Origin of the sequence: Oribacterium sinus (assembly GCF_014202695.1) — a bacterium.
GTDB lineage: Bacteria > Bacillota > Clostridia > Lachnospirales > Lachnospiraceae > Oribacterium > Oribacterium sinus.
In genome coordinates, this window is sequence record NZ_JACHHH010000002.1 from 172,586 (window position 1) to 287,928 (window position 115,343).

Sequence of the window (115,343 nt, forward strand, 5' to 3'; positions counted from 1 at the left end):
GGCTATTAAACTTGGTAAGCTTGCAATAAATAAAGAATTAAGTTTGCAATAATCCGCTTGTCCTGTTCGCATCCTGCTTGTAGCAAGTTTTGTGTTCATCTTGAATTCCTCCCTGAGATAGTGTGCAAAGTGGAAAAAGTTTGTAAAGTGGAAAAAGTGCGTTCAACTTTTCACACTTTTCACGATTGTCTCCAATTTTGTGGAGAGAAAAAAGATGACAGGATATATACCATTTACATCGGTTTCCTATTCAGGACAGGCAGTTTCCACTTTTCCGAAATAGCGATTTCTCCGCATCAAAATATGTAAGTCGGCAAAAAATACAAAATTTGCCGACTTACAGTTGACTTATATAACTATCATTATATACTATAACTATAAAACGGCAAAAAATATAAAATTTGCCGACTTGAAGAACATAGAGATGGGACAAAGAATAATATGGTACATAATCTTTCGCATCAAAAAAACTTTTCCAGAGAAGACTTTATTACTGCCTTTCAGAAAGAAAATAAAAATAAAAGGAAAGACTCAGGAAGATATAATTTTCAGAAGTTATTGGAGAATGGGGATATTTATCGCGTAGGTAGAAATAGCTATCACATAGCAGAGGATTCGAAGAGAAATTACTCTTATCAGTATTCGGAGTTATCGTTAGAACTTGCAAAAAAGATTGAGGAACAATATCCGGAACTTGATTTTCGCGTTTTTGAACTGGTCCAATTAAATGAATTCGTAAATCATCAGATTGCCCATAATGTGATATTTGTTTCAGTGGAATCAGGACTGGGAACTTATGTTTTTGATTCCTTGAAAGAACGATATACCGGTAAGATTCTCTTGAATCCTTCCGTGGAAACATTTCATCAGTATTGGTCAGATGATATGATTATTATAAAAAAATTGGTGTCTGAATCCCCGAAGGGTGCAAGAGCTGTCTGGGAAACAAAGCTTGAAAAGATGCTGGTAGATCTTGTGGTAGATAAGCTTCTCTTATCCTGTGTCAGTAGGGGGGAGTATGATGATATTTTTCATCAGGCGTTTCGGGATTTTTATATTGATGAGAGTAAGTTGTTTCGATATGCAAGCAGGAGGAATGCAAAGAGCAAGGTGTTGCTACATATAGATAAAACGGATTTAAGAATGGGATTGTGATATGCTGACAAAAAATAATTTTACAGAAGAACATATCAGAAACTTGCAGACAGAGAGTAGACGAGATCCACTTCTGTTAGAACGCTGCGTGTATGCATTTGGTCTCCTTGAAGCAATTACAACCGTTGGAATGCCATTTGTATTTAAGGGTGGAACCAGCCTCATGCTGTTATTAGAGCATCCATTAAGACTGTCAACAGACATTGATATTATTGTAAAGCCGGGGACTAATGTAGATGAATACATCGAGAAGGCATCTAAGATTTTCCCCTTTGTTTCCGTTGAAGAACAAAGGAGAGTAGGAAAAAATAGTATTGAAAAAAGACATTTTAAGTTTATCTATGAATCACCCATTAATCACAGGAATATTTATATTTTGCTAGATATTTTATTCGAAGAACCTGGGTATACAGAGATTATTAAGAGACCAATAAAGAGTGACTTGATTAAAGTAGAAGAGCCGCAATTACAGGTTATGATTCCAAGCGTTGAGTGCATACTGGGAGATAAGTTGACTGCTTTTGCACCCCATACGATAGGTATTCCTCTTCATGAAAATAAGGAGATGGAAATCATCAAGCAGTTTTACGACGTATTGACATTAATTGATGTCGCAAAAGATTATTCACTGGTCAGAGACACCTACTACCGGTTGGCGCCGAATGAGATTGCATACCGGGGAATTGATATTACTCCGGAAGATGCACTAATGGACACTTTTATGACTGCGGCAAGTATTTCGTCCAGAGGAAAAATAGAAAAGGAAGATTATACTTTTTATCTACAGGGAATCCGGGATATTCGAAACCATATTTATTATGACGATTTTTCTGCAGAGACTGCTTCTCAAAAGGCTCCTATTGTGATGTATTTGGCAGCATGTTTGTTGAAAAATCAGCCGTTTGTAAAGGAAATAGACTCGTCTGAATATAAAACAATGACTTTCTTGAATGAAAATCTCAAGGCATTGAAAGAGCAGAAGAAAATCAATCCAATCGGTTACGCATATGCGATTAAGGCAGATAGGATTTTGTTTACAGATGAGATGGAATTTCTCCCCTGACTTTTCCTCAGTTTCGAATAGGCATAGTGTAGCTGTCAATGCTGCTTTTTTAGTGTTTAGCAGTGTTTGACTTCGTGACGATTACTATGAATAAATAATTAAATGGATTTCCTTTTGTGAAAACTGTTTATTATTTTTGCAATTTTGCCGAAACTGTATGTAGTATAGTATATCTTCAATCTTCTGTACTATGTACGATTTTTATTTTGCATTTTTGCAAAATTAGTTTAAGCGATGCCCATTCCTAAGAAATATGATTGGAAGAAGATTGTTAGTTTCTATCCTAGGAAAATGGGCTCGCTTTTAGAAGGAGAAGCATTATGGGATGGGATCAGGATAGTCAAGTCATGGACGGCTTGACAGAACATAGAGCTTATAATACAGCTGAAAGGCATTCACAGAAGCTTGTGCGGAAACATATACAAAAGTATAGTGATAAAACTATAGGAGCAAGAAAGAACGGAGGCCATCCCTTATCTGTTTTTTCTCGCTCCTTTATGCTGTCAATTCCTTTGGCTCTGACCCTTCCGTTCTTTTCCCTAACGGCCCAAGCAGAGGGAAAATGGGTGCAGGCAGAGGGACAGTGGCAGTATCAGGTGGAAGGGCAGAATCAGAAGGGCTGGAAGGAGATTTCCGGAAGCTGGTATTATTTTGATCCTCTTACCGGGAAGATGCAGGATGGCTGGATTCTGGCAGACGGAAAATGGTATTTTTTGAAGACGGATACCGCGAACTGGGGAAAGATGGCTCAGGGCTGGACCTGGGTGGACGGCTATTGTTATTTTCTAAAGGACAATGGAACAATGGCTACAGAGGAGAAGACTCCGGACGGATACAGCATTTCCGCAAATGGACAGTGGGTTCAGGATGGCAAGCCGGTACATGAAGAAGGGAAAGGCGTTTCTTCCCGGCGTTCTGCACAGGTAGAAAAGGAAGCTAAGGCGGGAACTGCGGATGGCCAGCAGATAAATGCAAATGGAGAAGTACAAAATACCGTGATTAAGGGGATTGCCGGCTCCGGTGGAAGCAGTGGATCCGGTGGCGGAGGCGGCTTTAGCGGCGGTTCAGGTTCCGGCGGTGGAGGCGGTTTTAGTGGCGGCTCCGGTTCCGGCGGTGGCTCAAGTTCCGGTGGTAGTTCAAGCTCTGGAGACTTCGGTTCCGGTAGCGGTTCGAGTTTCGCCAGTGCTTCCGATTCTGCTTCAAGTTCTGTTGGCGGAGGCTTCCATTCAGGCGCCGATAACAGCTCCGCTACGGTTGAGACCGACTCAAATCAAAGCAAGCTTTTTGGTGATGGCCAATCCGGTTCTGTAAGCAATACCGAAGAAAATACAGGATTTTCCTCTGAAGTAAAGGATGAAGAAAATACATTTTCCGAAGATGAGTTGGCAAGAAGGGCAGAAAAGCAAAGAAAGCAGGCGGAAAAAGAGCTTGCCAAGCGAAAGAAGCTTTTAGAAAAAATTGAAAATGGACAAAACAACAATATAGTAGAATATGAAACAGAGGAGGGAGAAAAGCGGACTGTCCTTTTTGTAAAAGGGGTTAAGGCTCCAAAATTGGGAGAAAATGGTGATTTTCGTAAGACGGAGGATCATGGCTACATTGATTACAAAGCTCCCTTTGAGGAGAGACAGGGCTATTTTGATGTGAACAAAGCCCCCTTTGGAACGAATAAAGAGATTGATCGAAATCTTTGCTTTGCGGCAGCAGCCAGCAACACCCTGCATTGGTATTTGCAGCAGAATAAAAAAGAAATCAAGGACTATATCGAAGATAACGGGGATGTTATTAGAACGGTAGGCGCCAATACATATAGCTTAAAGGACATGCTGAATCAGGATGTGGAGCAACAGGGAAGCCTGATTTATCAGTATTTTAAGGAAATGTATGGCAATAATGAGACGGGCTATTATACGGTTCCGCTTATGGATCTTTTCCTAAATGGCTATACTCCTAAGGAAGACCGAAAAACCAATATAGAGGATAAGAATTTGCAGCCGGATGCAAGAGGCGGATTTTTATATGGAATTATAGGAACTAAACCGCAAACCGGTATGCAGTTTGTAAATAGCTTGAGTGATTTGGGGAATAGTTTGCAGCATTACCTATCCAATAACTTCGTTGTTTGCCTGTCTTATACGACTTTCAGTTATAATCATGTGGTTACCCTCTGGGGAGCGGAATATGATGAGAGCGGTCTTCTCCGTGCCGTGTATGTGACGGACTCAGACGACCAGGATGAAACCGGCGTGGAAACGGATGTGGCCATGAAGCGCTATGTCGTAAAGGGCAATGGAAACCTCAGCTATCTCAGTAATGCCATCAGTGAAGAGGTGAAAGGTGCGAGAATAAATAGTTTGCAGTATCTGCGTTTCGGTGGTGAGGAAGACTTGGAAGATTAAGAAGGAATATAAGGAGCAATCTCCTGCAGGCTTTGCGAGGATTATTGCTTTGAACAGGAAGAGGAGGGAGATTAGCCCTCCTCTTTTCCGTAAAAATCTTGATCCGATAATTCACGCCATGTTAAATACATTTCTTTGTAATTCTTTTTTATGAAATTTTGAATAAGGCGGATGTCTCTTTGGGAGAGGATACCGCTATGTGCTACTAGAGTGCCTCCACTTTCTTTTTATCCTGTAGCTTCACGGATTTTCACCTCCTTAATATGAGATAGAAAGGAATCGACATCATAAGAAAGATCTTCCAGAATAGGAACTAAATCAATATATTCTTCCATTTCTGCTAAGTCCTTATATTTCGCAATTACAACCAAATAGCCTGCATCCCATTCTAGAACTTTCTGATATTTTTCTAATCGAGGAGAGGTCATAAAGCGTATAACATCGTCCTGAAATTGGAAAATGCTATAGCTACCGGAATTGCTTAGAAATGCCATATCTTTTCTTTCTTCCATTCTTTTCTCCTTGTGCTTTCTACAGTTTACATATTTTATCACAAAAAATTATAGAGAGTAATAGCCTGATAGAAAAGATGCTATGGCAAAGTTAAATGAAAAGAGAATAATTGTTTTGTGATTGCTTTATTCCTATATTTTCTGAAAAGATAAGATTTCTTCAGAGGAAATACCTTGCAAAGGAAAGGATTCTCCTTTACTCTTAACGATAGCTTTCTTGCGATGGTTTTACTGCTGTTTACGGTACTTCCAACAGCAAAAGCTAATAAAACGTATAGTATCATCAGAAAAGTTTGAGTTTAAACCAAGAAATAAAGGAGACTAACTATAAATGAAGAATTGGAAAAATGAAGCGGAGGCCAGGGAAGAGATTAAGGCATTGGTGGCGGAGTATTACCATAGCTTTAAGGAGCAGAAGAAGCCCTTTGAGCCGGGGGACAGAGTGAGCTATGCATCCCGTGTGTTTGATGAGAAGGAAATGCTGTCCTTAACGGATGCCACTTTGGACTTTTGGCTAACCACCGGACGCTTTGCGGATGAGTTTGAGAAGAAGTTTGCGGAGTGGATCGGGGTGAAGCATGCCTATTTGGTAAATTCCGGATCTTCTGCCAATTTACTGGCTTTTATGATCTTGACCGCACCGGAGCTTGGAGAGCGGCAGATTAAGCGGGGAGATGAAATCATTACCGTAGCCTGCGGCTTCCCCACCACGGTAACGCCTGCTTTGCAGTATGGGGCTGTGCCTGTTTTTGTAGATGTGACCGTGCCCCAGTACAACATTGATGTTCGCCATTTGGAGGAGGCTTTGTCCGAGAAAACCAAGGCGGTGATGATTGCCCATACCTTGGGAAATCCCTTTGATTTATCGGCGGTAAAGGCATTTTGCGACAAGCATTCTCTTTGGCTTGTGGAGGACAACTGCGATGCTTTAGGCAGTCGTTACACCATTAACGGAGAAACAAAGTTTACAGGGACCTGGGGAGATATCGGAACCAGCTCCTTCTATCCCCCTCATCACATGACCATGGGAGAGGGTGGAGCAGTATATACCAACAATGCTCAGCTGTCCAAGTTGATTTTGTCCTTTAGAGATTGGGGAAGGGACTGCATTTGCCCCTCCGGACAGGATAATTTCTGTAAGCACCGCTTCCTGGGGCAGTACGGGGAGCTTCCCAAGGGCTATGACCACAAATACACCTACAGCCACTTCGGTTATAATCTGAAGGTTACGGATATGCAGGCGGCGGTTGGTGTAGAGCAGCTGAAGAAATTCCCAAGTTTTATTGAAAGGCGTAAGGAAAATTGGACTTTCTTACGGGAACAGTTAAGCTCTCTTTCCGAGGACTTGATTCTTCCGGAGTCTGCGGAAAATGCGGATCCTTCCTGGTTTGGCTTCTTGATTTCCGTGAAGAAGGATTCTCCGGTAAAGAGAAATGCTTTGACCGCCTATTTGGAGGAAAGAAATATCCAGACTCGATTGCTGTTCTCCGGCAACCTGATTAAGCACCCCTGCTTTAACCAGATTCGAAACACCGATGCGTATCGGGTGGTGGGCGATTTAACGGAAACCGACTATATTATGGAGCATACCTTCTGGATTGGCGTTTACCCCGGAATGACCAAGGAAATGCTAAGCTATATGGCAGAGCAGATTTCCGCAGGGGTAAAAGCGCTAAAGGAGCAGTAAAACAAGGTTTAAATAGAACAATGCAGTATAGGTCTAAAACAGGGGTAGTCTGAGCCCACGGGTTCTTGGCTTTTGTCTTGTAAAAGCTTAGAACCCTTGTAGGGCGAGGCTAGCGGGAGCGTGCCCCGTTTTAGACCTATACTGTATAATGTTCTTCTCTGGTTTTACTGCTCCTTTATTCTTTTCCCAATTCCGACCGATAATCTATAGGAATAATGATTCAGTAGAAGCAATGATTCCATAGGAACATTAATCCATCAGAAACAATAATCTAATGGAAATAATGCTCTAATAGAAATAATGTTTGAATAAAAAAATAATCCAAGGAATAGGGGAAAGAATATATCATGAAGAGGAATCCATATCAAAGAAGAGAAGAATATAGAATCTTAACAGAGAAAATGCAGCAGGCTCATAAGCCCTATGCCATTAGCAAGGCGCGCGTTATTTTTGATGAGAAAAATTCGGAATTTTATGGAAAAGGCGAAGAGTTGAAAAGTGGAGACAATCTCCTCCCTATTCCTGCTTTACGTGGCTTGGCCTGCCTGTTTCTTTTGTTTTTATGTCTGTTTTGCAGTATTTTGGTTCATGCGGAGGAAAGAGAGCAGGGCGTTTGGGTTTATGAAAACAAAGAGTGGGGCTATCACACCAAAGCCGGAACGCCTTTAACCGGCTGGATTTCGGATAAGGAGGACTGGTACTACATCAGTCCCCAAAGAGAAAAGCTGCTGATCGGTTGGTTAAAGGATGGGGAGCGGTGGTATTTTCTCAATAACAGAGAGAAGAATCTTGGGAAAATGATGAAGGGCTGGGCTGTGATTGACGGCTACGCCTATTATTTTTCGGAAAACGGCAGTATGGCGGTAAATACCAAGGTGGATGGCCAATATCCTGTCAATGCTCAGGGGCAGTTCCTTGGATCAAATGGTCAGCCTACGTATTTTTCCAAAAGCACCTATAGAACAAAGCCCAGTATTGTGCTGGATGAGCTTTTGGCTAAGGCGGAGGCAGAACTGAAAGAAAATTCCGTTCCCAGAATCACCGCTCTTCCCAACGGAACCTTTCAGGCTCACTATGGCAATACTATGATGGGAATTTATGTCCCTGGCCCGGTAAACCCTTGGCAGGAAAAGGTGGAAGTGGACATGGAACAGTACGATTTAAAAGAAGAAGACCCCATTGAAGTCCCGGATGAAGAACAGCCGGAGGACGAAGGCGAAAATGACAACGAAGAAGAGGAAGTAGACGAAGACGCGGATGTAGCGAAATAAGGATGCTGTTTAACTGTTTTTTGGGTGGCTAAGCAAAGGGATTTTTTGAATGGTTACTTGGAGAAATTTTGAGTAGCTAATTGGAGGAATTCTATTGTAAAATGGCTTTGGTGGGAGTACACTGAATAGACAAACCATGAGAGAGGAGGAGATTATATGGCTCAGTTATTAGCAGTTGCGAAATACTTGAATAAACTATATGAGGAAAAGCATCATTGTGGCATGGACCAGATGAGAATGCACAAGATGATGTACTTTTCGCAGAGGGAGTCTCTTATGATTTCCGGAAAACCTCTTTTTAATGGGGATTTTGAAGCGTGGAAATATGGACCGGTACTTAAAGCGGTTAGAACCGAGTATTCTAGAGGAGACATGTTTTCCGGAGAATATGGAGAACTGAGCGAAGAAGATGCTAAATTGCTTCGTGAAGTTTTTGAACGTTATGATGAGTATGATTCATGGAAATTGAGTACTTTGTCCCATGCAGAAAGCTCTTGGGTAAAAGCACGTGAAGGATTAGAGCCGGATGCGCCGGGAAATAAGAAGATGAGCTTAAGTGCAATCACTGTTGATGCGACAAAAGAGAAGTTACGGAGAAAGGGCGTTGTATTTGCATAGTGAATAGACCTACAGGTATTGCCTGTGGGTCTATTTTGTATGGTTAGGAGGACTACTTTGACTATTGATGAACAGAAAAGATACCTCTTTAATAGACTGGAATTAGAAAGTCTACGTTTTTCGGAACACAACAAGGAAGAAATATTAGCCTTTGAACAGGCAACAAGTGGTAGCAATATTTCGAATTACTTAAAGAATGAGGCATGGCGGGATGACGAAGCGGGAGACACTAAAGTCTATCTGGTTAGAGATAAAGTGGAAAATGTGATTGTAAGCTTTTTTGCTCTAAATTGTGGGATTCTTTATAGTGATCTTGAAGGTGTTTCTCTTAACGAAGAAGAAAAAGAGCCCTTTGAAAGACTTGTCAAGGCCTATCAAATGAACTATAGAAGGAATCTTTCTGATATTCAGCAAGAGCAAGCGGACAAAGAGTACGTCGATGCCTTGAATGCATTATATACGGTAATAGAATCACCTGATCGGGTATCTTACTTAATCAATCAAGCAGAAATCAAAGCAGCAAGTAAGGAAACGGAAAGAGATCTGTTTCTTGATACGGAGGAGAAGGAGCATACGACGAATGTGCATCAAACCTTTCCGGCTATTGATATAAAGTTCTTGTGTAAAAATAAGCGCTATATCCCGAAAATCAGTCTTGATTTTAGATTGGGCGTATATATTTTCTGGGAGCTGATTGTGCCTCATTTATTAAAGACAGCTGAATTGGTGGGCTGTAAATATATATATTTATTCGCTGCTGATAATACGGATAGAACTGTGATTAAAACCAAGAAACCAATTATGATTACTCCTGACTATGATCCATATGAGGATGAAAAGGAAGAAGAGCCAACAGTAGTATTAAAATTGGTGGAATATTATAAGAATGAACTAAAGTTCAACTACGTTACAAAATATAAAGTCTTAAAACCACGTTTTGAAAGGACGTGTTTTACTTTAGTTCAGGAAGTTAATAAGCTGGAAGAAAACCGAAGGAATATTTGGATATCTCATAGTTCGGAAGATGTTGAAGAGAAAAGTAAGGTGGACTGATAGTTCGCATTTTTACAGGCCTCTATTTCCAAGATAGTTCCAGTTTACGATTATTTTTCACACAATCCTTTAGATATAGGTTAATTAAAGTCTGATACGGAATCCCTGTGTTTTCTGCTTTGTTCTTAAAAAAGAGAATTACTTCTTCGTCAAGGTTAATGGTTATCTGCTTTTTCGGAGCCTTAGTATACGGATTTTTTATAGCCTTGCTAAAATCAAATTCGTTTTCTAAAAATTCATCTCTATCTTTCATCACCTTACACTCCTTTCATAGCTTGCTTTTTCACTTTCAGTGCCTTCCTTGATGAGATAATACGGATTGCTTGAATTACAGATGAAATACGACTCTATAAAAAGTAGAATAATTATGAAATAATTATATTGCAAGCGAAATATAGCTTTTTATACGGTGCTCTAGAAAGGCAATGCGGTGATTAGTTGTTAGCGTCTTTTTTATGGAGTTGAGGTAAAATGGTCTGATTATAGCCGAATTTTCAGCCTTGAAATTCTTTGCCAGGCAAACGGAGGATGTAAAAAACCAAGCGAATGGAATAGATTTTCGACAATATAGGTCTGAAAGAAGGGGTAGTCTGAGCCCGCGGGTTCTTAGCTTTTGTTTTGTAAAAGCTTAGAACCCCTGCAGGGCGAGGCTAGCGGGAGCGTGCCCCTGATTTCAGGCCTATATTGCGTAGAAAACGATTTTTCTTTTCCTTTTTTCTGTTTTTATGGTAAAATTTCCAAAAGATTGTTGTTATTTATGGGAGGTCTTCATGGAAGAACAAAGAGCATATAGAGTGGAAGAACAGGATCAGGATAGTTTTGGAGAGGTAATCATTGCGGATGAGGTCATTTCCATCATTGCCGGCATTGCGGCCACAGAGGTAGATGGTGTGGACTCCATGGATGGAGGCTGGTCCGGTGCGCTGGTTTCCCGTATGGGAATCAAGGATCTGGCTCGCGGTGTCAAGGTGGAGATTTCCGGTGAGGAAGTGGCTGTGGATTTGCGTTTAAACATTTGCTATGGCTATGCGATTCCCGAGGTTTCCAAGGCTGTACAGGAGAGAGTAGTTTCCAGCATTAACAGTATGACCGGTTTAACGGTTAGAGAGGTCAATGTTAAGATTTCCGGAGTGGTGAATAAAGAGAATGAATAAGAGAGAAGAAAGAGACCATAAATTCAAACTCTTGTTTTCCACCTTATTTTACCCGGAGGAGGGAAAGCGGGAGCAGCTGAGCCATTATTCCTATAGCAAGGAAGAGGATGAGGATTTTTTACTTCCGGAGAAGGAAGAAGCGCATCTTTCTGAAGAGGAAGAAGCATTTTTGTCTCAGGAAGTTATGAAGATTCTGGACTTGCTTCCTCATTTGGATGAGCGAATCAACGCGGTAACAGAGGGCTGGACCACCAGCCGTATGTCAAAAACAGACTTAACCGTTCTTCGTTTGGCCTTGTACGAGCTGGAGTATCAGGAAGAAACCCCGGATAAGGTGGTTTTTAACGAGGCGGTGGAGATTGCGAAGAAGTACGGGGGAGCGGATTCCGGCTCCTTTGTCAATGGTGTCCTGGCTCGTATCACCGGAAAGCAGGGTGAGGGAGAAGAGAAGGGCAAGTCTTCTAAGAGCAAATCCGGAAAGGCGGAGAAAAAGTCTTTCCATATCGTAAAATCAAAAGCTAAAGAGGAAAAAGCGCCAAAGAGAGGATAGTGGGATATCAACAGTAGCCTATGGCAAATAAAGAATATACGGTTAGTCAGGTAAATCGCTATCTGGCACGATTGATGCAGGAAGACTTCTTCCTTTCCCACATTACCGTCAGTGGGGAAATTTCCAACTTGAAAATGCATCCTTCTGGACATATTTACTTCACCTTAAAGGACCAGGCTTCGCAGCTTTCCGGCATTATGTTTGCGGGAAAGAGGGCGGGGCTTGCTTTTCCGTTGGAAAATGGAATGAAGGTACTGTGTTCCGGCCGTATCGGTGTTTATGAGGCAGGAGGCAGCTATCAGATTTATGCGGATTCCTTCCAAAGAGCCGGACAGGGAGACCTCTATCTTCGCTTTGAGGCCCTGAAGAAGGAATTACAGGAAATGGGGCTTTTTGACGCTATGTATAAAAAGCCGATTCCCAAATATGCCAGAAAAATCGGTATTGTTACCGCAAGCTCCGGAGCGGCGGTAAGAGACATTATCCAAATCGCAAAGCGGAGAAATCCTTTTGTGGAGCTTTTCCTCTATCCGGCTTTGGTACAGGGTGAGGGGGCTGTGGCTTCCATTTGCAAGGGGATTGCCCGTCTGGACCAGATGGGCTTGGATGTGCTGATAGTAGGGCGTGGCGGCGGTTCTATAGAGGATCTTTGGGCCTTTAACGAAGAGGCGGTGGCTAAGGCTATTTTCAATGCGGACACCCCCATCATTTCCGCTGTGGGACATGAAACGGATACCACCATTGCGGACTTTGTATCGGATTTGCGAGCACCCACCCCCTCTGCGGCAGCGGAGCTTGCGGTTTTCGACTATATGCAGTTTGTGGATGATTTGGCAAGCTATACCTATAGCTTCCATCAAAGGATGGAGCGGATTATTCAGAAAATGCGTCAAAGGGTTAAGGAGGAGGAGCTACGTTTTTCCGTCCTTCACCCAAGGAACATTTTACAGGGAAAACAGCATAGAATTTTGGATTTGGAAAGTCGTTTTCAAAGGCAGATGGAACTATGTATTCAGGAAAATAAATCGGCGCTTCTTCCTTACCGGGTATTCCCTCAGTGGATGGAAAGAAAGCTTACAAATGCCAAGGACAGGATGGGAGAGTATCAGGTCTTTCCCCACAAGATGAAGGAAAAAATTCTTCTTGCGAAAAACAAAGAGGAGCGGTATCGACATTTTCCAAGGCTCATGGAAGGGAAGCTGGAAAAGAAGAAGCATCAGTTAGCTATCCTTTCCGATCAATTCGATGCCCTTTCCCCCCTGCGCCTGCTGTCCAAGGGATTTTCCTATGTGCAAAGGGAAGACGGTAAGCGGATGAGTAGTGTGGAGCAGGTGAAAATGGGAGAGATTTTACAGATTCATTTCACGGACGGCACTGCCAAGGCCAAGGTTTTGGAAAAGCAAAAGGAAGAGCGGCTTGGGCCGGAGAAGTCGAAGAAATAGAGGCTTGGATTGGAAAAGCCGAAGGAATAGAGGTTTGGGCCGGAAAAGTCGAAGCAATAGCGGATATGCATGGAAAAAGCTCGCGAAATAGAGCTTAAGTATAAAAGCCGGAGCAATAGCAGTTTGGTATAGAATAGGAGAAACGCCTAGAGAAAGGAGCCTGTATGGGAACAGAGGAAAAGAAAGTCGAAGAGCAGAAGCTGAAGAAGGCGGAGAAAGAGCAGAAGGAAAAGAAGGATTTAAACGAGATTTTTGAAAATTTAGACGGCCTGCTGGAGAAGATGGAGGGCGAGGATAGCTTGGAAAAAAGCTTTGCCATTTACCAGAAGGCGGTTTCTTTGCTGAAGGAAGCTAATGAAAGCATTGACCAGATTGAAAAGCAGGTGAAGCTTTTAGACAGCGAGCAAAAGGGTGGCTTGGATGCTTAAGGAGAATCAGGTGTTCGAAAATGCAGAGAGGAACTCTTCAAGAGATGGCATAGAATCTGAAAAGGTCGGCTTATGGGGAATGAAATCCATTGAGAATGGTGCTAATGCTGCTCTAAATCCGTATTCCGTGGAAGAGGGATTTCAAAAGAGAAGGCAGGAAGTGGAAGCCATTCTGACCGCATTTTTGCCGGAGGAAAAGGGGCCTGCGAAGACCGGAATAGAAGCCATGAACTACAGCCTTATGGTAGGAGGAAAACGGATTCGGCCCATCCTGCTTCGAGAGGCCTTTTTGCTTTTCGCCGGGGAGAAGAGACAGAAGCTTTTCCTACCCTTGGCTGAAGCTTTTATGGTGGCCATGGAGATGATTCATAGCTTTTCCCTTTGTCATGATGACCTGCCTGCCATGGATAATGACAAGTATCGTAGAGGAAAGGAAGCTACCTGGTACCGTTTTACGGAGGCCCAGGGGATACTGGCAGGAGATTCTTTGAGCCTTTACGCCTTTCAGTGGGTACTGGAAGTTTTGGAAAGGGAAGGGAAAAAGGGCGACAGTGTAGAGCTTCTTTCCCCTACCATGCAAGGCCTTAAGATTTTGGCCAAGTCTGCCGGGATAGAGGGCATGATTGGGGGACAGGTGCTGGATATTGAAAAAACAGGACAGCCCTTAACGGAGGAAGAGCTTTTCTTTATTTACCGAAAGAAAACCGCAGCTCTCCTTTCCGCCTCTTTAGAAATTGGGGCTTTACTGGGAGGGGCCAATTTGGAAGAGCAGGAGAAGCTGGCTTCCTTTGGAGAGAAAATCGGCCTGGCCTTCCAGATTCGGGATGATATTTTGGATGAGATTTCCAGCTTTTCCGAGCTGGGAAAGCCTATCCACTCTGATGCGGAGCAGGAGAAAACCACGGCTCTCAGCCTTTATGGCATGGAGAAGGCGGAGGCCATGGTGGAGCAGTATACGGAAGAGGGCAGAAGCCTCTTACAAAGCTTGGATCGAAATGTAGTAGATGGGGAAGCATTGGATTTTCTTCTTTCCTTTAGTCAGTATCTTTGTTCCAGAAGGAGCTAGAAGGAAGGCAGTTTTGCTTTACTAGGAGCTTTCGAAAAGGAAATCTGTTTTCTTAATAAGGAGCGATGGAGAAAGTCTGTTGGAAGAAGCGATAGTTTCTCTTTGTTGAAAGAATTAGGAGATTTTTCATGATATTAGAGTCAATTCATGGGGCGGAGGATGTAAAGAGGCTGTCCCTTTCCGAACAAAAGGCCTTGGCCAAGGAGCTGAGACGCTTTATTTTGGAAAAAACCTCCATGCATGGGGGGCATTTGGCCTCCAATCTGGGGGTGGTGGAGCTTACCATCGCTCTTTTTCATAGCCTGAATCTGCCCCAGGATAAGCTGGTGTGGGACGTGGGACACCAGTGCTATACCCATAAGATTCTCTCCGGAAGAATGGACGACTTCGACGGGCTTCGACAGCTGGGGGGAATCAGCGGTTTTCCCAAGCGGGAGGAAAGTCCCTATGACTGCTTTAATACCGGCCACAGCTCCACCTCCATTTCCGCAGCTTTGGGAATAGCCCAGGCCAGGGATATTTTGGGAGGGAAGGAAACGGTGGTAGCGGTCATTGGAGATGGAGCCCTTACCGGAGGCATGGCCTATGAGGCTTTAAACAATGCTTCGAAAATGAAGAAGAACTTCATTATCATTTTAAATGATAACGAAATGTCCATTGCCAAGAATGTGGGGGGGATTTCCACCTACCTAAACGGTATTCGCTCTCATGAGAATTACACCCATTTCAAAGAGAATTTTGCGGCAGGACTTTCCAGGGTGCCTATCCTTGGGCCAAGTCTTGTGGATCGTTTGAAAAATACCAAAAACTCCATTAAACAGCTTTTTGTTCGAGGCATGTTTTTTGAAAACATGGGCATTACCTATCTGGGGCCTGTGGATGGACATGATCTTAAGGCTTTGGAGACGGTGTTACAGGAAGCGAAGAGGGTGGATCATGCGGTTTTAATCCATGTGGTCACCAAAAAGGGAAAGGGCTATGTGCCGGCGGAGAAGTCTCCAAGCCATTACCATGGGGTGAGTCCCTTCCATTTGTCCACCGGAAAGGACAAGGCGGAAAGTACCGACATCAGCTATACCAAGGTCTTTTCCCAGACCATGGTGGAAGAGGGCCGGAAGAATCGGAATATTGTAGCCATTACCGCGGCGATGCCGGACGGTACCGGATTGGATGCCTTTGAAAAGGCCTTCCCCAGACGCTTCTTTGATGTGGGGATTGCGGAGGCCCACGGGGTAACCTCTGCGGCGGGCATGGCCAGCATGGGCTTAAAGCCGGTGATGGCGGTGTATTCCAGCTTTCTGCAAAGAGGCTTTGACCAGTTGGTGCATGATGTATGCCTACAGAAGCTGCCGGTGGTCTTTGCCGTTGACCGGGCAGGACTGGTTGGGGCGGATGGAGAAACCCACCAGGGGATTTTTGACCTGTCCTACCTTCGCCTGATGCCAAACATGACGGTGATGGCACCGAAAAATGCTCGGGAGCTGCAGGAAATGCTTCGTTTTGCCCTAGCCTTTTCCGCTCCGATCTGCCTTCGCTATCCAAGAGGTGTAGCTTATCAGGGATTTTCAGAGCAGCAGGAGGAAATCCTTCTGGGAAAGGCGGAGCTTCTGAAAAAGGGAGAGGGAATTGCCCTTTTGGCTCTTGGTTCCATGGTGTCCACCGGAGCCCATATTGCGGAAAAGATGGAGAAGAAGGGCTATCACTTAACTCTTGTGAATGCCCGTTTTGCCAAGCCCATTGATACGGAAATTTTGGACAGGCTGGTGGAAGAGGGACATCACACTATCATTAGCTTAGAGGAAAATGTGCGAAATGGCGGCTTCGGTGAAGCTGTCCTGGAATATATGAATGCCCGTCACCCGGAGATAAGGGTGGAAATTGTGGCTCTTCCGGATGCCTATGTGGAGCACGGAAGCGTTTCCGCCCTTCGGGAAATCTTAGGCATTGACTCTGACAGCATTATCAGGAGCATGCAGGAGAAGGGGATATTTAAGGAATAAAGGGAAATGTATGGGCGCAGTAAAAATTAACTTGGAATCTAAGAAAGGATAAAGCATGGCTGGAAAGAAGGAACGGCTGGATGTTCTTTTGGTGGAAAGAGGGCTTATGGAAAGCCGGGAAAAGGCTAAGCGGGCCATTATGGCAGGGCTGGTCTTTGTAAATGGAGAAAAGGAAGATAAGGCCGGCAGCAGCTTTCCGGAGGATGCGGAGATTCTTGTGAAGGGAAAGGCTCTTCCCTATGTGTCCAGAGGGGGCTTAAAATTAGAGAAGGCTCTAAAATCTTTCCCGATTTCTTTGGAAAACAGAGTTTGTATGGATATCGGTGCTTCCACCGGGGGCTTTACGGATTGTATGCTGCAAAACGGAGCGGTGGAGGTTTATGCTGTAGATGTAGGCCACGGACAGCTGGATTGGAAGTTGCGAAATGATGAAAGAGTGCACTCCCTGGAGAAGTGCAATATTCGTTATGTGGAGGAAGAGGACATTTTAGCGCTGGGAGAAAAGCCCTCCTTCTTTTCCATTGATGTTTCCTTTATCAGCTTGACCTTAGTGCTTCCTGTGGTGAAGAAGCTGGGAAAGCTTCCTTCTCAGGTGGTTTGCCTGATTAAGCCTCAGTTTGAGGCGGGAAGAGAGCAGGTAGGAAAGAAAGGCGTGGTACGGGACATTTCCGTGCATCAGGAAGTGATTCGAAAGGTACTGTCCTTTGCTTCTTCCATCGGATTCTTAGTACAGGGACTGGATTTTTCTCCTATTAAGGGGCCGGAAGGAAATATTGAGTACCTCTGCTTTTTGGAGGATAGGGGAAATGCCGAGGAGGCATTATCGGAGGCTTGGGAAGCCGAGCTTATGCGTATTACGGAAGATTCCCACAGGGACTTATAGATAAGTAAGTTGACAGCAAGAATTAAAGCTAAAATAAAATTCATTGCAGGAATTAAAGTTAAAATAAAATTCATCGCAAGACTCAGAGTTAAAATAAAATTCATCACAAGACTTATAGTTTAAGCAAGCTAACGGAAGATATGCTATACTAGAGAGGAAAGAAATTCATGAATTTGGCACTCATTGTGAATCAAACAAAGCCAGAGGCAGAGAGCTTCCAGAAAATCATAGAAGAAGAATTAGCGAAGAAAGGCATTCGTCCCAAGATTTTTTTGAATAAGGATTTTTCCAGAGAGGATTTTGTGGGGATGGATTGCCTGATTACCTTGGGAGGAGACGGCACGATTCTCCATACCACCGGAGTTTTACAGGGAATGCCGGTTCCGATTTTAGGAATCAATGCGGGACATCTTGGTTACCTTACGGAAATTCGCCAGAGAAGAAGAATTGCGGAAGCTATAGAACGGCTTGTGGCCGGGGATTATGTGGAGGATCGAAGAGCTATGCTTTCCGGCAGCATTTTCCGACAGGGAAAGGAGATATTTTCAAGGTCTGCCTTGAATGAGCTTTTACTCTCCAGAGTGCGAGGGGTGTCCATACATCATTTTCAGGTCTTTTGCGACGGGATGGAAATGGTTCACTATTCCGCAGACGGAATCATCATTTCCACGCCTACAGGTTCCACCGCCTATAATCTTTCTGCGGGAGGCCCCATCATTTCCCCGGAAGCGCCGGTATATATCATGAATCCTATCTGCGCCCATTCCTTAAATGCCAGAGCAGTGGTTTTGGATAATCGGAGAACCCTGGAGATTGTGATGGAGGGGGGAGATCAGGTGCTGTCCTTTGACGGAGAGGCTCCTATCGAACTTTTGGCCGGAGATGTGGTACGAATCAGGAAGGCCAAGGAAGAAACGGTTTTGATTAAATTTTCCAAGGAAAGTTTTCTTCATACTTTGCGAGAGAAGATGGCAAACTTATAAGAGAGGTTTTTGATGAAAAAGACAAGACAGGATAGAATTCTTTCTTTAATCGAAGAACAGGATATTGAAACCCAGGAGGAGCTGGCTAAGCAGTTACAGTTGGAGGGATACTCTGTAACCCAAGCTACCGTTTCTCGGGACATTAAGTCTTTGCAGCTTACGAAAATGCAAAAACACGGCAAGATGGTTTACCAGAGCCTTTTAAAGGAGTCTCCAGAGAGAGATTTGGAGAAATTTGTCCGGGTTATGCGGGACGGCACGGTATCCATGGCGGTGGCAGGTAATATTTTGGTCATCAAAACCCTTTCCGGTATGGCAAATGGAGTGGCTATGGCCATTGACCAGCATCATTTTTCGGAGATCGTGGGAAGTCTTGCAGGAGATGATACCATCTTCTGTGTAACTTCCGGTGAGAAGGATAGTCAGGCTTTAAAGGATAGCATTGAAAGCCTGATGAGAGGCTAGCACATAAGGAGGAAGGCATGCTGGATCGACTGCTGGTAAAAGATTTGGCCTTGATAGAGAAATCCGTTGTAGAGTTTTCCGGCGGCTTAAATGTCTTAACCGGAGAAACCGGAGCGGGAAAGTCTATTTTGCTTGGCTCCATTCAGCTGGCTCTGGGGCAAAAGGCCAATAAAGACCTGATTCGTCATGGAAAGGAACAGGCCATTGTGGAGCTGGACTTTTCTCTGACAGAGGAGGAAGTGCGCCGGATTCAAGCCTTGGAAGAGGATTTAGAGCTGGAAGAGGAAAGACTCTTGATTCGCAGGAAGATTTCTGAAAAGAAGTCCGATATTCGGGTCAATGATTTAGGGCTTACCCTGGCTAAGCTTCGGGAAATTACCGGCGGTCTTTTAGATTTGCATGGACAGCATGAGCATCAAAGCCTGCTTCGGGAAGGCTCCCATTTGGAGATTATCGACGGCTTTCGGAAAAAGCAGGGGGGAAAGCTTTTAGAGGAAGTGGCGGATGCTTACCATTTGCTACAGGAAAAAAAGAGAGCCTTGCAGAAATTTTCCCTAAAGGAAGAGGAAAGAACAAGGGAGCTGGATTTTCTGGATTTTGAGATTCAGGAGCTTGCGGATGCCCATCTTTCCGCGGGGGAAGAGGCGGAACTTACTAAGGAATACAGCCTTTATGAAAATATGGACAGGCTGAAGAGCCTGCTTCTTTCCGCAAAGGAAAGTCTGGAGGAAATGGATTTTCACCGTCCCATTCAGGCGGTGGAAGAGGCCAAGGATTTTGATGAAAGCTTAAAGGGGCTTTCCGACAGCCTTTATGACTTGGAGGCGGTGGGAGAGGATTGTCTCCGCTCTTTAGACCATTATCTGGACCATGCGGAGGTGGATGAGGAAAAGCTCTTTACCTTGGGAGAACGGCTGGAACAGATTCGCAGAGTCATGATGAAGCATGGAGGCACGGAAGCTAAGGCTCTGGCTGCATTGGCCAAGAAAGAGGAAAGAAGAACTTTTCTTTTAGACTATGAGAAGGACGAAGAGAAGGCAAAGAAGGCCATAGTGGAACAGGAAAAGCTCCTACGAGAGAAGGCAGTGCTGCTTTCCAAGGAACGGCAGGAGGATGCCAAGGTCTTAGCCAAGCAAATCCAAGGGGAAATGCAGGAAATGGGATTCCTGGACACCAAATTCGAATTCCATTTTCAGGAGAAGAAGGAGCCGACGGAAAAGGGCTTGGACGAGGTGGAAGCCTATGTGAGCCTAAACCCGGGAGAGCCTCTTCGCCCTCTTCGGGAGGTAGGCTCAGGAGGAGAGATTTCTCGAATTATGCTGTCTATTAAGACGGTGTTGGCAGATACAGAGGGTGTTTCTACATTAATCTTTGATGAGATTGACAGCGGAATTTCCGGAAGAACCGCGGAGAAGGTGGGAGAAAAGCTTCAGAAGATTGCGAAGAATCACCAAGTGATTTTGATAACCCACCTGCCCCAGATTGCGGCAAAGGCAGACCATCATTTTCTCATTGAAAAGACGGTGGAGAATGGAGTCACCCACACAGGGATTCATCCCTTAACGGAGAAGGAATCCATAGAAGAGCTGGCAAGGCTTCTTGGGGGAGATGAGCTTTCGGAGGCTTCCTTGGAAAATGCAAGAGAGCTGAAGACAAAGTCCAAGGCAAAGAAGGCTAAGGCTTCCAATGCATAGAATATGGAAGAAGTGTCTAAGCTTTCGCATCAAAAGCTTCATAGAGATCTACTTTGTTTCGAAATGACAGAAAAAGCAAATATAAGCAGCTTCTACGGAAGGATAAGCAGTTTAGGATTTACGGAAAACAGGCGATATTTTGGAAGGAGGATAGGATGAAAAACATTTTATTTCTTGCATCAGAGGCAGTTCCCTTTATCAAAACAGGAGGTTTGGCGGATGTGTGCGGTTCTTTACCCAAAGCTCTGGATTCCAATTACTTTGATTGTAGGGTGATGATTCCCAAATACATGTGTATTCCTGAAGAGAAAAGGAATGAACTAAAATACAAGACGCACTTCTATATGGACTATTTAGGACAGTCCCGCTACGTAGGAGTCTTAGAACAGGAAGTAGACGGGATTCTCTACTACTTTATTGACAATGAATATTATTTTTCCGGAAACAAACCCTATGGAAACTGGTACTGGGACTTGGAGAAATTCTGTTTCTTCTGTTATGCGGCTTTATCAGCCCTTCCTCTTTTGGATTTTCATCCGGATGTGCTGCATTGTCATGACTGGCAGACCGGATTGGCACCGGTTTTATTAAAGGATCGTTTTGCGGGAAGTGAATTTTTCCGTTCCATTCGTTCCGTATTTACCATTCATAATCTTCGCTTCCAAGGGGTGTGGGATATTAAGACCATTAAGCGTTTTACCGAGCTGTCGGATTATTATTTCACACCGGATAAGCTGGAATGCGATAAAAACGGTAATCTTTTAAAGGGCGGTTTGGTTTATGCGGATGCCATTACCACCGTCAGTAAAACCTATGCCAGAGAGATTCAGTATCCCTTCTTCGGGGAGGGCTTGGAAGGCCTTTTACAGGCCAGAGACCATGACCTTCGGGGAATTGTAAACGGGATTGACTATGAGGAATGGAATCCGAAGCGAGATCCTTTCTTGCCTGCCCACTACGACTCTGCTTCCTTCAGAATGGGAAAGCCGGAGGTGAAGAAAGCCTTACAGGAGGAGCTGGGCTTGGAGCCTGATCCGAATTGTATGCTGATCGGAATGGTTAGCCGACTAACGGACCAAAAGGGTCTGGATCTTTTAGTAAGAGTTTTTGATGAAATCTGCCAAGATAAGATTCAGTTTGTGGTTTTGGGTACAGGCGAGGACGGATATGAGAATTTCTTCCGTCATTACGCATGGAAGTATCCTAAGAAAGTTTCTGCCCAGATTTACTATTCCGAAGAGAAGAGTCATAAAATCTATGCAGGCTGTGATGCCTTGCTGATGCCCTCTCTGTTTGAGCCCTGCGGTCTTTCCCAGTTGATTGCCCTGCGCTACGGTACGGTTCCCATTGTCCGGGAAACCGGAGGCTTGAAGGATACGGTAGAGCCCTACAATGAATATGAAGGAAGGGGAACAGGCTTTTCCTTTGCCAATTACAATGCCCATGAAATGATGGCAAGCATCCGTTATGCGGAGCAGGTGTATTATGACCATCGGGAGGCTTGGGAAGAAATGATTGCCAGGGGCATGGAACAGGATTATTCTTGGAAGAGTTCCGCTCTTCAGTATCAGGAGCTTTATGACTGGCTGGTAGAAAGATAAATACTTTCAGCGAAAGGTAAAGTGCTAAAAATAAAGCTGAAACTGCTATATCCAAAGTGTAGAGAAGGTATTAAAACGTAGTAGGCTTATTGATAAATGAAAAGCCGAAGAAAGGAAACAAAGAAAAGGCATGACGTTTCAAGAGCAACTTTTAGACAATTATTTATTGATCTCAGCTCTGCTCTCCTGGTTTGTTGCCCAGGTTTGTAAGACAGCGATTGATGCTTATTTTAATAAGGGAATAAATTGGGAGAGAATGACCGGTTCGGGAGGAATGCCCTCCAGCCATTCCTCTACGGTGGTGGCTTTAGCCACGGCGGCCGGGATTTCATACGGAGTGGATAGCGCTATTTTTGCGGTGGCTCTGGTTTTTGCTGTTGTGGTAATGTATGATGCCACCGGAGTCAGAAGAGAAACCGGAAAGCAGGCAGTGATTTTGAATCGTCTCTTACTGGATAATCCCTTTGCCTGGACCGGTAAGGAATTTGAAAAAAAGCTAAAGGAATATGTGGGGCATAGTCCCCTGCAGGTTTTAATGGGAGCCATTTTGGGTCTTGCCATTGCAGTAGGAATGGGGTATGTCTATGGCTATTTTGGATAAGAAGAAAAGGATAAGGCGGTTTTTCTGCCTTATCCTTTCCCTGCTTTTTCTTCTAAGCTCCTGTAAAGGAATTGCCATCAGCGGAAAAACGGAGAATATCCCCGGTTATACTGAGGCACAGGCTATGATTGTGGTGGGATCTGAGCGAAATCGGATTCAAAATGTGATGGGGAAGGAAGTTTGGGATCTCCCTGTAGCCGGACAGGTGGAAAAAACTTACGGAGAATATTTCCTGGCAAAAACCAAGGAATTTCTGCAGGATATCCGTACTTTGAATCTAATGGCGGAGGAAAAGGGAATTATCGCCAATGGAACGGAGATGGAAAGTATTCGAGCTGCGGCCAATGCCTTTTATCAAAGTCTCAGCGAAGAGGACAAGGCCTTCTTTGGAAACTGCAGTCTGAAGGACGTGGTGGATATGTATGTGGCCTACTTTGTGGCGGAAAAGACGGCAAAGTCCCTTTTGGCCAACGTGGATACGGAATTAAGTGCGGCGGAAGCCAAGGTGATTTCTGTGGAACAGATTGTGGTACAGGATGAAGCCCTAGCGAAGGAGCTGGAAGAAAAGGTAAAGCTTGCCGGAGCCAATTTCTCCTATTATGCCAGACAGTATTCCGAGGATCCGGAATTGCAGAAGAACTTGGCCTATGGAGAAAGGGAGGATGAATACGCGAAGGTGGCCTTTTCCTTAGAGGACAATGAAATCTCCTCCGTGTTTTCTCAGGATGGAAAGTACTACATTTTAAAATGTCTAAGCTCCTATGATGAGGAAGCTACCAAGGAACGAAAGGAGAGGTTGGAAACCGCTATTCGGTCCCTACATTTTCAGGAAAGCTACGAGGCTTATCAAAAAGAGCATATTGTCCGCTTCCGGGAACCCTTCTGGAAGGAAATCGACCTTCATAGTCATGAGGGAAGCACTGCGGATTACTTCTTTTCCTATTATCAGGAGAAGGTGGCGGAGGCGAAATAATGGATGGGTTACTTACTCAAATAAAAATATTTGAGACTTATAGTATGAAAATATATTTTTGCGACTTTTCAAGGGATAAGAATAGTGATAGCCTTAAGGAGACGAAAAATAATTAAGTATAGCTAGAGGAGAAAAATATGATTATCACAAGTGAGAAAAAATTCAAAAATAATTTCGATGACTATATTAAGTCCTTAGATACAAATCGTGAGATAGCAGTAACAAGAGATGAGGGAGAGAATTTCTTTGTGGTTTCGGAGAGTTACCTGAATAGCTTAAAGGAATCTCTTTATATCGAGAGCATTCCCAATTTAAAAGAAAAAATATTGGAAGGAATCAATGAGCCAATCGACGAATGTTTGTCCCGTGAGGAGCTTAGAAAACAATGTATGAGCTAAAGTTTACTAAACAAGCATCAAAGGACTATAAAAAAGCACTCCAGTCAAATGTAAAGGATATTTTTGAAAAAATTTTAGACGAGTTGGAGCAAAATCCTTATCAGCCACCTACTGAAAAATTACTGGGATATCCAATTCCTACATTTTCAAAGAGAGTAAATATAAAACATAGAATTGTCTATAATGTTGATAATGAAAACAACGTGGTTAAAATACTATCGATGTGGTCTCATTATGAAACAATATAAAAGGAAAATAGTTCTCATGGAGCGATTTAATCATACTCCATGAGAACTATTTTGCTTGTACCTATACTATGAATGTTAAATAATCGTTGTGTTTTCCAAAGCTTTTACTTAAAGTGCAGCAACAATTCCCTGATCGTTGGCGTAAATGGTGGCTACACCGGCGGCATTGGTCACCACAATTTCTTTATAGCTTCCTTCCTTCAGGAAGTCTTCTTTTACCTGTTCTGCCCGCTCAGGAGCATTGACATGGGTGATTACCAGTCGTTTGTCTTTTACCGCTTCCGCACCCCCGGCACGCTCAACAGCTAACTGCACCATTCTCTTTAAGGCCTTCTGCATACCTCTTTGCTGGTCCAACTTTACAATGGTACCGTTTACCGCACCCATAACGGGCTTAATGTTTAAGGCGGAAGCCAAGAAGGATTTTACGGCGGAAAGCCTACCGTTCTTCCGTAAGGTTTCCAGGGACTCCAGTACGAAAACCGTTACGATGTCGTTACATTTTTTCTCGATAATATCTACTACTTCTACAAAACCGAGACCGGCTTCCTTACATTCTCGAATATCCAGGCAAAGCTTACACTCACCGGCGGAAGCGGACTTGGAGTTAAACAAATGAATCTTCTTGGGAGAATCTTCATGGGACTCCGTATAGAGATCAATGCCGATTTTGGCTGCCTGATAGGTTCCGGAAAGCTGGTCGGAAAGGGTTACAATATATACCTCATCCGCATCGGATTCCTCAATGGCCTTCTGAAAGGCCTCCGGAGAAGGACAGGCGGTCTTCGCTCCGATGGAAGATGCAGCCATTCTTTTGATAAAATCTGCCTGATCAAAAGTTTCATCATCCATGATTCTATATTCCCCGATTTCCAAGCTTAGGGGAACCATACGAAAATGAGGATCTGCCTTCATTTCCGGTGTAAAATCTCCACAGCTGTCACAAATAATCTGATATTTCATAGGGTTTTCCCTTTCTAAGTAGTTTTCAATACTACATCCATTATAGGGCAATGCGGAGTACTGTCAAGGTATAGCCGGATTCCGGCCTTTGATTACTCTCGTTTTGTTTTTTATCTACTGACAAAATCTTTACTTTTATCCACTGGCAAAATCTTTACTTTATTTACATTCTTTGAATTTCCGCCTGAATCATTTTTCCCATTAGCTCGGAAAAATGCTCTAAAGACTGGACCTTCACAAAATTTCTGCCGAAAATCTTCTGGGCATTGGGAACATCCTTGTCCTTTCCGGTGTAGGCCAGTAGTACATAGATGTTTTCCATGTGGGCTTTATGCACCATTTCCTGAATGTCGGAAATGGCCAGATCTCCGGAATAGTTTCTGGCTTTGTTCCTTACCTCCAAAAGATCGTTGGGAGTTAAATCCGTAAGCCAGATTAGCAGGCGATGGGAGGCAGTATTTTCCTTTAACTGCTCCAAAACAGCGGAAAGTGCCAGTCCGTCCCGGTTCGCACCGGTGGTGAAGTAACGGAAAATTTCCTTGTTCTTATTCCGTTCCGTATAATCCCGATAACGATTCAAAATCGTATAGCCGCTCATGGAGGAGTAGCCGAAAACCCGAACCGGAATTCGGCAGTTGTCCAAAGCCTTTGCCAGAATATAGCCCTGTTGGGACACGGTTTCCATCCGATGAATCTGGGAGGAAGAGGCATCCAGCAGTAAATCCACCGTGAGAGAGCCTTGACTGTCTGCAATTTCCTTTTGGAAAATTTTATTGTGGCCCTTTAGATATAGGGGTTTCCACAAAAGAGAAGGAATCAATTTGCCCTGATTGGAAAGGACAGGACTTGGCTCCAAGCTGCTAAGAAGCGCATTTTTCAACATCTGACTTAGTCTGAAAATCTGCGTCTGGTTATAGCTTTCTTCTTTTTCATAGGCCTGTTCATTTTTCTTTCGCTGGGCTTCCATTTCCTTTCGCATCTTCGCCGCGAAGCCCTTCAGATTTTCTTCCTCCTTGCCGTTGGTAAAATACAGCCTTGCCCCCTGATGGTTTCCAATGCAGCAGGCTTTTTCCATGGCTTCGGATTTTTTCTTATCGAAGAGAGGCTGTCCGAAATAGCTTTGAATGTATTTTCGAAGACCCTCCTCGGTGATTTTTTGGTATTTTTCGGAGGCGGTTTCCACTTCCCTGCTATCCGCCCCTCCCTTGCTTCGTTCTAAAAGCCCTAAAACCAGCTTTTTTGGTGCTCCGGAAGAAGTACCGTTCTCGTCCTTTAGCCAAAAGAAAAGGTGGGGAATCTTGAATTCCCGCTTTTTCTTCTGCATGGCAGCCGGAAGACCGGGGAGATAGGTAAAATATTTTTGTAAGGTCTTGGAAAGACTTTGAATCCATTCTTCGGTATTCAGCTCCCCGGAAATTTCCACTTCTTTTAGAAGCTTTCGATCCACCAGATTCGGCAGACCGCAGTCCTCTCCCAAGGCTGTCTTATAATGTCCTTCTAAGATCCAGCCTTCTCGGCTTTCCGCAATACTGGGAATAAATTCCTGAAGCTTCCGTTTGCAATATTCTCTACGAAGGAGAGCCAGACTTTCTCTTAGAGGACTTTCCTTTTCGAAGGTGGCATTTTCCAAAGCCAGCCAAAAGAGCGTTTCGTAGGTTTCCTGCCCCAGAGTTTCGTGAAAGGTGCTGTAGAATGCCGTTAATTTCTTCCAGTCAAAATGCGTATAGCTGGCACCAATGATGGTATTCCAATACAGGTCTGCCTTGCCTTCGTAGTCATACATACGGTAGCCGGGAGAGACCTTATAGTTATGGGCACCGTTCCAAATCATATTGGCAGCCCGTTTTTTTTCAAATTCTGTCAGCATCATAGGAAAATACGCTCTCCGGAAAGCTCTTTAGGAATTCTGGCATCCAGTAAATCCTGTACCAACTGTCTTTCGTAAAGGTCAAAGGACTTATTTACCAGTCCCATTTCCAAAGCCTTGGATACGGATAAGCCCTTCTGCATTGCTTTAATAGAAGAAATTAAACCTCTAAGGTCTAAGCTCCTGCTGGAAATTTCACCCCCAGAAACCTTTTCCTGAATTTCAGAAAAGAGGAGGGCAAACTGCTTTCTGTATTCCTCCGATAAGTTCGGAAATTGGTGCATTAAAAGCTTATCCAGATTCTCCGCGCTGATCACCGGCATGTGGAGAACCAGAAAACGGGAAGCTAAGGCCTCATTTACCTCTCTGGTTCCTGCATAACCGTAATTCATGGTGCCGATAAAGCGGGTAGCTTCATGCAGGGGGAACTGGCCGTAGCCCGGCAGGTCGATGCTGTGACGGAAGTCCAGGGTAGCGTGCAGTACCGCCAAGGATTCATTTTTCGCCATATTGATTTCGTCTAAGATGCCGAAGCCCCCACGAAGGGCACACTCCAGAATCGGTCCCTTACGAAGCTTCACTTCTCCTTGGGAAAAGGTATCGCTACCCACCAGGGAGGAGGCGTCTGAATTGACATAAAGGGAAATATCCCATTCCGGACGGGAAAATGCCAGAGCCAGTCCCTGGGCTAAAACGTTTTTGCCCGTGGCCTTAGGACCGTCCAAAAGCAGGTTTGCTCCGGAAAGCAGGGCGGCAATGGCGGCTTCCCAGATTTCCTTTCCGTAGTACAAATACTCCATTTTCGGCAAACGCTTCTCGTCCTCTTCTTCCAGCTTGTAAAAGGAACGGAAGGAGCGCAGCTCCTCTAAAAGCTTCTCCGAAATACCTTCTTCTTCTAAAAATGTCAAAATATCCTTCATTTTCTATCCCCTATCTACTTTTATTATTCTTTCTGACGGCTATTTTACCGCAGTTTAGTACAGAAATCTAAAAATTCCTAATCTTTTATGTGAATAGCACAAAAAAATGAAAAAACTATCCTTTGATTTTAGAGGATAATATATGTGTACAAAATACAAAATTGCTATTTATTTAACAGATTATCGCCAATAGAAAGGAAATTTAGGCAAATAAACTATAATAAAGTACTTATTGATTTTGAAATAAATAGATAAAATATTGAAATTTCTGTGAACAAGGTGTATTTTTAGTTTTGCTAAAGATTGAGAAAAGAAGGGGAGGATTACTTATGGTTACCTTTATGATCGGCCTTGTGATTCTCATCGTCGGCGGAATGGCTATGGGTCGCCTTTGCGATCATGTATTCCAGCCGGACGACAGAGAGACACCGGCTTACGCCAAGCAGGATGGTGTGGATTATGTTCCGATGCCTACTTGGAAAAATGCTTTAATTAACTTACTGAACATTGCCGGAACAGGACCTATTCTTGGACCGATTCAGGGTATTTTGTTCGGACCGATTGCACTGCTTACCATTCCTATCGGAAATGTTATTGGCGGAGCGGTACATGACTACTTTGCAGGAATGATTTGTACCCGTGACGGCGGAGCCCAGATGCCGGAGATGGTAAGACGTTATACCAACAAGGCAGTGTTCTGGATTTATGATGTGTTTGTATGTGTGCTTTTACTCTTGGTAGGAACCGTTTTCATTTACACACCCGGAGACATTACCGCAACCCAGGTATTCGGCTTCAGCGGTGCGCCTACAGAGGCTTCCACCTGGATTATCTACGGTATTATTTTCGCATACTACTTAATTGCTACTGTATTCCCCATCGATAAGATTATCGGAAGAATCTATCCTATCTTCGGTGCAATCCTGGTATTCTCCGCAGTAGGTGTATTTGCTGTAATGGTAATTTTCCATTACCCGTTAGTAGAGATTTTCGGAAACTGGAATACTCCTTCCTTTAACTATGGAGATTATTTCTGGACACAGAACTTTTTCCCGATTTTCTTCGTAACCGTAGCCTGCGGAATTCTTTCCGGATTCCACTCTTCCCAGACTGCTCTTGTAGCAAGAACCATTAAGAGTGAGAAGGACGGAAGAATGACTTTCTATAACATGATGGCTGTAGAAGGCTTCATCGCCATGGTATGGGCGGCAGGAACAATGGCATTGATTCAGTTCACTGCAGACCAGGGCGGAATCAGCATGGTATTTAACGAGAAGGCAGGAACCTTCCAGTACATGATTCAGAAGGCGGGAGAGTTGGTTGCTATTTCTCCAACCTCTGTAGTCGGTGTAGTTTGTAGAAGAGCTTTAGGACCTGTTGGCGGAGCAATAGCACTTATCGGTATTATCATTCTTCCCATTACGTCCGGAGATACTGCACTTCGTGCATTACGTCTTACCATTGCAGATACCTTCCACATTAAGCAGGACAACAATTTCAGAAGATTAAGCCTTGCCATTCCAATCTTTATCCTGGTAGCAGGAATCCTGGTTTGGGCAAAGTTTGATCCTAAGGGATTCTTGGTTCTTTGGAGATACTTCGCATGGTCCAACCAGACTATGGCATTATTTCCCTTGGCTGCGGCAGGTGTTTATCTCATGATTAACGGAAAAGCAAAATGGGCATGGATGCCACTGCTTCCCGGTACCTTCTACACCTTCGTCTGCGCAAGCTATATCTTAAATGCAAAGCTGGGCTTTGGTTTAGGCTGGCCAATCGCCTATGTGGGCGGTGTAGTTGTGGCTGCAATTTACCTTGTTCTTACTATCATTAGAGGTAAGAAGGGCGGCACCACTCCTGAGCCTACCGTAAAATAATGGCTGAAAGTGTTCCATATTTGGAACAGGCAAGTCCTTTTTGATAAGGGATAGTCGTTTAGATGAACCGTGTCTGAAAATGATTATATAAGGATGAATTGAAAGATTGATTGCTTCGGAAGAGGCAGTCAATCTTTTTTTATACATTTTTTATAAATTAAAAATTAAGTATTTATTGATTTTCTCTTAGGATATGGAGTATATTTACTTTGGATTTTAATAATCATCTGTAGGCAGGATGGGAATCGGAGGGAGAAGACGATTCCCTGTATTTAGTCCGGTCTAGTCGTACCATAGCAGAAATCAGGGAAGAGAGTTGTAGCTACTATGGGACAAAAAAATTACCTAGTAAGGGAGAATGAAAAATGAAGAAAAAGAAACTGAAAGTACAAGTAGCTGCACTCGCCATGACAGGAGCCATTGCAGCTGCACCATTGACCGTAAGAGCGGAAGAAGCAAGCACGACAGCACCGGCGACTGCGAGCACAAGCAGTACAGAAGCATCTGCCACTGCCGCAGCTCCTGCAACAAGTACAGCGACAACGCCTGCGGTAAGCGGGACAACTGGCGGAGCAAGTACAGCAACAGCAAGTACTCCTGCAACAGGCACAGCGGCGACCGCCGGTACAAGCACAGCAACAGCTACTACGGAAGCGTCAGCCCCGGCAGCCGTAGCAGCCCCGGTTACCGTAGCAGAGGCACCGGCAGACCCTGCCACCACTGTTCCCAACAATGTGGATACCGTAGTACCGGACGATAATAAGCAGGGAACGGATATTAGTCTTCAAGTAGGAAGTCGCAAAAAGGAAGTTACAATTTCTGCTGAGGATGCAAAAAAAGAAGGAACTCTTGTAGAGAAAAGTCCTTCTTTACAGGCAATACCATCTATTGGCAAGCTACAGAATAAAGATGTTGTATTGCAGGGAGATCTTTCTATTGCAAAGGATGATAGTACAGCTTTTGACAGTACCAGTGATGCGGCACATGAGGTGAATAAAGAGGATAGCTATACCTTAAAGGCCGACTTAGATGTTAATGCTGTTAATAATGCAATCAATGCATCAGCGAAATTCAATTCACTAATGAGCGAAGTTGATGTTGATAGAATGGAAACAGGTCTTCGTTCCACATTTATGATGGGAAATGACTTAGATGGTAGTTTTCATCTCCCTACTGACTTGGAAGATGCTAAGAAGCACTATGAGCTAAGCTCTGCTGATGGAAGTCCCATGATGTATCGTATTAATTATGGTAATTCTTCCTTCGCCAAGGATAAAGTAAGTATTGCTATGGACTTGGATTTAAGTAAGTATGATAAGCCAAAGGAAGAGATTAGTACCTTTGGCGCCTTAAATAATTTGATTAACAAGTCTGCAAAGAAGATACAGTTAATCATGAAGGGTATTAAGTTTAATGCGACACACGGCAATGTGGAAGAAAAAGAAACTGCTACAGAGAAAAGCACAACTGCGGAGGGAACTATTCGGGGAACCTTAGTAGGTTATATGAAGGCAGATGTAAGTTTCTTATTTGTGAAAGGAAATACATCCTATGTTTGGGGCGCTATTCAGAATGAGGAAGGCCGTGACTTTGTAGCAGGCCGTGACAGAGTAGCCGGAAATGATAACGGCAATAATAAGGTGGATCTTACCGTAAAAATGACTACTACTGAAAGCAAGGTAAAGCCCGTTGAGCCTGTACAGCCTGAGGAACTGGTAAAGCCGGAAACTCCTGAAGTACCTGTTCAGCCCGCACAGCCTGTGACCCCAGTAGCGCCAAGTAACGGCGGCGGAAGAACCGGAGTTACACCTGCTACACCGAGTAGAACGACTATCCCCGGAACCGTTTTGGGAGAGAACCGTCCTACCGCTTCTACTCCTACAGCTCCTGTTGGAGAAGTTTTAGGAGAGAATCGTGTGGCTCCTGTAGCAGAAGCTGCTGAGGAAAAGAAGGGTGTGGTTCTCGGAGAATCCCGTCCAAGTGTTAAGGGTGTATCTGACCGTGCATCTGTTGCAACCGGAGACTACAATTTCACAGGACTTTGGGCTTCCCTTTTCGGAATTTCCTTAGCTTCTTTGGCAGGATTTGTGGTACTGAGCAAGAAGGAACAGCAGTAATTATTAAGCCGGAGTAACAGTAAATACCAAGCCGAATAATTTATAAAACAGTAACAGTTTTATACCGTTGTAGAGCAGATAGAATATCGCTTCTACAACGGTTTTTTTATAAAATATGATTTGACATATTCTTATTAATTTCTTATTATAATTCTCATTGTTATATAGATTTTTTGAAGTAAATACGGAGAGAAGCAGGAGTATATTGTAGAAAATTTTGCCTATGATATGTACGGTTTTTATGTAAAAGCGTTGAGAAAGCAGAGTATTCTTATAAAAAATATCTAAAATAAAGGAGAATTGTAATGAAGAAGAAAAACTTAAAAGTACAAGTAGCGGCATTGGCTATGACGGGAGCAATTGCAGCAATTCCAATGACTGCCATGGCGGAGGAAACAAACACTACTGTTGCTCCAACGGAAGTGGCTGTGACGAATACCGGAGGCAATGAGGCAGCAGCTCTAACTAGTGGCGAAGCTCCTGTAGTAGCTGTCGCGGAGGCAGTAATTCCTGCTGCTGCGGAAGCGGAAACAGTTACAGTAGAGGAAGCGGCAGTGGATCCCGGTACCACTGCACCGAACAATGTGAATACCGTGCTGTCGGAGAATCAAAAGCAGGGAACAGACATTTCCACACATGCAGATATTACCCGTGGAGGGCAAGCTAGACCTGTGATTCACTTGGATACCACTGTGACAGCAGAAGATGCCAAGGGAGAGAAGACCATTGCGGAAAGCCATCCCGGAGTCGAAGATAATGTAATTACCAGGCTTAAAAACAAAGATGTAGTTCTCCAAGGGGATCTTTCCATCAAAAAGGATGAGAGTACAGAAGCTTATGACAGTACCAATACTGCAGCACATCCGGTGAATAAGGAAGATAGCTATTCTCTGAAGGCGGATTTGGATGTGTCTCCAGTGACTAACGCCATTAATGCATCTGCCGGAATTATACCGGGGTCAAATGATATTTTTGTAAACAATTTAGAGACAGGGCTTCGTTCCACATTTACTTTGGGAGATGACCTGGAGGGAAGCTTCCATCTCCCAACGGACTTAGAGGATGCCAAGAAGCACTATGAGCTAAGTTCTGCGGATGGAAATCCCATGATTTATCGCATTAATTATGGAAAATCTTCTTTTTCCAAGAAGAAAGTAAGCCTTGTTATGGATTTAGATTTAACCCAGATGAAACCGTTGGCGAAGCAAGGCTCTGATGAAAATGCGGCTAACGAAAGAATCTACGGCAAAGATCCTGTTACCAGTAAAGCATACCCTATTGAAAACTTTAATCCCTCTCCTGCTACAGGAAGACATGCAACTACAAGTGTTTTTGGAAATTTGCAGGAGCTTATTAACAATTCTGCCCAAAAGATTCAGCTGGTAATGAAAGGATTAAAAATCAATGCCACCTCTTCCAATAGAGTAGAAACGGAAACGGAGACAGAAAAGAACATTAGCACAGAAGGAAGTATTGCCGGAACTTTAGTAGGATATATGAAGTCTGATTTATGGTATGTTTATTCTTCCGGTAATACCTCTTATGTTTGGGGGGCAGTGCAAAATGATGCCGGTAGAGACAAGGTATCCGGTCAAGGAAATGACAAGGTTCTTCTTACCGTAAAAATGAACACAGTAGAGCCGAAGAGCAATCCGGTGCAGCCTGTAAACCCTGCACAACCGGTAAATCCCGTTAACCCGGAGCAGCCAGCACAGCCGGTAATTCCCGTAACTCCTGAAACTCCTGCTGTACCAGCTCCTCCTACGAATCCTAGTATTGGCGGAACAAGCAATGGCGGCGGTGGAAGAAGCAGTTCAAGAGTGACTGTAAGCACTGTCAGCAATGCACCTTCCAATCCCGGAATCGTTTTGGGAGAAAGCCGTCCAACAGCTTCTACACCAGGCGGTGAAGTTTTAGGAGAAAATCGTGAAACACCTGTAGCGGAAACCGTTGAGAAAAAGCAGGGAACTGTATTGGGAGAATCCCGTCCAAGCGTAAAGGGCGTATCCGACCGAGCATCCGTAGCAACCGGAGATTATAACTTTACAGGCCTTTGGGCTTCCCTTTTTGGAATTTCCTTAGCATCCTTGGCAGGCTTTGTGGTTTTGAGCAAGAAGGAGCAGCAGTAAATAACAAGCCGAAAAATATATAAAACAGCAATAAATGATTACCGTAGTAGAGCAGGTAAAGTGCCGGTTCTACTACGGTTTTCTGAATTCAGCTGTGCTTTCTTTATATTTTTCCTTAGCGAAGAGAAGGACTGTGAAAACAATAAGTGGAAGCGATATGCAATATAGGCATGAAAGAGGATAATCTGAGATTGCAAGAACTAGCGAGCTCGGAGAAGCGAAGGACTGTAAAAGCCAATAAGCTGAAGCGACAGATGCAGTATAGGCATGAAAGAGGATAATCTGAGATTGCAAGAACTAGCGAGCTCAGCGAAGCGAAGGACTGTGAAAACAATAAGTGGAAGCGACAGATGCAGTATAGGTATGAAAGAGAGCAATCTGAGCCCGCCGGTACTTACCGAAATCCGGCGAAGTGAAGGACTGTAAAAACCAATAAGTTGAAGCGACAGATGCAGTATAGCATGAAAGAGGGGCAATCTGAGCCCGTCAGTACTTACTGAAAGCAAGCAAAGCGAAGCTTGAAGTTAGTACTGCTACGAAGGCGAGGTTAGCGGGAGCGTGCCCCGATTTCATGCTGTACTGCATCGGAGCGTCTCTCATCAATGAATACAGTCCTTCACTTCTACAAAGGCGAAGTTAGCGGGAACGTGCTCCGATTACATGCCTATACTGCATGGTCGCGCATCCTTATCATTTTCTCAGACCTTCACCTCATCCCCCTTCTTGACAGCGCCTGCCTATTGCACTAAGATTTTCCTATGTTGTTAGAAGAAAGAGGAAAGCAAATGGCAGAGAAAAAATCAAAGATTCCACACAATACAGAAAGGCCGGTTCTGATTACAGGCCACAAGAATCCGGATACGGATTCCATTTGTGCGGCGATTTCTTATTCCCGTTTGAAGAATAAGATTAACAATACAGACCGGTATATCCCTTGTAGAGCCGGAAATCCCAATGCGGAAACCAGCTTTGTTTTAGAGCATTTTAAGGTGGACGCTCCTCTTTTATTGGACAATGTAAAAACTCAGGTTTCCGATATTGCCTATCGGAAGACTCCGGGAGTTTCTAAAAATATGTCCTTAAAGCAGGCCTATCAGATGATGAGAGACGGTCATGTGGTTACCCTTCCGGCGGTAAACCAAAACGGCATTTTGGAAGGTCTCATTACCATGTCCGATATTGCCAAGTCCTATATGAATGTATATGATTCTGCCATCATTTCCACGGCAGAGACTCCTTTTAAAAATATCCTGGAAACCTTGGAAGCAACTCTGATTACCGGAGATGCCAACCGAAATTGTCAGGACGGAAAGGTGTTGATTGCGGCAGCCAATCCGGAAATGATGAACTACTATATTGAACCCCATGACATTGTCATCCTGGGAAATAGAGCAGAGAGCCAGCTTTCCGCCTTGGACAATGGTGCGGATTGTATCATCATTTGCGAAGGCGCCAATGCCTCCCCCACGATTAAAGCCCTGGCGGAGCAAAACGGCATGATTATCATGGTAACCTCCTATGATGCTTATACGGCGGCAAGACTGATTAACCAGTCCATCCCCATCAGCTTCTTTATGACGAAGGAAGGCATTTTAAGCTTCGAAGAAGAGGATACGGTAGATGAAATTAAGGATGTGATGGCGAAGAAGCGGCACAGAGATTTCCCGGTTATCAGTAAGGACGGTCGATATCTGGGTATGCTTTCCCGTAGAAATCTTTTAGGTGCCAGTGGAAAACAGGTCATTATGGTGGATCATAATGAGCTGGGACAGGCATTGGACGGTATGGAAAATGCGGAGATTCTGGAAATCATCGATCATCACAGACTGGGAACCATTCAGACCTTGGGACCGGTGTATTTTAGAAATCAACCTCTGGGTTGTACCAGCACAATTGTGTACCTGATGTATCAGGAAAATAAAGTGGAAATCGATCCACAAACCGCAGGCTTGATGATGTCCGCCATCATTTCCGATACCCTCCTTTTCCGTTCTCCTACCTGCACCAAGACCGATGAGATGGCAGGAAGAGCGTTGGCGGAGATTGCCGGAGTGGATATTGAAAAGTATGCCATGGAAATGTTTTCCGCCGCCTCCGATTTAAAGCAGAAGACGGATCGGGAGATTTTCTATCAGGACTTTAAGACCTTTACTGCAGGGGATATTCATTTTGGCGTCAGTCAGGTAAGCTCCTTAAATGAAGAAGAGCTTCTTTCCTTAAAGCCCAGACTCTTCCATTTTGCGAAGGAGGCTTTAGGAGAAGAAAATCTGGACATGGCCTTTGTGATGCTCACCAACATTTTAAAACAGGATACTCTGCTTCTGGCTGTTGGTCATAGAGCGGATACCCTGATTCAAAATGCCTTTTTGCTGGAGCCCAAGAAGGAAAGTTTTGAATTTTCCGGAGAAGAGATAGAGGGCTTTACCGCTGTGCTGGAAAATGTGGTTTCCAGAAAGAAACAGCTTATTCCGCCCCTTAGCCTTTATGGGGAGCAGATGTAAGAGAAAAGCCGGACTTTCAGAACGGAAAGTGGACGAGAGAAAAGCCGGACTTGCAGAACGGAAAATGGACGAGAGAAAAGCCGGACTTGCAGAATGGAAAGTAGGCGAGAGAAAAGCCGGACTTTATGGAAGAAGACCGGAGTAGAAAAAGTGGACTTAAAGTAGGAACATCAAAAAGCGGAAAGGATAGTCTTATGAATATTTGTTTAATCGGAATGCCCTCCAGCGGGAAAAGCGTCTTAGGGGTATTGCTGGCGAAAAAATTAGGCATGTCCTTTCTGGATATGGATTTGGTGATTCAGGAAAAGACCGGACAGTTGCTTCGGGAAATCATTGCGGAGCGGGGAAGGGAGGGCTTTCTCCTTTTGGAAGAGGAAGTGGGAGCAGCGCTCTCCATGAACAATACGGTTCTTGCTCCGGGCGGCTCTATTTGCTACGGAAAGAGAGCTATGGAGCATTTACGGGAGACTTCTTTGGTGATTTTCTTGGATGTGCCTTTTTCCGAGGTGGAAAAAAGAATCGGTGACCCGGTGAAAAGAGGGGTGGCGATTCCCGATGGCTTTACCCTGAAAGACCTATATAACGAAAGAAAGGCCCTCTACCTTCAATGTGCCCATGAAATTCTGAATGAAGAGGGCTTAAATCCGGAGGAATGTGTAGAAGCTTTGGTTCGTATTGCCAAGAAACACAAACAGTAGATTCCTCATAAAACAGGTTTTTGGGAGAAGCTCAGAAAGCTTCTTTGACAAAAGGTTCAGAAAGCTTCTTTGACCAAAAGCCTAAGAATATAAAAGAATTGGCGGAAACAGAGGTTCGTATGGAAAATATCGTACTTGCTTTGCTGGCCCATGTGGACAGAGGAAAGACCAGTCTTTCGGAGGCTCTTCTCTATGAAAGCGGGAGAATTTCGGAAAAGGGCAGGGTAGACCATGGAGATAGTGTTTTAGACAAGGACAGTCTGGAACGAAAAAAAGGAATTACGATTTATGCGAAAAGCGTTTATTTTACCAAGGAAAATAAGCGTTTTTTTCTTTTGGATACTCCCGGACATCAGGAGTTTTCCTCGGAGATGGAGCGTTGTCTTGCGGTTATGGACTACGGTATCCTGCTGATTGACGGAAATGACGGTATTCAAAAGCGAGAGTTGCAACTCTTTGAAAGAGCGCGAGAGAAGGGAATTCCTCTTTTTTTGGTGGTAAATAAAATGGACCTTTTCCAAGGGGATAGAGAAGCTTTGTTAAGAGAAATCCAAGAGGCCTTTTCCTGTGAGGGGATTATCAACTTTTCTCCCTATACTTTTTCCGACTTGGCAAGATTTTTACAGGAAGAGGATTTTGCCCGGATAGTAGCTTCCAAGGAGAATGCAGCTTTAGAACAAAAGGAAGCTCCGGAGAAGAAGGAGGCTATAGGACAGAAGGCAGTTCCTTCAGAGGATTGTCAGGTTTTTCTGGAAAATCTTGCCGTATTATCCGAAGAGGGAACCGCGAAGTATCTGGAAAATGGACGGCTTCCCCTTAGCTTTTTGCAGGAAAATATACAGGAGAGAAAGCTTTTTCCTCTTTTCTTCACCTCTGCATTAAAGCAGGAGGGAATCACCGAACTTTTTTCCTGGATTTTTGCTCTTTGTCAAATGCCGGCCTATAGCGAGGAATTGCGGGGAATTTTATATAAGATTAGCAAAAGTCCGGAAGGAAGAAGAATCGGAAGAGCGAAGCTTTTGGGGGGAAGCCTTTCCTTACGGCAGGAATGGCGTCCTTCCGAAAAGGCTTTGGAGTTACATTTGGAAGGGGTAGAAGAGGAGGCTGTAGAGAGCGTAGAGCCGGGAATGCTTTTTACCATGCCGATTTCGGAAAATGCGGGTCTTGGCTATTTCCCGGTGGATGAGCATAGTGAGAAAGAGAAGGAAGGTTATTTTCCTACCCTTTTATCTCTTGAAGGAGAGGAGATTCTTTTCTATCGAAAGGATTTGGAGGAGCTGCAAAAGGAATTTCCGGAGTGGGGGATTACCATTTCTTTGGCAGAAAAGCAGGTCACTGCCCAGCTGTCCGGAAATCTGCAAAAAGAACTTCTGACGGATTTGTTTGCCAAGAGGCTGGGGAAGAAACTGCATTTTTCCAAACCGAAGCTTCGTTATGGGGAAAGTCCCCGTAGAGAAGCCTATGGAAGGGGAGCTGTGCTGGAACCCGGTCACAGGATTTCTCTGCTTCTTCGCTTAATTCCCAAGGAAGTAGAATTCTTTGGGGAGCAGCAGGAGGCGGGAAAGGGCGAAAAGGATTGTGAGAATAGCAGAAATCCGGAAAAGAAAAGCATTTTTTCCATAGAGAAAAGAGGAGAGCTACCGGAGGAATGGGTTTCCCGCTTGGAAACTGAGTGGGCAGAGGAGCATTTTCCGGGACCGCTCCTTTCCGGCCCCTATGAGAACTATGCTTTGGAAATTTCCAACTTAAGCTTTTCTCGAGGCTCCGCTTATTATGTGGACTTTCAGGAGGCGGTGTATCAGGCCTTTCGCATGGCTCAAGCTACAGCAGGGGTTCGGCTGTTAATGCCGTATTTTTCCTATGAAATCTCAGCTTCTCAGGAGAAGCTTGGAAAGATTTTGCAGGAGATTGAAAGACAAAAGGGAAAGCAGGAGGAGCTGCTTTCCGAGGGAGAAAACTATCAGCTACTGGGAAAGATTCCCGGGATAAGCCTTTCGGAGCTGCAAAGTTTTGTGCAGGGAGAGGGAGAAAGTTTTTCTTTCTCATTTTCCTCTTATCGGGAAATGGAAGAGGAACAAGCCTTAGCAGTATTGGAGGAACGTTTCGGGATTCCGTCGGAGGAGCTTCCCCTCACTACTGCAGGAAAACTTTACTATGGGGAAGAGCTTGTTTCCGAGGCGACTTTAGGGCAGGATGGATGGGAGGAAAATACTTCCGGCGGAAAATCGGGAGATTCCTCTTCGAAGCTTAACGGTTCCGCTTCTTTACAGCTTAAGAACATAGGGGAGCACTCGGAGAAAAAGAAAAAGGGCGAAGAAGGTATTTCCTTAGAGGAGGAGCTGAATGCGATTTTTGAAAGAACCTTCGGCCCCTTAAAAAATCGGGGACAGGAAGCTATTCGTACCGAGCAAAAATTGTTTTTATCCAAGGAGAAGGAAGCTCGCTTGGAGGAAGCCAGAGCCCAGTATGCCAAGAAGGGTAAGAAAAATAAGCGGAAAAAATTTTTGGTGGACGGCTACAACTTTCTTTTTGCCAAGGAAGAATGGAAGGCACTGGCCCAAATGGATTTGATGGCGGGAAGAGAGCAGATTCTTCCCCTGCTTTCCGAATATGCGGCATACCATGACGTGGATTTATATTTGATTTTTGATGCCTATCGGGTGAAGAGCAATCCGGGAAAAACTTTGCAGCTGGATTCCCGAATGCAGGTAATCTTTACGAAGGAAGGAGAATCGGCAGACTTTGCCCTAAGTAGAATGGCCAATGATTTTTCTCAATCTGGCTACCCGGTAGTGGTAGTCAGCTCTGACCAGGCCGTGCAGATTCAAGGCTTTTCCGGAAAAGGCGCCATTGTGTATTCTTCCAAAGAATTTGCTTTCCAAGTAGAGGAGATGAAGAAGCGTATTTCCGACTCTCTATAATGGAGAAGCCTATTTCTGATTCTATGTAAATTAATAAGTAGATGGGGGAGATAGAATTTGATTTTGTGAGATAAATTTATGCAGTATAGGTCTGAAATAAGGGGCAGTCTGAGCCCACGGGTTCTTAGCTTTTGTCTTGTAAAAGCTTAGAACCCTTGTAGGGCGAGGCTAGCGGGAGCGTGCCCCAATTTCAGACCTATACTGCATAAATAGTTTTAAGTAACTCGATTCTATCTCCCTCATCTACTTATTTTTTATACACTCATTGACGAAATACTATTCAGATTTAAGAATTTGAATAGTATAGAGAAATGAGGGTAAAGGATGAAATGGGATAGGAACTGTTCTTTTCAGAAGGATAGGACAGAAATAGAAAAAATAGAAAAGAGCAGCTTGGAAAGAGAGGATTGGGGATCCTGCAGCGATTCAGCCCCCTTTTTTCGCCGAGCGTTTTGGGCCTTGCTCCTGATTTTTTCCTTTTTCTTTTTGACGGCATGTTCCGGTACAGGACATCCCGCCATTATGAAAAGCAAGAGTAATAAGATTGTATTAACTTACGGCTTATTGGCGAACAATGATGATTACACTTTGCAGATGACCAAGCGTTTTGCCAAAGAAGTGAAGGAAAAAAGCCGTGGGAGGATAGAGATTAAGATTCTTAGCCCCAAGGACAAGGATAACGACCTGGCTTTGTTGGAACGGTTTCGTTCCGGTAATCTGGACATGGTAAGACTGCCCCTACCTTCCGCAAAGAAGCTTTCTGCAAAGCTCTCTCTCATGGAGCTTCCCTATCTTTTTGACAGCGAAGAGGAAATGTGGAATGTTTTAGATGGAGACAAGGGTGCTATTTTTCAAGAGGATTTTCAAAGCAAGGGAATGGAGCTTTTGGTGTGGCATTGTCTTGGCTTTCGGGATTTTTATACCGTGGAAAAGCCACTGACCTCTGTAGCGGATTTTGACGGATTGATTTTAGGAGTGGAGGAGGAGTCTCGCATGGGAAGAGCTTTGCAGCTTCTTTTCGGAAAAACCAGAGAGCTTCCGCAAGATAAAATCTATAAGGCGTTGCAAAGCGGAATTGTGGAGGGCAGTGAAAATACCATAGAGGAATTTGCCCGGCAGGAACACAATCTTTCCGCCAAGTATTTTTTAGAGGATGATCACAGCCCCGTTTTAGATTTACAAATTCTTTCTTCCAGAGCAAGAGAGAATCTGTCGGAAGAAGATCTGGCTTTGCTTAGGGATGTGTCTTTTTCCATGGCTTTACAGGAAAGAGCTTACGTGAAAAAAATGCGGGTGGAGCTAAGAAATAAATTAAGTAAAAGAGGAGTACTCTTCTCTCATTTTTCCAAAGAAGAGAAAGCCAAGATTGAAGAGCTTTTAGCACCCCTTTATCAGGAATCCACAGAATCGGATTTTTTGCGAAAGCTGGGAAAAATAGATTAAATAAAGAATGATAAGTGTTTAATATAAGAGGATTGACAAGTTTCCTCTCCTCTGTCATAATACTGCCTTGAAAGATAGATGCAACTAACTAAAAGCTTTTTATTATCTATCTAAAGGGCTGCGATGTTAGCGTGAGCATCAGCCTATTCTCGATAGGAGGGTGCTTTTTGCGTGTTAAACAACTCTCCCTTGGATAAGGGCTAAGATACCTTACGGTACTGTTGTTCTCCTGTGAGGAATACTACAAAGCGAAGCAGTAATGCGTAGAAGAAAGGGGTATTATGAGAAAACATTGGATTCTTGGCGCTTCCGCCATCATTTTAGCATCCTCCGTAATGGCTTGCGGAAAGAAGCAGGATACTGCCACCACAGCTGCAGGATCGGAGAAGGCTGCGGAAAGCACTGCAGCTCAGGCAGAGAAGTCTGATTATGTCTTTGTAAAGATGACCGTTCCCTATGCGGACTTTTATTACGGAGAATTAAAGGATATTGCTCCTGAAGAGGGGAAGGATTTGAAGGCACAGCTGGATGTGGAGGATAAGGTAACAAAGGACGGTTTCCGGGAGACAGGAATGTATGACAGTGCCAGCTCTCCTACTAAGGAAAAGGTGGAGAAGTTCGTGATGGCGGACGGTGCCGTAGAGGGAGAGGGCTCTGTCTATAAGGGAATTAAGCACGTGAACGTTGCGATTCCGAAGTCCCTCTATGAGGATGCCAAGAAGGCATTGGAGGAGAAGAAGGAAAGCAAGAATGCTCTTCTTACTTTGATGGGGGCTATTGAAAGTGAAGTCAGCACTGAGCCTAAGGAGTATAAGGTATTAAACTCCGACGGAACTCTTTCCAAGACGCAGGGAACTACAAATGAAGCGAAGGACACCGAAGCGGATATTACCACCACTTCCTCCTACGGAAATTATGAAATCGAAGTCAGCGGTTTGGATATTGACTCTGAAATCGTACAGGCTGCGATTCTGGAAACCAAAGACGGCGCAAAGTACGGCTTAAAGCATGAGGACAATATCTGGGTAAAGCCGGAGGAGCTGGCATTTTCCGCTGTGGCTTTCGAGGACACCAACCATAAGGCTCAGAAAGAGTTTAAGCGTTTTGAAGATATTCAGGACAAGGACATTGTAAAGATTACCTACTTCTTAATGGACGAGGATGATGTGGAGGTTCCCGTAAACCTTCATGTGAAGAAGATTGCTCCTGCTGAGTACAAGGTTAGCGGAGATGAGAAGGTAAGCTACAGTCCGGAAGGCACCAAAGTGAATTATCAGCTTTCCACCGGAGAAGACAGCTACGCTCTTGGCAAGGTTATCAGTAGGAAGAGTGAGGTAAAGGGAGAGGTTAATACAGACACCGCCGGTGTTTTGGTACTGCCTAAGGAAATGACTCCCGGAAAGTACCAGCTGGTATTCTCTAACGACAAGCTTACCGATGTATCCTTTAAGGTACTGGTAGAATCCGGCTTAAAGGCAGAGGACTTCCATTTTGAAAATAACAAGTTAAGCCTTGCGGAAAACGCAGATCAGCTGACTATCGCAAACTACATTGCTTCTACGAGCTCCGCAACCATCGGAGAGCAGGAGTTTAAGGGCGGTTCCGGAAGAAGATTCGGAAAGAACATTTTCAATGAAGACGGTAGCGTAAATACTGAGGCGAGCTACAAGAAGGACGGTCAGGAAGTAAAGTACTTTGACGGCCCCGGAACCTATCCTGTAACCATCAAGGCTGACGGATATCCTGAAGTGAAATTCGAGGTAGTCGTACAATGATTGTGATTCTTGCTTTAATATGCAGTTTAGCATTTTTCCATTTCTTTGGAAAAGCATTAAAGAAGAAGCCGGCAGTATTGTATGGGATTTGTATCCTCCTTTCCTTGGTAAGTATTTTTTATCCAAGGGAGGGAGGACTTCCCTTTTTGGACTTCTTTTTTAAGAAAATCATGCAAAGGGGTGTACTGGCAGGCTCTCTCTTTATCTGGGTGATGCTGGCACCGGTGCTTCCCAAGAGCTTTTCCGGAAGAAAGACCATCTATCTTCTTCGAGGGGAAATGGCTATTTGCGCCTCTTTGATTACTTTGGCCCATAATCTGGCCTTTGGCGGAAAATACTTTGGTGCCTTATTCCTTGGACAGGGGCATATCAGCCTGATGGAACTTCATGCAGCCATTGTGTCCTGTCTGATGATTCTCTTATTAATTCCCCTGACCGTCACTTCCTTTCAGGCTGTTCGGCGGAAAATGCAGGGAAAGACCTGGAAAAAATTACAAAACTGGTCCTATCTTTTTTACCTGCTTTTGTATTTACACATTTTCTTTATTTATCAAGGGGCGCTGATTCGGGGAAAGGGAGACTATTTCTTTACCCTGATGATTTACAGCTTCATTTTTGGATTCTACGGATTCTTACGGATTAGGCAGTATAGAATACAAAAGGAAGGCAAGGAGAAAAAGACATTTCCTTTGCTTCGTATTGGGGGGATTTTGCCCATTGTTTGTATTTTTCTAAGCGGCTTTTACAGTGCCGGGAAATATCGCGCCGCACTGGAGGCAAATGTAGATAAAATCAGAGCACAGGAAAGCGTAGCGGAAAGTAAGGAAAGTGCGGACAATGCAGCGGAAAATAAAGGAAGTGTGGAAAGCATCGGAAACGGGGAGGAGAAAAGTGATTCTTCTGAAAAGGCATTAGAAGCTAGCGGAGATAAAGCCTCTACGAATTCTTCGGATGCTTCCTCCGATTCCCAAGCTGCTGATGAGGATAGCATATCCGGAGCTTATAAAGACGGAGAATGCTTTGGAAAGGCTTCCGCCTACAATGGCAATGTGGAAGTGAAGGTCACCATTTCCGGGGGAAAGATTACTGCCATCGACATTGTGAAAACCAAGGACGATGAAGAATATTTCTTTGACGCACAGAAGAAGGTGATTCCGGAAATTCTGGAAAAGCAGAGTACTGACGTGGATGCGGTGGCAGGAGCCACCACCAGTAGCGAGGGCATTTGCCATGCGGTGGAGAAGGCCTTGGAGGAAGCAAAGAAGTAGTCAAAAAGTCTTCTTGTAAATCTTGTAAAAACAGCATTTTCTTATATAATGAGTTCTGTATTCATTCTTAAAAATAGAAGAATACAGAACTTTTTTATTCTTAACAAGTGGCGCAGGCGAAGCCTGAGACGTCTTGTTCATAACGAGATATCCCTCGCAGAGCGTGCGATATCTCGTTGAATGTCTTTTGCGGAGCATGTGTTTTCTAATATTTTCCAAAGGGAAGCTTAGGAGAGTGCTACGCCGCTGTAGAGGATGCCTTTTTGGGGGAACATATATGAAAAAAGCTATGCTTTGTATCAGTATCTTGACTATAATTTTCAGTCTTTCTGCCTGCGATGATATTAAGATGGTACAAAATTCTTTTCAGAAAGAGAAGACAAGAAACACAGAGCAGTTGGGAGACCAACCTATGGATGTATTTAAAAAGGGAGATCTTAAAATGGAATATGGAGAGTACAATACCTATATGTACTTCAGTAATTTTCTGGCTGCTCGTTATCACTACATTTCAGTATTTTATTTTCAGGGAGTTCGTAATGAACCGGAGTTTCATTTGGTGGAGGGGGAGGAGTATCTTAAGGAAGGCTTTACCCCGGAAGAGTTTGACTTTATCCGACATGTTATGAAAATAGCGAATGGAGGGACGCATTTCCCTGAGGTGGATAAGCCGGTGAAAACCCTGGCTCCTTTAATCTTAAAGACTATGGAAATTTATAACGAGGCAGCAGCTTATGGACAGGCGGAGACCTATAAAAAGGATCACTATGAAGGGGCAAAGGAAATTCACAGCCGTCTTTTCCCTTTGATAGAGAGTTCTAAAGCTCCATTGTCGGAATATAAGCGGGCTATTGATGAGCTTTCTTCAAAAAAAATGGAAGAGGAAATCCAGACAATGAAAGAACGGGGCTACATTATCCGTTATAACATGTTAAAGCTATTCTCTCTACGAGATCAAATTATGCATGAAATAAAAAATCAGAATCTTGTCCAGGAAGAGATGATGAAGCTGGATTTATCTAAAATTCGTCCTGCCTATGAGGAATTTCTGGCTACCCTATCGGATTTCGAAAAAATGATAGGAAACCGGAAAGCAATTGATGCGGAATTGTTTACTGACCCCAGCATTTTTGAAGATTTGTCGGAATTTGTCAATGATTCCAAAGAGTTTGCAAAACAGATTCAGGAAATGATTCGTAGGATAGATGAAAATGAGCCATTTACAGAGAAGGAATATGGGCAGACAAATGTAGATGGCAGCTTTTTAAAGATAGATTTGGCATATATAAAAATGGTTCAAAGCTACAGCAAAATCATAAGCTAAATAAAGCTTTTGTTTTTTGTGAAATCTTTTCTATTTCTTGTAAAAAATTTAAATTTTTGTATAATTAGTTCTGTATCTTCTCTTAAAATAAAGGAAGATACAGAACTTTTTTTGATGAGGAGAAAATGTATGAAAAAAATCGTTTTAGGACTTGGCGCAATTGCCTTAGCCCTCAGTCTTTCCGCCTGTGAAGACTTAAAGATGGCGCAGAACGCTATTAAGCAGGAAAAAAGCGGAGAGAGCGGCGGGGACAGCAGTGAATCCGGGGATAACCCCTTGGATGCTTTGAAAAAGAACCTTTCCGCGGATTCCGGGGAAAGCGACGATGAGCTGACACAATACAACAATTACGTGGATTTCAGCAATTTCCTAACCGGTAATTTTGAAGATAATATCGGCAGATATTTTGAGGGAGTAGAGCCGGAGACAGAGTTCAAGGTAATAGAAGGCGGACATTATACTACGGTCAGCTTTAGCGATTATGACATGGAGCAAGTACAGAGCTATCTGGATCAGGCCAATGCCGGAACCAATTTCCCCGACTTGGATGAGCAGGTAAAAACTTTGGCTCCTATTGTCTTGGAAACCATGAAGGTTTATAACGAGGCGGCCAGCTATGGAGATTTGCAGGCCTATAAGGATGATCAGTATGCCAAGGCCCAGGAAATTCATAGCAGACTTTTCCCCTTGGTACAAAGCTATATCGATCCGGCAGATACTTATACTGCAGCCATTCACAGCCTTTCTGTGGAAAGACAGCAAGAAGAAATGCAGAGAATGAAGGACAACGGCTTAACGATTCGCTATGATATGCTGAGAATCATGGATCTGAAAAATCAAATTATTGATGCCTTTTCTGAGCAGCCCAATGTAGCGGAAGCCAATATTGCCGACCTTGATTTGACAAAGATACGTCCTGCGTATGACGAGCTGGCTACCCTGCTTTTGGAATTTGTGCCTCTTTCCAAGGATAAAGATGCTGCGGAGAAGGAAGGCTTTGATAACAACTATTATGTTACTACCTTTGCAGATGCTGCCGGAGATTTTAAGAAGCAGCTTCAGGAGATGATTGACCGGAAAGAAAGCGGAAAAGGATTTTCCGAGAATGAATTGCAAATTTTATGGGCTACCGATGGAAGCTTCCAGAAAATCAGTGAGGCCGCTTCCCAGATGACGGAAACCTATAACAGAGCAGTCGGTTAAAGATTCCTAAAGATATCAGTTCAATAAATTTATAAAAACGTCGCTTAAATAAATTTATAAAAAGACCTTGACGAGAAAAGTCAAGTTGTGTTAAATATTAGAACTATAAAACCGTTGAGGTGGAGATAACGTTAAGTATGAGCTCACAGAGAGTCCGGGAAGGTGAGAGCCGGGCAGAACACAGCTTAGCAAATGGACCACTGAGGGCATGGTCAAAGGAGCAATCCGAGTATTCCATGACGCGTAGGAATGCGTTAGTTTCCGGAGGTATGTTAGTACCTTGCTAAGAGCACGAGTGAATCGTGAACTAGGGTGGCACCGCGAACTTTAATTTTCGTCCCTAGCAGAATTTTTATTCTGCTGGGGTTTTTTTATTTTCAAAAATGGATTTTGGAAATGCTAAAGACAGAGTTTAAGTGAAAGCCAAAAGTATGTCAAAGCGTTTATTTCTAAAATGAAGAAGCCAATCCCATGCAGAGCGTAGAGAAAGGAAGAAAATGATGATTAGACCAAGTCTTGTGGAAATGGAAGCCTACCGGAAGGATGAAAGCCTTCGCCTGCTTCCCGTCATGAAGGAGATTTTTTCAGATTTCATTACTCCCATTACCGCATTGTCCATTTTGAAAAATATTTCGCAAAATGTCTTTTTACTGGAGTCCATGGAGGATAGAGAAAAATGGGGGAGATATACCTTTCTGGGCTATGATCCGAAGCAAAGCATTTCCTGTAAAAACGGAATCGTAGAAAGCTCCGGCTTAAAGCTTCCCACCAAGGATCCCAAGGCTCTAATCCGGCAAATCCTTCAAGAGCACAAGGCTCCCAAGGTACCCGGGGCTCCTTCCTTTACCGGAGGACTGGTTGGATACTTCGCTTATGACTTTATCCAGTATGAGGAGAACAGCCTTCATTTTTCCGGAAAGGATGAGGAGGACTTCCAGGATTTGGACCTGATGCTCTTTGACAAGATAATCTGTTTTGACCACTTCCTGCAAAAGATTTTCCTGATTGTGAATATGTCCCTTTCCGAGGGCGAGGCGGGCTATAAGAGAGCGGTTTTGGAATTGGAAAATATGCACAGACTCTTAAAAAGCGGGGAGCAGAAGAAGGAAGAGCCCGGCAGATGCCTAAGCGACTTCCGCCTCCTCCACAGCAAGGAAGAATATATGCAAATGGTGAAGAAGGCAAAGAGACATTTGAAGGATGGAGACATTTTCCAAATCGTCCTCTCCAACAGGCTGGAAGCGGACTATGAGGGAAGTCTTTTGGAAAGCTATAGGCACCTTCGTTGCTTAAATCCCTCCCCCTACCTTTTCTACTTTTCCAGTAAGGACTTGGAGCTGGCAGGAGCAAGCCCGGAAACTCTGGTGAAGCTTGAGGAGGGCGTTTTACAGACCTTCCCTCTGGCAGGAACCAGAAAGAGGGGAGTAACAGAGGAAGAGGATAAGCGAATCGCCATGGAGCTTTTGCAGGATGAAAAGGAAGTTTCCGAGCACGATATGCTGGTAGATTTAGGCAGAAACGATATCGGGAAAATCGCCAAGGTAGGCACCGTGAAGGTGGAAAAGTACCACGAGATTCAGCGCTATTCCCATGTGATGCATATCGGCTCCACGGTAATGGGAGAGCTTAAGGAAGGTTATGACGCGCTGGACTGCGTTTCCGCTGTGCTTCCTGCCGGAACCCTAAGCGGAGCACCGAAGATTCGGGCCATGCAGCTGATTGACGATATAGAGCAAAACCGCCGGGGTATTTATGGTGGGGGAATCGGATACATTGATTTCAACGGAAATCTGGACCTCTGTATTGCGATCCGCTTTGCCTATAAGAAAAACGGAAAGGTGGGGATTCGCTCCGGAGCCGGCATCGTGGTGGACTCCTCCGAGGAAAAGGAATTTGAGGAGTGTAAGAATAAGGCCCAGGCCATGGTGGAAGCCATTCGAAGAGGGGAGGAGGCAGAATGATTCTTTTAATTGATAACTATGACAGCTTTACCTTTAACCTGTATCAGATGCTGTCCCAATACGAGAGGGTGGAAGTGATTCGAAACGACGGGAAAACGGTGGAAGAAATCGAGGCCATGAAGCCGGCAGGAATCGTTCTTTCTCCCGGACCGGGCAGACCGGAAAATTCCGGCATTTGCCCCCAAGTCATTCGTTCTCTTCGAGGAAAAATCCCTATTCTTGGGGTTTGTCTTGGAGAACAGGCCATCTGTCAGGTCTATGGAGGCACAGTAAGCCACGCCATAAAACCCATGCACGGCAGACAGTCCGAGGTGGACATTGTGGAAGACTCGGAGCTTTTTAAAGGTCTTGGCCGGAAAATGAAGGTGGCTCGCTACCATAGCCTGATTGCCGAGGAGGAAAGTCTGGAGGGCACAGAGCTTCGGATTACCGGAAAAACCAAGCAAGAGGAAGTGATGGCGGTGGAAGACAGGGAGCGGAAGGTTTACGGCGTACAGTTCCATCCGGAAAGTATCATGACTAAGGACGGAGCGAAGATTTTGGAAAACTTTGCAAGGATTTGTAAGGGAGCATAAGGGTAGAAGCAAATGAGCATTTTAGAAGAAATTGCAAGGGAAAGAAGAAAGGCTGTGGAAGAAGAGAAAAAGCTGCTTTCTCTTTTGGAACTGGAAAGGCTTTTGGAGGAGCGGGAGAGCAAAGGCAAAAGCTTTTACCAGGCCTTAGCCAAGGAGGGCTTATCCATTATCGGAGAGGTGAAGAAGGCTTCTCCCTCCAAGGGCATTATCGCAGAAAACTTTCCCTATTTGCAGATTGCAAAGGACTATGAAGCTGCCGGCATAGACGCCATTTCCTGCTTGACGGAGCCTAAGTATTTTCTGGGGAAGGATCAATATTTACAAGAAATCGCACAAGCTGTTTCGGTACCGGTGCTTCGGAAGGATTTTCTGATTGACCCCTACCAAATCTATCAGGCCAAGCTTTTAGGAGCGAAAGCGATTCTCCTGATTGTTTCTCTTCTCGGAGAAAGGGAACTGAAGGAATTTCTAAGCATAGCCGGAAAGCTGGGACTGGATACCTTGGTGGAATGCCATGATGAGGAAGAAATCCGCTGTGCCCTCTCTGTGGGAGCGGAGATTATCGGAGTCAACAACAGAAACCTGAAGACCTTTTCCGTAAACATGGAAAACAGCCTATCTTTAAGAAATTTGGTGCCAAAGGGACAGCTTTTCGTGGCGGAAAGCGGAATGTCCAAGCCGGAAGAACTAAGGCTTTTAGAGGAAGCCGGGGTAGATGGGGTTCTGATTGGAGAAAGCCTGATGCGGGCAGAGAGCAAGAAGGAAAAACTTCAGGAATTACGGAGCCTATTGAAATAAGAAATAATCTACAAAAAAGGAATTATGCGTAAAAAAGTAGAAAAGCCGGATTTGTTTAAAAGATAGTTTTTGCCAAAAAGAGGATTTAAAAGGAACAGAAGTAAGGGAAAGAAAGGAGCGGGTATGCTGCAAGAATGTATCAAAAAACTGGTGTTGGGAGAGGATTTAAGCTTTCAGGAAAGCTACGAAAGCATGAATGAAATTCTGGACGGGAAAAGCTCTCCGGTGCAAAATACCGCCTTTCTTACGGCTCTGGCCTGCAGAAAGCAAGAGGAAGAAAATATCACGGAAATTACCGCATTTGCCAAGGCGATGCGGGAGCATGCCACAGAGGTAAAGCATGAGGGCATGGAGGTTTTGGAAATCGTAGGAACCGGTGGAGACCACAGCAACAGCTACAACATTTCCACCACCTCCGCCTTGGTAGTAGCTTCTTTAGGGGTAAAGGTGGCAAAGCATGGAAACCGGGCAGCCTCCTCCAAGTCCGGCACCGCGGATTGTCAGGAAGCCTTAGGCATTAACATTGTGCAGGACAAGGAAAAGGCGGAGGAAATGCTGAGAAATACCGGCCTTTGCTTCCTCTTTGCCCAGCACTACCATACCGCCATGAAGTATGTGGGAGCCATTCGAAAGGAACTGGGCTTTCGGACCATTTTCAATATCCTTGGGCCGCTAACCAATCCTGCAAGGCCGGATGCCATGCTTCTTGGGGTATATCAGGAAAGACTTTTAGAGCCTATGGCGGCGGTGCTGCATCACTTAGGACTTAAGCGGGCTTTGGTGGTATACGGAGAGGACGGTATGGATGAGATTTCCGTTTCCGACAAGACTTTAGTTTGCGAATTAAGGGATGGACAAAGCCGAATCTTTGAGATTGCTCCGGAGGACTTCCATTTGGAAAGAGGGAAAAAAGAGGAGCTTGTGGGGGGAGATGCGGCGGAAAATGCGGCAATTACCAAGGGACTTTTGGCCAATGAGATTCAGGGCAGCAAGAAAACGGCTCTTTTGTTAAATGCGGGAGCAGCCCTCTTTATCGCCGGAAAGGCGGAAAGCATTGAGGAAGGTATTCGCCTGGCAGAGGAAGCCATCAGCAGCGGAAAGGCATTGGCCTTCTTGGAAGAGTACAGAAAAGCTTCCCAAAATTAAGCCGGGACAAGTGCTATAGCCTGTGAGGTGCATCATAAAGCATCGAGGGCTGAAAGGAGTTGGCGTGAAGGTCAAGTACTGAAAGGAGTTGGCATGGTCGTCAAGTACTGCGGTATCACAAAGGAAGAGGAAATCCAGTATTTGCAAAAGCTTCCCATAGATTATGTGGGCTTTGTCTTCTATAAGAAAAGCAAACGCTTTGTGGACAAGGAGCAGGCAAGGCGTCTTAGGGAAAAGTTGAATCCTTCCATTCCCGCGGTGGGAGTCTTTGTAGAGGAAGAGATTCCGAAGATTCTGGAGCTTTTGCAGGAGGGAATTATCCAAGGGGTTCAGCTCCATGGAGAAGAAGAGGAGTCCTATGTTCTTACGCTTAAGGAGAAAATGAAGCAACTTAGGGGGGATTCCTTTCTCTGGCAGGCCTTTATCTTAAAAGAAGAAAAGGATATAGAACGGGCAAATGCCTCTCCGGTGGACCTGATTCTTCTGGATGGAGGGAAGGGGGAAGGCAAAGAGGCGGAGGCAGGACTTTTACAAAAGATTCATCGCCCCTATATCTTGGCAGGAGGACTTTCCCCGGAAAATGTAGTAGAGAAAATCAAAGCATTTTCCCCCTATGGATTGGATGTCAGCTCCGGAATCGAGGAGCAGGGGGAAGATGGTGTCCGGAAAAGCCCGGAGAAGATGGAGAGTTTTATTCGCTTGGTAAAAGAAAGGAGTAGTATGGCAGAGAATATCGGACGTTTTGGGATTCACGGAGGACAGTACATTCCGGAAACCCTGATGCAGGCAATAGAAGAATTGGATAAGGCCTATACAGAGGCTAAGGCGGATCCTGCATTTCAGAAGGAGTTAAGCCGTTACTTAAATGACTATGCAGGACGGCCCTCCCGCCTGTATTATGCGGAAAAGATGACGAAGGATCTTGGAGGAGCCAAGATTTACTTAAAAAGAGAGGATTTAAACCACACCGGTGCCCACAAGATCAACAATGTTTTGGGGCAGGCTTTGCTGGCAAAGCGCATGGGAAAGACCAGGCTGATTGCGGAAACCGGAGCAGGACAACACGGTGTGGCAACGGCAACGGCAGCAGCCCTTTTCGGCATGGAATGTGTGGTCTTCATGGGGCAGGAGGACATTGAGCGTCAGGCCTTAAATGTTTACAAGATGCGTCTTTTGGGAGCGGAGGTGGTTTCCGTAAAGACCGGAACTGCCACCTTAAAGGATGCGGTGTCCGAGGCCATGAGAGAGTGGACCAAGAGAATTTCCGATACCCACTACTGCCTCGGTTCCGTTATGGGACCTCACCCCTTCCCCACCATGGTCAGGGATTTTCAGGCGGTGATTTCCAAGGAGATTCGAGAAGAGATTTTGGAAAAGGAAGGAAAGCTTCCTGCAGCAGTATTGGCCTGCGTGGGAGGCGGCTCCAATGCCATCGGAACCTTCTATCATTTTATCCCGGATGAGGGGGTAGAGCTGATTGGCTGTGAGGCAGCAGGACGAGGGGTGGATACGGAGGAAACTGCGGCCACCATTGCGGTAGGAAAGCTGGGCATTTTCCACGGCATGAAGTCCTACTTCTGTCAGGATGAATTTGGACAGATTGCCCCGGTATACTCCATTTCCGCAGGACTGGATTATCCCGGAATCGGACCGGAGCACGCAGCACTCCATGACAGCGGACGGGCAAAGTATGTGCCGGTAACGGATTTGGAGGCGGTAGAGGCCTTTGAGTATCTTTCGAAAATGGAGGGAATCATCCCGGCCATTGAATCCGCCCATGCCATTTCCTATGGCATGAAGGTGGCGAAGGAGAAGAGTAAGGAGGAAAGCATTGTTATCTGCATCTCCGGAAGAGGGGATAAGGACTGTGTTTCCGTAGCACGTTTTAGAGGGGAGGACCTGGTAGAATGAGAAGCATAAAAGACGCATTTGCAAAGGGAAAGGCATTTATTCCCTTTATCACCTGTGGAGATCCGGATTTGGAAAGCACCAAGAAGCTGGTAAAGAGCATGGTGGAAAATGGAGCGGACCTGATTGAGTTGGGGATTCCCTTCTCCGACCCCACCGCAGAGGGACCGGTGATTATGGAGGCGGACCTTCGGGCCTTGCAAGGAGGATGCACCACAGAGCAGGTTTTTCAAATGACCAAGGAGCTTCGGCAGGAAGTGGATGTGCCCTTTGTGTATATGACCTATGCCAATGTGGTTTTCTCCTACGGCAGCAGAAAGTTCATGGAAAAGGCCAAGGAAGCAGGGGTTTCCGGACTGATTCTTCCGGATGTGCCCTATGAAGAGCGGGAAGAGTTTTTGCAGGATTGTAGGGACTTCGGCATTGCCCTCATTTCCATGGTAGCCCCCACCTCCGAGGATCGTATCGCAAAGATTGCAAAAGATGCGGAAGGATTTTTGTATATCGTGTCCTCCCTTGGAGTTACGGGAGAGCGAAAGGAAATTACCACGGATCTGTCTTCTCTTCTGAAAATGGTGAAGAGCCACACTGACATTCCCTGTGCCGTCGGTTTTGGCATCTCCACCAAGGAGCAGGCAAAGGAAGTGGCACAATATGCGGACGGCGTGATTGTAGGTTCCGCCATTATGAAGAAAATCCATGAGAATCCGGGGAAGGAAGAGGCAGTACTGGGAGAGTATGTGGCGTCAATGAAGTCAGTGTTATAACGCCACCGTCCTACAATGAGTTTCTTTCTTCAGAAATAGTGCCACCGTCCTACAATGAAGTTTCTTTCTTCAGACACGTTCTCACTAACCTCGCCATGACTGAGCAGTGGTTTCTGTTAACCACTGCTCACTTTGCTTCGCAAAGCAAATTCCTTCGGAAGTTGGTCTACGCACAGGAGATGTTATTCTGATGAATAACATCTCCTTAGTAGTACTAAGCTGAAAGCTTCGCTCACTCGCTTTCAGCAAGTACTGGTGGGCTCAGATTGTCTTCAGAAAGAAACTTCTTGCCGGACGGTGGGGCACTTTACCGGGTTGAAGAGAAATAATTTAAATAGAGACTGTAAAAAATCAAAATAATAAATAGATTTTCGGCAATATAGGTCTGAATGCATGGGGGGCTTAGCCCAATACTTGCGAAAGACCGGCGAAGTGAAGGACTGTAAAAATCAATAATTGAAGCGAATGATACAGTGTGGGTCTATAATAGGGGCAATCTGAGCCCGTCAGTACTTACTGAAAGCAAGCAAAGCGAAGCTTGAAGTTAGTACTGCTACGAAGGCGAGGTTAGCGGGAGCGTGCCCCGATTATAGACCCATACTGCATCGGAGCACCTTCTTATCGTGAGCGCAGTCCTTCACTGAGCAAGGCGAAGCTAGCGAGAGCGTACCCCAAATTTAGACCTATATTGCTTAGAAAACTATTATTTTGATTTTTTACAGCTTCTTATTGTTTCCATATTTTTATAGGAGTAAGATATATTGTATACAAAAAATCGGTAGTTTTTAGAAAGGAAGGTATGATATGTATTATTCCAGCGGAAATTATGAGGCATTTGCCCGTCCGGAAAAGCCGGAGGGGATTGAGAACAAGTCGGCCTATTTAATTGGTAGTGGTTTAGCTTCTCTCGCAGCTGCCTGCTTTTTGGTACGGGATGCACAGATGGAAGGGAAGAGAATTCATATTCTGGAAAAGGAATCTCATCCGGGCGGAGCTTTGGATGGGGATAAAATTTCTGCGGGTTATGTCATGCGTGGCGGCAGAGAGATGGATAACCATTTCGAATGTATGTGGGATCTGTTTCATTCTATTCCCTCTATAGAGACGGAGGGAGTCAGCGTTCTGGATGAGTATTACTGGTTAAATAAAAAGGATCCAAATTATTCTTTATGCCGTGCTACCAAAAATCGGGGAGAAAATGCCAAAACCGGCGATAAGTTCGGTCTTTCCGATAAGGGAAGCATGGAAATCATGAAGCTCTTTATGACAACGGATGAAGATCTGGCCAATGTGAAAATGACGGAAATTTTTGACGATGAAGTCTTTAAGACCAATTTCTGGATGTATTGGCGTACCATGTTTGCCTTTAAGGATGATCAAAGTGCTCTGGAAATGAAGCGTTATATGCAAAGATTCATTCATCATATCGGGGGATTGCCGGACTTTAAGGCATTACGTTTTACCAGATACAATCAGTATGAGTCCATGGTGCTACCGATGGTGAAGTATCTGGAAGAACATGGTGTTGTGTTTCATTACGGTGTCAGCGTGACAAATGTGCTTTTTGATATTTCTGCCGGAAAGAAGCAGGCAAAACGGATTGAGCTTTTGCGAGACGGTAAAGAGGACAGCATTGACCTAACGGAAAATGATTTGCTTTTCTATACGAATGGAAGTAACGTGGAAAATTCCACTTATGGCAGTCAGACAGAAGCTACAGGCATGGATAGTGAGATTCATCCGGGAGGCTCCTTTGACTTATGGAGAAAAATTGCGGCACAGGATCCATCTTTCGGAAAACCGGACAAATTCTGTACAAACCCTGAGGATAGTAACTGGGTAAGTGCAACGGTAAATACCTTGGATGAGAAGATTCTTCCTTATATCAAAAACATTTGCAAAAGAGACCCTCTCTCCGGAAAGGTAGTAACCGGCGGTATTGTAACCGTAACGGATTCCTCTTGGCTTCTAAGCTGGACCATTAATCGTCAACCCCAGTACAGAAATCAGCCGAAGGGACAGGTTCTGGTATGGCTTTACGGTATGTTTTCCGATAAGCCCGGAGATTTTATTAAGAAATCCATGCGGGAATGTACCGGACAGGAAATCTGTGAAGAATGGCTTTATCACTTAGGTGTTCCGGTGGAGGAAATTTCGGAACTGGCAGCTCATAGCGCCAATACCGTTCCGGTGATGATGCCCTTTGCCAGTGCTTATTTCCAACCACGAGAAGCCGGAGACCGTCCTTTAGTGGTACCGGAGGGCTCTGTAAACTTTGCTTTTATCGGAAACTTTGCGGAAACGCCCAGAGATACCGTTTTTACTACAGAGTATTCCATTCGAACAGCTATGGAGGCCGTGTACACCCTGGCAAATGTGGATAGAGGCGTTCCGGAGGTCTGGGGCAGCGTATTCGACCTTCGAGATCTGTTAAATGCTACGGTTGCCCTTCGAGACGGAAAGAAGATTACAGACTTACATCTTGGATTTATTCAGGATATTGTGCTGAAGACAGCCCTGAAGCGTGTACAAGGAACAGAAATTGAGAAGCTGATGAAGAATTGCCGGATGCTGTAAGGGATATAGGGATTTTTTCTTCGGAAGTGTAGTCACCGTCCGGCAATGAGTTTCTTTCTGAAGACAATCTGAGCCCACCAGTACTTGCTGAAAGCGAGTGAGCTAAGCTTTCAGCTTAGTACTGCTGTGAGGCGAGGTTAGTGAGAACGTGTCTGAAGAAAGAAACTCATTGCATAGGACGGTGAGCTGTATTTCCGGGCTGGAGAAAAAGCTCTCTATATCTTGGGGGAGTCTAACCCTCTTCAAAGAAGCCTAAAATTAAGATTCCTAAAACCGCCAGTCCAATGGCAAAATACTGGGCTTTGCTGAGCTTTTCTTTTAGGAAGATTCTGGCCCAGATTACGGAGAAGAGGCAGTAGCTGGAAATCAAGGGTGCGGAGGCAACAGCATTTGCTCCAATGGCATAGATATAGGTGAACTGGCCTATTGTTTCACAGACGGCAGCTAAAAATTTCGGTCCTTCTGTAGGAAGGCTGAACTTGGTCTTTTTTACAAAAACCAAATAGAAGAAGAGGCAGACTGCCAGAGTACAGAAGGTGTATTCATAGGCTACATTTGCAGAGGCTTCCGGAATTTTTTCCAGAACCACCGCGTCTAAAAATGTGCCCAGTCCGTCAATGATGCAGTAAAAGATGGGGAAGAAAATGGCGATAAAGCTGTTTACATATTTATCCTCCACCTTTTCCTGCATCTTTTTTCGTTCCGCATCCTCATGCTTTTTTTGCAGATAGGAAAGCAGGTAAATGGCAAAAAGAATCAAAAGAATGGCAAAAAGCTGGGGTAGTGCCAAGACCTGCTTTAGAAAAATAAAGGAAAGTAGAGCAGCCACTGCACCGGAGGTATTGCAAATGGGGGAGGAGACGGAAAGCTCAATATAGCGCAATCCTATATAACCCAAAAGCATGGAGGAAATGTAAAGGAAGGAAACCGGCAAATAAGCAATGAGAATTTCCTTGGTAAAGCTTACACCTTGAAACAAAACCTGACTGGTGGCGTGGGCACCCATAACCAATCCCACCACCATAAGCATTTTCAAATGACTGTCTTTATCCTTGGCAGGGGAGCCCAGCTTGGAAAAGAAATCCGAACCGGACCAGAAAAAGATGGAAATTAATGATAAAATAAACCACATATTGACTCCTTTTTAAAGAATTTTCATGTTTTTTTCGTCACTTTTATATCGAAAACCGATAAATAAATATTCTAAAAATTAAACTAAGAAGTTTTTTAATTCCTAGTAAAACAATAGGAATAATAGCATAAAAGCCTTGTTCTGTATAGAGATTTTTAGCTTCTATAGCGTAAAGTTTTGGATAGTTCAAAATATTATTTATTTAAATAACGCATAAATAAACAAAAATATTTGAAAAAAATATATAGATATACAGCATACTGACTAAGTATTATGATGCTAAACGAGTGTCGTAACAAAGCTGTGCGACCTCTCCTTGTAAGCACAGTCGTTTTTTTATGGAGGTACAATGATGTCAATTTATTGTGAGGCTAGAAATTTTGCAGAGAAATTCATTGATCCTTGTAGCAAAAAGGTAGATGAAGAAGGAGTATTTCCTGTAGAAGCGTTTGCAGAGATTAAAAAATCGGATTTTTTAACTCTGCTCATTCCTAAGGAGCAGGGAGGCTTAGGTTTAGGAATTCAAGAGCATGTAGAGGTTTGTAGAGCTTTTGCCAAAAGTGATGCGACAACCGGACTATGCTATATGATGCATAATGTGGCTTTGACAGTGGTTTTATCTCGAGGAAGTGAAGAGATGAAGAAGAGAATTGTCAAAGAAGTGGTAGAAGAGAGAAAGCTTCTGGCTCTGGCATACAGTGAGCTGGGAACAGGAACCCATTTTTATATTTCCGATTTGAAGGCGGAAAATGATGGAGACAAGAAACTCCTAAGCGGTGTAAAAAGCATGGTTACCTCCGCAGAACAGGCTTCCTATTATCTGGTTTTAGCGCCCTCCGATGTGGAAGGAGCTATTGATAACTGGTTAGTTCCGCTGGAGACACCGGGACTTAAGTTTGAACAGAATACCTGGCATGGTCTTGGTATGAGAGGAAATGCTTCTTGCCAGATGCACTTAAACAAGGCGGCTGTTTCCGTAAGCAATAGAATCGGCGAGGAGGGTGCCGGACCGGAACATGTATTTAACGTTGTAGCACCTTTCTTTATTGCAGGACTTGCAGGAGTCTATTCCGGACTTGGGGAGCACATGTTAGAGGAAAGCATTGCCCATGCAAAAGAAAGAAAATACACTTCCGGAACTTCCCTGGCAGAAATCGAAACTGTTCAGATTCACTTGGCGAAGATGTACAATCTGGTGAATTCCTCCGTTTGCGCGGCAAAGGAAGCGACCAGAAGTGCTGCAGCAGGAGAAGAGGATGCTTTGGCAAAGATTTTGTCCGCTCGTATCATTGCCTGCGAAATGGTTATTGAAGCCGGAAGACTGGGCATGAGAGTCGGAGGCGGAAAGGCTTACAACAAGGCCGGCTGCATGGAAAGACTCTTAAGAGATGCTTATGCAGGACAGATTATGGCGCCCAGTGCAGACGTACTTACCGTTTGGCTCGGAAAAGCCATTACAGGCTTGCCCTTGGTATAAGCTTTAAGGATGAAGAAAGGGAGGGAGGAAATATCTCTTCCTTTCTTTGATTATTTGCGGGATGATATAAAGAAAAGAGGATAAAATGGAAAAGATAAAGTTAGGGGCAGTTATTTACGCGCCAAAGGTAACCGTTATTTGGGGAATCATTCAGGAGTTTTTCGAGAAGGAAAATTGTCCGATTGAGCCGGTTTTTTATAAGGATTATAAGAGTCAGGTGGACGGACTGATGAGCGGGGAAATCGATATTGCCTGGAACTCTCCTCTGGCTTGGCTGGACAGTTATTTACGGACTAAGGGAGAATGCTTAAACGGCTCCATGCGTGATACGGACCAGGATCGCAAGAGTTATCTTGTGGTAAGAAAGGACAAGGGATATCAGACTATTTCGGATATCAAGGGAAAGACTATCGGATTTGGTGCCTATGACTCTCCTCAGGCGCGTTTAATTCCCATATATCATTTGCATAAGAATGGATTGGAGTTTGAAAAGGACTATACGGAAAAGCGTTTTGATATCGGACTTGGCCTTCATGGAGATCATGTAGGAGGAGAGTTGGATGCGGCAAAGTCCATGCTATCCGGTGAAGTAGACGGAAGCTGGATGCTGGATTTAAACTACAAGGCTTGGATTTTAGATGGAACCCTGGATGAAGCGCAGGTACAGATTTTGTCCGAGACAGATTTCTTTGACCATTGCATTTTTACCGGAAGAGCGGATTTTTCCAAGGAAGCCTTTGCTCATTTTACAGAGGTTCTGCATAAGATGGATTATAAGAATCCTGCTCATAAGGAAATGATGGACATGGAAGGATTGAAGGCTTGGGTGCCGGGAAGAACCAAGAATTTTGAGCAGATTAAGAAGGCTAATGAATACCTGCATTTTTTTGAGAAGGAGAATGCATGAGTAAGCATTTTCTCCCCTTTACCAGCTCCCTTATAGGCAGTATGCCCAGAACGAAGGACTTGCTTTCCGGAAAACGTCGCCTGCAAAACGGACAGCTTTCCCGGGAGGACTATGAGGCCATGCTTCTTAGAGAAACGGAAGAAGTGATTCGTTTGCAGGAAAGAAACGGAATAGATATTCTTACCGGGGGAGAGTTAAGCCGGGACAACTATGTTTCTTTTGTGGCGGAAAAGTTGGAAGGTGCTACCATGATGAGCATGGCGGATATGCTACCCTACATGGAAGATAAGCAGGGCTTTGAAGAAATTCTGGATACCCTGGATGTACCCGCAGTCAGTATCAAAAATGCCATTTGCACCGGGAAAATCAAAAGAAAGGAAAGCCTTTTAAAGGAAGAAATCCTTAGAATCCGACAGTTTTCGGATAAAGAGATTAAGGCGACTCTTCCCGGCCCTTACCTGATGACCCGTTCCATGTGGCTTCCGGCTCTTTCTTCTAAGGCTTATGACAGCAAAGAAGAGTTGGGGAAAGATGTAGTGGCTCTTTTAAAAGAAGAGATTGAAGAGCTTAGGCAAATGGGGGTATCGGTCATTCAGTTGGATGAGCCGGTACTTACGGAGGTAGTCTTTAGCAAGGGAAAAACCAGATCCTTTATGTGTGCCGCCTTGTCGGAGAAGAAAGACCCTACAGAGGAGTTGGAGTTTGCCACTTCTTTATTGAAGGAAGTGGTAGATTTTATGAAGGAAAAGGAGCTTTGTAGCGTTCTTCATGTTTGCAGGGGCAACTGGAGTAAGAACGAGGGAATCCTTTTAACCGGCTCCTACACGCCGTTGGTTCCTCTGTTTGCCAAGGTACTTCCTTCGGTTCTGGCTCTGGAATACTCCACCAAGAGGGCAGGAGACTTATCCTCTCTTTTGGAAAATGAAGTAATTAGGGAGAATTGTATTTTGGGATTAGGTGTGATAAATCCGAGAATTGATTTGGTAGAATCCGGGGAAAGTATAGTACAACGGGCAAAAGAGGCTTTGCAATATTTGCCAAAGGAAAGAGTATGGTTGAATCCGGACTGCGGCTTTGCTACATTTGCCAATCGTCCTGTCAATGAATTTCCCTGTATTGAGGCTAAATTAAAGGAGTTGCACAAAGCTCAGGAATTTTTACGGAAAAGGTATTAGGAGGAAGCTTGTGGAGAGCCATGAATATGAAATGTATCATCAAGACTTACGCTATCGAGGGATTGTAAGGCAGGATGGTCAGGTTCAGGTCTATATGCAAAATCATTGTATAGATTCTTCTAAGGAAATGGAATTTGACAGCAAAAAAGATACCGATACCTCCGTGAATCTTTTCTGTGCCGGATTGCTTTCCGGAATTCTTCATGGCATTTGCAGTTTTATGAAGAAGGACGGGAATCCTCTGGAGGATGTGGAAGCAAAGGCGAGGGCGGTTTTAGACCACCCTCTATCCTACTTAGGGGTAAAGGGCTACGAGGAAACACCCAGAATCTCTAAAATCACCATTGACCTGTATTTCTATAGCTTTTTGGAAGAGGAAGAGGCGATAGAACGGTGTAAGAAAGCCTTGAAAAAGAATATTTTGTATCAAACAATCCTTCCGGCAATGGAGATAGAGCTTCGTTACCATAGTTCTCTTTAAAGAAATTCCATTGTAGTGTTACGATTTTTGACACAATCCGAGTAATGCAATTTTTGCTATGGTCAGAGTAATGTGATTTTTGTCATGGTAAGAGTAATGTGTTTTTGTCATAATCCGGGTATTAGGATTTTTTACAAAACTTGTGCAGTTTAGGCCTCTATGTTAAAATGGCAAAGGAAAGGGAGGTCTATTTCCATGAGTGATTATAGAGAAAAGAAGAATGCCCGCCTGCTAATGGCGATACACGGTTTACAGGCTGAGCCTAATCAGCAGTGGGAAGACCGTCTGATGGATGCGTTGAATCATCATACAGAATTTTATGTGCCCATGCGTACAGTGGGAGAAGGTCAGGAAAGAAAGCCTGCCTTTGCCGTGGTAGAGGATAAGGACCACAATCATTTTTATGTTTTGTTTACTTCACAAGAGAAGGCAAAGCATTGGACCAAAGGTCTGGAAACCCATGCTGTTTTAAGCTTCCACCAGGTAGCTTCCATGGCTTTGGGGGATCCCCGAATCTCCGGCTTTGTAATTAATATGAATACCGAAAACTTTATCCTGTGGCGTCAGTTTATCGTAAATTGCTTCCATCAGAATCAAGCGCATTTGATGGGACAGGATCCGGTGCAGGTTTCCGATGCTATTGAGTTTTCCGACCCGGTGGGAGACACCAAGGAATTGGAAGAGGCTCTGGCAGAGTATATGCGGGATGACCAGAATGTTATGGCTGCATACTTGGTGGGAGCTCGTCAAAATGATAAGGAGTTTAATGTTTGCATCGTTAGTCATGTAGGCAGTATTCAGCCAAGCTTCTCCAACATTTCCGTATTGGGAAGAGATTTTGGCGGAAATACGCCTCTGGCGGTAATGTCTTATCAGAATAAGAAGGCGGAAGACGCTGTAAAGGATAGAATGCCTTTCTACAGAAGACCCTTCGTGCTATAAGCCGGGAAAAGATCCTATATATGATAGAAGATAGAGGAGAAGCAGATATAAAAGTATTCTTGAATATAAGTATTATGTAATATAGGGTTATCAGACAAAACAGAATAAACATCAGAAATAGAAGAAAAGCCAATCAGGAGTCCGTTTTTTCGGACTCTTTTTTTGTTAGCATAAAGCGGTATTAGATAAAACGAATAAAATAGAACAAAAATAAAAACAAACATTTATTCGAGAATATCTATTTACAAAACAAATGTACTGTTTTATAATATGGAAAAGCTAATCCGAAAGGAAGCGAGGAGGAGAAAATGATGAAGATTACGTTAAAAACCTTTGAGATATTTGTTGCTTGTATGCTGGGATTCGGTCTGGTGGGAATGCTGTCTATCCTTCCTCAGGTAAGATGGATGGCGTATTTTGCCGTTGTAGCTTCTCTGTTCTTTTTATGGCAGATTGAGGAAGAAAAGAAGAGAAGAAAGAAAAAAGTACAGTTCTATAAGAAGATGGGAAAGATTATTGCTCGTAGGCTCCATGAAAGTGCCTAGATAGAGGGAGCAGATATAAGCTTAGCCTTTGAATAATGCGTGATACTTTGCTTTAAATAAGTAAGCATGAGAAATATCGAAATGTATATAGAGATTTTTTAAAGCGAAAAAGCTCTTGGAAGGTCTTTGATAAAAGAAAAAAGTTGCTCGAAGGAGCAACTTTTTTTGAACTCTTATTCATAATGACTGCCCTGCGATACGCAAGACATCTTGATTATTCAGCTGCGATTGCTCCGGTTGGGCATGGCTCTTCGCAAGCGCCGCAATCGATGCAAGTATCTGGATCTACAACATACTTTGTTGGGCCCTCAGAAATTGCCTCTACTGGACATACTGCTGCACATGCTCCACAGCTTACGCACTCATCACTAACTACGTGTGCCATAATGGTTCCTCCTTTTTAATGATAAATAGACTAAGTGTAACTTCACCTCCCAGTAAAGTCCTCTATATTCTAAAGCATTTGCGGAATATTGACAAGAATTTCTCAGAATTCCCTTGTTCAAAATAAAAACCAGCGGAAAGTACCTGTACTACTTTGCAATGTTCTTAATATCTATCTCGCTTCTTTTTATTCGTATGTTTTAAAAAATATAGTAAGGAGATTTAGATAATATTCTATAAAGCTGAAAAGAGAATCTGTATTTCTTGGAGAGAGTGATAGACTCTGCTATTCGTTTCCTCGTTCTTGTTGGATTGGAGCTATCTCTGAATGATGATCTGCCTGAAAGCTATGACAAAGCATCCTTTGATTCTAAGGTATATCTGCTTATGAACCATTTTGTGGATATGGCAGTTCAGGGATATGGGTGGATCGGGGTTGCATAGTCCTTGGCAGAGATGATGTGATGAGAATTGTTGAAACTGAGTAATAAAAAGACATGGTAAGGACAAAGAAGAAGTTTTAGTACATTTGAGAATCCTTTCGCAAGATATATAAAATGCGACACATTGTGTAGCAAATTAATAGAGGTGAAAACATGCAAAAGCAGCCATTTTTAGAACATACCAAGGAGATTTACTACCATTGATTATTTGCACCAAATATTATATAATATTTGGTGCAAAGGAGGTGGCATATCAAGTGAATTATAAGCAAAAAATATTAAGTAGGATAGAAAATTTTGACTCCAATCAGGTTTTCATCGCCAATGATTTTTTTGATATTGCAGGATATGAAACAGTTCGCAGTACATTAAATCGTCTAGTACAAGATGAAGAGATTATCCGTATTATGAAAGGCATCTACTATAAGCCGAAATATATAGAACTGATTGGAGAGTATGAAGCACCTTCCGTGAATGAAGTTGCGAATGCAATTGCCAGAAAATATAATTGGACGATTGCTCCATCGGGCAATACGGCTTTAAATTTATTAGGCTTGTCTACGCAAGTCCCGGCAAAGTGGACATACATCTCAGACGGAAGATATGTCAGTTTCAGTTTCGGTAATGCAACAATCGAATTTAAGCGTAGAAATAATGGAGATGTTTCCAAAATGTCAACACTTACTGCAATGGTTATACAATCTATTAAGGCAATCGGAAAAGATAAAATCACTTCAAAGCAGATTGATTATCTACGAGAAAAATTATCCGAAAAAGAAAAATCGGAACTACTTGCGGATAGTAAAACCACAAGTGCCTGGGTATACGGCGTTATTAAGAAAATTTCAAAGGTGTAGAAATGTTTGAATACAAAAAGATGTCAAAAAATGAATTGGAGCAAGTTATCAAAAATGCTTCCTTGAAAATAGGTGTAAATGAGGTAATTCTTGAAAAAGATTATTGGGTATGCTTTGTTTTGAATTATCTCTTCTCAAAGTGTAAGTGGAAAGAGGCTTTTACTTTTAAGGGTGGCACAAGCCTTTCAAAGTGCTTTAATTTAATTCACAGATTTTCTGAAGATATTGACTTAATACTAGATTGGAGAGTAATCGGGTATAGCTTTGATGAACCGTGGCAAGAACGCTCCAACACAAATCAAGATAAATTTAATAAAGACTCCAATCACAAGACAGAAGACTTTCTAAAAATTGAATTTCTTCCTCAGTTAGAAAGTGATTTTAGAGATATGCTTAATGAGGAATTTCATATAAGAATAGATGAAAGCGATCTGCAGACAGTATTGTTTGAATATCCGAAAGTATTTAAGTCTTCGTATGTAACACAAGTAGTAAGACTTGAGATTGGAACACTGGCAGCATGGACACCATCGGAAGCAGTTCATATTGTGCCTGATATACAAAAAATATATCCTATGCTCTTTGAGGGAGATTTCATAGAAGTAAGAACCGTTCTTCCTGAAAGAACATTCTGGGAGAAAGCGACTATCCTTCATCATGAAGCAAACAGACCTGAAGAGCTTGCAATACCGAAAAGATATGCAAGACACTATTATGATTTAGTTTGTATTGCAAATTCGAGGTATAAAGACAGAGCTTTTAAGAGCCATGAGCTCCTTGAAAAAGTTGTTCAGTTTAAACAGAAATTTTATCCGAGAAAATGGGCAAAATATGAAGAAGCTACAACCGAAACAATCAGACTTATGCCTGATGAGTATCGCCTAAGGGATATTAAAGAAGATTATAAAAATATGACTGAGATGTTCTTTGGCGAGTATCCGAGTTTTGAAGAACTAATGAATTCAGTGCTTGAACTGGAAAAAGAAATTCACGAAATTAAATAATGCACCAAAAATAATATAATATTTGGTGCAAAGCGTGGAGGGAGAGTAAAATCTTTCGCTCTTTTTTATTGAAAACAGGAGGAAAAAACCATAGCCGAAAGTTAGGGAATCCAGTATACTAAAGCCTATGATTTTAAATATCTCTAATCTAAGTAAGTCCTATGTAGGACAATCAGTTTTAAAGGAAGTATCTTTTCATCTTGAGGAAAAGGAAAAGGCAGCCATTGTGGGAATCAATGGTTCCGGAAAGACTACGTTACTCCGCTGTATTCTGGGAATTGAGGAGGCAGATGAGGGGGGGATTGCATTTTCCAAAGATAAAAAGATGGCTTACCTTGCGCAGCAGCATGCGGATATGGAGCAGGAGGACGAAGAATACGAGTCTCTTTCCGGAGGGCAGAAGACCAAGAAAAGATTGGAAGAAATCCTTATGGAGAAGCCCGACCTCTTGATTTTGGACGAGCCTACCAACCACTTGGATATCGGCTCTATTCAGTGGCTGGAAAAGGTCCTAAAACGATATGACGGGGCTGTTCTTTTGGTGTCCCATGACCGATACTTTTTAGATAAAATCGTAACGAAAGTAATTGACCTGGAACGGGGAAAGGCCCGAATGTATCTGGGAAATTACACCGCCTATGCGGAAAAGAAGAAAATGATTCGGGAGGCGGAAAGAAAGGCCTACGAGAATCAACAGGCGGAAATCAAACATCAGGAAGCGGTTATCGAAAAGCTAAAGCAGTTCAACAGGGAAAAAAGCATTAAGAGGGCAGAGTCTCGAGAAAAGCTTCTGTCCAAGGTGGAGCGACTGGAGCAACCGGAGGATTTGCAGAATGAGATGCGACTTTTGTTTATGCCAAGGGAAGCCTCCGGAAATGACGTCTTGATTGCGAAAGATCTAGGAAAAAGTTTTGATGGGAAAAGGCTGTTCTCCCATGGGACTTTTTCCATTCAAAGAGGAGAGCATGTAGCAGTAATCGGAGATAACGGTACCGGAAAGACTACGCTTTTAAAGATTTTAAATGGCCTGATTCAGGCGGATGAAGGGGAGTTTCGTCTGGGATCCAAAGTGAAGATTGCCTACTATGATCAGGAGCATGCCGTTCTTCATATGGAAAAAACCCTGTTTGATGAAATTCAGGACACTTATCCTGATATGAACAACACCCGGGTTCGTAATGTACTGGCGGCCTTTCTATTTACAGGAGATGATGTATATAAAAAAGTGGGGGACCTTTCCGGTGGAGAAAGGGGTAGAGTGAGCTTGGCAAAGCTTATGCTTTCCGATGCCAACTTCCTGATTTTGGACGAGCCTACCAACCACTTGGATATTCAGGGAAAAGAAGTTCTGGAAGAAGCTATCCGTAACTATGAGGGAACGGTTTTATATGTTTCCCATGACCGATATTTTATCAACCAAACAGCCACAAGAATCATGGAGCTTTTTTCCAATCGTTTTGATAATTATATCGGAAATTACGACTATTATCTGGAAAAGAAGGAAGACGTCAGAAGCTACGGTGACAGCCTTCAAAAGGATACAATGCAAAACACTTGGGTAGACCCTGAGGAAATAAAGAAGGCGCAGGAGAAAGAGGCTGCCAAGCAGGATTGGGCTTCGCAAAAGGAATTTGCCGCAAAGAAAAGAAAATGGGAGACCAGCCTGAAAAAGGCAGAGGAAGAAATTGCCCGCTTGGAAGAAAAAATCACGGAACTTTCTACTGCCATGGAAGAGGTGGGAAGTGATGCAGGCAGGTTGATGGAGCTCCATAAAGAGCAGGAAGCCGCAGAAGCTTCCCTACAGGAGCAATATGCCATCTGGGAAGAAAGCTCCTTGGCATTGGAAGAGCTGGAAGAGGGATAAAAAAAGGGCTGTAAAATCAAAATATTTTCTAAGCAATATAGGTCTGAAATGGGGGTAGGGTACGCTTTCGCTAGCCTCGCCACGTAGCGGATACTAAGCGAAAAACTTCATGCTATTCGTTTTTGCGAGAGTATGAAGAAGTTTCACATTGTATTGTATTTGCTTGCACAAAGTGATATTATCCCTATAAGAAAGCAGGGAGGTGAAAACCATGGCAAAAACGGCGAATATCAATGTCCGTATTGATCCGGAAACAAAAGCGAGTGCAGAACAGTTATTTTCAAGCTTTGGAATTACCGTAACCGATGCCATCAATATTTTTCTTCATAAATCACTGATGGAGGGAGGACTTCCTTTTGAAATGAAACAGCCTCGTTTCAACTTGGAAACGGAAATGGCGATGGAGGAAGCAAAGCTCATTATGGCAGGAAAAATTCCCGCCAAGCGTTATGCCTCGGTACACGAATTATTGGATAAGCTGGAAACGGACGGTGAATAATGTTAGAGCTTGTAACCACAGGTGTCTTTCGCAAGGATTTGAAACTTGCAAAAAAACGAGGCTATGATCTATCTTTGCTTGAAACGGTACTAAATGCTCTTTTAGAAGAAAAAACCTTGGATCAGCGTTATCACGACCATGCTTTAACCGGAAATTATATCGGGTTTCGAGAATGTCATATCCTGCCGGATTGGCTGCTTATTTATGCAGTAAATAAATCACAGCTGATCCTCACAGCTTCAAGGACGGGAACGCACTCCGATTTGTTTGGGAGATAGGGTACATCTGTTTTAGCAGATGTACCTTTTATATTATTCCCCCTTACTCTACATCCTTCATACTTAAGGAAATCTTCTTCCTGGCCACATCCACAGACAAGACCTTCACCTTCACTATATCCCCAAGCTTAACCACATCCAAAGGATGCTTCACAAATTTCTTGGACAGGGCGGAAATATGCACAAGGCCGTCCTGATGCACCCCGATATCCACAAAGGCACCGAAGTCAATGACATTTCTTACGGTTCCCTGTAGAACCATGCCTTCTTTTAAATCTTCCAGTTCCAGCACATCTTCTCGAAGAATGGGGGCGGGAACATCTTCTCTTGGGTCTCTTCCCGGCTTTGCCAAAGCTTCAATAATATCCTTTAAGGTATATTCTCCTACGGAAAGTTTCTGCTCTACGCCCTTTAATCCACCGGGGAGAGAAGAAAGGATTTTTCCCATTTCCTTGCCTTTTCCGAAGAGGAGTTCATTTTCCGCAATCCCTGCTAATGCCAGCATTTCCTTCGCTACGCTGTAGGACTCGGGATGTACGGAGGTCATATCCAAAAGCTCTTTTCCCCCACGGATTCTGAGGAATCCGGCACTTTGCTCAAAGGCCTTGGGTCCTAACTTGGCCACCTTTAAAAGCTCTTTTCGAGACTTGAAGGCACCGTTTTCTTCTCGGAAAGCCACAATATTTTTGGCAATAGTCTTGCTGATTCCGGAAATGTAGGATAGGAGAGAGGCGGAGGCGGTGTTTAAGTCTACCCCTACCTTATTTACACAGTCCTCCACCACCTTGTTTAACTGCTCTGTAAGCTTACTTTGGTTCATGTCATGCTGATATTGTCCCACACCGATGGACTTGGGATCGATCTTCACAAGCTCCGCCAAGGGGTCTTGCAAACGCCTTGCCATGGAGGTGGAGCTTCTTTCTCCCACATCAAAATTGGGGAATTCTTCTGTGGCAAGCTTGCTGGCAGAATAGACAGAGGCCCCTGCTTCATTGACAATCACATATTTCACAGGGCTCTTTTGCTCCTTTAAATAGTCGGAAATCACCTTTTCCGATTCTCTGGAGGCGGTTCCATTCCCCAAAGCGATAATATCCACATGGTGCTTTTGAATCAGCTGGTGGATTTTTGCCATAGACTCCTTCACCTGATTTTTAGGGGGAGTGGGGTAAATGACGGTGGTATCCAGTACCTTTCCGGTGGCATCCACCACGGCAATTTTACAGCCGGTACGAAAGCCCGGATCCCAGCCTAAAACTACCTTTCCGGTAATGGGTGCCTGCATCAAAAGCTGCTTTAAGTTATCGGAGAAGACTAGGATGGCTCCGTCCTCCGCCTTTTCTGTCAAAATGCTTCGGATTTCCGTCTCAATAGAGGGGGCAATCAGACGCTTGTAGGAGTCGGCAATGGTTTCCTCCAGATAAGGTCTGCATTTTCCTTTCTTACTGACTTGCATCTGCTCCTCTATATAATGAAGGATTTCTTCTTCAGGAAAACGGAGCTTTACGCTGAGAATTTTTTCCTTTTCCCCACGATTCAAGGCCAAAATACGGTGTCCCGGAATGGATTGCACTTTTTCCTCGTAGGAGAAGTAATTTTCATAGGTCTTACTTTCCGGCGTTTCCTCCTTTTCCTTTAGAGAGGAGCAAATGAAGCCCTCCTTCAGGCTCTTGCTTCGAATCCATTCTCTTAAGCGGGCATCCTCGGAGAAGTCCTCCGCCAAAATATCCTTGGCGTAGTTTAAGGCATCGGTAGCAGTCAGCACTTCTTTTTCCGAAGAAATATACTTTTCCGCCTCGGCTTCCGGATTAGCACAGGGGAGAAGAAGAGCCTTAGCCAGTTCTTCCAGCCCCTTTTCTCTGGCAATCATGCCTCTGGTTCTCCGCTTGGGCTTATAGGGAAGGTACAGATCCTCCAGACGAACGGCGGTATCTGCGGCCAGGATTTCCTTTTTCAATTCCTCTGTTAACTTTCCCTGCTCCAAAATACTATGGAGAATACTTTCTCTTCGCTCCTCCAGCTTCCGAAGATATTGCAGTTTTTCCTCCAGATTTCGAAGCTCTTCATCATTTAAACCGGAGGTCAGCTCCTTACGATAGCGGGCAATAAAGGGGACGGTGTTTCCTTCATCCAAAAGCTGTACCGCTGCCTCTACCTGTTTTTTCTTTAAGGACAAATCCTCGCTGATTTTCTGAATAATATCCATTTTTTTTGCTCTTCTCCTTTTTTTGATTTCTTCCTTGTAGGATGCTGTCATAAACTTGAAAAACGCATTTCTTTTATTAAGGAAGAAATAGCTTTTTTATGTTTCCAAAACTGCTTCAAAAAGTCTGCCTAAGTATACAATAGCTTTGTTTTTTCCGAAAGAGAATCGCCGAGATTTTCCCGAAGAAGCCTGGAATCGCCGAGATTTTTCCGAAGAAACAAGTGTTTTCCAAGGTAAACGATATTACGGGCTTTTTCCTGTGTACGATAGAAAAAAACTGTTCACAGCGTTATACTGTAAAAGAAAACCGTGCACAGCGTTATACTGTAAAAGAAAACTGTTCAGAGCGTTATACTGTAAAAGAAAACTAATCACAGTGTTATACTGTAAGGAAAACTAATCACAGTGATATACTGGATTGGAAAACTATTTACAGAGTTACGCGCAAAGACAAGTTGAGTTTGAGCGAAGAGAAAGGAGATTCTATGGAGTTTCGTAAAATCGGAGAGGATTATGTGGTACGTTTAGACAGGGGAGAGGAAGTGATGGAATGCCTGACAAGCCTTTGTGAGAAGGAAGGCATTGCCTTAGCAAGTATTTCCGGTATCGGTGCTTCCGATTGTATGGAAGTGGGACTTTATAATGTGCACGAGAAGAAATACTATCCCAAGGAGTTTACCGGGGAAATGGAGATTACTTCCCTCCTTGGCTCTGTTACGGAAAAGGACGGAAAGCCCTATTTGCACATCCATGCCAATGCCTGTGACGAAGAGCTTCGTGGCATCGGAGGACATTTGAAAAAATGCAGAATCTCCGGAACGGGAGAAATCTTCCTGCATACCCTGCCCGGCAAGGTGGGAAGACAGGAAGATTTAAAGGGACAGACAGGACTGAATGTTTTTGCCTTTGAATAAACTGTTCCGGCTTGGCATTCGGACAGAATAGCTCGTGGATAAAGTTTCGGAAAATGTCTCGCCACGCCAGGACTCGATTTACTGTATCGGAAGAAAAACAGTCTGAAATGCTGTTAGAATTGACTAACCTCGTGCTTTTATGGGAAACTCCTTAAGAGCAGTGAGGGAGTAGCATACGCGAAAGCGCAACAAGTCAACATACTGGCGGGAAGCCTGGCTTGTTTTAAAATGCGAGACTCATGTATAACGCAAGCTATACATGGAGTCTGTTATAGGATTTTTAAGGTATAGCGAGCAATCGTTATACCTTTTTGTTTTTTAGCGAGTACCGCTAATGTATCGCGGGGAATCTCATTTTTCCTGCGTGTTAGCGCTGAAGTGCGGGAGTTCTCCTTGTGTAGGAGTAGTGTAGAAGAATCGATAAACAGGATTCGACTTGGGCTTAGAATCAGAAATCAAAAGTCAGGAGCGTTATGAAGTTTATTATCAATAGTTTTTTATTGGGAGCAGGTTTGGCTATGGATGCGGTTACAGTTTCCATGGCAAACGGTCTTGCGGAAAAAGGAATGCAGGAAAAGAAACGGTGGTCTATTGCAGGAGTATACGGCTTTTTCCAGTTTTTGATGCCCCTTTTGGGGTGGATTATGGTACATTGTTTGTTGCAGTATTTTCATAAATTGGAAAGTCTGATTCCCTGGATTTCTCTAGGACTCCTGCTTTATATCGGCGGGAAAATGCTGATTGCCGGAATACAAAAGAAGGAGGAAGAGGCGGAATCTATTCTGACAAAAAGGGATTTACTGCTTCAGGGAATCGCCACCTCTATCGATGCTCTCTCTCTGGGCTTTACCATCGCCCATTTTACTTTGATGGAGGCGGTTCTGGCTTCTTTGATTATCGGAGGGGAAACCCTCATCCTTTGCTACTTTGCCATCGGTATCGGGAAAAAATGCGGAACGATTCTTTCCAATAAGGCGGAAATCCTAGGTGGCGTTATATTGATTTTGATTGGATTGGAAATATTTTTCTTTTAAAGAGGTTTAATAAATGGAAGAAGCGAAGATGAAAGAGAAAAGACAGTTTAGCGGAGGGGAGGATCCCTTTGCGAAAGCGCTTCTTTCCTGGTATAACGAAAATAGGAGGATTCTTCCTTGGCGAGAAGATCCGGGACCTTATCACACCTGGCTGTCCGAAATTATGTTGCAGCAGACCAGAGTGGAGGCGGTGAAGGGCTATTATTCCCGCTTTTTATCGGCACTTCCGGAAATTGCGGATCTTGCAAATGCGGAGGAGGAGAAGGTTTTAAAGCTCTGGGAGGGACTGGGCTATTATTCCCGGGCAAGAAATCTGCAAAAGGCGGCGAAGACAATTATGACGGAATACGCCGGAGAAATGCCGAAAACTTTTCAGGAATTAAAGAAGCTTCCCGGCATCGGAGAGTATACCGCCGCAGCCATTGCCTCCATTGTTTATAAGGAAGAAATTCCGGCACTGGATGGAAATCTGCTTCGGATTTTTGCTCGTTTAACAAGCTATCCCAAGGTGGTATTGGAGCCGGAGGGAAAGAAGCTTGCTTTTTCGTATTTTCAGGAGAAAATGCAGGGCATTGACCCGGGGGATTTTAACCAGGCTTTAATGGATCTTGGCTCCGGAGTCTGCCTTCCCAAGGGGGAGATTGGCTGTAAGACCTGTCCTTTGAAAGCGTTTTGCAGCAGTGCCAAGGCGGGGAATCCTATGGACTACCCCAAGCTTCCGGAGAAAAAGAAAAGAAAAGTGGAGCAGTACAGCATTTTCCTGATACGACATCGGGAGGAGCTTATGCTGAAGAAACGGGAAAATAAAGGCCTTTTGGCAGGGCTTTACGAGTTTTATAAGTTGGAAGGGCATTGTTCGGAAAAGGAAGCCTTGGAAGCGGTGGAAAACTTAGGCTTACGTTCCTTGCGAATCAAAGCTTTAGGTGAGGCAAAACACATTTTCACCCACAAGGAGTGGGAAATGATAGGCTATGAGGTTTATTGCGGAGACTTTCAGGAGGAAGGACGGCAAGAGGAAAGACAGAAAGAAGAAAAGGCCGTCATTTTAAGAGAACGTTTTCTCCCGGAGGAGAGCGGTAAAGCTAAGAAGACTTGGGAAAAGCAGGGCTATCGTTTCTATAGTAAGGAAGAAATCCACGGAGAACTCAGTATTCCCTCTGCATTTGCCTACTATAAGCAGTTTTTATAAATTTGGCAGAGTAAAATTCAGCTACGAAAAAGTGATTTAGGAGCTTACAGCCAAAGAAAGGAGGGAAGGGTGAAAAAGTACATGGAGCTTTACCGGGAAATGCGGCAGGATATTGTGGAAGGCCGCTACGGCTTCTCGGAACGCCTTCCCTCCAAGCGCTATCTTTCCGAGGAACGGGGCATTTCCCTGATTACAGTGGAACATGCGCTGGCACTTTTGGAGGAGGAAGGGTATATTGAGGGGAAGGAACGAAGCGGTTACTTTGTTTCCTACCAGGAGGGAGATGTCTTTCCTGTTACCGATAAGGAAGAGAAAGCCGGTTTTATCGATTTTTTCAAGAGGAAAACGGCTGTTTCCCGGGAGCAAATGTCCTATCCCACCATTGCCAAAGCGGTGCGGAGAGCCATGAGCAAGTATCAGGAGGAGATTTTGGAAGCCTCCGAAATGCAGGGGAAGTTTTTTTTAAGAAGGGCATTGAAGGAATATTTGCGAAGAGGACGGGGAATCTTTGTGGAGGAAGAGCAAATGATTCTGGGCGCCGGTGCAGAGAATCTCTATGCTCTCCTCGCACAAATTCTGGGAGAAGAAAAGCGCTTTGCAGTGGAATCCCCATCCTATGATAAGATGCAAAGGATTTATGAAAGCCATGGCATACAGCTGGAGCTCCTTCCCATGGGAAAGAACGGCATTGAAAGCGCCGCTCTGCAAAAGGCAAAGACCAAGGTGCTTCATGTGACTCCCTTCCACAGCTATCCTACAGGCATCACGGCGGATGCGTCCAAAAGGCGGGAGTATCTGGATTTTGCCCATAGAAACGGGGCGGTCATCATTGAGGATGATTATGATTCCGAATTTTCTCCTTTGGGAAAGCCGGAGGATTGTCTCTTTTCCATGGAAGCCGGGGAAAATGTCTTTTACATGAACAGCTTTTCCAAAACCATCGGTCCGGCCTTTCGTATGGCCTATCTTTTGTTGCCGAAGAAGAATTTGAAAGAAAATCTGGAGAAAATTGCCTTTTATTCCTGCTCCGTGCCGGTATTGGAGCAGTGTATTCTTACGGAGCTTTTGGAAAGCGGGGAGTTTGAACGGCATATCAACAGGGTAAGAAGAAGCAGAAGAATGACGAAGGTATAGAGAGTAAGAAGGTAAATATTATAAAAAGGATTTAGGGTGAAAAAATGGGAAAACACGGAGTTTTATTACGGATATTTAAGCAGTATCATATCGAATGGATTTGGTATCTCAGTAAGGAAATGCGTTATTTAATCTTTTTTGCGGCAGGCATTTTTGCCCTTGACCAGCTTTTTAAACATGCCATAGACGAGGAGCCAAAAGAAAACTTTCCCAGAGATTTACCCGGATCAAAAGGTCTTGTGCAGATACGAAGAGCCCATAATCCGGGATTTTCCATGGGAAGACTGGAGAAATATCCGAAGCTGGTAAAGACCTTGTCCTTGCTTGCTACCCTCTTCCTGATTTTTGCCTTGCCCTATATGAGCATTCTTCTGGGGGACGGTTTCTTTTTGCAAAAATGGGGTACCGCCATGGTAATCGGCGGGGCCTCCTCCAATACCTATGACCGCCTGATTAAAGGAAAGGTGACAGACTATATCAATGTCCGTGTTCCCTTTTTGAAAAACGCCATCATTAACATAGGGGATATTGCCATTTACTTGGGAGGAATGCTCTACGGGATAGGTGTGATTATTGATTTACTGAAGAATAAATAAGAAGAGATTTTTTGGCAAAGACTATTTATTTAAAAATATAAAAACAAATTGTACGAAAAGAAAAGCATAAATAATAGTGGAATAAATTTCTTTTTTAAAAATAATAGTAGAAAAAACCTAATCACTTTGTTAAAATGGGAAAACAGCAGGAGAAAATCCATGAGTTTTTGACAAAATTTATGGTTTCACGAGGGAGGAAAATATGAATACTATGTTTATGCTGGTGCCCGTATTGGGCGTATTGGGTCTTTTGTTCGCTTTTTTTCAGGCACAGAAGATTCAGAAGGAAGATTCCGGTAACGAGAGGATGAAGGAAATTGCCCATGCGATTGCAGAGGGTGCACAGGCCTTTCTCTTCGCGGAATACAAGATTCTTCTTTTTTTTGTTTGTAGCCTTTTTCTTTGCATCGGTTTAGGAACAAGAAGCTGGCTTAGCGGAGCGGCTTTTGTCTTCGGTGCTTTGCTTTCCACATTGGCAGGATATTTCGGAATGCGTTCCGCAACCGCAGCCAATGTTCGTACTGCAGAGGCGGCAAGACAGTCCGGAATGAAGAAGGCTTTATCCATTGCCTTTTCCGGCGGTTCCGTAATGGGAATGTCCGTAGCAGGCTTTGGTATTTTCGGCTTGGGACTTTTCTACTACTTCACTAAGGATGTAGGTGTGCTTTCCGGATTCTCCCTGGGAGCTTCCAGCATTGCCCTTTTCGCCCGTGTAGGTGGAGGAATCTATACCAAGGCAGCCGACGTTGGAGCAGACCTTGTGGGTAAGGTTGAGGCGGGAATCCCTGAGGATGACCCCAGAAACCCTGCGGTTATTGCGGACAATGTAGGAGATAACGTAGGTGACGTTGCCGGAATGGGAGCTGACCTTTTCGAGTCCTATGTAGGTGCTTTGGTTTCTGCTATGACTTTAGGCGCACTGGCTTTTCAGGATAAGGGAATTGCCTTTCCTCTGCTTCTTGCAGGATTATCCTTACTGGCTTGTATCTTAGGAAGCTTTTCCGTAGTTATGATTGGTGGAGAGGATCCCAGTAAGGTATTAAAGACTGCCAGCTACTCTGCTGCAGTGGCAGTTATTGTATTTGCCTTTGGTCTTTCCAACTATTTCTTCGGAGACTTCCATGCAGCTTTGGCCGTTACGGCAGGATTGATTGCAGGATTATGTATCGGTGCCATTACCGAGTATTACACATCCTCCAGCTATGCTCCTGTAAAGGAAATTGCGAAGCAGTCTGAAACCGGATCTGCTACCAATATTATTTCCGGTATGGCTATCGGAATGCGTTCTACAGCTATTCCTATTTTGTTGATTTCTGTAGCGATTTTTGTATCCTTCAGTCTTTTAGGACTTTACGGTATTGCTTTATCCGCTGTAGGTATGCTTTCCACAACAGCAATCACCGTTGCGGTAGATGCTTACGGCCCCATCGCGGACAATGCCGGCGGTATTGCGGAGATGGCAGGTCTGGAAGAAGGTGTTCGTAAGATTACCGACCAGTTGGATGCAGTAGGAAATACAACAGCAGCTATGGGTAAGGGATTTGCAATCGGTTCCGCAGCCTTAACAGCCCTTGCATTATTTGCATCCTATGCGGAAGCTGTACAGTTAAAGAGCATCAATGTTTTGGACAGTAGGGTATGTATCGGACTCTTTATCGGCGCTATGCTTCCCTTCCTCTTCTCTGCATTTACCATGAGTTCTGTAAGTAAGGCAGCATTTGCCATGATTTCCGAGGTTAGAAGACAGTTTAAAGAAAAGCCGGGCATTATGGCAGGAACAGAGAAGCCTGACTACAGAACCTGTGTAAGTATCTCTACTCATGCGGCATTAAAGGAAATGATTGTTCCCGGTGTGCTGGCAGTTATTGCACCGTTGGCTATCGGCTTACTCCTTGGTGCTGAGGCTCTTGGCGGACTTCTGGCAGGATCTTTGGTTTCCGGTGTTATGATGGCAATCTTTATGTCCAACTCCGGTGGAGCTTGGGACAATGCTAAAAAGTACATTGAAGAAGGTCACAACGGCGGAAAAGGATCTGAAACCCATAAGGCTGCGGTTGTAGGAGATACTGTAGGAGATCCTTTCAAGGATACCTCCGGACCTTCCATCAACATTTTGATTAAGTTGATGACCGTAATTGCATTGGTATTTGCTCCGCTCATTATGACTCTTGGCGGAATTTTATAAAAGTGCTATACTATGAGGAGTATTCTTTATAAGTTGTTTATAAAGATAGGACAAAGTGGCTAAAATACTCCGACATTTAAATAAATTTTTGTAAAAAAATAAAGCAATCTGTATATCCTCTTTGGAGAAGATGAGGAACAGAGTCTTTGGTAAATTCAAAAATTGTCAGATTAGAAAAGCCATTTATCCGAATTCGGATAGGTGGCTTTTGCTTTTAAAGAGTGGCTTTGGATGCAGGAGGATATTTTAGCAAAGCAGAAGAGGAGGCTTCGTATGAAAATCAAAATTGGCTTAGTGCCAAGACTGATCATTGCCATCATTTTGGGTATTCTTGTTGGTCAGTTTTTCCCGTTGTGGTTCTGTAGAGGTATCGTTACTCTTTCAGGCGTGTTTAGTAGCTTTTTAAAGTTCGTTATTCCCTTGATGATTCTTGCTTATGTTACCATGGGAATTGCAGACCTGTCTCAAGGAGCAGGGAAGCTCCTCCTGATTACCGTTTGTCTGGCTTACGGCTCTACCTTGGTTGCAGGAACTGCATCCTATGTGGTATCCAGTAACCTTTTCCCCAGCTTTATGTCTCCGGACGCTTTGGATCAGATTGCAAAGACTGCGGATAATTCCGTTTCCGGATACTTTAGCATTGCTCTTCCCCCATTATTAGATACCCTTTCTGCAGTGGTATTGGCCTTTATCATGGGACTTTGCCTTTCTTCCATGAAGGGGAAGGAAATTGGAAATGACCTTTACAATACCATGAAGGATTTTTCCGGCATTATTGATAAGGTACTGCATACCGCTATTATCCCTCTGCTTCCTTTATATATCATGGGAACCTTTGTGGATATGACCTACTCCGGAAAGACCTTCGCAATTTTGAGCATTTTGTGGAAGGTATTCTTAACCGTAATCTGCATGCACTTAATCTACATCACTGTGCAGTTCTTTATTGCAGGAACCGTTGCCAAGAAGAACCCGATTACTTTAATCAAGAATCAGATTCCGGGATATACAACCGCTTTGGGAACCCAGTCCTCTGCGGCAACCATTCCTGTAAACCTGGAGTGTGCAAAGAAGGATGGAGTATCTGAGCAGATTCGTAACTTCGTGGTACCTCTCTGTGCCAACATTCATATGTGCGGATCCATGATTACCATCACAGCCTGTGCAACTGCAGTATGTCTGATGAACAACCTTCCAATTTCCATCGGAACCGTTGTACCTTTCATTATGACTCTTGGTATTGCGATGGTGGCAAGCCCCGGTGCTCCCGGCGGATCCATCATGACAGCACTTCCTTTCCTCTACATGATTTTCGGTAAGGAAGCAGGAGATCCCAACGGCCCCATCTGTGCCATCATGGTGGCTTTATACATCACCCAGGATTCCTTCGGAACCGCTTGTAACGTATCCGGAGACAATGCCATCGGTGTTGTAGTCAATGAGATTAACGAAAGACTCTTTGCAAAGAAGGCGTAAAGAATTAACCGCCTGCGAAAGCAAATCCCGAAATGCAGAGCTTTTTTGGATTTGGAAATATTTACAAAGATATTATAAACAAAACATAAGAAATTGAAGAAAAAGGGAGTGTGCTTGCTATACTCCCTTTTTTTCTACTTTTATTTATGGTATATTTTACTAGGAAATAAAACGATTTTTAGATAGATTTTGTCGTTTGGAATAAGCGGGGGAGAAGTATTGCCCGTTGTTCCCGGATGGAAGAAAATACCGTGTTAAGTTGAAGCTATCATAAAACACAAAGGAGAGCTTATGAACGTTTTTAACATTATCGGTCCGATTATGATCGGGCCAAGCAGTTCCCATACCGCAGGTGCTGTTCGTCTGGGAAGAGTAGTAAACAAGGTGGCAGGCTCGGATGACTTTAAGGAGTTGGATATCGAGCTGTCCGGTTCTTTTGCCAGAACCTACAGAGGGCATGGTACGGACAGAGCCTTACTTGCCGGCATTATGGGCTATCACAGCTATTCCGAAGAGATTCGGGATGCTTTGCAGATTGCCAAGGATAGGGGGATTGATTATCGTTTCATTGAAAATGATATTCCCGGAGCTCACCCCAATACCGCCCGCATCCATTATGTTCTTCGGAACGGACAGGAGGGTACGGTGGAAGGTGCCAGTATCGGTGGAGGAAACATCCGGGTAGATGTGATTAACGGTTTACGGGTGGACTTTACCGGAGAAAGCAATACCATTCTGGTGCTGCATCGGGATAAGCCTGGCATGATTGCGCTGGTTACCCAGATTATGTACGATAAATATAAGGATTTGAATATCGGCAACTTCCGTTTAAGCCGTCCGGAAAAGGGTGGAATCGCCTTAATGACTATCGAAATAGACCAGATGCCGCCGGAAGAACTGATGGACGAAATCAATAAGCTTCCCAATGTGGAGAATGCCTTACTGATTCGTGCAATTTAGTGTTCATTAGAGCTTATTTACTATAGAGCATTTATTGTGGAGAATTGATTAGATAAAGCATTTATTATAGAGCATTTATTATAGAGCATTGATTAGATAGAGCATTCATTAGATAAGCTGCGAGACTATTTGGCGGTGCATTGGCTACCAAAGAAAGGTCTACGGCAGGAGGAAAAAATGATTAAATACGATACAATTAAAGAAATATGTGATAAGGCAGAGGCACGGGGAATCAAGATCAGTGAACTTTGCCTGGAAGACCAGTCAGAGCAGATGGGGCTTCCTAAAGAGGAAATCTACGAAATGATGGAGAAGAATTTCGATGTGATGGTGGACTCCGTTGGAAAGGGTGGGGATAAGAATCTCCGTTCCACTTCCGGTCTTACCGGAGGAGAGGGAGCAACCATGCTGGAATATTCTCAGAAAGCTCAAGGCGGTTTGATGGGAGAATTTATGACCAAGGCTATCGGCAGGGCGATGTGCGTGTCCAACTGTAATGCAGCTATGGGTAGAATTGTGGCAACCCCTACTGCCGGATCCTGCGGAATCTTGCCCGGATGCCTGGTTTCCATGTATCAGGACAAGGGCTATAACAAGAAAGACATTGTAATGTCTATATTTACTGCAGCGGCTTTTGGAATGGTCATTGCCAAGCAGGCCTCCATTGCCGGCGCTGAGGGAGGATGTCAGGCAGAGTGCGGTTCCGCTTCCGGTATGGCAGCAGCATCTTTGGTGGAGCTTATGGGAGGGAGTCCCAAGGCTTGCGGAGATGCTTTAGGAATGTCCTTGGTGAACCAGATGGGCCTGGTTTGTGATCCGGTGGCAGGCCTTGTGGAAATTCCCTGTGTTAAAAGAAACGTATCCGGAGTAGTGATTGCCTTTTCCTCTGCGGATATGGCTCTGGCAGGAGTAGAGTTGAAGATTCCTGTAGATGAATGTATTGCGGCGATGAAGTCGGTAGGAGACAGCATGTCCAGCGCCTTGAAGGAAACCGCCATGGGCGGCTTGGCAGCAAGCCCCACAGGAATTCGTTTAAGAAAAGAAGTCTTCGGAGAATAAGCAATAGGGGCTATAAAATTCAAATTTAAATACAGTTTATGCAGTATAGGTCTGAAAAGGGGTAGTCTGAGCCCACCGGTACTTGCGAAAAACGAAGGCACTGATGTTTTTCGCTTAGTACCGCAAGGACAGACTTTTCATCAGAAAAGTCGTCCTGTTGCAGACCAACTTCCGAAGGAATTTGCTTTGCGAAGCAAAGTGAGCAGTAGACAACAAGTCTACTGCTCAGTCAGGGCGAGGCTAGCGAGAGCGTACCCCAACTTCAGACCTATACTGCATAAATAGATATTATTATCGCCGCCATTGCTTTTCTTTATGGAGATTTCTTTTTTCTTAAGACTTATTCCTTTCTACTTTTCTGACTAGCCAAGGGGAGGTCTAGGGCGTACAATAGGAGGCACTAAGATAAAGAGAGGAAAATGAGGACATGGCGATAAATGCACAGAAGAAAATACTACCGACAGCAACAAAGCAGACAGGAAGAAGGGAAAGAAGCTTAAAAAGCAATTATTTTCAAAAGATTGCCCTTGGGCTTCTTTTTTCCGGAATTCTGACATTTTCTCAGGCAGGGAAAGGCTTTGCGCTGGATCGTTTCCTGGCGGGAACCCATGGAAACGGCATTCCCATCGGAGGCAAGACTGTAGAGGAGGCCAAGGCCTATCTGGAAGGAGCATATAGTCAGAATTATGTCCTTTATCTTATAGGAAGAGAAAAAACGGAGGAGATTTCCGGACAGGATATCGGCTATCATTTACAGGCAGCCACCAATCTTCCGGAAATTTTACAGAAGGAAGCGGAAAGTGGAGCCCAGGGAAGCCCGGACCAAAGAATCGATTATTCTTTGGAAGGCAGTACCGCAAGCTATGACACCGTAAAATTGAAGGAAAAGCTGGAAGCGCTTTCCATGGTCAAGGATGCCAAAGAGACCAGAACTGCCAGCGTGGTGAAGGAAAACGGAGTATACACCATTATTCCGGAGCAGGAAGGAAATTCTCTGAATTGGGACAGACTTTGGGCAAGGGTGGAAAGAGCTCTGCAAAGAGGAGAGAATACGATTCAGCTGTCAGATGACGGAATCTATGATGCCATCACCCAGAGAAAGGCGGATTTAGAGGGCAAGGTTGATGCCATGAATAAGCTTTCCTCTGTGACGATTGTTACCAACATTTTAGGAAATAAGGAAAGCTTGACGGGAGAGCAGCTACAGGAGATGGTTACCGGCGTGAATGCTTCCGGACTAAGCTTCGATGAAGAGAAGCTTCTGGCTTATGCCCAGTCTTTGGAAAATAAGTACGGAAATCTTGGAAATACCGTGTCCTTCCATTCTGCCAGCGGAAAAGACATTGCCATGAATACCCCCTATGGCTTACACATCAACGTGGCGGCGGAAAGGGATGCGTTACGGGCTGCCATTTCTTCCCTGCAAAGCCAGGAGAGAGAGCCGGTTTATGCTTATAGGCCTGCACAGTATGCCCAGCCCCAGTTTGGAAATACTTTCCTGGAGATTGATCTGGGATTGCAGCATGTGTATTACTATGAAAATGGCGCATTGACCTGGGAGAGCCCTACGGTAACCGGGATGCTTACCGAGGATCGTGCTACCCCTAGTGGTGTATTCTTCCTAAAAGGAAAGGAAACCAACAGAACTCTGAAGGGAAAGATGGTGGACGGAAAGCCGGAATATGAGGCTCCTGTGTCCTATTGGATGCCCTTTAACGGAAACATCGGTTTACATGATGCGACTTGGCGTTCCAAGTTCGGTGGAAACATTTATGTGAAGAATGGTTCCCACGGCTGCATCAATCTGCCGAAGAACAAGGCGGCAGAGCTTTTTGCCAAAATCCAGAAGGGATGCCCGATAGTGGTTCATCCATAAGAGAAAGAAAGTAAGAAAGTAAGGAAGAGTGTAGTTATCGGAGGCTTAAGGCTTTCGTTAACTACACTTTTTTTAATTATCGGTACAGTTGTCAAAAGAACAATGTTCCTGCAAGCAATCCTGTATTGCACTTTGAGTTGTTGGGCTTAAGATCAAAAGAAAAAAATAATAAAAAGTCTGGATAATAAAAGGAAAATGGTTTAAGATAATGTCCTTACAAGAAAACTCAGCACAGTATGAAATACAGAATATAGAGTGGTATAGAAAAGGGGTGGCTATGCAAACAAAGAATATTATGGTGAGAAGGTATATCGGAATGCTTTTGGGTGTGCTGGTGATTTCCATCGGTATCGCCCTGTTTAAGGAGTCTCATTTGGGAAATGACCCGATTTCCGCCTTAAATATGCGTTTGGCAGAAATCTTCGGGATTTCATTGGGACAGCAGAATATGATAGCCAATGTGCTGTTTTTCATGGTTCAGCTTGCTTTCGGACGAAAGTATATCGGTGCGGGAACCTTTGCCAACGGCATCTTGGTAGGCTATATCGTGACTTTCTTCTATGATATATTTACAAAGCACTTCGGCTATGCGGAGGAGCACGGCTTGGTAGTACAGTTGATTTGGGTAAGCCTTGCGGTGGTGGTGACTTCCTTCGGCGTTTCTCTATACCAGACAGCGGATCTGGGGGTTGCACCCTACGATTACCTTTCCTTGGGCTTAAGAGATAAGACTAAGAAGCATTATTACGGATGCAGAATGTTAACAGACGGTTTGGCGGCTCTTGGCACTTTTCTTACCGGAGGACTGGTAGGAATCGGAACCTTGGTTTCCGCCCTTTTCCTGGGACCGATTATTCATTTCTTCGACGTGCATTTTTCCGAGAAGTGGATTGGTTATACTCCCGGCGGTGAAAAGGCGGAAGAAGAGCGGGATTTAGAGAAGGAAAGCAAAGAATAAAGAGAGAAGAAAAGAAAAGTTTAAGAGAGATAAAAAGTAAGGAATAAAAAAAGAGAAAAGCATGGAATCAAAGAAAAGAAAAATGTTAAGAAGAGAATTTTCTTATGACTAAAAAAATAGAACTATTTTACCAAAGAAGCGTAAAATTGCTTCCAAAATAAGGAAATGTCAGAATTTCGTAAAAAACACGGGATGAAAATGTAAAAACACTAGGCAGTTTTGTAAGAATGCGTTAGTGAATCTTCATCTTGTGTTTTTATTTTCGCCACATTTTCTCCCTAAAATGGCAAACTGTAACACAAACCAAAAAGGAGAGTTTATGCAGGACGCGAATTTTACAGTAAAGAACAATAAAACAGAAGAGGGAAATTCCGTAAACGGGAATTTAGGAAAAGCGAATCGGAAAGTAATGAGAAGAAGCGCTCTTAAATTTGGGAAGAAAGGCTTAGCCCTTGCCCTTGCTCTGATGAGTTTGAGCGTGAGCACTGCTTTCACTGCTTCCGCAAGTCCAAAGGAAGAGGAGCTTTTGGTATTTTCCGAGGAGGGTGCTATCATTTCTCAGGAGGATCAGTCCACTACTTTATTTTCCGACGATGTTTTGGTGGGAGATACTGTCAGCAGAAGTCAGCAGATTGTAGATTATGCAACCCAGTATATCGGCAGACCTTATCGCTACGGCGGAGTAAGCCTTCTTCACGGATCGGACTGTTCCGGCTTCTTAATGGGAATCTTCGGACACTTCGGCATCGGCCTTCCCCATTCCTCAGCAGAGATTGGAACCTTGGGAACCAATGTAGGTTCTTTGGCAAATGCGATTCCCGGTGATGTTTTGGCTTATGCAGGTCATGTAGGAATCTATTTAGGAAACGGAAGAATGCTTTTCGCATTAAATTCCCGCTCCGGTGTAACCATTGAATCTGCAACCTATAAGCCTATTAAATCCATTAGAAGGTTCGTATAAAAATATTTTTCTTTAAAAAATAAGAAAATCGCTTATACTCTATATCATACCGCCGATATTACTATCACAAGGATAAAATTCCTAAGAAAATTATCCCCTCAAATAGTTATCAGGTTCTCCTAGTAGAATGTGTGTGATAAAAAAGTCCACGAAAGTGGCAAATGCGGCAAAAAGCCCCGGAATGCTGAGCTTATCAGCGTCCCGGGGCTTTTTGTATCCGGATATTTTCGGAAAGTCTTACTGAATTCTGAAAAACTCTTACAGTTCTCTGGACGGTATTGCATTTGCCCTTGAAAAGCTGATAAGCTAGCGAAGTTAAAGATGATGGAGGAAGTATGGAATTTCAGAAGAAAGGGCGAAGAGTCGCCGTCCTGACTGTCTTGTCTTTGAGCCTTATTTGCGGACAGAGTGTAAGCTATGCCGCAGGCCCCGGGGACAGTTTGGGAAAAAATGCAGGGAACAGCACAGGAAGCAGTACAACGAGCAGCACGCAGAGCAGTACGAGCCAGAGTAGCACCACTTCGGGGGCTTTGGACTACTCCGGTTGGTACGGTTATACCAATGCGGACGGCTCCGATTTAAAGTATCTGGAAAAGGGAACCGAGGTTTCCAAGTTTCAGAATGAAAACGGCCCCATTGACTGGGATGCGGCGAAGAAGGACGGATTGGACTTTGTCATGATTCGAATCGCCTACGGCACCAAGGAAGACGCCTATTTCGATGAGAATGTAAAGGGCGCCCAGAAGGCCGGTATTAAGGTGGGAGCCTACCTTTGCTCCACCGCGAAAAATATGGACGACGCCTTGGCAGAGGCCAAGCTTACCGTAAAGAAGATTAAGCCCTATAAGTTTGAATATCCGGTGGCCTATGACCTGGAGGTCGGCTCCATGCTTTCCGACGGCCTTACGAAGGAAGGGCTTACCGCCATGACCAACGCCTACTGTAAGAGGGTGAAGGATGCGGGATTTATTCCTATGGTCTATGCCAATAAAACCTGGCTGACCAAGCACATGAATTTATCGGATTTGCCCTATGATGTGTGGTTTGCGGCCTATCCCTTGGATCGGGTGTATCGTCCGGTAGAGGGAAGTACCACCACCATTTGGCAGTCCAGTGAAAAGGGTGTGGTGCGAGGCATCAAAGGACTGGTTACCACGGAATTTTCCTGGAAGGCTTACGGCGGAGGCAATCCTTCCGAGAAAAATGCCGGAAAGTCCGGCAGTGCTTCCGGGAACAGCTCCAACAATGGCGGAAATTCTTCTAATAATTCCTCCGATAATGGAAAAAACAGCAATAATTCCAATAACGGAAATTCCGGAAAGAATGGCGGCAATAAAAACGGCAACAATTCCGGCGGTGCTTCCGGAAATAACTCTTCCGGAAACAACTCTTCCAATGGGGGAAACACAAGCCTGAATAAGGAAGAAAACAGTACCATCAGTACCGGCGGGCCCACAGCAGAGTCTCAGGCCGCTGTGGAAAACGGCTGGGTACAAAGCACTCCCGGAAAGTGGCAGTATAAGGAAAATGGAAAGGCTGTCACCGGCTGGAAAAAGGTATCGGATAAGTGGTACTTTATGAATTCCGACGGAAATATGCAGACCGGCTGGGTGAAGGATCAAAACAGCTGGTATTTCTTAGATGACCAGGGGGTAATGCGAAGCGGCTGGATCAAAGATAACGGAAACTGGTACTTCCTGAAGGACAGCGGGGCAATGGCCAAGAACTGGCAGAAGGTCTCCGGAAAATGGTATTGGCTTTCCGAGGACGGCGCAATGCGAACAGGCTGGAGAAACCTCAATAATGTATGGTATTATATGGAGGATTCCGGCGCGATGGTAGCGGATACCACGAGAAACATTAACGGAGTGGACTATCGTTTTGACGCCTCCGGTGCCTGGCTTCCTTAAGAAGACAAAGCTTCCGGTGAGCAGTTTACAAAGGATAGAATAAAGCTTCCGGCGAGCGGTTCACGAAGGATAGAATAAAGCTTCCAATGGGCGGTTCACGAAGGATAGAATAAAGCTTCCAATGGGCGGTTTTTCTAAAGATAATACAATGTCCTACTATCGCCGATGAAGATAAGGGAAAGTAAGGCTTCTCTTAAGGAAATAAGACGCTTGAAGAAAGGGTGTATCATCCGAAAAGGAATTAAGATGCTGGAAGAAAAAGCGTAAAATTCGAAAGAGAATGAAAAATAAGAAAGAGGAGAATACTATGCTAAAGAAAAAAGAAAGCATTTTCAAAACAGCAGGAAAGAAGGCTCTGGTTTTGGGGCTGGCAATGTGTGCTTTGTGGAGCATTCCTGCATTTGCAGAGGATAAGCCGGTAAGCCGTGTGCAAATCGACATCAGCCCCAGTGAGGATTTGGAGCTGGAGTCCGGTAAAACCTATGCCAAGCCTGAGGCTGTGGCTATGGACAGCGGCTACGAGGTTTCCGGATTTTCCATTGACGGAAAGAATCAGGGCTCTCCCAAGAAGCCCTATACCTATACCATTTCCGTGAAGGCGGAGGGGGGAAATGTCTTTGATGACAATACCGTGGTAGAGGTTCGAGGTGCCTATGAGATGGCGGTAACCGAGAAATCCAAGAGCAGCATTAAGCTTAAGGCAAATGCCTATCCCTTCACTATTTTGAAGGAACCGACAAACTTTACCCAGGACGGAACTTTGATTCGTTGGGGAAAGGTGGATTACGCTTCCGGCTATGATGTAGTGATTTACTACACCACCAAAAACGGAGACGACAAGGTAGCGAAGAAGTCCGTAAACGGTACCAGCATTAACGTGAAGTCCTATTCCGAAAACGGAAAGGAATTTGATCATATTGCCGTAAGAGCAAAATACGACAAGAAGGACGATTTGGCTCAGTATATTGCGGATTCTCAGTATGTGGAGCCCTCCGGAGATGTGGACGGAGAGTATTCCGATGACGGCTACATTTTCAACCTGATTACCTTGAAAGCAAAGGGTATCAGCAAGGGTAGCTTCAAAGAGTACAGTGCCAAGAAAAAGAAGAAGACTGCGGCAGAGAAGGCTCAGGACAATAAGAAGAGGCCTTCCAATGATTACTATGGAAATAACGAGGACAGCAGTAATGCTTCCGGCGGCCCCTCCGGTGCGGTTTTAGGCTGGAGACAGAACGGAGAAGACTGGTATTTTGAGGAGAACGGTCAGCTTTCCAAGGGCTGGAAGCAGATTAAAGACCAGTGGTATTTCTTCGATGAGGATGGAAAAATGCTTACCGGCTGGAGAAAGATTGGTGAGCAGTGGTACTATCTGGATCAAAATGCAGCAAGTGCCGGTGCGATGCTTAGCGGATGGGCATTTTTAAATAATCAGTGGTATTATTTGGAGCCAAAGGCCGAGGGACAGGGAAAGATGCTCAGCGGTTGGCAGGAAATCAACGGACAGTGGTACTATTTCCAACCGGAGAACGGTGCAATGCTTAGCGGATGGCAGAATATCGGAGATAAGTGGTACTTCTTGAATGTGAATAAGGAAGGTGTTCCTGCAGGCGCTATGCTGAAGGATACCGTGCAGGATGGCTACACTATCAACGCAGAAGGTGTTCGGCAGTAAACAAAGCGGTTTTAGAAGTATGCTGTTTGAGACAGATAGGGAAAATTCTTGCTTTCTATGAGGAAGGATTTGTAACCTTTGGGAGAGATAATCTGTCTTCGTAAAAGAGACTATTTTCGATATGTTTGCGGCCCTTATTGCAAAAGAGTATAGCTTGACTGTGGCAGCAAAGGAGAATTCAAGTTTTTCATGGCAAAGGAGTTAAAATGAAGAAAAAAGCTTTAGCAGTGGCATTGTTATTAAGTGGAACTTTGGCTTTCCACGGACAGGCTTTTGCGGATGAGTACAGTAACGGTACCATTCAGGGAGAAGCGCTTCCCAACGTGGTTCATGGCGTAAATCAGCAGGCTTCCGGAAGCCCCAAGGCGCCTTGGCAGGATGCTTCCTTAACCCAGGCGGCTAACAACGGTTCTACAGTTAGCAACAGTACAGCAAGTAACGGTACAGCAAGCAATAGCGCGGCTAATGCAGGAAGCTCCTCCGAGAGCAGTACCCAGGGCGCTACTACAAGCAATGCTCCTTTAAATGTGCAAAACGGTAGCACTACCCCAACTTATACCGACAGTACCATCGGTTTGGGCGGCGCCAGCATTACCATGATTAAGGGAGAACAAAGCGGACAGCAGATTTCCATTGTAATTGAGAGCAATGACGGCAGCTTAATCGTAGTGGACGGTGGTTTAAAGACCAATGCTCCCTACCTTGCAAAATACATTAAGGACAGAGGGGGAAAGGTAGCAGCTTGGCTCCTTACCCATCCTCATGAAGACCATGTAGGCGCTCTTGCAGTAATTCTTGAGCAGCAGAAGAAGGAAGGTCATCCGGATTATTACAACATTGACCCGGGACAGATTTACTACGGTTTTCTGCCATTGGCTTACTATGAGCAGTATGAGCCTGCTCACCGTATTCCCATGATGAAGGAAATTATGGAAGACCTGGCCCAGTACGACAGTGCAAAGCGCCATGAAAGCTCCCCTGCAGGAACCAGCTTCACCTATGGCAATGTGGCAGTAGAGGTTTTGAACACCCCTTATTCCATTCCTATCGACACAGGAAACAACAGCTCCGTTTGCTATATGATTACCATTAACGGAAAGAAGCTTCTGATTACCGGAGACCTTCCCTATGAAGCGGCAGGGAAACTGATGGAAGAAAGAGGCGCCGATAAGCTTAAGGCGGATATCGTGCAGATGGCTCATCACGGACAGCACGGCGGATCCTTTGCCTTCTATAGTGCGGTACATCCCAGATACGCTTTATGGCCCAGCTCTCAGGAGCTTTGGAACAAACGTAAGGATGCCTTCACGGAAGACCAGGAAAGCTATACCGTAGCTTTGACCAAATTCTGGATGAATAAGCTGGGTGTGGAGAAGAACTTCGTTATGGCGGATGGAAACTGGGTACTGAAGTAAGGTGGAAAAGCCCTGTGCCCATAAAGAAAAAATGCTGTATCCTACAGAAATAGTTTTGTATCGTTGAAGAGAAAAAGCCTCCTATCCTTAGAGAAGACTTGCTTTTTTACCCAAGAATCTTTATACTTAAGAGAAAGTTTTTGGGGAAAGGATAAAAATATGGAACAGTGGAATGTAGAAGCTTTCAGAGATAGAGCAAAGAAGTTCACAGAAGATGCAAGAGCATTAAGCAATGATTTTCAATATGCCATTGGCTTAAGAGAGAAGCAGAAAGAAGGAGAAGATATGAAGAAAAAGATTTGTACCGTACTGGCCATCATCGGTGGAATCATCGCTTTTTGCGGATTGGCTTACGGTGTATATCGTTTGCTTGCTCCGGATTATCTGGAGGATTATGAAGACTACGATGATTTAGAGGATGAAGATTATCTGGAAGAGGAATAATCTTATTGCATAGTGCTTTGAGCGAAAGAAAAAGAGGCAGTAGCCTCTTTTTTTATGGGAGAGAGTAGAGGATAGTTTCTTTCAGAAAGGGTCAGGAGAAATGGAAAAAAATACTTTGGATATGAAGTCACAGGAAAATGCAGCTTCAATAGAGCAAGAAGCAGGAAGAGTGGAGGAAGCTAGCATCCCACAGGAAAAACACTGGTGCCAAAATCAGGATCGTTGCGGTGGCTGCTTTTATCAGGAAATTCCCTATGAAGAGGAAGTGGCGAAAAAGGAGCAGGAGATTCGAGACTTATTTAATCCGGTGATTCAGGGAGACTATCTTTTTGAGGGTATCATTTCCTCTCCAAAGAAGGAGGCCTATCGGAATAAGATGGAATTTTCCTTTGGGGATCAGGAAAAGGATGGTCCCCTTTGCTTGGGATTGCACCAAAAAAGAAGCTTTTTTAACATTTTAAATACGGAAGACTGCCGCCTGCCCCATCCGGATATGGGAGAGATTTTACTGGCTACAAGACTGTATTTTCAGGAAAAAGGTCTGAGATACTACCATAAAAAGCGCCATGAGGGCTATCTTCGCCATCTCTTAATCAGAAGGGCGGAGAAGACGGGAGAGATTTTACTCTCTCTGGTGCATAGTACCCAGCTTCCTGCCGAAGAGGAAGAAAAGATTTTAAGCGGCTGGAGAGATAGGCTTCTTTCCTTGGAAAAGGAAGGAAAGTTGGAAGGTAGCTATGCGGGCATTTTACATACGAAAAATGACAGCTTGGCGGATGCAGTAATTAACGACGGAACAGAGACTCTCTTCGGAAAAGACTATTTTTACGAGGAGCTACTTGGTTTAAACTTTAAAATTACGCCTTTTTCCTTCTTCCAAACCAATACTCTGGGTGCAGAAAAGCTCTATGCCAAGGTACAGGAGTATTCCAGCTTTTCCGAAAATGCAGAGGAGAAGCCTGTGATTTACGACCTTTATTCCGGAACCGGCACCATTACCCAGCTGATGAGTAAGGTGGCAAAGCAGGCCATCGGGGTGGAAATCGTGGAAGAGGCAGTGGAAGCCGCCAAGGAAAATGCCAAGGAAAATAAGGTGGAGAACTGTATCTTCTATGCCGGAGATGTGCTGAAGGTGCTGGAGGCAGGGCAGGGAGCGACTGAGCTTCCCTATCCGGACTTTATTATTGTGGATCCTCCAAGAGACGGAATGCATAAGAAGGCCTTGGAAAAAATCATTTCCTACGGAGTGAAGCGACTGGTCTATGTGGCTTGTAAGCCAAAGAGCCTGGCAAGAGACTTGGAAGCTTTACAAAATGCCGGATATAAGGTACAAAAGTTATGTGCTGTAGATATGTTTCCCAGAACCAATAATTGCGAGGTGGTGGCGTTGTTGGAGAAAGAGGAATCGTAGTTTGTATATATAGTAGTAAGGAGAGAAAAGGTGTTAAAAAGAATTTTAAATATTTCATTGGCTTATGTTGGAGTTGTTATCGGTGCCGGATTATCCTCCGGTCAGGACTTGATGCAATACTTTGTCAGTTTTGGTAAGTGGGGGATTATAGGAACCATTGTTCTTGGTATCATAAGTGTAGTTTTTGGTAAAATTATCATTACGCTAGGCAGTTATTTCCGATCTAATGATCACTCTGAAGTTCTTTCACAAATAGCCGGACCGATTACGAATAAAATCCTTGATATAGCTTTAATCGTTTCTTGCTTTGTAGTCGGTTTAGTTATGATTGCCGGAGCCGGTTCAAACCTTAATCAGCAGTTCGGTCTCCCATTTTGGGCAGGAGGATTGTTGTGTGCTACACTAATAATCATTGTCAGCTTTCTTGATTTCGAAAAAATTACTGGTGTACTTGGGATATTTACACCCATAGTTTTTATCATGATTATAATTATTGCAGTCCACACTTTTACAAATCGGAGCTTTGATTTCGATGAATTAGAAGCAATTTCAGCCACAATCCCTAGTCCAATGCCAAATGTATGGATTTCTTTACTAAATTATTTTGCACTTGCGGTAATGACGGCAGTCCCCATGGCTTTTGTACTAGGCGGATCCATTATGAGGATTGGTGTGGCAGAGAAAAGCGGTATTTTGGGCGGTCTTGGTGTTAGCATTATTATTACTGTTGTAACTTGTGTCTTATATGCAAATGTTAAACTAGCTTCTACAGTTGATATGCCCATGTTAGCAATCGCTGAACAGATTCACCCCATTTTTTCGCTAATATATGCTTTTGTCATCTATGGGCTAATTTTTAATACAGCTTTCAGCTTATTCTATGCATTGGCAAAACGCTTCTCTTCCGACAATCCTAAGCGTTTCTATCCCATTTTGATTGGTACTGTAGTAATAGGATATGCGTTATCCTTTATGGGCTTTAAAGAATTAGTGTCTATTATGTATCCAATTTTGGGATATATTGGCTTTGTGATGCTTGCGATATTAACTATTGCATGGATAAAAGAAAAATCAAATATAAAAGGCGAGAAATTTTTAAGACGTAAAATGATACGATTGATTACTAAGAAATATGATGATAATCAAGATTATACAATTAAAGATAAAGAAAAATTTCATCAGCTGGGCGAAGATTCAATTGTTGATACGCAGAGTATTAAGAGTGATATTAAGGATCTTGTTAAAGAGAAATTTAACGATGATACAAGATAAATGATGGATGGTTTTGTGCATTGAGGATAGTTTTTTCTTAGATCAATATAATATTCATACACTTTGTCCATAAACTTTGTTATACTAGAATCATAAATTAGTTTTTTCATACCATAGTAATAGCCAAGGAGAAATAGAGCTTGACTTAAATCTACAGTATGAGAAAAAGAACACTTGAGTGATTGAGACATCTAAAGGAGGATTTATGTTTGAACAGGTAAAATTAGACTATGCTTTTGATGCTTTGGAGCCCCACATTGATACATTAACTATGGAGACTCATTATGGAAAACACCATGCAGCATATACGAAGAACTTTAATGAAGCAGTGGATAAAGCAGGTCTTAGCAATAAATCCGTAGAGGACATTCTATCTTCTCTATCCTCTGTATCTGATGAAGCCTTAAGAAACACTTTACAGAACAATGGTGGCGGGTATTACAATCATAATTTGTATTTTTCTATTTTGAGCCCTAAGAAAGATACAAAGCCCAGTCCGGCGTTGGAAGAAGCTATTAAGAGAGATTTCGGTTCTCTTGATAAGCTGATAGAGACTTTGCAGAATCTTGCTTTAGGACAGTTTGGATCAGGCTGGGCATTCCTTTCCGTAGATAAGGAAGGAAAGCTATATGCCACCAAGGCAGCAAATCAGAATAATCCCTTTATGGAAGAGGGAAAGCATACCCCAATATTAGCTTTAGATGTATGGGAACATGCCTATTATCTAAAGTATAAGAATTTGAGAGGAGATTATGTAAAGAATTTCTTTGAAGTTTTGGATTGGGAGAAGGTAAGCAAAAATTACGAAAATAGCAGAGCCGAGTAAATCAGGCATTCTCCTTTGAGATGTAGCTCTAAGCCCTTTTTGAAAGACGATAGAACTTTAACTCTATCGTCTTTTTTGTAGTTAAAAAAGGAAGAAAACAATCCGGAGAACAGGGAGCGATTACTTCTGTTCAAGTCTCCCTTTGGGCAATAAAAAAGTCTTCTATGATTTGTTTTTATCATAGAAGACCTTTAATTCTTAACAAGTGATGCAGGCGAAGCCTGAGACATATTGTTTAAATTTATTGAATATCTATCCGGGCTACTTCTGGTCTTTGTTTACAACATTTTTGACACCTTCAATGGTTCCGTCAATGGCATCTTTAACATCTTCAGCAACTTCTTTTATTTTAGAGGTTACCTTTTCAGCAGCACCTTCTTTTTCTATTTTTTTGTCGCCGCTTACTTTACCTAAACCTTCTTTTAATGCGCCTTTTGCTTGATCAATTTTATCTTCTAATGACATAGTTATTTCTCCTTTCGAATCATTTATTCAAATTCATCTTCTACACTGTTTTTAACACCGTCAACCGCTCCGTCTATAGCGTGTTTAACATTTCTAGCAACGCCACGCACTTTAGCAAATACTTTTTTAGTCGCTCCTCTTGTTTGGAGTCTATTGTTACCGATTCCTTTTCCGATACCTTCTTCTAATGTTCCTACAGCCTGATCGATTTTTAATTCCACTTTATGGAAAAAAACAAAGAAGACTGAAACAACAACTAGTGCAGATATAATAGAAGATATCAATGAAATTACAGCTATATTCTTGCTACTAATTCCTTTATCTACTCCCTCCTTTAATGTTGTTATAGCTTGGTCAATTTTTTCTTCTATTGACATATGCACCTCCTTCTTTTGCGTAAATTTCATCAAAAAAGATAAAATCTCAGATACGATTAGTTATATTTGCCAGTATAACACACAAAGAACGTCTATTTTCTAAAAAGATTATGAATGTTTTTTACCAAAGAAAAATGATACGACGGCAATAACACATACAGCTCCAATGATAGAGGGTACTAATGACATTCCAGCTAGAGTTGGACCCCATGTGCCAAACAGTGTTTGACCAACGGATGAACCTATCAAACCTGCAAGGATGTTGGCAATTAGCCCCATTGCTCCACCTTTTCCTGTAATAATTCCTGCAATAAAACCTATAAAGCCTCCTGCAATAATTGACCAAATCATATTTTTGTCCTTTCTAGTTATCCTATACATTTGTTATTAAATTCAAAGTATAAGATGCTTTTATTCATAACGAGTATCGCTCGCAAAGCGTGTGATATCTCATTGTAGTTATGCATTATTATACAGCATTTATGTAAACAATAAAAATAAATTATATTTGATACTAGATAAAAAATATTTATACATCAAGTTAAAAAGAGTGCAAGTAAATAGCTGTATCAACGCACAGTATTGACATTTGTTCTAGACAACCTATAATGAAAAATAAACAACGGGGAGCTCATTGAGAGCTGAGAGTGGATTGAACAATCCTGACCCATAACCTGATTTGGATAATGCCAACGTAGGGAAATAGTCCGCTAAGGGACAGGTACTTATGATTCTTCATTCTGCATCTCATGAGACCATGAATTCTACGCTATCCTTTTTGGGGATGGCGTTTTTTATTCTTAACAAGTGTCGCTCGCGTAGTGTGCGGTATCTCGTTCCACTTTATTCTGCTTATATTTCTCTCCTAAAGTGTGTGAGACCTCATATGTCAGGAAATAGGAGGTCTTGCCTATCAGGAAATATAAGGTCTCGTCCATTAAGAAGCCGGCAAAGAAGTTTACAGAAAGAAAGGAGCTAAAAAGTGAAGGAATGTTTGGAAAATGTCAGAAGGAAAGCCCCATTGGTGCATAATATTACAAATTATGTAACGGTAAATGATGTGGCAAATGTAATCCTGGCCATAGGTGCCAGTCCGATTATGGCGGATGATAGGGAAGAGGTGGAAGAGATTACTTCCTTATGCGAGGGGCTAAACATCAATATCGGAACCCTGAACCAAAGAACTATAGAGGCCATGCATTTGGCAGGAAAGAAAGCCAATGCTCTTCAACATAAAATTCTCTTGGATCCTGTGGGAGCCGGAGCTTCCGCTCTTAGGACGAAAACAGCCCTTTCCTTAATGAAGGAAGTGCATTTTGATGTGATTCGGGGAAATGTCTCCGAAGTGAAAGCTTTGGCATTGGGAAGCCAATCCACAAAGGGCGTGGATGCGGATGCTGTGGATGTGGTGAGAGAGGAAAATCTTCAAAAGATGCTATTCTTTGCGAAAAAATATGCACAAAGTTTTGGTACTATCCTTGCCATTACAGGGGCAATCGATCTGGTGACGGATGGGGAAAAGGCTTATGTTATTCGGAATGGTTGCCAAGAAATGAGTAGGATTACCGGTACAGGTTGCCAGCTCTCCGGATTGATTAGCGCATTTCTAGCGGCAAATCCGGAGAATGCCTTGGAAGCAGTTGCAGCAGCCACCTGCGCTATGGGGCTTGCCGGAGAAATCGGGAAGGCCCATTTGCTGGAAGGGGAGGGAAATGCCACTTATCGGAATCGCATTATAGACGCTGTCAGCCTGATGACAGGGGAGGAGCTGGAAAAAGGAGCGAAGTATGAAATTCGATAAAGACTCCCTTTTACTGTATGCGGTGACGGATCGACATTGGCTTAAAGGAAGAAGCTTAAAAGAAGATGTGGAGTCTGCCTTAAAGGGTGGTGCAAGCTTTATCCAGCTACGGGAAAAGGAAGACATGGCTTTAGACCACGATGCCTATCTTCAGGAAGCCTTGGAAATAGGACGGCTGTGCAGAAGCTATGGGGTTCCCTTTGTTTTGGATGATGAGGTGGAACTGGCTATAGAAGCGGATGCGGACGGTGTTCATGTGGGGCAGGAAGACATGGAAGCGGGGATGGTTCGAGAAAAACTGGGAAAAGAGAAAATCTTGGGGGTATCGGTACAGACCGTGGAGGAAGCTATTCTTGCAAGGGAAAGAGGGGCGGACTATCTGGGCGTGGGGGCAGTGTTCACTACAGGCTCCAAAAAAGATGCGGTGGATGTGAGTTTTGAAACCCTAAAAGCCATCTGTGAGGCGGTGGATCTTCCGGTGGTAGCCATCGGCGGTATTAGCAGAGAGAATGTGATGGAATTAAAGGATAGCGGTATTGCAGGGATAGCCGTGATTTCTGCAATTTTTGCAAAGCCGGATATAGAGGGGGCTACGGCGGATTTACGAAAGCAGTGCCTAAAGGCGCTATTTCCGGAAAAGGAGCGATAGGAGATTAAAGCTTTCTGTTGGCTGGAAGAATGATAGAGCATAAACCGACTCTCAATCAGGAAAATTTAGGGTGGCAAGGTACTCTTAAAAGAAAGAAGGTAGGAAAATGAGAACAGCATTAAGTATTGCAGGAAGTGACTCCAGTGGCGGTGCGGGCATTCAGGCGGATATCAAAACCATGACCATGAACGGCGTTTATGCCATGACAGCCATTACCGCCTTAACGGCACAGAACACCTGTGGCGTGAGGGGGATTGTGGAAACAAGTCCGGATTTTCTGGGACAGCAGTTGGATGCGGTTTTTGAAGATATTTTCCCGGATGCAGTAAAGATTGGGATGGTCTCCTCAAAGGCACTGATTGAAGTGATTGCGGAAAAATTGAAATTCTATGGGGCTAAGCATGTTGTTGTGGATCCGGTAATGGTGGCAACCAGCGGCGCAAGACTTATAGAGGATGGGGCCCTTGATGCCTTAAAAAGGAAGCTTCTTCCTTTGGCTACGGTCATTACCCCAAACATTCCGGAGGCGGAAATCCTGACGGATAGCAGTATTAAAGATGCCGTTGGGATGGAGCAGGCAGCTCGCAGTCTTTCAGAAAAATACGGATGCTCAACCCTGGTAAAGGGAGGACACAGTATTAATGAAGCCAATGATGTGCTGTTTACTATAGGGACAAGTAAAGAAATCTGGTTTCAAGGGAAAAGAATTTCAAATCCCAATACCCACGGTACCGGCTGTACCCTATCCAGCGCCATTGCTGCCAACCTTGCCAAGGGCATGGAATTGGAAGAGGCCATAGAGAATGCCAAGGCTTATCTTTCCGCTGCTCTGGCAGCCATGCTGGATTTAGGGAAGGGTTCAGGCCCCTTGGCACATAATTACAAAATTTTAAGTGAATCGTAAAGATGAAAAGGAGAGTATAGTAATGGAAAAGACAAGAAAACAAAAATTTGACGGATTTGCCAATCTTTATGACGAGTGGTTTATGAAGAACGAAAATCTGTTTACCAGTGAACTGAGACTTTTTGAAAAGGCTCTAGGAGACATTCAGGGAAAGAAGATCCTGTCCGTAGGATGCGGAAGCGGACTTTTTGAGAGTTACATAGACAGTTCCCATATTGAAGGTGTTGAACCATCAGAAGATATGGGGAAGATTGCGGAGAAGCGGGGCGTGAAGATTCTTCAGTATGGCCTGATTGAGGATGTGGAACTAAAGGAGGAGAGCTATGACATCATCTATTTTAACGGAAGCTCCAGTTATATAGAAGATTTAAGTCCTGCTTACGGAAAATGCCTGAAGGCTTTAAAGAAAGAGGGAAAATTGATTCTGTTGGACGTTCCCAAGGAGAGTGCCTTCGGATTTATGTATCTTCTGGCCAAGAGTGTAAATAGCTATGAGCATGAATACTTGAAAGGTACTATGCCGGACTTGCCTTATCCCCTTGGCTTGGTATCCACGGGAGTGTGGCATACCACGGAAGAGAAAATTAAGGTTTTGAAAAACCTGGGCATTCAAAACTTTTCCTTCTACCAGACCCTTTTGAAAAATCCCATGTATACCAATGAGGAGCCGGAGGAAGTAGTAGAGGGCTATCAAAGCGGAGGATATGTTGCCATTATTGCGGAAAAGTAAGGGTGAACTGAGATGAAACTATCGGAACTTCTCTATGAGAAGACAGAGAGCCTCTGGCTTTCCTCTACGGAAGAGCCTTTTTTGATAAAAATGGCGGAAGGGATTCTGGATCAGAGTCTTTTCCGCAACTACATGCTACAGGATTATTTCTATATTCTGGAGTATATCAAGATTCTTAAAGAACTGCGTTCTCTTGCGAAAAAGCCTGCCATGCAGCGTTTTATGGAGGAGATTATTTCTGTTACCGAGAAGGAGTGCTTCTTGGTTCATATTCCGGAAATGAAGAAGCTGGGCATAGGGGATGAAGAGATAGAAAAGACTAGGGCTTGTCAGGTAGTCTGGGACTATACTTCTTATATCCATAAACAAGTCAAGGAGGAAGGATTTTTGGCAGGACTTACGGCATTGCTACAGTGCTCCTGGAGCTATGCCTATATAGGGCAGAAAATGACGGAAAAATACGGGAGTACCATACCATTATCTCCGTATAAAGCATGGTTTGAAGCCTACTCTGCCAAAGAGTATGTAGAGGCCAATCAACTGTGGATAGACAGTTTGGACAGTGAATGGGAAACCGTGAAATCTGAGAATATAAGGCAAGAAGTGGAAACTACAGAGAAACTTTGCAGGATTTTTCAAAGCTGCGCAGAATATGAACTTTTGCTATGGCAGAGCCTATATCAAGGCATTACGAAAATGAAAGGTATAGGAGGTGGAAATTGATTAAGGGAGTCATATTTGATATAGACGGAACCCTGCTGGATTCCATGCCTGTATGGAATCATTTGGGAGAGCGCTATCTTCAGAAAATGGGTTTCAAAGAAGAGGAGACAGAGGGGCTTAGCCAAAGAATTTCTACCATGCCCTTTACAGAGGGGTTTCGATATATAAAGAAGGAATATTCTCTGGACATTGCGGAAGAGAAGATTCGAGAACAGCTTCAGGAAATGATCGCAGGGGCTTACTGCGATGAGATAGCCTTAAAAGCGGGAGCCAAAGAATATTTACAATTTCTGAAGGAACGTGGAATTCCTTGCATCCTTGCAACAGCAGGAGACGCTTCTTTGGTTACCGCTGCCCTAAAACGGCTTAAGGTATGGGAGGAGTTCCAAGGACTTTTGCTTTGCGAAGAATTTAATACCTCCAAGCGGGAGGCAAAGATTTATCAATTGGCTATGGAACGACTTTCCTTATCTCGACCGGAGGAGGTATTGGTTTGTGAAGATGTGCTCCATGCCGTCAAAAGCGCAAAACAGGCAGGATTTCAGGTTTGCGGAATCCTGGATGAAGCGAATAGGGAAGATTGGGAGAAGATTAAGAAGATGGCAGACTTTACGGCTAAGGGTTTTTATGAACTTGTCTTCTTTTCTTGACTGAAGTGGGTAATATAATAGAGTAAAGATTTTGTCAGTTGATAAAGAAATAAAAAGAGGGTAATATAATACATCTTGAAAGAATATTACTTGGGAAGTATAATTTATGTAAATAAAGGATTGACATTAATTAGAATAGTTGGTACCTTGATTGATGAAGTTTGGTGATTCTCCGCCATTTTAAAGAGAGAGACGATAAGGTTTGGTGATTCTCAGCCGATAAGTGGGAAGCGATAAGGTTTGGTGATCAGCGACCATGATAGCTGATGATAAAGGAAGGGAGGCCTCTTGGCCTCCCTCTTTTTGTGAGGAGGTAAAATTGAACTTTAAAGAATATCGTTTTGTATTCATAGATACAGCTTATTTGAAATATTTACATAATTATGATTCTGAAATATTTTTTTCGGCAGATACAGACTATTCTAAAAAGCCACACTTAGGAATTTTAATTAATTGTCATGGTAGAAAATATGTAATTCCTCTTACTTCTGCAAAGCGAAAACATAGTGGATGGAGAGATGTGACAGCAACAAATTATCGTATATATGAAGAGATTGATATAAGGACAACTGTGACTGATAGATACGATGTTATTGTTGACCAAACCGATATTAATAAGTTACGGCAGAACGGTATTCCGGAAGAAGAGTTTGCTTATCATAAGAAAAGAATTCTTTCTGTAATTAGAAATTAAAAAGATGTTACCGGTAGTAGAAGGGGTATATTCTTATGCAGAATTAAGCACAAGATCAACTGAAATTGAAGACGAACAAAGAAGAAACTTAATGATAAAAGAGTATTTCTTCTGTAAAAAAATAAAAACCCAGATTGAAAGCAAGGCTAAAAAAATTTATGAAAGGCAAATAATGTCCGGTGTGGTTGCACCGTATCATTGCAATTATAAGCTTTTAGAATCTGTAGCAGATGCGTATAAAAATGAATGAGTTTTGAATTAGTAAATATTTCCTCAAAACATTCTCATTAAATCATTATCTTGTGGCAAAATTGATGCTTTTATGGTAAAATTCCAGATACAATTAAACATTTTGTACAGGAGGAATTTTATGAAGAAAAAATTATGTACCATGGCAGTATCACTGATGGTAGGACTTTCCCTGGTGGCATGCGGGGGAAATGCAAAGCAGGCTGAGTCAGCGAAGGGCTCTGAGGCTGAGACAACGGCGGCAGAGGAGAAAGGAAGCGATTCTTCTGAGAAGGCTGAGGATGTGAAGGGCTCCGGAGAAGTTGTAGTGTATTCTCCCAACTCCGACAGTGAGATTGCAGCGGTTGTACCTCTCTTTGAAGAGAAGACCGGCATTAAGGTAATCATTCAGTCTATGGGAACAGGAGATGTTCTGGCGAGACTGGAAGCGGAGAAGGATAACCCTCAGGCAGACGTAAACTGGGGAGCCATTAATATGTCTTTCTGGATGGGACAGCAGGATTTGTACGAGAAGTATGTTTCTCCCAATGATGCGAAGTTACCAAAGGAATATCAGAATCCTAACGGATATTTTGAGTATACAAAGCTTTCCGGTTCCGCAGCGCTTCTTTTAAACAAGGATGTTTTTAAAGAGCTGGGACTGGATGCGGAGAAGTTTAATTCCTACGAGGATTTGTTGGAGCCGAAGTTAAAGGGACATATTGCTATGGGGGATCCTACAAACTCTTCCAGTGCCTGGGCAGAGCTCACCAATATGCTTTTGGTAAAAGGTAAAGAACCTTATGATGATGCCGCTTGGGATTGGGTAGCAAAATTTGTGGATCAGCTGGATGGCACCATTCTTTCCTCTTCTTCCCAGATTTACAAGGGAACTGCTGATGGGGAGTATGCAGTGGGTGTTTCTTATGAGGACCCCTGCGTAAGCTTGCTGGAAGACGGCGCAGAGAACTTAAGAGTTGTTTATCCTTCTGAAGGTGCTGTATGGTTACCTGCCGGTGTAGCTATCGTAAAGGGTGCTAAGAACGAAGAAAATGCCAAGAAGTTTATCGATTTCTTAATTTCCGAAGAAGGACAGGAAGCTCTGAAGGATACCACCATTCGTCCGGTTATGACCTCCGTGGAAAATACCTCCGAGTTTATGCCTCCATTCTCCAAGATTAAAGTAGCTTATGAAGACATTAAGCTGGTAGCGGAGAAGAAGGAAGAGTGGCAGAACCGTTGGCAGGAGTTGGTAAAGAAGTAAAGAGTTAGAATAGGGGCTGTAAAAAATAGTTTCAATATTCTATTTTTTACAGCCCTTTTTATAAAGGGGAAGATTTTATGAGCGTGAATATTCGAATTCAAAATGCGGTAAAGAAATATGGGGACAATGTAGTGATTCCGGATTTGTCCTTAGACATTAAAGAAGGAGAGTTTTTTACTCTCTTAGGACCTTCAGGTTGCGGAAAAACCACTCTGCTTCGTATGATTGCAGGCTTTAATTCCATTGAGGGTGGGGATTTTTATTTTGGAGATAGAAGAATCAATGATTTAGACCCTTCCAAGAGAAATATCGGAATGGTTTTCCAAAACTATGCGATTTTCCCGAACATGACCGTGGAAAAAAATGTGGAGTTCGGTTTAAAGAATAGAAATGTTTCCAAGGAAGACAGAGCGGTAGAAGTTAAGAAGTTTCTTAAGCTGATGCAGATAGAAGACTTTGCGGAGCGTATGCCGGAGAAGCTTTCCGGCGGGCAGCAGCAAAGAGTAGCTTTGGCAAGAGCTTTGGTGATTAAGCCGGATGTGCTTTTGATGGATGAGCCCTTGTCCAATCTGGATGCCAAGTTAAGAATCGAGATGCGTACCGCCATCAAACAATTACAAAACAGTATCGGCATTACCACGGTTTATGTTACTCACGACCAGGAAGAGGCAATGGCGGTATCCGACAGAATTGCGGTATTTAACCATGGCGTGATTCAGCAAATCGGAACCCCCAAGGCCTTGTATCAAAGACCGGCCAACCTCTTTGTGGCGAACTTTATCGGTCACAGTAATGAGCTGGAAGGAAGCTTGACAAAGGAAAACGGTCAAATGGTGGTTTCCGTTTGTGATGATTATTCCTTTGTTTTAAACAATGTGAAGGAAGAGCATTGTCAAGATGGAGTGCTTCCTGTGAAGCTTGCGGTAAGACCGGAGGAGTGGATTATTCAGGAAGAAACAGAGGCGGGTATGGAAGGAACGATTATCGACAGCATTTTCTTAGGCTTAAATACCCACTATCTGATTCAGTTAAGTAACGGTAAAGAAGTGGAGGCGGTGAAAGAATCCGAAATTGACTCTATTTTGCCAAAGGGAAAGAATGTAAAGCTGCAGATTAAGAGCCATAAAGTCAATGTTTTCTTGGAAGGCGGCAGTGAAAATATTCTTCAGGGCGTGCTGTAGGGGGAGGAGAGAACGGATGAAAACAAACAAAAAATGGGAAATCTGGACCTTCATCTCTATGACCATCTTAATCGTTTACCTGATTTTTATGATCTATCCCCTGTCTACCCTCCTTCGAAATTCTATGATTTTAAAGGATGGCGGCGTAGGCTTTGCAAACTTTCAGAGCTTTTTTGCCAAAAGCTATAACTTGCAAACGATTTATCATTCCTTTGCCGTGAGCTTTTGTGCCACCATTATTACTTTGATTGTAGGAATTCCCCTAGGCTATTTCCATAGCTTTTATAAAATCAAGGGACAGAAGATTCTACAGGTTTTTATCATTTTATGCGGTATGTCTGCCCCCTTTATCGGCGCTTATTCCTGGATTCTTTTAATGGGAAGAAACGGTTTGGTTACCCAGCTCTTTAAAAACCTCTTCGGGATTAAGCTACCTACCATTTACGGTTTCCGAGGCATTATGATTGTAGAGTGTATGCAGTTATATCCTCTGGTGTTCCTATATTTTTCTGCGGCTTTAAAGAATATTGACAATACCCTTTTGGAAGCTTCCGAAAATATGGGCTGTTCCGGTTGGAAACGCTTCCTTACCTTGGTCATTCCTCTCTGCGCACCTTCCATTATTGCGGCAACCTTAATGGTATTTATGCGGGCCTTTGCAGACTTTGGTACACCGCTGTTTATCGGAGAAGGATATAAGACCTTCCCTGTGGAAATCTATAACTCCTTTATGAGTGAGACGGGATCGGATAAGCACTACGCTTCTGCGGTGGCGGTGATTGCTATTGTGATTACCACCATCATTTTCCTGATTCAAAGATTTATTAACAGCCGTTTTTCCTTTTCCATGAATGCCCTGCATCCTATCGAAAAGAAGCCGGCAAAGGGAATCAAAGGGGTATTGATTCACCTGTATTGCTATTTGGTGGTGATTATCGCCTACGCCCCTCAGGTTTATGTGATGTATACCTCCTTCCTGAAAACCAAAGGCAAGAGATTCCTGAAGGAATTTTCCGTACAAAGCTATATTGATGCCTGGAAGTTCCTGGACAATGCCATTCCCAATACCTTTATTATTGCCGGAACATCTTTGATTTTGATTATTGTCCTGAGTATCATGGTAGCTTATCTGGTGGTAAGAAGAAATAATTTTGCCAACAAGTTGATTGATACCTTGTCCATGATTCCTTATGTTATTCCCGGATCGGTTGTGGGTATTTCTCTGGTACTTGCCTTTAGCAGAAAGCCAATTGTGCTGGTGGGAACCTTTGCCATTATGATTGTGGCTCTGGTGATTCGAAGGAACTCCTATACTATACGTTCCTCCATCGCTATTTTACAGCAAATCCCCATGTCCATAGAGGAGGCAGCGATTTCTCTAGGAAGCAGTAAAATGAAGGCATTCTTTGCGGTAACCATGCCCATGATGATTAACGGTATTCTTTCCGGAGCCCTGCTTTCCTGGATCAGTATTATTACGGAGCTGTCTTCCGGTATCATCCTGTATAACTATAGGACTACAACGTTGACGATTCAGATCTATACCTATGTTTCCAGAGGTTCTTACGGTATTGCGGCGGCAATGGCCACCATCTTGAGCCTGATGACCAGTATATCTTTGATTGGACTGATGTTGTTCTCAAAGAATAAAAATGTGATGTTCTAAAGGGGGCTGTAAAAAAATCAAAATAGTTTTCTAAGCAATATAGGTCTAAATTTGGGGCACGCTTTCGCTAGCTTCGCCTGACTGAGCAGTGGTTTTGTTAACCACTGCTCACTTTGCTTTTACAGCCCCTTTTTTTGTAGAACGAAGGCAGGAAAATGGAAAGTCCCTTGAAAAAGTTGCCACTTGCGAAGAAAAGTCCCTTGAAAAAGTTGAGAAAATTGAAAAAAGTCCCTTGAAAAATATGTGAAAATCCGAAAAAGTCCCTTGAAAAAGTTGTGATATGGAAAACCATCATCTTTGAAAAGGAATCTACGGAAGAAAAATGTTGAAAAAGAGTGTTTGCTAAGAGGTAAACATCTAAGAGGTAAATAACTAAGAAACTCAAGTTACTAGGAAATATATAAAGCATGGAAAAAAGAAAGAGAGTCTGAAACAGTTGAAAACGTAATGAAACAACTGAAACAATATTGACTATATTTAAACACTATATACAATAAAATCTATAAATTACAATTATTATTTACATATAATACACTAGAAAGTGGAGATAAGTTATTGCATGGCAAATGATAGTCCAAAAGAAATTTCAGCAACAATTAGAGACGTTGCCAAAGCTGCAGGTGTTTCTCCGGCTACTGTTTCAAGATACTATTCAGGAAGTAGTGTAGTAGGAACAGAGCTGAGTAATCAAATTGAAAATGCGGCAGAAAAGCTTGGCTATATTCATAAATATAGAAAAAGAAAGGATAGAGGGGTTATTGCTCTGTTGCTCTCGGATTTAGAGCTATCATTTTATGGAGATGTAGTAAAAGAAATTTTAGAACAGCTATCAAGGTATAGGTTTCGTTTGATTATCATTCCTTATTCCAATGAAGAAAGTGACTATAAGCATTTTATTACGGAAATGAATATCGAAGGTGTTATTTATTTAGATGAAAATATTAACCCGGATATTTTAAAGTATATTCATTCAAAAAACATAAAAACCATTATGTGTGGCGGTGTTTCCCAAAATGATAAGGTGGAATCGGTACATGTTAATGATTTGCTTGCGGCCTACGAAGGGATGAAATATCTTATCAAGTTAAAACATGAAAAGATACTGGTTCTTTCTGACTTTGAAAATAAAATGGGCTCTACTTTTCAAAGACTAATGGGATGTAGGAAAGCCTTAGAAGAGTATTCTCTTCAAGGTCAAGAGGAACTTATTGCTTACGGGAAAATGACCTATGAAATGGGGTATCGTTTGACTGAAAAAATGCTTAAAGCAAAAAAAGATTTTACCGCAGTATTTGCATTTAGTGACGAGATGGCAATGGGTGCAATTAAAGCATTAATTGCAAACGGCTTAGAGGTTCCAAGGGATATTTCGGTTTTGGGCTTTGATGATATAGCTTTTGCAGAAAAATACAATCCGCCATTGACTACGATTCACCAACCTATTAAAGCCTTTGTTACACAGTGTTTGGATTTTTTTATGAATGAAACAGAACATAAAACTTTAGATATTATGTTCCCCTTTAGAATAATAGAGAGGAGCACATGTGCGGAAAATAAAAGGGTATAGATATAAAAGAAATGAATCCAAGAGAAAGGAGAAAATAAATGCCGAACTACCAACGAATACTTCTTCTTAGAACAATAAAGATTATTTTATTAGCTGTTTTCACTCTAATATCGATTGCTCCTTTGGCATGGATTTTACTTTCTTCTTTTAAAACAAATCGAGAAATCATGCTTTCTGCATTTTCGCTTCCTTCGAGCTTTGATTTTAAAGGATACCGAGTTGCGCTGGAGGTGTCTCCAATACTTCGGTTTTATGGAAACAGCCTAATCATTGCTACTGCAAGTACAATATTAAATCTTTTGTTTGTATCCATGACCGCATATGTATTTGCAAGGTTCGAATTTAAAGGAAGAGCCCTTATGGCGTTAATGATTTCTTCTTCCCTATTAATTCCAAGCTCTGCACTCCTTATGCCGATTTATAGGATCATGGTGAGTATTCATCTGTTTGATACGATTATCGGATTGATTTTGGTTCACACTGCCTTGGGATTACCAACATCCTTCTTTGTTATTCGAAGTTACTTTCAAAGTATTCCGAAGGAATTGGAAGAGGCTGCATATATTGATGGCTGTGGATATATGAAAACATTTTTTGTAATCGTACTTCCGTTGGCTAAGTCAGGACTGTCTACCGTTGCGGTTCTACAGTTTTTAATGTCATGGAATGAATTTATGTTTGCCCTGGTTTTGACAAAGTCAGAAAAAGTAAGAACATTACCCTTAGCGCTAAATTATTTTACTACGCAGTTTTCGTTTAACTACACGGCTCTTTTTGCAGCCCTTACGATGGTGATTCTTCCCAGCATTATTATTTACATCATCTTACAAGAACAAGTGACGCAAAGTATGGTCACCGGAGCAATAAAAGGTTAAGGAAGGAGAAATTATGAAAAAAGTAGTTAGGAAGTCATTGTCTATGCTATTAGCAGGAGTGGTATGTTTTGGGGGGCTGACAGCTTGCTCTCCTTCTTCAAAAGGAGCATCCGGCACCGAAGCAAAGGGGCAAGAGGCAAGCAAAGAAGGTCAAGTAGAAATCACCTTTGCCACATCCTGGGTTGGGGTTAGCTCGTCAAAGGAATGGTTTCATAATAGACTTGAGGCCTTCAACAAAGAATATGGCAGTGAAATCAAAGTGAATGTTGAGGAAATTGCCGGAGATCAGGCTTATGTAGATAAGATGAAAGTCTTATATAGTTCGGATGCATTGCCGGATGTGATTGCGGCAGGAGGCTATAATTTAATTGATACTATGCAGGATAAGTTTGTGGATTTAACACCTTACATCGATGAAGAATGGAAAAATTCTATTGATGAAAAATGTTGGGAAGTCAATTCCCGTGATGGAAAGATTTACGGTGCCCCCATTTCCAAACAGGTTATAGGCTATTTTTATAATAAAGATTTGTTTAAAAAGGCGGGTATAGAAAAACCTGCAAGCACTTGGGAAGAGTTTTTCCAGAACTGCGATAAATTAAAGGCTGCCGGAATTACTCCTTTATCTATGGATACGGCAGATTCCGGATGGGTAACTTCTCTTATGCTTGGTGCTATAGTGGGACAGACAGAGGAAGGGGAAAAGTTTATGAATACAAGCCTTCCCAAGGATTATAATCAAGAATATTTTGTAAATGCGGTTTCCGATATTCAAAAGATGTTTAACGAGTATACCTCTACAGATGCCATTGGCGGTGCTTATGAGAATGCAGCCGGAAATTTCTTTACGGAGCAAACTGCTATCATAGCGAATGGACCTTGGATGGTGGGGGATTTTTATGACACGGATAAGGTGGAAGAGGGCTTTGCAGACAAGATTGGCGTAGCTGCTTTTCCCGGAGATGTTATGTATGATGCCGGAAAGATTGGTTTTAATGTAGCGGCTAAGACAGAAGAAAAAAGAAAGGCAGCAGCTACTTTTGTGAAGTTTATGACCAATGAAGACAGTCAAAAAGCTAATGTGGAAATTACCGGTGAAATTCCCTGCTTAAAGAAAGAAGTAGACTCTAAGGTATATCCGTTGGTTCAGGAAACCATCCACTTGGCCAATACAGCAAAGAGACATATCAATGACTTTCAGTCTTTATGGTTTGCCAATGTAGTGGATGAAGTGAGTGTGGAATATCCTTTATTGGCCCAAAACAAAATTACTGCAGAAGAATTTGCAAAAAAATTAACGGAAGCAGCCCAGAAGAATCAGTAAAATTATAGGCTAATTGATGATGCTAAGACTGTTTCCAGCAATAGGAAGGTGAGGAATACTATGCAATCAAGGAACAAGAAATGGATGATTATACTTTTTTCTCTACCGACAATGATACTATTTATGATGTTGTATCTTGTTCCTATGCTCATCGTGTTTATAACTTCCTTTTTTGAATGGAAATCCGGCGGTGTATTTCACCCTGTGGGACTCAAAAACTACTTTCTTGGATTTACGGCGGATCCAAGAATGATTCAATCTATCTTTAACACAGTGATTTGGACTATATTGCAAGGCATTTTTCATGTTTTTATAGGAACAGTTTTAGCATTGATATTAGCCAAGCGTTTCCGCGGGTGGAAGATTTTTAGAACTATTTTTATGATTCCCAATGTAATCTCTTCTGCGGCGTTAGCAGTTATCTTTTTAAATGTTTTTAATGCAAAATATGGACTGGTGAATTCTTTTTTGTCATCAATACTAGGTAAGCCAATTACGAAAAACTGGTTTTTTGATCCGAATAGTGCCTTTTTAACAGTTACCAGTATGTGGTTACTCTATTCAGGTATGATTGTCATTATTGTTCTTGCAGGGCTGTTTTCTATTCCTGAGGATATTTATGAGGCGGCGAAAATAGACGGTGCATCTGATTTTGTTATGGATATTAGTATTAGATTGCCTTTAATTCGCCCAGTTCTCGGAACTGCAGTGATTATTGCGGCTACAAGTATGTTGAGAGAATTTGAATTGATTTTCTTGACGACCAATGGAGGCCCGGGAGATTTAACTTTAAACTTGCCGCTATATTTGTATAAAACAAGTCTGAAAGAAAGTAATTATGGTTATGCCAATATGATGGGCGTTGTATTGATCATCACCGGAGTTCTCTGTGTATTCTTTATCAATAAAATATTTAAGATGAATGAAACAGATATGTAATAGTTTGCAAAGGAAGGAGTTTTGTCATGAAAATAGCGGTTATAGGCGGTGGAGGAGTCAGATCCATCTTTTTGGCAAAAAGCCTTATGCAGCAGGCAAAAAGATTAGGGATTAAGCACATAGTTTTCATGGATAACGATTCCAGAAAGCTCAATATCTTTGGGAAAATGTCTGCTAAGATTGCCAAGTTAATTGACCCGGACATAGAATTTGAAATCACAAGCAATCCGGAACTTGCCATTAAAGATGCAGATTACATGATCACTACTATACGAGTTGGTGGTGATGAGATGCGAGTTCGTGATGAGAGAGAAGCTTTATCTCTGGGAATCTTAGGGCAGGAGACAACCGGAGCAGCAGGGTTGTCCTTTGCCATGCGTTCCATCCCTGCCTTACAGGAGTATTGTGAACTGGCGAGAAAAATAGCCTCTCCGGAGGTTAAGATATTTAATTTTACGAATCCGGCAGGGGTGGTATCTCAGACTTTAAGGGACTTGGGATATGATTTTACTTTTGGCATCTGTGATGCTCCCAGTGGCTTGTTGAGATCTTTTGCTAAATTATATGATGTGAGCCCGGAGAGAATTACAGGAGACTGCTACGGCTTAAATCATCTTTCCTACTTTAATAGTATAAAATTGGATGGAAAGGAGATCTTACCTGAGCTCCTTAAGAATCCGGATCTATATAAAAAAACGGATATGCGTGTATTTAAGCCTGACCTTGTAAATCACTTCTCCTGTGTACTAAATGAATATTTGTATTACTTTTATTACAGAGAGGAAGCGGTAGAGAATATTCTTAGAGCAGGAATTACCAGAGGAGAGGTAATCAGAGATATCAACGAACAGATGCTTCTGGAACTGGAAAAAATGAATGTGGATCAAGACTTTGAAGCTTGCCTGAAAGTTTTTGAAAAATGGTATGGTAAAAGAGAATTGGCCTATATGTCAAATGAAACAGGTGTAAAGAGAGAAGAGTCAGAATACCATTTTGATATTTACTCTCCTGATGAAGGGGGATATGCCGGGGTAGCGCTTCGGTATATAGAGGCTGTAGGTGAACAGCAGGATAAAGAAATGATTCTCTGTGCGCCAAATAAGGGAGCTATTCCGGGATTGCGGGATGATGATGTTGTGGAACTTACATGTACTATTCATAAGGGGAATATCTTGACACATAAGGTTAGTCCTGATCCGATTCCTATGACCTTGATTCGACAAGTGAAAGAATATGAGAGACTGGCATCCTATGCGATAAGAAATCGAAGCATCTCTACGGCGATAGATGCACTAATGGTGCATCCACTGGTAAACTCCTATTCTTATGCTAAAAAGCTTGTGAATAGATACATTGATCTTAATCAGGACTATATTGGAGGGTGGCACTAATGAGCTTTGTGGCAGGTGTTGGAGTTTCCAATTTGGATATGATTTATACCGGAATAGGACGCCTTCCGGAAGAGGGAGAAGAAGTCTTTTCGAATGATTTTCGTCTTTGTTTAGGCGGTGGAGTTCCCGCTACCATCATCAATTTACATCGTTTAGGAGTTCCTTCTAAATTTGCTACTTTCCTCGGAAAAAATATGTTTTCCCGCTATGTTGAAGAGCAATTCAAACAATACGGCGTAAGCTATACCAATCTTTATCATGGGGATAAAAATCCTATATGTATTACTACTTCCATGGTAACAGAAAGAGATAGAACGTTTATGTCCTATAGGGAGGAAGTAGAATTTGATGAAGAATTACAAGCACAGATTTTTGAGTATTTAAAGGATGCAAAAATCGTAACGATGCATTTTGGGCTTTATGATGTATACAAGAAGCTAAAAGAAATTGGTTGCACTTTAGTTCTGGATAGTGGTTGGGATGATAATATGTCCTTGGAGCAGTATCAGGATTACCTTAGGTTAGCGGATTATTATCTTCCTAATAGAAAAGAGGCATTGAAAATAACCGGAAAATCCACTATAGAAGAAGCGGCTAAAGTACTTAGTGATTTCTTCGAAGATGTAACGATAAAATTAGATCGGGATGGTTGCTACCATTTTAATAGAATAGACAAAAGTTCTCGGCTGATCCATACCATTCCGGTGAAAAAAGCGGTGGACTCTACTGGGGCAGGGGATGCATTTTTAAGCGGATTTCTTTATGGCTTGGTAAAAGGGGAGAGTATTTCAAAATGTATTAGCTATGGAAATGTCATGGGAAGTGCTTGTGTGCAGGAAGTTGGCTGTTTGGGAGCCAGTGTGAGTGAGAAGGAACTGGTAGAGTTATCAAGATATAATGAATCTAATTGATTTTGAAAAAACCCATTATGGAAGATGAGATAGTTTGAGGCGGTATTTGCCGCCTCTTTTTGATTTCGTATTAGTGAAAATTGGAGCAGGGAAGAGATAGTTTTGCTTTATGTAAATTATATAAATTGAACGAAGAAAGGTGGCTTAGATAGTTGGACAATTGTCCTTGTAATGCTCTTTTAAATAGGATATCATTAGTTCGGATAAAGCGAAATAATGAAAGGAGACTTTGACATGATCGTATTAGACTTTGAGCTAAAGGGAATTTATGGATTCAATGATTTTCATATCAATTTCAGTTATCCCAAAAAGATTGTCAATTCGATTATCGATCAGGAATATCTGAAAGGAAGAGAGCGGTTTCGCTATAAAAAGGCTGTAATTCTTATGGGTGCAAATGCTACAGGAAAGACCAGCCTTGGAAAGGCTTTGCTTCGTATTTTCGGATATATGACTGATGGAAATCCAACACCGTTGTATGAGATGGTTTCAGGCGATAAGGGATACTTCAGTATTGATTTTGTAAATGGTGATTACCGCCTGCAGCGGTTGTCAGCTCAGATTGATGCTTCTAATCAGGAGATTGACATTCAGTATCAGACCGCAGACATTGATACGATGGATTCGTATGAAAAATGTGTAAAAAAGCTGAAAGATCAAACAATAGAGGCCACCAGAACCGCTACAGCACTTAAGAAGCTGGTAGGTGCTGTTCGATATCGTTTTGCATATCCTGAAATAGAAAAATCTTTGAAACTTACAGGTGCAAATAAAAGCAGTTTGTTGAAGACACTGCGTGCTGTTATTGGAACGCTTGATCCTACATTGCAGGACGTTAGTTTATCAAGAGATTTGAAGGATACCTTTATTATTCGGCGCGGTGGAACGGAAATCATCATTCAGGAAGGTAAACTGCTGAATCGGGAGATACTGTCCAGTGGTACAGCAGAAGGGATAGATGTCGCAATGTTCCTTGCTGCAATGGCGACAAAAGAAAGCAGTTTCTATTATTGTGATGAACATTTTTCTTATATTCAGAGCGATATTGAAAAACGGATTTTCGGTATTATGCTGGAGCGTATCGGAGACGATGAACAGTTGATTTTTACAACGCATAATACAGATATGCTGGATTTGAACCTGCCGAAACATAGTTATGTGTTTTTGCGTAAGCATCTGGAGGAAGGTGTATATCAGGTTTCTGCTGTTTCTGCATCGGATGTACTGAAACGAAATACAGACTCTTTACGCTGTGCGGTCGAGAATGATGTGTTTGCCTCGCTTCCGCAGGATTCCTTTTTGGACGAGTTGGAAATGGGGTGGGAAGATGAACAATAAATGCATCTATTATGTAGAAGGCCCCTGCGAACAACAAATGATTGCGGCCTTAAAAGAAGCACCGGAAAGATTGATTCCGGGGAAGATAAAGGTCTTCAATGTGGTGCAGAATTTGATTCCAAAATCACAGATGTTGTCTATTCAGGCGGGAACGACTGTCGTTTTGGTATTTGATACTGATGTGCCACAGACATCAAACCTAAAAAAGAACTTGGAACTTCTCACCAGGTACTGCGGAAAGCTGAAAATCATTTTTCTTCCACAAGTTCTGAATTTGGAGGATGAGTTAGTTCGGTGTACAGATGTGCAAACTGCGATGGAACTGACCAAAAGTGGAAGTGTTAAAAATTTCAAGACGGACTTTTGTAAAATGAAAATAAAAGATTGTCGTTCCATGCTTGAGCGTCATAAGCTGGATTATGCACGATTGTGGATGACAAAAACGCCTGAAGCATTTAGTTTTGTGGAGAATAATAGTTCTCAAATTAAAACACTATAATCTTTGATGCCTCGTTGGGAAACCAACGGGGTATTCATCAGTGAATTTTCCGCACTTTTTTATTCTTCCACCTCTCCAATAATATACATAGTCATTCGGGCGGTACAGAAGAGCTTATCCTCCTCGTCTTTCACCGTTACGTCCTGCACTACCGTGGTTTTACCTTTGTGAAGAGCGTTACATTCCACAAAGAGCTTCATGGCTCCCGCCGGGCGGACGTAATTGATGTTGCCGGAGAGGGTGACATTTTTCACCCCGTAAGCATAGGCGGCCATGCCGGAGGCAATATCACAGAGGGTATAAAGAGCCCCCCCGTGGACAGCGCCATAATGATTCAACATTTTCTCCGTAGCTTCAATGCTGTAAAGGCAGTGTCCCGGCTCAATTTCTAAAAGCTCTATCTTGTCAAAGCCGGATAATTCCTGAATATGGGCACGAACGCCCTCCATTACTTTTTCTCTCATTTTCATCCCCTTTTTAAATCCCTATATGCGGAAGAATTCAATAGATGATTTTTCTATGCACCGGATTTATCTATACAACAGAATTGTTTTGTGAAATCCATAGCGAATACAGCTTTCCATGAAAATGCTGAACGTGCTTTAGCTGTTTCGGGCATTTAGTATAGCATTTCTTTTCCTTAGTTAAAATGCCTAATTGGGCGATTCCTATTTTTAATACTTGCTTGAGTCACGGGGA

The 115,343-nt window shown here is 43.3% G+C and carries 102 protein-coding genes, 1 pseudogene, 1 riboswitch and 1 other annotated feature; of the genes and pseudogenes, 91 read left to right on the forward strand and 12 right to left on the reverse strand.

The annotated features are described in order from the left end of the window. The first annotated feature begins 441 nt into the window (after positions 1-441). The 3 genes from HNQ46_RS02500 to HNQ46_RS02510 all read left to right on the forward strand — a co-directional run bounded on the left by HNQ46_RS02500 (position 442) and on the right by HNQ46_RS02510 (position 4,617). Positions 442-1,155 (forward strand): DUF6577 family protein, encoded by a 714-nt coding sequence (locus HNQ46_RS02500; RefSeq protein ID WP_183682584.1) that lies wholly within the window; start codon positions 442-444, stop codon positions 1,153-1,155. A gap of 1 nt (position 1,156) precedes the next feature. Continuing rightward, positions 1,157-2,218: a nucleotidyl transferase AbiEii/AbiGii toxin family protein gene (locus tag HNQ46_RS02505; RefSeq protein WP_183682588.1), complete on the forward strand. Its 1,062-nt coding sequence runs from the start codon at positions 1,157-1,159 to the stop codon at positions 2,216-2,218. 320 nt (positions 2,219-2,538) lie between these two features. Next, a complete protein-coding gene (locus HNQ46_RS02510; protein WP_183682591.1) occupies positions 2,539-4,617 on the forward strand; it encodes an IdeS/Mac family cysteine endopeptidase in 2,079 nt (692 codons plus the stop codon). 227 nt (positions 4,618-4,844) lie between these two features. Here HNQ46_RS02510 and HNQ46_RS02515 read toward each other — a convergent pair whose 3' ends face one another. Continuing rightward, positions 4,845-5,129: a DUF7724 family protein gene (locus tag HNQ46_RS02515; protein WP_183682594.1), complete on the reverse strand. Its 285-nt coding sequence runs from the start codon at positions 5,127-5,129 to the stop codon at positions 4,845-4,847. A 331-nt stretch (positions 5,130-5,460) separates the two neighbouring features. On the opposite strand from HNQ46_RS02515, the gene rfbH reads away from it, so the two are divergent. The 4 genes from rfbH (at position 5,461) to HNQ46_RS02535 (ending at position 9,758) form a co-directional block, all read left to right on the forward strand. Beyond that, positions 5,461-6,816 (forward strand): lipopolysaccharide biosynthesis protein RfbH, encoded by a 1,356-nt coding sequence (gene rfbH / locus HNQ46_RS02520; RefSeq protein ID WP_183682597.1) that lies wholly within the window; start codon positions 5,461-5,463, stop codon positions 6,814-6,816. 347 nt (positions 6,817-7,163) lie between these two features. Continuing rightward, on the forward strand, positions 7,164-8,087 hold the full coding sequence (locus HNQ46_RS02525) for a cell wall-binding protein (RefSeq protein ID WP_243155815.1): 924 nt from the start codon (positions 7,164-7,166) through the stop codon (positions 8,085-8,087). A gap of 156 nt (positions 8,088-8,243) precedes the next feature. Beyond that, positions 8,244-8,705, forward strand: a complete 462-nt coding sequence (locus HNQ46_RS02530) for a Panacea domain-containing protein (RefSeq protein WP_183682600.1) — start codon at positions 8,244-8,246, stop codon at positions 8,703-8,705. A 57-nt stretch (positions 8,706-8,762) separates the two neighbouring features. Beyond that, entirely contained in the window at positions 8,763-9,758 is a 996-nt protein-coding gene (locus HNQ46_RS02535) for a hypothetical protein (protein WP_183682603.1), read from the forward strand. 22 nt (positions 9,759-9,780) lie between these two features. Here HNQ46_RS02535 and HNQ46_RS02540 read toward each other — a convergent pair whose 3' ends face one another. Then, positions 9,781-10,011 carry a BrnA antitoxin family protein gene (locus tag HNQ46_RS02540; protein ID WP_183682606.1) on the reverse strand — a complete coding sequence of 77 codons (231 nt, stop codon included), beginning with the start codon at positions 10,009-10,011 and terminating at the stop codon, positions 9,781-9,783. Positions 10,012-10,528: 517 nt separating this feature from the next. Between HNQ46_RS02540 and HNQ46_RS02545 the strand changes: the two genes are divergently transcribed. From HNQ46_RS02545 to HNQ46_RS02615, 15 genes are all read left to right on the forward strand, one after another. Beyond that, entirely contained in the window at positions 10,529-10,912 is a 384-nt protein-coding gene (locus HNQ46_RS02545) for an Asp23/Gls24 family envelope stress response protein (RefSeq protein ID WP_040649042.1), read from the forward strand. Then, positions 10,905-11,462, forward strand: a complete 558-nt coding sequence (gene nusB, locus HNQ46_RS02550; protein ID WP_183682608.1) for a transcription antitermination factor NusB — start codon at positions 10,905-10,907, stop codon at positions 11,460-11,462. Before HNQ46_RS02545 ends, nusB begins: the two co-directional genes overlap by 8 nt. Positions 11,463-11,482: 20 nt before the next feature. Beyond that, positions 11,483-12,904 carry an exodeoxyribonuclease VII large subunit gene (gene xseA, locus HNQ46_RS02555; protein ID WP_183682611.1) on the forward strand — a complete coding sequence of 474 codons (1,422 nt, stop codon included), beginning with the start codon at positions 11,483-11,485 and terminating at the stop codon, positions 12,902-12,904. Between the two features lie 164 nt (positions 12,905-13,068). Next, positions 13,069-13,332, forward strand: a complete 264-nt coding sequence (locus HNQ46_RS02560; protein WP_007157010.1) for an exodeoxyribonuclease VII small subunit — start codon at positions 13,069-13,071, stop codon at positions 13,330-13,332. Next, the gene (locus HNQ46_RS02565; protein WP_243155816.1) at positions 13,325-14,398 is read left to right on the forward strand and encodes a polyprenyl synthetase family protein; all 1,074 of its coding nucleotides are present in this window, start codon (positions 13,325-13,327) and stop codon (positions 14,396-14,398) included. Before HNQ46_RS02560 ends, HNQ46_RS02565 begins: the two co-directional genes overlap by 8 nt. Before the next feature lie 128 nt (positions 14,399-14,526). Beyond that, a complete protein-coding gene (dxs, locus tag HNQ46_RS02570; RefSeq protein ID WP_183682614.1) occupies positions 14,527-16,398 on the forward strand; it encodes a 1-deoxy-D-xylulose-5-phosphate synthase in 1,872 nt (623 codons plus the stop codon). Positions 16,399-16,453: 55 nt separating this feature from the next. Then, a complete protein-coding gene (locus tag HNQ46_RS02575; protein ID WP_183682617.1) occupies positions 16,454-17,281 on the forward strand; it encodes a TlyA family RNA methyltransferase in 828 nt (275 codons plus the stop codon). 167 nt (positions 17,282-17,448) lie between these two features. Then, the gene (locus tag HNQ46_RS02580; protein WP_183682620.1) at positions 17,449-18,264 is read left to right on the forward strand and encodes an NAD(+)/NADH kinase; all 816 of its coding nucleotides are present in this window, start codon (positions 17,449-17,451) and stop codon (positions 18,262-18,264) included. 12 nt (positions 18,265-18,276) lie between these two features. Then, positions 18,277-18,729 carry an arginine repressor gene (gene argR / locus HNQ46_RS02585; protein WP_007157004.1) on the forward strand — a complete coding sequence of 151 codons (453 nt, stop codon included), beginning with the start codon at positions 18,277-18,279 and terminating at the stop codon, positions 18,727-18,729. Positions 18,730-18,746: 17 nt separating this feature from the next. Then, positions 18,747-20,423: a DNA repair protein RecN gene (recN, locus tag HNQ46_RS02590; protein WP_183682623.1), complete on the forward strand. Its 1,677-nt coding sequence runs from the start codon at positions 18,747-18,749 to the stop codon at positions 20,421-20,423. Between the two features lie 155 nt (positions 20,424-20,578). Continuing rightward, positions 20,579-22,024 carry a glycogen synthase GlgA gene (gene glgA, locus HNQ46_RS02595; protein WP_183682626.1) on the forward strand — a complete coding sequence of 482 codons (1,446 nt, stop codon included), beginning with the start codon at positions 20,579-20,581 and terminating at the stop codon, positions 22,022-22,024. Positions 22,025-22,154: 130 nt separating this feature from the next. Continuing rightward, the gene (locus tag HNQ46_RS02600; RefSeq protein WP_007157000.1) at positions 22,155-22,625 is read left to right on the forward strand and encodes a divergent PAP2 family protein; all 471 of its coding nucleotides are present in this window, start codon (positions 22,155-22,157) and stop codon (positions 22,623-22,625) included. Next, positions 22,603-23,598 (forward strand): peptidylprolyl isomerase, encoded by a 996-nt coding sequence (locus HNQ46_RS02605; RefSeq protein WP_243155817.1) that lies wholly within the window; start codon positions 22,603-22,605, stop codon positions 23,596-23,598. The genes HNQ46_RS02600 and HNQ46_RS02605 overlap by 23 nt, the downstream gene beginning before the upstream one ends. Positions 23,599-23,735: 137 nt before the next feature. Beyond that, positions 23,736-23,996, forward strand: coding sequence for a type II toxin-antitoxin system Phd/YefM family antitoxin (locus HNQ46_RS02610; RefSeq protein WP_007156998.1), 261 nt, complete (start codon positions 23,736-23,738; stop codon positions 23,994-23,996). Beyond that, positions 23,984-24,244: a Txe/YoeB family addiction module toxin gene (locus tag HNQ46_RS02615; protein ID WP_183682629.1), complete on the forward strand. Its 261-nt coding sequence runs from the start codon at positions 23,984-23,986 to the stop codon at positions 24,242-24,244. Before HNQ46_RS02610 ends, HNQ46_RS02615 begins: the two co-directional genes overlap by 13 nt. 108 nt (positions 24,245-24,352) lie before the next feature. On the opposite strand, the gene HNQ46_RS02620 is transcribed toward HNQ46_RS02615, so the two are convergent. The 3 genes from HNQ46_RS02620 to HNQ46_RS02630 all read right to left on the reverse strand — a co-directional run bounded on the left by HNQ46_RS02620 (position 24,353) and on the right by HNQ46_RS02630 (position 27,994). Continuing rightward, positions 24,353-25,207, reverse strand: coding sequence for a DegV family protein (locus tag HNQ46_RS02620; RefSeq protein WP_183682632.1), 855 nt, complete (start codon positions 25,205-25,207; stop codon positions 24,353-24,355). A gap of 163 nt (positions 25,208-25,370) precedes the next feature. Further along, positions 25,371-27,077 (reverse strand): vWA domain-containing protein, encoded by a 1,707-nt coding sequence (locus HNQ46_RS02625; protein WP_183682634.1) that lies wholly within the window; start codon positions 27,075-27,077, stop codon positions 25,371-25,373. After that, positions 27,074-27,994: an AAA family ATPase gene (locus HNQ46_RS02630; protein ID WP_183682637.1), complete on the reverse strand. Its 921-nt coding sequence runs from the start codon at positions 27,992-27,994 to the stop codon at positions 27,074-27,076. The genes HNQ46_RS02625 and HNQ46_RS02630 overlap by 4 nt, the downstream gene beginning before the upstream one ends. 329 nt (positions 27,995-28,323) lie before the next feature. Here HNQ46_RS02630 and HNQ46_RS02635 point away from each other — a divergent pair, with 329 nt between their 5' ends. The 19 genes and pseudogenes from HNQ46_RS02635 (at position 28,324) to HNQ46_RS02720 (ending at position 56,982) form a co-directional block, all read left to right on the forward strand. Further along, the gene (locus tag HNQ46_RS02635; protein WP_183682640.1) at positions 28,324-29,871 is read left to right on the forward strand and encodes a carbon starvation CstA family protein; all 1,548 of its coding nucleotides are present in this window, start codon (positions 28,324-28,326) and stop codon (positions 29,869-29,871) included. A gap of 365 nt (positions 29,872-30,236) precedes the next feature. Next, positions 30,237-31,988, forward strand: a complete 1,752-nt coding sequence (locus tag HNQ46_RS02640; RefSeq protein ID WP_183682643.1) for a cell surface protein — start codon at positions 30,237-30,239, stop codon at positions 31,986-31,988. A 305-nt stretch (positions 31,989-32,293) separates the two neighbouring features. Further along, on the forward strand, positions 32,294-34,117 hold the full coding sequence (locus HNQ46_RS02645) for a cell surface protein (RefSeq protein WP_183682646.1): 1,824 nt from the start codon (positions 32,294-32,296) through the stop codon (positions 34,115-34,117). Positions 34,118-34,902: 785 nt separating this feature from the next. Then, positions 34,903-36,618, forward strand: a complete 1,716-nt coding sequence (locus HNQ46_RS02650; RefSeq protein WP_183682648.1) for a putative manganese-dependent inorganic diphosphatase — start codon at positions 34,903-34,905, stop codon at positions 36,616-36,618. 194 nt (positions 36,619-36,812) lie between these two features. Next, positions 36,813-37,316, forward strand: a complete 504-nt coding sequence (locus HNQ46_RS02655; RefSeq protein WP_183682651.1) for a shikimate kinase — start codon at positions 36,813-36,815, stop codon at positions 37,314-37,316. A gap of 44 nt (positions 37,317-37,360) precedes the next feature. After that, a complete protein-coding gene (locus HNQ46_RS02660; protein WP_183682653.1) occupies positions 37,361-40,237 on the forward strand; it encodes an NYN domain-containing protein in 2,877 nt (958 codons plus the stop codon). A 324-nt stretch (positions 40,238-40,561) separates the two neighbouring features. Further along, a complete protein-coding gene (dctP, locus tag HNQ46_RS02665; RefSeq protein ID WP_183682656.1) occupies positions 40,562-41,680 on the forward strand; it encodes a TRAP transporter substrate-binding protein DctP in 1,119 nt (372 codons plus the stop codon). A gap of 281 nt (positions 41,681-41,961) precedes the next feature. Next, positions 41,962-43,455, forward strand: coding sequence for a hypothetical protein (locus HNQ46_RS02670; RefSeq protein WP_183682659.1), 1,494 nt, complete (start codon positions 41,962-41,964; stop codon positions 43,453-43,455). Then, positions 43,452-44,723, forward strand: a complete 1,272-nt coding sequence (locus HNQ46_RS02675; protein WP_183682662.1) for an FMN-binding protein — start codon at positions 43,452-43,454, stop codon at positions 44,721-44,723. The genes HNQ46_RS02670 and HNQ46_RS02675 overlap by 4 nt, the downstream gene beginning before the upstream one ends. Before the next feature lie 277 nt (positions 44,724-45,000). Then, positions 45,001-46,047, forward strand: coding sequence for a DUF3829 domain-containing protein (locus HNQ46_RS02680; RefSeq protein WP_183682666.1), 1,047 nt, complete (start codon positions 45,001-45,003; stop codon positions 46,045-46,047). Positions 46,048-46,176: 129 nt separating this feature from the next. After that, the gene (locus HNQ46_RS02685) at positions 46,177-47,250 is read left to right on the forward strand and encodes a DUF3829 domain-containing protein (RefSeq protein ID WP_183682668.1); all 1,074 of its coding nucleotides are present in this window, start codon (positions 46,177-46,179) and stop codon (positions 47,248-47,250) included. A gap of 105 nt (positions 47,251-47,355) precedes the next feature. After that, positions 47,356-47,595 (forward strand) — a binding site (T-box leader). Positions 47,596-47,747: 152 nt separating this feature from the next. Beyond that, the gene (locus tag HNQ46_RS02690) at positions 47,748-49,211 is read left to right on the forward strand and encodes an anthranilate synthase component I family protein (protein WP_183682671.1); all 1,464 of its coding nucleotides are present in this window, start codon (positions 47,748-47,750) and stop codon (positions 49,209-49,211) included. Beyond that, on the forward strand, positions 49,208-49,786 hold the full coding sequence (locus HNQ46_RS02695; protein WP_007156979.1) for an anthranilate synthase component II: 579 nt from the start codon (positions 49,208-49,210) through the stop codon (positions 49,784-49,786). The genes HNQ46_RS02690 and HNQ46_RS02695 overlap by 4 nt, the downstream gene beginning before the upstream one ends. Before the next feature lie 12 nt (positions 49,787-49,798). Continuing rightward, the gene (trpC, locus tag HNQ46_RS02700) at positions 49,799-50,584 is read left to right on the forward strand and encodes an indole-3-glycerol phosphate synthase TrpC (protein ID WP_183682675.1); all 786 of its coding nucleotides are present in this window, start codon (positions 49,799-49,801) and stop codon (positions 50,582-50,584) included. A 123-nt stretch (positions 50,585-50,707) separates the two neighbouring features. Next, positions 50,708-51,730 (forward strand): anthranilate phosphoribosyltransferase, encoded by a 1,023-nt coding sequence (gene trpD, locus HNQ46_RS02705; protein WP_183682678.1) that lies wholly within the window; start codon positions 50,708-50,710, stop codon positions 51,728-51,730. Positions 51,731-51,823: 93 nt separating this feature from the next. Then, positions 51,824-52,414: pseudogene (locus HNQ46_RS12275) on the forward strand (phosphoribosylanthranilate isomerase); the annotation flags it as partial. Between the two features lie 36 nt (positions 52,415-52,450). Beyond that, the gene (gene trpB, locus HNQ46_RS02710) at positions 52,451-53,641 is read left to right on the forward strand and encodes a tryptophan synthase subunit beta (RefSeq protein ID WP_243155831.1); all 1,191 of its coding nucleotides are present in this window, start codon (positions 52,451-52,453) and stop codon (positions 53,639-53,641) included. Beyond that, positions 53,638-54,405, forward strand: a complete 768-nt coding sequence (gene trpA, locus HNQ46_RS02715; RefSeq protein WP_183682684.1) for a tryptophan synthase subunit alpha — start codon at positions 53,638-53,640, stop codon at positions 54,403-54,405. The genes trpB and trpA overlap by 4 nt, the downstream gene beginning before the upstream one ends. 804 nt (positions 54,406-55,209) lie before the next feature. Next, entirely contained in the window at positions 55,210-56,982 is a 1,773-nt protein-coding gene (locus tag HNQ46_RS02720) for an oleate hydratase (protein ID WP_183682687.1), read from the forward strand. A 232-nt stretch (positions 56,983-57,214) separates the two neighbouring features. Here the strand turns inward: HNQ46_RS02720 and HNQ46_RS02725 are convergent, their stop codons facing one another. Continuing rightward, complete coding sequence (locus HNQ46_RS02725; RefSeq protein ID WP_183682690.1) at positions 57,215-58,114, reverse strand: EamA family transporter; 900 nt, start codon at positions 58,112-58,114, stop codon at positions 57,215-57,217. Positions 58,115-58,463: 349 nt separating this feature from the next. Here HNQ46_RS02725 and HNQ46_RS02730 point away from each other — a divergent pair, with 349 nt between their 5' ends. From HNQ46_RS02730 to HNQ46_RS02755, 6 genes are all read left to right on the forward strand, one after another. Continuing rightward, the gene (locus tag HNQ46_RS02730; protein ID WP_183682693.1) at positions 58,464-59,591 is read left to right on the forward strand and encodes an acyl-CoA dehydrogenase family protein; all 1,128 of its coding nucleotides are present in this window, start codon (positions 58,464-58,466) and stop codon (positions 59,589-59,591) included. Positions 59,592-59,676: 85 nt separating this feature from the next. Beyond that, a complete protein-coding gene (locus tag HNQ46_RS02735; RefSeq protein WP_183682697.1) occupies positions 59,677-60,498 on the forward strand; it encodes a phosphate/phosphite/phosphonate ABC transporter substrate-binding protein in 822 nt (273 codons plus the stop codon). Further along, a complete protein-coding gene (locus HNQ46_RS02740) occupies positions 60,495-61,673 on the forward strand; it encodes a cobalamin-independent methionine synthase II family protein (RefSeq protein WP_183682700.1) in 1,179 nt (392 codons plus the stop codon). The genes HNQ46_RS02735 and HNQ46_RS02740 overlap by 4 nt, the downstream gene beginning before the upstream one ends. A gap of 10 nt (positions 61,674-61,683) precedes the next feature. Further along, a complete protein-coding gene (locus HNQ46_RS02745; protein WP_183682703.1) occupies positions 61,684-62,154 on the forward strand; it encodes a hypothetical protein in 471 nt (156 codons plus the stop codon). Between the two features lie 195 nt (positions 62,155-62,349). Then, a complete protein-coding gene (locus HNQ46_RS02750) occupies positions 62,350-63,096 on the forward strand; it encodes an enhanced serine sensitivity protein SseB C-terminal domain-containing protein (protein ID WP_183682706.1) in 747 nt (248 codons plus the stop codon). Positions 63,097-63,404: 308 nt separating this feature from the next. Beyond that, the gene (locus HNQ46_RS02755) at positions 63,405-63,641 is read left to right on the forward strand and encodes a hypothetical protein (RefSeq protein ID WP_183682709.1); all 237 of its coding nucleotides are present in this window, start codon (positions 63,405-63,407) and stop codon (positions 63,639-63,641) included. Between the two features lie 214 nt (positions 63,642-63,855). Here HNQ46_RS02755 and HNQ46_RS02760 read toward each other — a convergent pair whose 3' ends face one another. Then, positions 63,856-64,026 carry a DUF362 domain-containing protein gene (locus tag HNQ46_RS02760; RefSeq protein WP_007156965.1) on the reverse strand — a complete coding sequence of 57 codons (171 nt, stop codon included), beginning with the start codon at positions 64,024-64,026 and terminating at the stop codon, positions 63,856-63,858. Positions 64,027-64,289: 263 nt separating this feature from the next. On the opposite strand from HNQ46_RS02760, the gene HNQ46_RS02765 reads away from it, so the two are divergent. The 6 genes from HNQ46_RS02765 to HNQ46_RS02790 all read left to right on the forward strand — a co-directional run bounded on the left by HNQ46_RS02765 (position 64,290) and on the right by HNQ46_RS02790 (position 68,970). Next, entirely contained in the window at positions 64,290-64,469 is a 180-nt protein-coding gene (locus tag HNQ46_RS02765; protein WP_007156964.1) for a hypothetical protein, read from the forward strand. 256 nt (positions 64,470-64,725) lie between these two features. Beyond that, entirely contained in the window at positions 64,726-65,325 is a 600-nt protein-coding gene (locus tag HNQ46_RS02770; RefSeq protein ID WP_183682712.1) for a DUF6088 family protein, read from the forward strand. Between the two features lie 2 nt (positions 65,326-65,327). Continuing rightward, positions 65,328-66,329: a nucleotidyl transferase AbiEii/AbiGii toxin family protein gene (locus tag HNQ46_RS02775; protein WP_007156962.1), complete on the forward strand. Its 1,002-nt coding sequence runs from the start codon at positions 65,328-65,330 to the stop codon at positions 66,327-66,329. Positions 66,330-66,456: 127 nt separating this feature from the next. Then, positions 66,457-68,193, forward strand: coding sequence for a ribosomal protection-like ABC-F family protein (gene abc-f / locus HNQ46_RS02780; RefSeq protein ID WP_183682715.1), 1,737 nt, complete (start codon positions 66,457-66,459; stop codon positions 68,191-68,193). 211 nt (positions 68,194-68,404) lie between these two features. Continuing rightward, positions 68,405-68,692, forward strand: a complete 288-nt coding sequence (locus HNQ46_RS02785; protein ID WP_183682718.1) for a type II toxin-antitoxin system RelB/DinJ family antitoxin — start codon at positions 68,405-68,407, stop codon at positions 68,690-68,692. Then, positions 68,692-68,970 (forward strand): type II toxin-antitoxin system YafQ family toxin, encoded by a 279-nt coding sequence (locus HNQ46_RS02790; RefSeq protein WP_183682723.1) that lies wholly within the window; start codon positions 68,692-68,694, stop codon positions 68,968-68,970. The genes HNQ46_RS02785 and HNQ46_RS02790 overlap by 1 nt, the downstream gene beginning before the upstream one ends. A gap of 43 nt (positions 68,971-69,013) precedes the next feature. Here the strand turns inward: HNQ46_RS02790 and HNQ46_RS02795 are convergent, their stop codons facing one another. After that, on the reverse strand, positions 69,014-71,176 hold the full coding sequence (locus HNQ46_RS02795; protein ID WP_183682726.1) for a Tex family protein: 2,163 nt from the start codon (positions 71,174-71,176) through the stop codon (positions 69,014-69,016). A 485-nt stretch (positions 71,177-71,661) separates the two neighbouring features. Here HNQ46_RS02795 and HNQ46_RS02800 point away from each other — a divergent pair, with 485 nt between their 5' ends. The 19 genes from HNQ46_RS02800 (at position 71,662) to HNQ46_RS02890 (ending at position 94,468) form a co-directional block, all read left to right on the forward strand. Continuing rightward, positions 71,662-72,090 carry a PPC domain-containing DNA-binding protein gene (locus HNQ46_RS02800; protein ID WP_183682729.1) on the forward strand — a complete coding sequence of 143 codons (429 nt, stop codon included), beginning with the start codon at positions 71,662-71,664 and terminating at the stop codon, positions 72,088-72,090. Positions 72,091-72,563: 473 nt separating this feature from the next. Continuing rightward, on the forward strand, positions 72,564-73,124 hold the full coding sequence (locus HNQ46_RS02805) for a manganese efflux pump MntP (RefSeq protein WP_183682732.1): 561 nt from the start codon (positions 72,564-72,566) through the stop codon (positions 73,122-73,124). A gap of 13 nt (positions 73,125-73,137) precedes the next feature. Next, on the forward strand, positions 73,138-74,313 hold the full coding sequence (gene mutY / locus HNQ46_RS02810) for an A/G-specific adenine glycosylase (protein WP_007156955.1): 1,176 nt from the start codon (positions 73,138-73,140) through the stop codon (positions 74,311-74,313). 69 nt (positions 74,314-74,382) lie between these two features. Further along, the gene (gene pdxR / locus HNQ46_RS02815; RefSeq protein WP_330604505.1) at positions 74,383-75,447 is read left to right on the forward strand and encodes a MocR-like pyridoxine biosynthesis transcription factor PdxR; all 1,065 of its coding nucleotides are present in this window, start codon (positions 74,383-74,385) and stop codon (positions 75,445-75,447) included. 44 nt (positions 75,448-75,491) lie between these two features. After that, the gene (locus tag HNQ46_RS02820) at positions 75,492-76,043 is read left to right on the forward strand and encodes a signal peptidase II (protein ID WP_183682735.1); all 552 of its coding nucleotides are present in this window, start codon (positions 75,492-75,494) and stop codon (positions 76,041-76,043) included. Between the two features lie 202 nt (positions 76,044-76,245). Beyond that, a complete protein-coding gene (locus tag HNQ46_RS02825; RefSeq protein ID WP_183682738.1) occupies positions 76,246-78,228 on the forward strand; it encodes a sodium-translocating pyrophosphatase in 1,983 nt (660 codons plus the stop codon). Between the two features lie 273 nt (positions 78,229-78,501). Further along, positions 78,502-79,704, forward strand: coding sequence for a dicarboxylate/amino acid:cation symporter (locus HNQ46_RS02830; RefSeq protein WP_243155818.1), 1,203 nt, complete (start codon positions 78,502-78,504; stop codon positions 79,702-79,704). 291 nt (positions 79,705-79,995) lie between these two features. Then, on the forward strand, positions 79,996-80,664 hold the full coding sequence (gene sdaAB, locus HNQ46_RS02835) for an L-serine ammonia-lyase, iron-sulfur-dependent subunit beta (RefSeq protein WP_007156949.1): 669 nt from the start codon (positions 79,996-79,998) through the stop codon (positions 80,662-80,664). Between the two features lie 177 nt (positions 80,665-80,841). Beyond that, on the forward strand, positions 80,842-81,723 hold the full coding sequence (gene sdaAA / locus HNQ46_RS02840; protein ID WP_183682744.1) for an L-serine ammonia-lyase, iron-sulfur-dependent, subunit alpha: 882 nt from the start codon (positions 80,842-80,844) through the stop codon (positions 81,721-81,723). Between the two features lie 427 nt (positions 81,724-82,150). After that, positions 82,151-83,599, forward strand: a complete 1,449-nt coding sequence (locus HNQ46_RS02845) for a L,D-transpeptidase family protein (RefSeq protein ID WP_183682747.1) — start codon at positions 82,151-82,153, stop codon at positions 83,597-83,599. Positions 83,600-83,876: 277 nt separating this feature from the next. Continuing rightward, entirely contained in the window at positions 83,877-84,557 is a 681-nt protein-coding gene (locus HNQ46_RS02850; RefSeq protein ID WP_183682751.1) for a YczE/YyaS/YitT family protein, read from the forward strand. Between the two features lie 319 nt (positions 84,558-84,876). Beyond that, complete coding sequence (locus HNQ46_RS02855; protein WP_243155819.1) at positions 84,877-85,518, forward strand: C40 family peptidase; 642 nt, start codon at positions 84,877-84,879, stop codon at positions 85,516-85,518. Positions 85,519-85,853: 335 nt separating this feature from the next. Next, positions 85,854-87,428, forward strand: a complete 1,575-nt coding sequence (locus HNQ46_RS02860) for a GH25 family lysozyme (RefSeq protein ID WP_183682754.1) — start codon at positions 85,854-85,856, stop codon at positions 87,426-87,428. 307 nt (positions 87,429-87,735) lie between these two features. Continuing rightward, on the forward strand, positions 87,736-89,100 hold the full coding sequence (locus HNQ46_RS02865; protein WP_243155820.1) for an N-acetylmuramoyl-L-alanine amidase family protein: 1,365 nt from the start codon (positions 87,736-87,738) through the stop codon (positions 89,098-89,100). Between the two features lie 206 nt (positions 89,101-89,306). Further along, the gene (locus HNQ46_RS02870; protein WP_183682757.1) at positions 89,307-90,515 is read left to right on the forward strand and encodes a ComEC/Rec2 family competence protein; all 1,209 of its coding nucleotides are present in this window, start codon (positions 89,307-89,309) and stop codon (positions 90,513-90,515) included. 159 nt (positions 90,516-90,674) lie between these two features. Next, positions 90,675-90,959 (forward strand): hypothetical protein, encoded by a 285-nt coding sequence (locus HNQ46_RS02875; protein ID WP_040649015.1) that lies wholly within the window; start codon positions 90,675-90,677, stop codon positions 90,957-90,959. Positions 90,960-91,059: 100 nt separating this feature from the next. Beyond that, positions 91,060-92,370, forward strand: coding sequence for a 23S rRNA (uracil(1939)-C(5))-methyltransferase RlmD (gene rlmD / locus HNQ46_RS02880; RefSeq protein ID WP_243155821.1), 1,311 nt, complete (start codon positions 91,060-91,062; stop codon positions 92,368-92,370). A 30-nt stretch (positions 92,371-92,400) separates the two neighbouring features. Next, positions 92,401-93,642: a YkvI family membrane protein gene (locus tag HNQ46_RS02885; RefSeq protein WP_007156937.1), complete on the forward strand. Its 1,242-nt coding sequence runs from the start codon at positions 92,401-92,403 to the stop codon at positions 93,640-93,642. A gap of 205 nt (positions 93,643-93,847) precedes the next feature. Further along, positions 93,848-94,468, forward strand: a complete 621-nt coding sequence (locus HNQ46_RS02890; RefSeq protein ID WP_040648721.1) for a superoxide dismutase — start codon at positions 93,848-93,850, stop codon at positions 94,466-94,468. A gap of 261 nt (positions 94,469-94,729) precedes the next feature. Here HNQ46_RS02890 and HNQ46_RS02895 read toward each other — a convergent pair whose 3' ends face one another. The 3 genes from HNQ46_RS02895 to HNQ46_RS02905 form a co-directional block, all read right to left on the reverse strand. Further along, a complete protein-coding gene (locus tag HNQ46_RS02895) occupies positions 94,730-94,933 on the reverse strand; it encodes a CsbD family protein (RefSeq protein ID WP_183682763.1) in 204 nt (67 codons plus the stop codon). 23 nt (positions 94,934-94,956) lie between these two features. After that, positions 94,957-95,310, reverse strand: a complete 354-nt coding sequence (locus HNQ46_RS02900; RefSeq protein WP_050768749.1) for a hypothetical protein — start codon at positions 95,308-95,310, stop codon at positions 94,957-94,959. 108 nt (positions 95,311-95,418) lie between these two features. Next, complete coding sequence (locus HNQ46_RS02905; RefSeq protein ID WP_040648719.1) at positions 95,419-95,661, reverse strand: GlsB/YeaQ/YmgE family stress response membrane protein; 243 nt, start codon at positions 95,659-95,661, stop codon at positions 95,419-95,421. A 262-nt stretch (positions 95,662-95,923) separates the two neighbouring features. Then, positions 95,924-96,030, forward strand: a riboswitch (TPP riboswitch). A 262-nt stretch (positions 96,031-96,292) separates the two neighbouring features. Here HNQ46_RS02905 and thiM point away from each other — a divergent pair. The 19 genes from thiM (at position 96,293) to HNQ46_RS03000 (ending at position 114,644) form a co-directional block, all read left to right on the forward strand. Further along, positions 96,293-97,111, forward strand: a complete 819-nt coding sequence (gene thiM / locus HNQ46_RS02910) for a hydroxyethylthiazole kinase (RefSeq protein WP_183682766.1) — start codon at positions 96,293-96,295, stop codon at positions 97,109-97,111. After that, the gene (gene thiE / locus HNQ46_RS02915) at positions 97,098-97,760 is read left to right on the forward strand and encodes a thiamine phosphate synthase (RefSeq protein WP_007156932.1); all 663 of its coding nucleotides are present in this window, start codon (positions 97,098-97,100) and stop codon (positions 97,758-97,760) included. Before thiM ends, thiE begins: the two co-directional genes overlap by 14 nt. Positions 97,761-97,866: 106 nt before the next feature. Beyond that, positions 97,867-98,664, forward strand: a complete 798-nt coding sequence (thiD, locus tag HNQ46_RS02920) for a bifunctional hydroxymethylpyrimidine kinase/phosphomethylpyrimidine kinase (protein ID WP_183682769.1) — start codon at positions 97,867-97,869, stop codon at positions 98,662-98,664. 22 nt (positions 98,665-98,686) lie between these two features. After that, on the forward strand, positions 98,687-99,394 hold the full coding sequence (locus HNQ46_RS02925) for a class I SAM-dependent DNA methyltransferase (protein ID WP_183682771.1): 708 nt from the start codon (positions 98,687-98,689) through the stop codon (positions 99,392-99,394). 12 nt (positions 99,395-99,406) lie between these two features. Then, positions 99,407-100,117 (forward strand): thiaminase II/PqqC family protein, encoded by a 711-nt coding sequence (locus tag HNQ46_RS02930; protein ID WP_183682774.1) that lies wholly within the window; start codon positions 99,407-99,409, stop codon positions 100,115-100,117. Beyond that, entirely contained in the window at positions 100,114-100,767 is a 654-nt protein-coding gene (locus HNQ46_RS02935; RefSeq protein WP_183682777.1) for an HAD family hydrolase, read from the forward strand. Before HNQ46_RS02930 ends, HNQ46_RS02935 begins: the two co-directional genes overlap by 4 nt. A 319-nt stretch (positions 100,768-101,086) precedes the next feature. After that, the gene (locus HNQ46_RS12155) at positions 101,087-101,461 is read left to right on the forward strand and encodes a type III toxin-antitoxin system ToxN/AbiQ family toxin (RefSeq protein ID WP_183682781.1); all 375 of its coding nucleotides are present in this window, start codon (positions 101,087-101,089) and stop codon (positions 101,459-101,461) included. 4 nt (positions 101,462-101,465) lie between these two features. Next, positions 101,466-101,711, forward strand: a complete 246-nt coding sequence (locus HNQ46_RS12160; RefSeq protein WP_183682784.1) for a type III toxin-antitoxin system ToxN/AbiQ family toxin — start codon at positions 101,466-101,468, stop codon at positions 101,709-101,711. Positions 101,712-101,831: 120 nt separating this feature from the next. Continuing rightward, positions 101,832-102,953: an extracellular solute-binding protein gene (locus tag HNQ46_RS02950; RefSeq protein ID WP_243155822.1), complete on the forward strand. Its 1,122-nt coding sequence runs from the start codon at positions 101,832-101,834 to the stop codon at positions 102,951-102,953. A gap of 77 nt (positions 102,954-103,030) precedes the next feature. Next, positions 103,031-104,134, forward strand: a complete 1,104-nt coding sequence (locus tag HNQ46_RS02955) for an ABC transporter ATP-binding protein (protein ID WP_183682790.1) — start codon at positions 103,031-103,033, stop codon at positions 104,132-104,134. A gap of 16 nt (positions 104,135-104,150) precedes the next feature. Continuing rightward, positions 104,151-105,800, forward strand: coding sequence for an ABC transporter permease (locus tag HNQ46_RS02960; RefSeq protein WP_183682793.1), 1,650 nt, complete (start codon positions 104,151-104,153; stop codon positions 105,798-105,800). A 559-nt stretch (positions 105,801-106,359) separates the two neighbouring features. Beyond that, positions 106,360-107,367 (forward strand): LacI family DNA-binding transcriptional regulator, encoded by a 1,008-nt coding sequence (locus HNQ46_RS02965; protein WP_183682795.1) that lies wholly within the window; start codon positions 106,360-106,362, stop codon positions 107,365-107,367. A gap of 38 nt (positions 107,368-107,405) precedes the next feature. Beyond that, positions 107,406-108,242, forward strand: coding sequence for a carbohydrate ABC transporter permease (locus HNQ46_RS02970; protein ID WP_183682798.1), 837 nt, complete (start codon positions 107,406-107,408; stop codon positions 108,240-108,242). Between the two features lie 13 nt (positions 108,243-108,255). Continuing rightward, entirely contained in the window at positions 108,256-109,566 is a 1,311-nt protein-coding gene (locus HNQ46_RS02975; protein ID WP_183682801.1) for an ABC transporter substrate-binding protein, read from the forward strand. A gap of 84 nt (positions 109,567-109,650) precedes the next feature. Continuing rightward, positions 109,651-110,505 carry a carbohydrate ABC transporter permease gene (locus HNQ46_RS02980; RefSeq protein ID WP_243155823.1) on the forward strand — a complete coding sequence of 285 codons (855 nt, stop codon included), beginning with the start codon at positions 109,651-109,653 and terminating at the stop codon, positions 110,503-110,505. A 26-nt stretch (positions 110,506-110,531) separates the two neighbouring features. Then, the gene (locus tag HNQ46_RS02985) at positions 110,532-111,896 is read left to right on the forward strand and encodes a family 4 glycosyl hydrolase (RefSeq protein ID WP_183682807.1); all 1,365 of its coding nucleotides are present in this window, start codon (positions 110,532-110,534) and stop codon (positions 111,894-111,896) included. Then, complete coding sequence (locus HNQ46_RS02990; RefSeq protein ID WP_183682810.1) at positions 111,896-112,807, forward strand: carbohydrate kinase family protein; 912 nt, start codon at positions 111,896-111,898, stop codon at positions 112,805-112,807. The genes HNQ46_RS02985 and HNQ46_RS02990 overlap by 1 nt, the downstream gene beginning before the upstream one ends. Positions 112,808-113,041: 234 nt before the next feature. After that, positions 113,042-114,145, forward strand: coding sequence for an AAA family ATPase (locus HNQ46_RS02995; protein ID WP_183682813.1), 1,104 nt, complete (start codon positions 113,042-113,044; stop codon positions 114,143-114,145). Further along, positions 114,135-114,644, forward strand: coding sequence for a hypothetical protein (locus HNQ46_RS03000; RefSeq protein WP_183682816.1), 510 nt, complete (start codon positions 114,135-114,137; stop codon positions 114,642-114,644). Before HNQ46_RS02995 ends, HNQ46_RS03000 begins: the two co-directional genes overlap by 11 nt. Before the next feature lie 59 nt (positions 114,645-114,703). On the opposite strand, the gene HNQ46_RS03005 is transcribed toward HNQ46_RS03000, so the two are convergent. Then, positions 114,704-115,108: a PaaI family thioesterase gene (locus tag HNQ46_RS03005; protein WP_243155824.1), complete on the reverse strand. Its 405-nt coding sequence runs from the start codon at positions 115,106-115,108 to the stop codon at positions 114,704-114,706. Positions 115,109-115,343: the final 235 nt, after the last annotated feature.

Coding starts and splice junctions, on each gene's coding strand:
- HNQ46_RS02500 (WP_183682584.1), top strand. CDS start 442: ATGGTACATAATCTTTCGCATCAAAAAAACTTTTCCAGAGAAGACTTT.
- HNQ46_RS02505 (WP_183682588.1), top strand. CDS start 1,157: ATGCTGACAAAAAATAATTTTACAGAAGAACATATCAGAAACTTGCAG.
- HNQ46_RS02510 (WP_183682591.1), top strand. CDS start 2,539: ATGGGATGGGATCAGGATAGTCAAGTCATGGACGGCTTGACAGAACAT.
- HNQ46_RS02515 (WP_183682594.1), bottom strand. CDS start 5,129: ATGGAAGAAAGAAAAGATATGGCATTTCTAAGCAATTCCGGTAGCTAT.
- rfbH (WP_183682597.1), top strand. CDS start 5,461: ATGAAGAATTGGAAAAATGAAGCGGAGGCCAGGGAAGAGATTAAGGCA.
- HNQ46_RS02525 (WP_243155815.1), top strand. CDS start 7,164: ATGAAGAGGAATCCATATCAAAGAAGAGAAGAATATAGAATCTTAACA.
- HNQ46_RS02530 (WP_183682600.1), top strand. CDS start 8,244: ATGGCTCAGTTATTAGCAGTTGCGAAATACTTGAATAAACTATATGAG.
- HNQ46_RS02540 (WP_183682606.1), bottom strand. CDS start 10,011: ATGAAAGATAGAGATGAATTTTTAGAAAACGAATTTGATTTTAGCAAG.
- HNQ46_RS02545 (WP_040649042.1), top strand. CDS start 10,529: ATGGAAGAACAAAGAGCATATAGAGTGGAAGAACAGGATCAGGATAGT.
- nusB (WP_183682608.1), top strand. CDS start 10,905: ATGAATAAGAGAGAAGAAAGAGACCATAAATTCAAACTCTTGTTTTCC.
- xseA (WP_183682611.1), top strand. CDS start 11,483: ATGGCAAATAAAGAATATACGGTTAGTCAGGTAAATCGCTATCTGGCA.
- HNQ46_RS02560 (WP_007157010.1), top strand. CDS start 13,069: ATGGGAACAGAGGAAAAGAAAGTCGAAGAGCAGAAGCTGAAGAAGGCG.
- HNQ46_RS02565 (WP_243155816.1), top strand. CDS start 13,325: ATGCTTAAGGAGAATCAGGTGTTCGAAAATGCAGAGAGGAACTCTTCA.
- dxs (WP_183682614.1), top strand. CDS start 14,527: ATGATATTAGAGTCAATTCATGGGGCGGAGGATGTAAAGAGGCTGTCC.
- HNQ46_RS02575 (WP_183682617.1), top strand. CDS start 16,454: ATGGCTGGAAAGAAGGAACGGCTGGATGTTCTTTTGGTGGAAAGAGGG.
- HNQ46_RS02580 (WP_183682620.1), top strand. CDS start 17,449: ATGAATTTGGCACTCATTGTGAATCAAACAAAGCCAGAGGCAGAGAGC.
- argR (WP_007157004.1), top strand. CDS start 18,277: ATGAAAAAGACAAGACAGGATAGAATTCTTTCTTTAATCGAAGAACAG.
- recN (WP_183682623.1), top strand. CDS start 18,747: ATGCTGGATCGACTGCTGGTAAAAGATTTGGCCTTGATAGAGAAATCC.
- glgA (WP_183682626.1), top strand. CDS start 20,579: ATGAAAAACATTTTATTTCTTGCATCAGAGGCAGTTCCCTTTATCAAA.
- HNQ46_RS02600 (WP_007157000.1), top strand. CDS start 22,155: ATGACGTTTCAAGAGCAACTTTTAGACAATTATTTATTGATCTCAGCT.
- HNQ46_RS02605 (WP_243155817.1), top strand. CDS start 22,603: ATGTCTATGGCTATTTTGGATAAGAAGAAAAGGATAAGGCGGTTTTTC.
- HNQ46_RS02610 (WP_007156998.1), top strand. CDS start 23,736: ATGATTATCACAAGTGAGAAAAAATTCAAAAATAATTTCGATGACTAT.
- HNQ46_RS02615 (WP_183682629.1), top strand. CDS start 23,984: ATGTATGAGCTAAAGTTTACTAAACAAGCATCAAAGGACTATAAAAAA.
- HNQ46_RS02620 (WP_183682632.1), bottom strand. CDS start 25,207: ATGAAATATCAGATTATTTGTGACAGCTGTGGAGATTTTACACCGGAA.
- HNQ46_RS02625 (WP_183682634.1), bottom strand. CDS start 27,077: ATGATGCTGACAGAATTTGAAAAAAAACGGGCTGCCAATATGATTTGG.
- HNQ46_RS02630 (WP_183682637.1), bottom strand. CDS start 27,994: ATGAAGGATATTTTGACATTTTTAGAAGAAGAAGGTATTTCGGAGAAG.
- HNQ46_RS02635 (WP_183682640.1), top strand. CDS start 28,324: ATGGTTACCTTTATGATCGGCCTTGTGATTCTCATCGTCGGCGGAATG.
- HNQ46_RS02640 (WP_183682643.1), top strand. CDS start 30,237: ATGAAGAAAAAGAAACTGAAAGTACAAGTAGCTGCACTCGCCATGACA.
- HNQ46_RS02645 (WP_183682646.1), top strand. CDS start 32,294: ATGAAGAAGAAAAACTTAAAAGTACAAGTAGCGGCATTGGCTATGACG.
- HNQ46_RS02650 (WP_183682648.1), top strand. CDS start 34,903: ATGGCAGAGAAAAAATCAAAGATTCCACACAATACAGAAAGGCCGGTT.
- HNQ46_RS02655 (WP_183682651.1), top strand. CDS start 36,813: ATGAATATTTGTTTAATCGGAATGCCCTCCAGCGGGAAAAGCGTCTTA.
- dctP (WP_183682656.1), top strand. CDS start 40,562: ATGAAATGGGATAGGAACTGTTCTTTTCAGAAGGATAGGACAGAAATA.
- HNQ46_RS02670 (WP_183682659.1), top strand. CDS start 41,962: ATGAGAAAACATTGGATTCTTGGCGCTTCCGCCATCATTTTAGCATCC.
- HNQ46_RS02675 (WP_183682662.1), top strand. CDS start 43,452: ATGATTGTGATTCTTGCTTTAATATGCAGTTTAGCATTTTTCCATTTC.
- HNQ46_RS02680 (WP_183682666.1), top strand. CDS start 45,001: ATGAAAAAAGCTATGCTTTGTATCAGTATCTTGACTATAATTTTCAGT.
- HNQ46_RS02685 (WP_183682668.1), top strand. CDS start 46,177: ATGAAAAAAATCGTTTTAGGACTTGGCGCAATTGCCTTAGCCCTCAGT.
- HNQ46_RS02690 (WP_183682671.1), top strand. CDS start 47,748: ATGATGATTAGACCAAGTCTTGTGGAAATGGAAGCCTACCGGAAGGAT.
- HNQ46_RS02695 (WP_007156979.1), top strand. CDS start 49,208: ATGATTCTTTTAATTGATAACTATGACAGCTTTACCTTTAACCTGTAT.
- trpC (WP_183682675.1), top strand. CDS start 49,799: ATGAGCATTTTAGAAGAAATTGCAAGGGAAAGAAGAAAGGCTGTGGAA.
- trpD (WP_183682678.1), top strand. CDS start 50,708: ATGCTGCAAGAATGTATCAAAAAACTGGTGTTGGGAGAGGATTTAAGC.
- trpB (WP_243155831.1), top strand. CDS start 52,451: ATGGCAGAGAATATCGGACGTTTTGGGATTCACGGAGGACAGTACATT.
- trpA (WP_183682684.1), top strand. CDS start 53,638: ATGAGAAGCATAAAAGACGCATTTGCAAAGGGAAAGGCATTTATTCCC.
- HNQ46_RS02720 (WP_183682687.1), top strand. CDS start 55,210: ATGTATTATTCCAGCGGAAATTATGAGGCATTTGCCCGTCCGGAAAAG.
- HNQ46_RS02725 (WP_183682690.1), bottom strand. CDS start 58,114: ATGTGGTTTATTTTATCATTAATTTCCATCTTTTTCTGGTCCGGTTCG.
- HNQ46_RS02730 (WP_183682693.1), top strand. CDS start 58,464: ATGATGTCAATTTATTGTGAGGCTAGAAATTTTGCAGAGAAATTCATT.
- HNQ46_RS02735 (WP_183682697.1), top strand. CDS start 59,677: ATGGAAAAGATAAAGTTAGGGGCAGTTATTTACGCGCCAAAGGTAACC.
- HNQ46_RS02740 (WP_183682700.1), top strand. CDS start 60,495: ATGAGTAAGCATTTTCTCCCCTTTACCAGCTCCCTTATAGGCAGTATG.
- HNQ46_RS02750 (WP_183682706.1), top strand. CDS start 62,350: ATGAGTGATTATAGAGAAAAGAAGAATGCCCGCCTGCTAATGGCGATA.
- HNQ46_RS02755 (WP_183682709.1), top strand. CDS start 63,405: ATGATGAAGATTACGTTAAAAACCTTTGAGATATTTGTTGCTTGTATG.
- HNQ46_RS02760 (WP_007156965.1), bottom strand. CDS start 64,026: ATGGCACACGTAGTTAGTGATGAGTGCGTAAGCTGTGGAGCATGTGCA.
- HNQ46_RS02775 (WP_007156962.1), top strand. CDS start 65,328: ATGTTTGAATACAAAAAGATGTCAAAAAATGAATTGGAGCAAGTTATC.
- abc-f (WP_183682715.1), top strand. CDS start 66,457: ATGATTTTAAATATCTCTAATCTAAGTAAGTCCTATGTAGGACAATCA.
- HNQ46_RS02785 (WP_183682718.1), top strand. CDS start 68,405: ATGGCAAAAACGGCGAATATCAATGTCCGTATTGATCCGGAAACAAAA.
- HNQ46_RS02790 (WP_183682723.1), top strand. CDS start 68,692: ATGTTAGAGCTTGTAACCACAGGTGTCTTTCGCAAGGATTTGAAACTT.
- HNQ46_RS02795 (WP_183682726.1), bottom strand. CDS start 71,176: ATGGATATTATTCAGAAAATCAGCGAGGATTTGTCCTTAAAGAAAAAA.
- HNQ46_RS02800 (WP_183682729.1), top strand. CDS start 71,662: ATGGAGTTTCGTAAAATCGGAGAGGATTATGTGGTACGTTTAGACAGG.
- HNQ46_RS02805 (WP_183682732.1), top strand. CDS start 72,564: ATGAAGTTTATTATCAATAGTTTTTTATTGGGAGCAGGTTTGGCTATG.
- mutY (WP_007156955.1), top strand. CDS start 73,138: ATGGAAGAAGCGAAGATGAAAGAGAAAAGACAGTTTAGCGGAGGGGAG.
- HNQ46_RS02820 (WP_183682735.1), top strand. CDS start 75,492: ATGGGAAAACACGGAGTTTTATTACGGATATTTAAGCAGTATCATATC.
- HNQ46_RS02825 (WP_183682738.1), top strand. CDS start 76,246: ATGAATACTATGTTTATGCTGGTGCCCGTATTGGGCGTATTGGGTCTT.
- HNQ46_RS02830 (WP_243155818.1), top strand. CDS start 78,502: ATGAAAATCAAAATTGGCTTAGTGCCAAGACTGATCATTGCCATCATT.
- sdaAB (WP_007156949.1), top strand. CDS start 79,996: ATGAACGTTTTTAACATTATCGGTCCGATTATGATCGGGCCAAGCAGT.
- sdaAA (WP_183682744.1), top strand. CDS start 80,842: ATGATTAAATACGATACAATTAAAGAAATATGTGATAAGGCAGAGGCA.
- HNQ46_RS02845 (WP_183682747.1), top strand. CDS start 82,151: ATGGCGATAAATGCACAGAAGAAAATACTACCGACAGCAACAAAGCAG.
- HNQ46_RS02850 (WP_183682751.1), top strand. CDS start 83,877: ATGCAAACAAAGAATATTATGGTGAGAAGGTATATCGGAATGCTTTTG.
- HNQ46_RS02855 (WP_243155819.1), top strand. CDS start 84,877: ATGCAGGACGCGAATTTTACAGTAAAGAACAATAAAACAGAAGAGGGA.
- HNQ46_RS02860 (WP_183682754.1), top strand. CDS start 85,854: ATGGAATTTCAGAAGAAAGGGCGAAGAGTCGCCGTCCTGACTGTCTTG.
- HNQ46_RS02865 (WP_243155820.1), top strand. CDS start 87,736: ATGCTAAAGAAAAAAGAAAGCATTTTCAAAACAGCAGGAAAGAAGGCT.
- HNQ46_RS02870 (WP_183682757.1), top strand. CDS start 89,307: ATGAAGAAAAAAGCTTTAGCAGTGGCATTGTTATTAAGTGGAACTTTG.
- HNQ46_RS02875 (WP_040649015.1), top strand. CDS start 90,675: ATGGAACAGTGGAATGTAGAAGCTTTCAGAGATAGAGCAAAGAAGTTC.
- rlmD (WP_243155821.1), top strand. CDS start 91,060: ATGGAAAAAAATACTTTGGATATGAAGTCACAGGAAAATGCAGCTTCA.
- HNQ46_RS02890 (WP_040648721.1), top strand. CDS start 93,848: ATGTTTGAACAGGTAAAATTAGACTATGCTTTTGATGCTTTGGAGCCC.
- HNQ46_RS02895 (WP_183682763.1), bottom strand. CDS start 94,933: ATGTCATTAGAAGATAAAATTGATCAAGCAAAAGGCGCATTAAAAGAA.
- HNQ46_RS02900 (WP_050768749.1), bottom strand. CDS start 95,310: ATGTCAATAGAAGAAAAAATTGACCAAGCTATAACAACATTAAAGGAG.
- HNQ46_RS02905 (WP_040648719.1), bottom strand. CDS start 95,661: ATGATTTGGTCAATTATTGCAGGAGGCTTTATAGGTTTTATTGCAGGA.
- thiE (WP_007156932.1), top strand. CDS start 97,098: ATGAAATTCGATAAAGACTCCCTTTTACTGTATGCGGTGACGGATCGA.
- thiD (WP_183682769.1), top strand. CDS start 97,867: ATGAGAACAGCATTAAGTATTGCAGGAAGTGACTCCAGTGGCGGTGCG.
- HNQ46_RS02925 (WP_183682771.1), top strand. CDS start 98,687: ATGGAAAAGACAAGAAAACAAAAATTTGACGGATTTGCCAATCTTTAT.
- HNQ46_RS02930 (WP_183682774.1), top strand. CDS start 99,407: ATGAAACTATCGGAACTTCTCTATGAGAAGACAGAGAGCCTCTGGCTT.
- HNQ46_RS12160 (WP_183682784.1), top strand. CDS start 101,466: ATGTTACCGGTAGTAGAAGGGGTATATTCTTATGCAGAATTAAGCACA.
- HNQ46_RS02950 (WP_243155822.1), top strand. CDS start 101,832: ATGAAGAAAAAATTATGTACCATGGCAGTATCACTGATGGTAGGACTT.
- HNQ46_RS02955 (WP_183682790.1), top strand. CDS start 103,031: ATGAGCGTGAATATTCGAATTCAAAATGCGGTAAAGAAATATGGGGAC.
- HNQ46_RS02960 (WP_183682793.1), top strand. CDS start 104,151: ATGAAAACAAACAAAAAATGGGAAATCTGGACCTTCATCTCTATGACC.
- HNQ46_RS02965 (WP_183682795.1), top strand. CDS start 106,360: ATGGCAAATGATAGTCCAAAAGAAATTTCAGCAACAATTAGAGACGTT.
- HNQ46_RS02970 (WP_183682798.1), top strand. CDS start 107,406: ATGCCGAACTACCAACGAATACTTCTTCTTAGAACAATAAAGATTATT.
- HNQ46_RS02975 (WP_183682801.1), top strand. CDS start 108,256: ATGAAAAAAGTAGTTAGGAAGTCATTGTCTATGCTATTAGCAGGAGTG.
- HNQ46_RS02980 (WP_243155823.1), top strand. CDS start 109,651: ATGATTATACTTTTTTCTCTACCGACAATGATACTATTTATGATGTTG.
- HNQ46_RS02985 (WP_183682807.1), top strand. CDS start 110,532: ATGAAAATAGCGGTTATAGGCGGTGGAGGAGTCAGATCCATCTTTTTG.
- HNQ46_RS02990 (WP_183682810.1), top strand. CDS start 111,896: ATGAGCTTTGTGGCAGGTGTTGGAGTTTCCAATTTGGATATGATTTAT.
- HNQ46_RS02995 (WP_183682813.1), top strand. CDS start 113,042: ATGATCGTATTAGACTTTGAGCTAAAGGGAATTTATGGATTCAATGAT.
- HNQ46_RS03000 (WP_183682816.1), top strand. CDS start 114,135: ATGAACAATAAATGCATCTATTATGTAGAAGGCCCCTGCGAACAACAA.
- HNQ46_RS03005 (WP_243155824.1), bottom strand. CDS start 115,108: ATGAGAGAAAAAGTAATGGAGGGCGTTCGTGCCCATATTCAGGAATTA.